Here is a 115,343-nt window from a genome sequence, read left to right as displayed (position 1 = left end):
GTTGTTTTTTGGGTTTATTTACTTTGATCATGAAATTCAGCGTTATGAAGGTATTGTAATGGTGGTTTTTCTATTTGCTTTTTTAATTTATCTATTGCGTTTCCAAAAACCAGCAGTTGAAGATGAAAAGCCTGAGGACGATGTTTTATTGCCAAACTATAAAACGGTTCTGTTTTTAGTTTTAGGAGGTGTTGCCTTGTGGGGAGGTTCGGAGTTATTAATTACAGGAGCTGTTGGCTTGGCAGAGTTTTACAAAGTAAGCGAACGTGTGATAGCGGTAACAGTGGTTTCTATTGGCACGAGTATTCCCGAGTTAGCGGCGTCTATTATAGCTATAATAAAAAAAGAGAAAGCAATTTCTTTAGGAAACCTAATTGGATCTAATATCTTTAATCTATTAGCAGTATTAGGGATAACGGCTATAATAACACCAATTAAAGCTAAAGATTTAGGGCTTTTAGATAACGATATTTTCTGGATGTTAGGCATATCATTCTTGTTATTGCCGCTGGTCTTTTTTCCAAAGCGAATGCATTTAGGGAAATGGGAAGGAATAGTTTTGTTACTTAGTTATGTCACATTTGTTTACTTTACACTATAAATATAGGCATACTTTAAATTGAAATAAGAGAATAAAAAAAGAGCTGTTGAAAAATCAACAGCTCTTTTTGTGTATAAAAATAATAGTATAATTTAAACCTTAGCGGTTTTTACAGTTTTGATAATTCTAGCTGCAATTTTGTATGGATCACCATTTGATGCAGGACGTCTATCTTCTAACCATCCTTTGTATCCTTTTTGCACAGCAATTAATGGAATACGAATAGAAGCACCTCTATCAGAAACACCCCAAGAGAAATCATTGATGGAAGCAGTTTCGTGTAAACCAGTTAAACGTTGGTCGTTAAACTCACCGTAAACAGCAATATGTTCTTTTACAAATGGTCTGAAAGCTTCACAAATTGTAGCATAAACTTCTTTACTTCCACACGTTCTTAATAAAGTGTTAGAGAAGTTAGCATGCATACCAGAACCATTCCAGTCCATATCTTTTCCTAATGGTTTTGGGTGGTAATCTATATAGTAACCATATTTTTCTGTCAAACGATCTAATAGGTATCTAGAGATCCATATTTCGTCACCAGCTTTTTTAGCGCCTTTAGCAAACAATTGGTATTCCCATTGTCCAGAAGCAACTTCTTGGTTGATCCCTTCAAAGTTTAAACCAGCTTCAATACATAAATCAGCATGCTCTTCAACCAAACCTCTACCGTGAGTATTTTTACCACCAACAGAACAATAGTACATTCCTTGTGGAGCAGGGTAACCACCAATAGGGAAACCTAAAGGTAATTGCGTTTTAGTATCCATGATAAAATATTCTTGTTCAAAACCAAACCAGAAATCAGAATCTTCATCGTCAATAGTTGCTCTTCCGTTTGAAACATGTGGTGTCCCATCAGGATTCATAACTTCGGTCATAACTAAGTAACCATTAATTCTGTCTGGATCTGGATAAATTGCAACTGGAACTAATAAACAATCAGAAGATCCGCCTACAGCTTGTCTCGTAGATGATCCGTCAAAAGACCAGTTACCGATTTCTTCAATTGTACCTTGAAAGTCTTCATGCTCTTCAACTTTTGTCTTGCTTCGCATGTTTTGTGTTGGAAAGTACCCATCTAACCAGATGTATTCTAATTTAATTTTGGCCATAATATTAACTAATTATAATTCTTTATAGATTCCAACAAAAATAATTTTTTTTAGCTTTACTTCTAGTTTTTTAGGGGGTAAATGTCGAAATATTCATTATAATTCGGTGAAGGTGTATTTTTTTTGGGGTATTTTATATTTAATTTAATTTTTTACTGATTAAATTATTAAATCGTTAATTTTGCAAGCAATATAATATGGGGTATAATTTATGTCTAAAATAAGATTAGAAGCTATTTCTAAAAGTCAAGACCGTGAACGCATTCCAATAGATGAAAAGGGGAGGCGTTCAGAAATTTTCGGGGTAAATGTTTTTAATGAAGAGCGCATGCTTCAGTATTTAACAAAAGATGCTCTAGAAAGTGTACAGAGTGCTATTTTTTCAGGATCGAAGATTGACCGGAAAATAGCAGATCAAGTCGCGGAATCTATGAAATCTTGGGCTATTACAATGGGGGCTACGCATTATACGCATTGGTTTCAGCCTTTAACAGGAGCAACAGCAGAAAAGCATGATGCTTTTTTTGATTTATTGCCCGATGGTCGTGCTTTAGAAAAATTTGGAGGCGGACAATTGGTGCAACAGGAGCCAGATGCATCTAGTTTTCCAAGCGGTGGAATTAGAAACACTTTTGAAGCTAGAGGATATACAGCATGGGATCCTACATCGGCAGCATTCATTTATGGGACCACATTGTGTATTCCAACCATATTTGTATCCTATACAGGAGAAGCTTTAGATAATAAGGCTCCTTTATTAAGAGCGTTAAGTGCTATAGATGAGGCGGCAACCGCCGTTGCTAAATATTTTGATAAAAATGTATCTAAAGTAAATGCAACACTCGGTTGGGAACAAGAATATTTTTTATTAGACAAAGCATTAGCTGTTTCTAGGCCAGATATCGTGATGACAGGTAGAACCTTAATTGGACATCAAGCAGCGAAAGGGCAACAATTAGACGATCATTATTTTGGGGTAATTCCGGATCGTGTATTGAGCTTTATGAGCGATTTAGAAAAAGAATGTACAAAACTAGGTATTCCTGTAAAAACCAGACATAATGAGGTGGCACCAAATCAGTTTGAGCTTGCTCCGGTTTTTGAAGAGGCTAATCTGGCGGTAGATCATAACTTATTGCTTATGGATGTTATGGATAAAATTGCCGATAAGCATCATTTTAAAGTGTTGTTTCATGAAAAGCCATTTGCGGGTATAAACGGATCTGGAAAGCATAATAATTGGTCTTTAGCAACGGATACAGGGGTAAACTTATTAAGTCCTGGTTCTACGCCAATGAAAAACCTGCAATTCTTAACCTTTTTCATCAATACAATTAAAGCGGTAGACACGTATGAGGAATTATTAAGAGCGTCTATAGCTTCTGCGAGTAATGATCATAGGTTGGGTGCTAACGAAGCGCCGCCAGCTATATTTTCTATATTTGTAGGTACGCAATTGAGTAATGTTTTAGATGAGCTAGAAGGGGTTTCCCATGGCAAATTATCTCCAGAAGAAAAAACAGAGCTCAAATTAAATGTTGTGGGTAAAATTCCGGAAATCCTTTTGGATAATACGGATAGAAATAGAACATCGCCTTTTGCATTTACGGGGAATAAATTTGAAATGCGTGGCGTAGGAGCTAAGACCAATTGTGCTAAGCCAATGACAGTTTTAAATACTATTGTAGCAAAACAATTAATAGATTTTAAGAAAGAAGTTGATGCTCTTATTGATAAAAAGAGCCTTAAAAAAGATGAGGCTGTTTTTAATGTTTTAAGAGAATACATAAAGACTTCAAAGCGGATTCGTTTTGATGGTGATGGGTATAGTGAGGAATGGGAGAAAGAAGCAGAACGTAGAAAATTAAGTAATAATAAGAATACCCCATCTGCACTTCAGGTTTTAACCTCTAAGGAGAGTTTAGAATTATTCCGGACCATGAAGGTGATGAGTGAAGTAGAAATTTCTGCCCGAAAAGAAGTAGAATTGGAAACATACATTTTTCAACTGCAAATAGAAGGAAGAATGTATAATGAACTGGTGTATAGTTATATCATCCCTGCAGCGGTTACCTATCAGAATGAATTGATTAAAAATGTGATGGGTTTAAAAGACATTTATGGCGCAGCACACAAAAAATTAACAGATGGGCAGCTATCACTTATAGAGCAAATAGCAGAGCATATTGCGGATGTTAAAAAGCAGTCAGATCTAATGACTGATGCACGTAGAAGCGCTAACCGTTTAAAGGATATTAATAAAAAAGCTTTTGCATATTGTGATACGGTAAAACCGTATTTTAATAAGATTCGTTTGCATTGTGATAAACTAGAAAGTTTAATGGATAACAAACTTTGGCCGTTAACGAAATATAGAGAACTATTATTTCAAAAATAATATCACATTTTTTTTAACTAAAAGCACTCAAATAGGAGTGCTTTTTTTTATGATTCCACTATTTTTGTCGAAAATCAACATTCATGAGTTCATCAAACAGCGAAAGGTATAATAAAAGAGGTGTTTCAGCATCAAAGGAAGATGTGCATAATGCTATAAAAAATATAGATAAAGGATTGTTTCCAAAAGCATTCTGTAAAATTGTACCGGATTATTTAACGAATGATGATGAATATTGTTTGGTAATGCATGCAGATGGAGCGGGTACAAAATCTTCATTAGCATATATGTACTGGAAAGAAACTGGAGATCTATCGGTTTGGAAAGGTATTGCTCAAGATGCCTTAATTATGAATATTGATGACTTAATCTGTGTAGGGGCTACGGATAACATTATGTTGTCTTCTACCATAGGGAGAAATAAGAATAAAATTCCGGGTGAAGTATTGTCTGCAATCATTAATGGTACAGAAGAACTTATTTCAGATTTAAAAAAACATGGAGTAATTATACATTCTACAGGTGGTGAAACTGCTGATGTAGGAGATTTAGTGCGGACTATTATTGTGGATTCTACAGTTACAGCGCGACTTAAAAAAAGTGAAGTAATAGATAATGCAAATATAAAAGCAGGCGATGTAATTGTAGGTTTAGAATCTTTTGGTCAGGCCAATTACGAAACGGAATACAACGGAGGAATGGGAAGTAACGGATTAACTTCCGCGCGTCATGATGTGTTTTCAAAATACTTGGCAGATAAATATCCAGAAAGTTACGATGCAGAAGTGCCTGAAGATTTAGTGTATTCTGGAAAGGTGAAGTTAACAGATGCTGTTAAAGATGCTCCTTTAGATGCAGGGAAGTTGGTATTGTCACCAACACGTACATATGCTCCAATAGTGAAAAAAGTTTTAGAGAAATATACTAGCCAAGATATTCACGGAATGGTACACTGCAGTGGTGGAGCCCAAACTAAGATTCTTCATTTTATTGATAACCTTCATATTATAAAAGATAACCTTTTTGAAGTACCACCATTATTCAACCTAATACAAGAGCAATCTAAAACCGATTGGAAAGAAATGTACCAGGTTTTTAATTGTGGCCATCGTTTAGAGTTTTATGTAAATGAAGCCGTTGCGCTAGATTTAATTCAGATAGCCGATTCTTTTGGTGTGCGTGGGAGAATTGTAGGTAGAGTAGAGGAGAGTGCAACAAAAAAATTGACGATAAAAAGTAAAAACGGAACTTTTGAGTACTAATACATACGATTAGAAGTAGTTTTTCGTTGTGTCATTAAACGGAATAGTATTATGGAAAGAAAAGCATTTTTAAAAACACTTGGGGCTGGAGCAGCTTTTGCACTAACATTCTCTTGTTTACACGGTTGTTCTTCTGATAGTGAAAGTGAGGAGCAAGTTTCAGAAGAAGAGGGAGAGGTGCCAATAGGTGTTGACCCTGAAGAAGAGGAGCCAACAAGTGTTGATATTACGGTAGATTTAAATGCGAGTACTTCGTCTAATCTTCAAAGTAATGGAGGATTTATTTTTGTAAAATCGAAAGAGAAATTTACAGAGACCGATATTATCATTGTTAGAAATTTAGAAGGAGAATTAGTTGCAGCAAGTAAATATTGTAGCCATGAGAATAATCCCAACATCTCATTTGTAAGTGACAATGATGGTATTTACGAATGCGATGTCCATGGATCGAGATTTGCTCAAGATGGTACTCCTTTAAATTCTATAACTAGCAATCCTCTCAAGGTTTACCAAACAGAAGTTTTAGCGGATGATATGTTGCGTATTTTTGAGGCGTAATATTTTTGAATTATGAAAAAGTTATTTTTTCTAAGTATATTTTTTTGTGTAGTGGTGGTCAATGCCCAAAACTGGCAGAAATCTTTTGCAGACGCACAAGCGCTTTCAAAGAAAAATAATCAACCTATTGTGTTGGTTTTTGCAGGGTCAGATTGGTGTGCTCCGTGTATAAAGTTAGACCGTGATATCTGGCAGTCAGAGGAGTTTAAAAAATATGCAGAAAAGCATTATGTATTGTATAAAGCAGATTTTCCGCGTCGTAAAACCAATAAGCTTGCACCAGAATTAGAAAATCAGCATAAAATATTAGCGGATAAATACAACGCTAAGGGATATTTTCCGCTTATTGTGGTTTTAAATGATAAAGGTGAAAATTTAGGCGAAACAGGGTACAAAAAAGTGAGTCCAAATGAGTATATTTCGGTCTTAAATGAATTTTTAGATTGAAAAACATCCCCCTATATTTTCTAATATTCTTTTCGATATTAGGGAATAGTCAAGAAAAGAAATATGTAACACTGGCAAAAACCATGAAGCTTATGGGCTCTCGGTTTGACATTACTATCGTTGCGGAATCAGAAACAGAAGCGCAAAAAAATATTGATGATGCTGTTGCCGAGATTAGTAGGGTAGAAAAAATTATTTCTTCTTGGGATGAAAATTCCGAAACTTCAGAGATAAATAGAAATGCAGGAATAAAGCCTGTTAAAGTGAGTTCAGAATTATTTAGTTTAATAGAGCGAGCAATTAAAATTTCTGAAATTACGGATGGAGCATTTGATATTTCATATGCTTCCATGGATAAAGTTTGGAAGTTTGATGGTACAATGAGGCATGCACCCACAACAAAACAAATTACTTCATCCATAGCTAAAGTAGGCTATAAAAACATCTTATTAGATAAACAGAATTCAACAGTCTTTTTAAAGAAAGAAGGTATGAAAATAGGTTTTGGAGCACTAGGTAAAGGGTATGCGGCAGATAAGGCAAAAGCATTAATGCTATCAAAAAAAGTGTTTGCAGGTGTAATAAATGCTTCAGGAGATTTAACTACTTGGGGAAGGCAGGCTACAGGAGAAAAATGGATTGTAGGTATAAGTAATCCATTAGATAAGGAAAAGGTATTTTCATGGATGCCTTTAGATGAGTCTTCAATTGCAACTTCAGGAAATTATGAAAAATATGTTGTAATAAATAGTGAGAAACATTCTCATATAATAGACCCAAGAACGGGGTATCCATCAAAAGGCATTAATAGTGTTTCTGTTTTTTCTAAAAGTGCAGAATTGTGTGATGCTTTAGCTACCGCTGTTTTTATAATGGGGATAGATACGGGTATTTCACTAATTAATCAATTGAAAGATACCGAGGTAATTGTAGTAGATTCTCAGAATAAAATTTATAAAAGCAATGGTATTAAATTTGATAATCCGTAATTTTAAAATTATGAGAAAGGGTATAGTGTTATGTATTCTAGTACTTAGTGCAACGTCTTGTGTGGCGGTAAAAGAATATGATAAGGTTTATTTAAATGATGAAGAAATGGCTTTGTCCGCAAAAAGCATAGAGCAGTTTGAAACTAATTTTCAAATTTATCGTGAAGCAGCTGCGGGTGCTAATGGCGGTAAATCTGGTGGTGGTTGCGGTTGTAACTAAATAAAGGATTTAAATTTTAAAAAGTATAATGCAAAAAATAATAACCATCATTTTAGTTTTTCTTGGTTTGGCACTTCAGGCACAAGAGACCTCTTATAAAAAACGTGTTTTAGAAACAACAGAAGTAGATGCTTTGTTTAGTTATTACAGTCAAGATGGTTCTCATGCTGCAGTTTCTGGAGGAGAGGGTTCTGAAGAATTGACAGATGTGACGACTACAATTGTTGTTCGGTTGCCAATAAATGATGATGATGTGTTAACCGTAGATGTAGGTATTTCTGCATATTCATCCGCATCTTCAAGTAATATTAATCCATTAGACGGTAGTGTAAACGAACGTGTAAGTCCTTATATAGCTTCTTCGGGTGCATCACAATCTGATGTTTTAGCGCATATTAATCCTACTTACCAACACAGTTCAGATGATCGAAATAAAATTTGGACAGCAAATGCATATTTATCTTCGGAGTATGATTATTTCTCTGTGGGTCTTGGAGGAGGATATGCACAACTCTTTAATGAGAAAAACACAGAAATATCTGCGAGTGCTAAGGTTTATTTTGATGCTTGGAACCCGCAATACCCTATAGAATTAAGTAATGGTTTTTTTGATGACCGGGTAACGGGGAATGGCACTTATACTCCTAGTTTTACAGCATTTGAATCAGAAACTCGAAACTCATACTCTTTATCATTGGGCTTGTCTCAAATAGTAAGTAAGCGCATGCAAGGTTCCATTTTTTTAGATTTAGTAGCTCAACAAGGTTTGTTGAGTACGCCTTTTCAGCGGGTGTATTTTGCGGATAAAGAAGATTTCTTTATTGAAGATTTTCAATTAGCAGATAATGTAGAACAATTACCGGATACACGCTTTAAAATTCCAATAGGAGGGCGTTTAAATTACTTTATCAATGATTATTTGATTTTAAGAAGCTATTATCGTTTTTATACAGATGATTGGGGGGTAACATCGCATACGGCTAGTATTGAGTTGCCAATTAAGATAAGTAGCTTGTTTACAGTATATCCAACATACCGCTATTATACTCAGACTGCTGCAGATTATTTTTATGTAAAAGAGGCTGCGGTATCTAATTTAGATTACTATACCTCAGATTATGATTTGTCTGAATTTAATGCCCATCAATATGGAATAGGAATTCGGTATAAAGATATTTTCACCAATGCTAAATTGCTGAAATTTGGACTAAAAACCATCGATTTACGTTTTAGTAATTACGATCGGAGTGATGGCTTAAATTCTTATATTTTTACGTTTGGAACTACTTTTGTAAGATAATTTTATTTTTTTTTTTGCTTCATCGATACTTTAAAAAGGACATTTATTTGATAATTATTTTTTAAATTGATGGTATCGAAAAATTAAGATATGTTTAAATGTGCAAATTTATTGTAATTTCGCACAAAATGTTAGCACGGTCATGTTAGATAAGTTAAATATAGTAAAACAACGTTTTGATGAGGTGTCAGATTTGATTATTCAACCTGATGTAATTTCTGATCAAAAACGATATGTTGAGTTAAACAAAGAATATAAAGATCTTAAGAGCTTAGTAGATAAGCGCGATATATACATAGAGTTCACCAATAATATTGAGGAAGCGCAAGAAATTATTTCTGACGGAAGTGACGCAGAAATGGTAGAAATGGCCAAAATGCAGTTAGAAGAAGCTAAAGTTGGTTTGCCTAAATTAGAAGAAGAGATAAAAGTTCTTTTAATACCAAAGGATCCTGAAGATTCTAAAAACGTTGTAGTTGAGGTTAGAGCAGGTACAGGTGGTGATGAAGCCAGTATATTTGCAGGAGATTTATTTAGAATGTATACCAAATACTGTGAATCTAAGGGTTGGAAAACTAACGTGATAGATTTAAGTGAAGGTACTAGTGGTGGTTACAAAGAAATTCAATTTGAGGTTACTGGTGATAATGTGTATGGTACCTTAAAATTTGAAGCAGGGGTACACCGAGTACAGCGTGTTCCTCAAACAGAAACACAAGGACGTGTGCATACTAGTGCAGCTACAGTAATGGTTTTGCCAGAAGCGGAAGATTTTGATGTTCAAATTGAACCAAAAGATGTTCGTATAGATTTTTTCTGTTCTTCAGGACCAGGGGGACAATCGGTGAATACTACCTATTCTGCAGTACGTTTAACACATATTCCATCTGGATTGGTAGCACAGTGTCAAGATCAGAAATCACAGCATAAGAATAAGGAAAAAGCTTTTAAAGTATTGCGTTCTCGTTTATATGACCAAGAATTGGCAAAGAAGCAAGAAGAAGATGCTGCAAAACGTAATTCTCAAGTAAGTAGTGGTGACCGTTCTGCAAAAATTAGAACCTACAACTACTCTCAAGGTAGAGTTACGGATCATAGAATAGGACTTACTTTATATGATTTGCAAAATATTATGAATGGGGACATTCAAAGAATTATAGACGAATTAAGTCTTGTTGAAAATACTGAAAAACTAAAAGAAGCTTCAGAAATTTTTTAGAAATGACCACAGAACATTTAGTAGCACAGATTCATAAAAAACAATCATTTTTGTGTGTTGGGTTAGACGTAGATTTAGCCAAGATTCCAGCACATTTGTTAAAAGAAGAAGATCCAATTTTTGCTTTCAATAAAGCAATTATTGATGCTACTCATGAATTTTGTGTTGCATATAAGCCTAATACCGCATTTTATGAAGCGTATGGCATTAAAGGTTGGAAAGCTTTAGAAAAGACAATCGGTTATTTAAACGACAAATATCCTGACATATTTACCATTGCAGATGCTAAACGAGGCGATATCGGGAATACTTCTACGATGTATGCAAAGGCATTCTTAGAAGATTTAGGCTTTGATTCTGTCACGGTAGCCCCTTATATGGGTAAAGATTCCGTAGAGCCGTTCTTGGCCTTTAAGGACAAGCACACGATTTTGTTGGCTTTAACATCTAATGAAGGAGCTTTTGATTTTCAAACCAAACAAATAGATGGTAAGCCACTTTATGAACAGGTTTTAGAAACGTCTAAAACGTACGAAAACGCACAAAATTTAATGTATGTGGTTGGTGCGACTAAGGCAAGCTTTTTAACAGAGATACGACAAATTGTTCCTGATAGTTTTTTATTAGTACCGGGGGTAGGAGCACAAGGAGGTAGCCTATCTGAAGTTTGTAGCTATGGAATGACGGCAGAGGTTGGTTTGCTGGTAAACTCTTCCAGAGGGATTATCTATGCTTCAAAGGATGAAGATTTTGCGCAAGCGGCAAAACAGCAAGCGAAAGAGCTCCAAAAACAAATGCAGCTTGAATTAGAAAAAAAGTTCTAATTAAAATTCGTTTAATAGCTTTTCTAATTTTAGCGCCTTAGACTCAAAAAAATCGCCCAATTTTGTGTTAGCATATTGGATATTGCTCGCTTTTTCAATAAAATTTTGATACAGATATTCTAATGTTGTAATAGAATATTCGTCTTTATTTAATGCTTTAACTGCACCTACTTTACAGTATTGATTATTCATAGTTTCTCTCGTTATTTTCATTATATCAAATATACGTTGAAAAGTAGGTTGTGGATGTTTACTATTCGTTATATGTAGCTAAAAATCAGGTGTTTTGTATCGTCATTTATATTTTATCGGTAAATGATTCTCTAAATTAATGAAGATTTTAAATAAACTTAGTTTTTAGCCGTTATACTGATAATTCTTTCTATTGAAAAAATTAAGTACATTTACAAAAAAAGAACCGATTGCTAAGTTATACCAAGCACAAACATAAAACTTCTACAAAATGGGTGACTTTTGTTCATGGAGCAGGAGGGAGCTCAACCATTTGGTTTAAGCAAGTGCGTGAATTTAGAAAACATTTTAATGTTTTACTTTTAGATTTAAGAGGGCACGGAAATTCAAAAGTGCATTTAAAAGATGCTTTTAGTGATAAATATACTTTTGACTTTATTACCGATGATATTTTACATGTTATAGACCATGAGAAAATAGAGAAATCTCATTTTGTGGGTATCTCATTGGGTACTATTTTAATTAGAAATTTAGCAGAAAAGTATCCTAATCGTGTAGAGAGCATGATTATGGGAGGGGCAATCATGAAATTGAATCTAAGATCACAGGTTTTAATACGCTTAGGTGTTATTTTTAAATCGGTTGTGCCGTATTTATGGCTGTATAAGTTTTTCGCCTTCATAATTATGCCAAATAAGAACCATAAAGAGTCTAGGTCCTTATTTGTTAGAGAAGCGAAGAAATTATACCAGAAAGAGTTCATACGTTGGTTTAAGCTCACCTCAGAGATTAATCCGCTTTTACGTTTCTTTAGAATGGTAGATATTAAAATACCTACGTTGTATGTAATGGGAAGAGAAGACTACTTGTTTTTACCTTCTATAGAAAAGATAGTAGCTTCGCATGATAACTCAGAATTATTTGTTGTTGAAAAATGCGGTCATGTGGTTAACGTAGAACAACCTTTAATTTTTAATGATACCGTAATTGGGTATTTGAATAAGATTTAATCTCCTATTATTAAGCGAGTAGGCTTTTTTTTTGTAAACATAAGATTTAAAACAAGAAAAACAGCCATGATATTAAATCATGGCTGTTTTTTTATTGATGGTATTTATTGGGCCTAATTATAACCTTACTAAATTTTTATTGATCCCACCATATTTTTGAAGAGTTATTGTCTGTTGCAGGAACTAAGCTCTGAACTCCACTTGCATACGATGATGGATTTAAACTAAATTCATCAGTAGGGTAAATATATCTTCTTGGTATTACTCCACTATTAAGATAGTCTGTTGCAGGAACTAGTGTAGGATATTCAGTTCTTCTCCATTCAGACCAAGCATCAAAACCACTTGGGAATAAAGAGACCCATTTTTCTTCAGCAATCACCTGAGTTGCTCCAATAGTTGACATATCGACAACCCTTGCTGCGCTATAAGCAGTTGACTCAGTACTAATTGAGGTTCCATAATGGTCATCTAGAGTGGCATAGGATTGTTGTATGCCTAATGCTAAGAGTGAAGCTGAATTTTCAGAGGTCCAACCTAAATTAGCAGCATCAGCTCTGTTAAGATAAGTATATGATGAAGTCATCAATTGTAAAGGAGCAGTCAAATTCCAAATTAAAGAAGACATTCCAGTTTTTCCCACTCCTGAACCATCAGAATAACCATAAGCGACTCCGTCTAAAGTTGGACTCTTAGCAAAAACTTCAATTCTAGAATCATATGAAGAATTTGAGGTAGTGCCTAGACCTTTTAAAGCATTTGTAAATTCTAAAGATAGAAAATAATCAGTTGTTCTTTGAGCAGACCATGGGTTGTTAAAGTTTTCATCGTAATAAAACCAAGCTTCATCACTTATTTCTTCGATAACCCCAGCTGCATCATTTAATGCACCATTAAATTCAATTGCAGCATATTCTGATGCATTTGGGTATTTCTTTGATAATTGCAATGACAATTGAAGAATTAAAGAGTTGGCTAATTTTTTCCACTTTGTCACATCACCATCATAAATTATATCTCCAGTTGGACCAACACCAGTTTCATCTATCATATCACGAGACTCTTTCAAAGTTGAAATCATACCTTCGTAAATATCATTTTGTGAGTCGTAAGCAGGAGTCAAATTGTCAATATCGGCCAATGCTTCAGAATACGGGATGTCACCGTATGTATCTGTAAGTCTCTTAAAAATTATAGTTTGAAAAATTTGGGCTACCGCAATTTGATTTTCTGGATCTCCTTCATTTAAGAAAGTAATTGTGTGATTTTCCTCGTCTAAATTAAGATCGATTACCAATTGTAAATTAGATAATGTCTGTACGTAATAACTGTACCAATCTGCAGCAGATTCACTATACAACATTTCATCTGTATAGGTTACTTGAGATTGATATTGTACATAAAGAGTAGGTCTTGTTAAGTAATTTCTGCCGGTTAAGGTAGAGTAGCGTGACATGGCTGCTGCTAGTAAAGAAGCTGCATCGGCTTCACTTGCGCCATTTGGGTTTTCATTAGTATCTCCGAAATCTACATTTTCACAAGAGAAAAGAGTAAATATCAGACTAAATGCTATATATATTATTTTTTTCATCAGTCAATTAATTAAAAAGTTAATTTAATGTTCATACCATAACTTCTGGTGCCAGGAGCTTGCGCATTTTCCCCATAAGCCTCTGATAATTCAGAAGGATCCCATCTATGAGTGTTGTCGTCGCTTACTGCAATTAGCCATAGATTTCTACCAACCAAACTAAGACTAAGACCACTTAATTTATCGTTAAGAAACTTCTTTGGAATGCTATAGCTTAAGCTTACATCTCTCAATTTTATATAGCTTGCGTCATGTACAAAAGGCTCTGCAAGTGAGTTGGCATAAAATTGTTGGCTATATGAGTAAGAGTCAACATATGTGTCTACGGTAGTTCCGTCTACTGACGAAACACCAGTAACATGAACACCCCCGCCACTAGCAACGTCATCTCTAAGTTTATTTCCAAGGTCATTTAACCCTGCTGTTTCTTCCAGTAATCCAGAATAATTACCCCACATCTCGGTTAATGAAAAGAAATTACCTCCTTTTTGGTAATCTATAGATGCAGTTAAACTTAAATCTTTATATCTAAAAGTGTTGACTAATCCACCTGTAAAATCAGGCAAAATACTTCCTAAATATTGATTAGTTTCAACAGCATAAAGTCCACTTTCTTGTATAATTGCATTTCCATTGTCATCCCTAGCAATACCTGTACCTCTCAATTGACCCCATTCATTTCCTAATTCATGTATAACACTAACCATTCCGTAATCATCAGAACCGTTGGTTCCTAATGCATCAAGTGAAGTTAAAGTTCCGGGTAAGCTATTTATAGTGGTTTTGTTAGTGGCCCAGTTGGCCATTATATCCCATTGAAAATTGTCTGTTTTAAATGGCGTTGCCATTAAAGTAATTTCTAAACCTTTTCTTTCAGATTCTCCAGCATTAGTATAGTAACTAGCGTAACCGGTTCCGTTAGAAATGCCGACAGGGATTATTTCGTCCTTTCTTTTTTCATTATAGTAAGTCAAACTCAAACCTATACGATTACTGAAAAATTTGGTGTCGAATCCTAATTCGTATGAAGTGTTAATTGCAGGTTTAATGTTAGGGTCTAAGACATAACTGTTCGTATATTCTAAGGCCAAGCCATTATATGGTTTTTCAGATAAAGGATAAGCTGGATCTAGTAAGTAAGCATCTAGATCGTTACCAACCTGAGCCCAACTAGCTCTTAATTTACCGAATGATAAAACAGAGTTATTATTTATTAATTCTGAAAATAAGAAACTTGTACCAATGGATGGGTAGCCGTAGCCATTATTATTCGAAGGTAGAGCAGAACTCCAATCTCTTCTGTAAGATGCATCTAAATATAGCAAACTTTTGTATCCTAAACTAACATTACTATAGATACTATTTACTTGTTTTTCACTAACGTATGTTGAAGGTGTTGGTGTAATTGCGGCGTTAGAAAATGCATATACATCAGGTAATATAAGACCACCTGTTAAAGCATCGGTCTCCATTTGAGCACTAAAACGGTCATAGTTGTTGATTCTAATATTTCCTCCGACAAATGCTTTAACGTCGAAGTTATCCCCGAATTTATCCGTAAATGTTAGGGCTGCATTATAGTTGTTTTCAGATTCTGTTCTTCTGTAAACTCCAAATGAATTTGACCAAGGATTATACAAGTCAGGAGCGGATGAATAAGCTAAAAAATAGGGAACTTTATAATCGTTTTTATATTCTTCCTTATTTCTTGAAGCTCCACCAGATAACTCCCACTTATCATTAATTTGATATTTAAAATTAATATTACCAACATAATTATCTGTCTTATCAATATTCTCATATTGATCTAAATAAGTATATGGGTTAAACCAGAAGGCTGCTTTTTTATAGCTTCCACCGTAATATGCGTAATAATCAGGTCCCCACCAGTTCCAACTCGCTGAGTGGCCGTCAGGTGTGGTTAAGTCTTTTAATTCTCTTAATTTATCTATCTCAGTTCCTCTACTGAACCATGAGTTAAAGCTTCCTGATGTTTGGTTGCTATAACCGTCATCAAAATCGCCCGAAACATTAGATTGTGTGTAATTTAAGCCGACAGCGACATTAAGTTTATCATTAACATCGAAATCAAAGCTAGTACTTATAAATTGCTTATCCAACTTGGAATATGGAGTAATACCGGATTGATCTAGATCTGTGAAAGATAATCTTCCTCTAAAATTGTCTCCACCACCACTTAGCGAAATTGTATTTTTTAGAGTTACACCAGTATCATAAAAGTCTCTAATATTGTTAGGTTGAGCTGTATATTTTGCCGTTTGTCCGTAATATGGACTATCTTCCCAATAGGCATACCATGGAATATAATCTTGTCCGTCAAATTCTGGTCCCCAACTCTCATCAGCATAATTATTATCCCATGCTAGATATCTCTCTCCTTCAAAAATACTCCATTCTGATGGGTATTCAGAAATATCTAATTCTTCTCCAAATATAGAAAACGAATTATTACCATCGTAACCTCCACCATATTGGTTTTGATAGTTAGGTAGGTTTGCAACTCTATCAAATGTTACAGAGCTAGATATCTCAATTCCTATTGCGCCTGAAGAGCCTTTTTTAGTCGTTATAACAACAACTCCTGCGTCTGCTCTTTGCCCATATAGTGCTGTTGCGTTAGGTCCTTTCAAGACATTTAAAGATGCTACATTATCCATATCAATACTGTTTGGATCAGCTGGAACTCCGTCTACAACATATAGAGGATCTTCATCTGCAGTAAGAGAAATAGCTCCTCTAATTCTAATTTTTCCTGATTGACCAAGTTTTGAACCAGCCTGGCCTTGAATTTGAACACCAGCAACTTTACCAGCGAGAGCTGTTTTTAGATTGGCGTCTTGCGTAATGTTTAGCTGTTCAGCATTTACTACCTGAGAAGCATAAGATAAAGTTTTGCTTTCTCTTTTAATGCCTAGTGCTGTAACAACAATTTCATCTAATGCCTGAGCATCTTCCAAAAGTATTGCATTCATTGTATTAGATGTGCCTACTGTTTTTTCAACTGTTTTTTGTCCTACATAAGAAAAAACTAATATGTCACCTGACTTTGCATTAATGGTATAATTACCATCAAAATCTGTTTGTGTTCCAGAACTGGAACCCTTCACTACCACACTTGCACCAGGAAGTGGGAGCTTTGACTGATCCGATACCGTACCAGTAATTGTTTTCTCTTGTCCGTGAATCATCAAGGATAGAAGAAAAATCTTAAGAAATAAAAAATACTTAATTCTCATGAAAATTAATTTTTGAGTTAGTTATTAAATAATTAGTCTATAAAATTTAGTTAAAAGAGCTAGTCTAATTTTTTATGGAGTAACTAATTCAAATAAAAAATAGATCAAACTGTATGGAATAGAGTTTTGATTTTTTTAACTAGCTTTTTAACCTACTAGCAAAAGAAGAAAAGAGTATGAGTATATTGTTAATTTCCGACCTAAGTGAACTCTAACCGATTTAAATTAACGTTTACTAATAATTTAAATAACTGGTAATTAGGTGCTTAATCGGATTAGTTTAAGTGTTAAATTTTTAAGATAAATTAAAGTTAAGGGTCTATTATTTTATCTTTAAATATAGATTTTTGATATTCCAGTGGTGTTTTAAGGTGTCTTTTTTTAAATGCTTTGTAGAAGGAAACCTTATTGTTAAATCCGGTTTCATATATTAAATCGCATATTACTAAATCACTTTCAGAATTATGAATCTTACGAATGGCTTCTTCAATTCTATAATCGTTAATTAGTTCATAATAATTCTTGTCAAATTCTTGGTTAATAGTCTGTGATAAGCTATATCTGTCAGTATTTAATTGTTCAGCAAGACCTTCAAGTGTAAGTGTATTGTCTAAGTAAACTTTCTTTACTCTAAGTATTTCGTTAAGTTCTATTTTTAGACTATTCAACATATCATCAGTTAAGCCTGAATTTTTATATTTAGTTTTTTCTTCTTTCTCTATATTCTCTTTTTTTATAAATATTTCTGGTTGAAAGAATAAAATAAACGAAATTATAGTGATGAATGTTGAAAAAAGGATTGCCAAAAAATAAATGCTTAATGAATTAATATTTTTATCGCTCTCGAAGTAAGCCCTTGTTGATAATAATAGAAAAATGACAATAATAAAAGATGCGAGAAAAACTAACCACTTTTTGATATTTAAAGGGATTTTATTTTTTTGTTTTGTGCTGATGCGAACTAAAAAGGCAAGATAAATAAATGTATAAATGGCTTTAAACGTTAAACTACTCAATACTTGAGATAAAATTCTCACATCAAAAAATAGGATATAGATGTATGAACCCAGCATCATTGTGGGTACAAGATACTGTAAGATGTTCTCTCTTAAATTTATGGTATTTCTATTTTCAATTTTATTCCTCATATAGAGGAATAAAGACGGTATCCAAAAATAAAATTGTGCTCTAAAAAAAGGCACCTTTGGATTGTAATGAACGTTATTCCACCATAACAAAGCTAGTTCCAGAAGCATCAATGAAACACCCGTTAAGAATATCGTAAAGTAGACATTGTTGATATCTAACTTAGAAAATTTTAGGAAAATTAGTGCGGAAATACAAAGTCCAAGTAAGGCGTTAGCCAAAAAAAACCAATGAATAAAGTTTTTTTGAGTAGTACTATTGGGCTCTTTAAAAATAACTTTAGATTCACTTTTTACATTGGAATAGTTCTTTTGATTTAAGGAGTCTTCAACCTGAGTTGAGCTAGAATTAAATTTGTTTTCAACAATGAAGTAGGTTTTAATAACTTTTTTCAATGTGGTGATAGTTTGAGTATTCGTCAATTCAATATTTGAAGTATTGCTCTTTGTACAAGAGAAAATGAAAAGACTTCCAATAATGAGGACTACTTTTGAGAGCATAAAATTAAATAAGTCGCTGTAAAATTAACTTTTCTAATGTTTTAAGATTAGTGTTAAATCTTAAATTGATGTTAAAGTTATATTTTTAAATAAAAATCCGGTAAAGTTTAAAAAATATAACAAACAAAAAAACCGGTGCTCCCACCGGTTTTAGACTAACTAACTCAAAAAATTACTAAACTCAAATATTATTCTTCAAAAGTAATATCATTTTTATGTACTAAGGTTAACCTAACCTTAGCTAATTGTTATTAATGTTACTTATAACAAAATAACGTAGTTTTTTTTGAGTTATTATATGACGTAACACATTTATTTTAAAATAGTTACATTTAATCTTGCAATGCAAATACTTTTTGTAATAATGCCGTAGTTCTAGAAGCAGATTTAGTTCTTATTTCCTGTTCTTCAACAGCAATCATTGTATAAACACCTTTTAGTGCTTCTCCTGTTACGTAATCTGTTAAATCAGGGTTGACTGGAGTAACAAAAGGAATGTTGTTGTATTTAGTAATAAGGTTACTCCATACTTGATCTGCACCTACTTTAGAAAATGAATTTTTGATCACAGGGCTGAAAGAAGTATATAATTGTGTTTCTGTAGTAGATTTTAAATAATTTGTAGCAGCATCATCACTGCCCAATAAGATTTGCTTAGCATCACTGAATGTTATTCCTTTAACTGCGTCTACAAAAATAGGAGTAGCTTCTTTTACAGCATCTTCTGCTGCGCGATTTAAAACTTTAAGCCCTTCATCAGCTAAACTGCTTAAGCCCATCTTGCGAAGCGTATTATCTACTTTCTGTAAATCTTCAGGGAGAACAATTTTTACAAGATCATTTTTAAAGAAACCATCTTCTTGGGTTAATTTTTGAACTTGTTTTTCAATACCTAAATCTAAAGCTTCTCGCAGTCCACTTGCTATTTGGGCGTTACCGATAGTACTACTTTGTGGAAGTTGATTTACAACTTGTTGTAATTCATTACAGCTAAATAATAGAAAAACAGCGCTTAGCGCAATAATTTTATGTTTCATGGGGAATGTTTTTTACAAATTTATAGTTTAAAAAATTGATGTTATGAGAAAACAATGGTTTTATTGTTATAAACCATTGTTTTACGTTGAATGTGCAGTTTAACAGCTCTTGAAAGAACTATTTTTTCAAGATCACGCCCTTTGGCAATAAGATCATCGATAGAATTTGTGTGAGAAACTGTCGTGGTATCTTGCGCAATAATTGGTCCAGCGTCTAACTCTTCGGTAACATAGTGTCCTGTGGCTCCTATTATTTTGACCCCTCTTTTAAAAGCGGCATGGTATGGTTTGGCACCTGCGAAAGCGGGTAAAAAAGAATGATGAATGTTTATTATTTTATTCGGATAGCGATCAATAATCTTACTGGTGACAATTTGCATATACCGCGCAAGAACAATAAAATCTATCTGGTATTTTGCTAAGAGTTCTAGTTGCTTATTTTCAGCTTCGGCCTTTGTCGTTTTTGTTACGGGAATATGATAAAAAGGAATATCAAACTGCTTGGCGACAAATTCTAAATCATTATGGTTGCTAATAATAAACGGAATGTCAACAGCTAATTCACCTGAATTGAAGCGACTCAATAAATCATAAAGACAGTGGTTGTATTTAGAGACAAACAATCCCATTCTGGGTTTGGTCTCATCAGTATGAATACTCCATTTTATTTTGAACTTAGTAGTTAATTGCTCATCAAATTTAGATTTGAAGTGATTTACACTGAGTTCGGTATCTAAAAATTCACTTTCAATACGCATGAATAGTTCGCCAGAAGCTTTATCAACATGTTGGTCTAAGTAAATGATATTTCCTCCTTGTGCATGAACGAAACCAGTAACGGAGCATATTATGCCAGATTGATCTGGACAATGTATTAAAATTGTTGTTTTCACGTGACTTAATTAAGGGGTAAAATTATGATATTGAAAAGAATAGGTCGTATGAAATAGTCACTTTTACAATATTGTAAATTATACAAGTTAATCTTTGCGTTTTTCGTAAATTGCACCCTGTAAAAACACCTTTTATTATCAATGGAACAAATTATCCCATATACACCGAAGAATAAAATACGAATAGTTACCGCAGCTTCTCTATTTGACGGGCATGATTCTGCCATAAATATAATGCGAAGAATTATCCAATCTACAGGGGTAGAGGTAATTCATCTTGGACATGATCGTAGTGTTCAGGAAATGGTAGATTGTGCGATTCAGGAAGATGTAAACGCCATTGCATTGACGTCCTATCAAGGAGGTCACAATGAATATTTCCGTTACATGTATGATTTGCTTAAGGAGCGTGGCGCAGAACATATAAAAATCTTTGGAGGTGGTGGGGGAGTCATCCTTCCAGATGAAATTAAAGCCTTGATGGAGTATGGTATTGCTCGTATTTATTCTCCAGATGATGGTAGGACAATGGGCTTGCAAGGAATGATCAATGATTTAGTTGCACGGAGTGATTTTCCTGTGCCGGATTTAAATAAAATTAAAAATACTTCAGTTACTGAGGCTTTGAAGACGAAAGATATTAATACTATTTCCAGACTAATTTCTTTGGCTGAAAATAGACCTGATGAATTTCAGAAACATTTTGGAGCTGTTACCGTACCTAATACTATTCCTGTGTTAGGAATTACAGGTACTGGTGGTTCTGGTAAATCTAGTTTAGTAGATGAGTTGGTGCGTAGGTTTTTGGCAGATTTTCCAGAAAAAAGAATCGGATTAATTTCTGTAGATCCTTCTAAAAGAAAAACAGGAGGTGCTTTATTGGGGGATCGTATACGTATGAATGCGATAAATAATAATCGTGTTTACATGCGTTCTTTAGCCACAAGGCAGTCTAACTTGGCATTGTCAAAATATGTAGAGGAGGCAGTTCAAGTATTAAAAGCAGCTGAATTTGATTTAATAGTATTAGAAACCTCAGGAATTGGTCAGTCAGACACGGAAATTATTCAACATTCAGATGTTTCATTGTACGTAATGACTCCAGAGTTTGGTGCTGCTACACAATTGGAGAAGATTGATATGCTTGATTTTGCTGATGTTGTAGCTATAAATAAATTTGATAAAAGAGGTTCTCTGGATGCTTTGCGTGATGTTAAAAAACAATACATGCGCAACCATAACCTTTGGGATATGGACCAAAGCGATTTGCCAATTTTCGGAACTATGGCGAGTCAATTTAATGATCCAGGTACCAATAGATTGTACCGCACCTTAATGGATAAATTAGTAGAAAAGGCAAAGGCCAATTTAAAATCTTCTTTAAAATTTAATACGGATGATAAAGCACACGCTTTTGTGATTCCTCCTTCGCGCATAAGATACCTCTCTGAAATTGCAGAGAATAATAGAAGCTATGACGATAAAGGAATTGGGCAAGTACAAGTTGCACAGCGACTTTATGGTGTGTTTCAAGCTATCTTGTCCATTTTAAATGTGAAGCCTAGTGCACCTGAGCAGTTGTACCTTTCAAAAAATGGATTGGATGAAGATGCGATTGCAGCGGTTGGCATATTAGAAGAGCATAAAACATTTCTAAACTTATTAATCAAAGAATTTGATCGTATAAAGTTAGATTTAGATCCCTATCATTGGGAGGCTATTCTTAACTGGGAGGAAAAAGTACAGAAGTATAAAGATCCTATTTACACGTTTAAAGTGCGTGACAAAGAATTGAAATTAGACACACATACAACATCTCTTTCTCAGACTCAAATTCCGAAAGTAGCACTCCCTAAATATAAAGCATGGGGCGATTTGCTGCGTTGGATGATTCAGGAAAACGTACCAGGAGAATTCCCATATACCGCTGGTTTGTATCCGTTTAAACGTACAGGAGAAGATCCTACTAGAATGTTTGCGGGTGAAGGTGGGCCAGAGCGTACCAACCGCCGTTTTCATTATGTAAGTTTAGGCTTGCCTGCAAAAAGACTTTCTACGGCCTTTGATTCGGTAACCTTATACGGCAACGACCCAGATATTAGGCCAGATATTTATGGTAAAATAGGAAATGCAGGAGTTTCTGTTTGTTGTTTAGACGATGCTAAAAAACTGTATTCAGGTTTCGATTTATCTAATGCTATGACTTCTGTGAGTATGACCATTAATGGTCCGGCACCTATGTTATTGGGCTTTTTCTTAAATGCGGCAATTGATCAAAATTGTGAGAAATATATAAAAGAACATAACTTAGAAAAAGAGGTTGCTGCTAAAATAGCAGCACTATTTAAAGGTAGGGAAGATAAAAAACCTAAGTACAATGGCGCCCTACCAGAAGGTAATAACGGTTTAGGTTTAATGCTTTTAGGAGTTACTGGAGATCAAGTTTTGCCTTTAGATGTATATACTACAATAAAGGTTAACACCTTACATGAAGTTAGAGGTACGGTGCAGGCAGATATTCTAAAAGAAGATCAAGCACAAAATACGTGTATTTTTTCTACTGAATTTGCATTGCGATTAATGGGAGATGTGCAAGAGTACTTTATTCAGAATCAAGTGCGTAATTTTTATTCAGTTTCTATATCTGGATACCATATTGCAGAAGCTGGGGCAAATCCTATTACACAATTAGCATTTACCTTATCAAATGGGTTTACTTATGTAGAGTATTATTTAAGTAGGGGAATGGATATTAATGCCTTCGGACCTAATTTATCGTTCTTCTTTTCAAACGGAATAGATCCAGAATATGCTGTAATTGGGCGTGTAGCACGTAAAATTTGGGCAAAAGCATTAAAACATAAATATGGAGCAGGGCCAAGAGCTCAAATGTTAAAATATCATATACAGACTTCTGGCCGTAGTTTGCACGCGCAAGAAATAGATTTTAATGATATCCGTACAACGCTTCAGGCGTTATATGCAATTTATGACAATTGCAATTCATTGCATACCAATGCTTATGATGAGGCTATTACTACGCCTACAGAAGAGTCTGTTCGTAGAGCAATGGCAATTCAGTTAATTATTAATAAGGAGTTAGGTTTAGCTAAAAATGAAAATCCGTTACAAGGCTCTTTTATTATTGAAGAACTAACGGATTTAGTAGAAGAGGCAGTTTTAATAGAATTTGATAGGATTACAGAACGTGGGGGAGTATTAGGTGCTATGGAAACCATGTATCAACGTTCTAAAATACAAGAAGAAAGCTTGTATTATGAGACATTAAAGCACAATGGCAAATTTCCTATTATTGGAGTCAATACATTTTTAAGTTCAAAAGGATCACCAACAGTACTGCCTGCGGAAGTAATCCGTGCGACAGATGAAGAGAAAAAAGCTCAGATTGTGACTTTGGAAAATCTGAAAGAAATGAATAAAGAAGAATCCAAACTGGCACTGAGTGAAATTCAACAAGCAGCAATGAATAATGAAAATATATTCGAGAAGCTTATGGAGATTTCAAAGGTAAGTTCTTTGGGTCAGATTACTAATGCGCTATTTAAAGTAGGAGGGCAATACCGAAGAAATATGTAAAGGATAAATTAAATCTAGGAATAAAAAAAACGCTCTTTTATAAAGAGCGTTTCCATATTCTGTATGTTTTTCTAAAGATTTTTAGTTCTTCGCGTAAAAGATTTAAATATTCTTTTTCTTTCAAACCATCCATTTCTAAACCTCTACAATAAGATAGAATGTTTTTACTGATGATATTGATATGATGTATTGTTGATACTCTAATTAAGTAAGATTCAGAGCGTTCAGCTAGTTCAATTTTTTGAGGAATTAAAATAGTATCTGTTAATAAAGAATCTGCAATGATATCTCTGTGGCTTTGAGATTTGTACAAATGCAACAAATCCTTATTGTAAGTGATGTAAGATACAATCTCTCTGCTTATAGAGCATAAGTCTAAGGCTTTTCTATAAACTGGTAACGTATTCAAATTTCGATTTGGCATCTTAAGCAATTTTCTATAAAATTACGACGAGATTACAAAAATTATCTTACTTTTATAAAGCAGATACTAAGTTTTACTATCGAATACAAATATTTTAAACTGTTTTACTATTGAATCCAAAGATTGATGATTTAAATTGGGGTATTCTTCAAAGCCTTCAGAAAAATGCAAGAGATTCTTTTGCAAATATAGGTCGTAAAGTAGGCCTTACGCCTCCTGCTGTTGCAGAACGAATTAAGAAAATGGAAGACATGGGAATTATTAATGGTTATAAAGCTATTATCTCTCATACAGAAACAGGGTATCAGTTGAAAGCCATGATTACGTTGCGCGCTTTTATGGGGAAATTGAAGCCCTTTTTAGAAGCGGTTAAAACGTATGAAGAAGTGGTAAACTGTTACCGAATAACAGGTAATGAGAATATTATCATGGAGGTAGTTTTTAAAGATCAATTTCATTTAGAGAAATTTATTGATATGTTAATTCAATATGGGGAGACAAGAACACATATAATTCTCTCAGAAGTGGTTTCTGATGCACCTGTTGGGAGAAAAGCCAAATCATAATTCTGCTAACTTTTTATGGGTTCTCTGTAAAAACACTATTTTAATTTGTAAATTTAACTATAATTTGGCGAGATTTTTGATGCATCAAATTGATATGAAAAAAACAGTATTCTTCCTAGCTTTTGCCTTTTGTTTTGTTTTAAATACTTCAGCGCAACAATTAACTCTAAGGAAAGGGGTTATTATTGATTCAGTTCGTGTGCACGATACTATTTCTGAAAATTTCGCTTTGTACATTCCTAAGAAATTTGATGTAAATAAGCGTTGGCCTGTATTGTTTTTGTTCAATATGGAGGGTAAAGGCAAAGCTGCAATTCAGCCCTTTTTGCAGGCTGGAGAAAATCAGGATTATATTCTTGTGGCTTCAAATGAAGTAAACGATTCGCTTTCGATTACTCAGAATGTTTTAATAACTAGTAGGATGATTGATAGGGTAATTAGTATTTTGCCAATAGATGCTAGACGGATTTATACAGGAGGGATTGATTTAGGAGGAACATTTGCATCAATAATGCCTATTGTAAGTAAGAATATTAAAGGAATTGTTTCTATAGGAGGAGGTCTTGCAAATGCAGATGTTTTAACTTCTAGTAACCCATTTCAATTTATAGGTATAGCATCAGTCAATGAGTATAAAAGTATTCAAATGGAGGTTTCGGAACGTCTATTAAACAACCTGAAATTTCCAAATCAATTGTTTACCTATGAAGAAAATACAAATCCTAATGCTATGTATTTTGTTGATTTAGCATTACAGGTATTTACTTTAAATTCCATGGCTAAGGGTGAAGTAGAAAAAAATGAAGAGTTTATTCATGCCGCTTATCGCAAGAATTTAATGGTAGTACATAGTCTTATAAAAGATAAAAAGCTGTTGCGGGCTTATAGTTTTTCTAAAGAGATCATCGAAATTTTTCGCGTTCATTTAGATGTTTCAGAGCTTAAAGAGGTGCAAAAAAGTCTTAGAAAAAATAAAGAATACAAGGTCGCAAAACGTATGGAATCTAATTACAGATTTCAAGAACAATTGTTACAAGAAGATTATGATTATGCTGTTTATGAAGATGTTGCTACTTATAATTTTAATAATTTGGGGTGGTGGAATTATCAAATGCAGGAAATTGAAAAATTCAAGAATAGTGAAAACCCTTATGAGCGCCAGATGGGCAATAGGTTAAAAGATTTTTTAGATTATATAGTAGATAAAAATATAAATGAATTAGAAGAAGAGAAAGTAGTAGATGAAGAAGGCCTTAGCTTTCTGTATATGCTTAATACTATTACAGATCCTGATGATTTTGAGGCGTATTTAGAGGTAATATCATTGAGTTCAAAGGAGGAAGATTACAGTACCGCTTTATTTTATTTAGAAGAGTTGTTAAAAGCAGGATTTACGGATAAACAAAAACTTTACGATATACCAAATACAGCACTTTTAAGAATTTCGCCAGAGTACAATGCATTAATGTTAAAATACCTTAAGGAAGCTAGGTATGATATTAAGGAACAATAAAATGGGGCGTTTTATTTACATCCCAATCAATAACAAGACCTTTAGCTAAGGATTGAGCAACCTCTTTTCCGTATAAATATTCACATAAATAAAGTGCTGCTTCAAAACTTTTTGCACCACCAGCGGAGGTAATGTATTTTCCGTCATGCACGAATAAAGAATTTTTCTTTACATTTAATTGCGGAAACCTTTCTTGGTATTTAATTAAATCACCAGGGAACGTGGTGGAAGCCACAGTATCTAGCAATCCTGTTTTGGCAAGTACGAAAGCGCCATCGCAATGACTAGTCATAAAAAGAGCCTTTTCATCAACCTTTTTTACAAAACTAAGCATTACAACATCTTCTAAGTCAGTATCTAGATGATGTTCTGCGCTGGGGATAACTAAGATGTCAATATTGGGAAGATTTTTTTTAGTGTAATCAAAATCAGGAAGAATGCGAACGCCTTCAAAAGTGGTAATAGGTTGCAGTGTATTGGCAACCGTAAAGACATTCATTGCCTTAATATTTTTTCGAAATTGAGTATGTTGGAAAATATCGTAAGGCGCGGTGAACTCAGTATTATAAGTGCCGTCCATGATTAAGAATGCAACATTATAACGATCGGGTTGTATTTTTTCTAAAGCTTTTTTATTACTGTGAGTAGAATTAATTTCGCTACAGGAGACCAGCATGAACATAGAAAGGAGTAAAATAATTGCAGCTTTCATAGATGTTTTAATTTAAATCGAATTTACAAACAAAACCTAGATGTGCAAGATATGAATTGTAACTATTTTATTTATAAGTTTGTACCTGGGAGTTTATTCTTTTTTTTCTTCAATTTATTTGTGGCTAAAACAGATTTTATTTCATGTTGAATTATTAAATATTACCTATGCGAAAATTACTTTTTTTAGCTGTAATTCTATTGATGAGTTGTAAGCAAGAAAAAAAATATCACGATGTTGTTGCAAATGAAATTCCACAAGATATTTCTAATGCTATGGCAGATATCTTAAAATTTCAACAGGAACTAAATAAGGAATATAAAGATCCTGAAACCTCTCCTCTATATAATAAGGACAGAAAGAATTTTGAAACCTTAGATTTTTTCAAACCAGATACTACATTAAGGATAGTCGCTAAATTTGTAAGAACTCCAGATGCTTTGCCTTTTTTAATGGCAACAACAACCGATAGAAAATCAGAAGAAGTAGTGTATGGTATTGTGTATTTTAAGATTAATGGAAAGGATTATCAGTTAGAAGTGTATCAAAGCCCTACGTTAATGGCGCAAGCGAAATATAGAGAGTATTTGTTTCTTCCATTTTCAGATGAAACCAATGGTGGTTTAACGTATACCGGCGGTAGGTATGTAGATTTATCTATTCCAAAAGGAGATACTTTAATGATCGATTTTAATAAAGCGTATAATCCCTATTGTGCCTATAATAAAAAGTATTCTTGTCCAATAGTACCTAAGGTGAATCATCTTCCTGTAAAAATTAATGCGGGGGTTAAGGCATTTAAAAAAAAGTAAATAAGAAAGGCTGAACTAAATTAAATTTAGTTCAGCCTTTTTTTATGAAACAGTAGTTTTTATTAATGTTGATTCAGTCTAAAGTCCGGATAAGCATCCATTCCATGTTCATGAAGATCTAATCCTTCCAGTTCTTCTTCTTTGGATACTCTAATGCCAATTGTTTTCTTTAACGTAAAAAGTATTATAAAGGTAGTTAAAGAGCAAAAAAGACCAATGATAACAATACCTGCTAATTGATATAAAATTTGTGATCCTCCTGCTTTGGTTCCTAAAAAACCGACGGCCAATGTGCCCCACACGCCGCAAATTAAATGTACAGCAATGGCTCCTACGGGATCGTCTAATTTTACTTTGTCAATTAATGCAACGGCACCTACCACTAGGATTCCTGCTAATGCTCCAATAATTATAGCTTCATTTGGTGACATTAAATCGGCGCCTGCAGTAATACCAACCAAACCTCCTAAAATACCATTTAGAAACATGGTTAAATCCAGGTTTTTATAAAGAAGATATGAAAACATAAAGGCGGCAATTCCTCCTGCAGCTGCAGCTAATGAAGTGGTAACGAGTACTAATGAAGTACCTCCTGGATCTGCAGAAAGTACAGAGCCTCCGTTAAAACCAAACCATCCAAGCCAAAGAATTAATACCCCAGCAGTAGCGATAGGTATATTATGTCCGGGAATAGCGAAGGTTTCTCCGTTTTCGTCGAATTTACCGATTCTCGGTCCAAGCAAATACACCGCTATAAGCGCTGCCCAACCCCCTACAGAATGTACTAAAGTAGAGCCGGCAAAATCATGAAATCCAGCTTCTTTTATGAGTTCTCCTGCGGCATTTACTTCGTTACCTAGGGTTGATAAGAATCCGCCACCCCATTGCCATGAACCTACAATTGGGTAAATTAAACCTACATAGATGACCGTGAAAATCATAAAGCCTCCAATTTTTATACGTTCAGCAACGGCGCCAGAAACTATAGTTGCTGCCGTAGCAGCGAACATTCCTTGAAATAGAAAATCAGTCCAATAGGTGTAGCCTCCACTAGGGGCGTACGCTGCCGTCATACCATTGGCGGGTGCTTCAATACCAAACCCTGCAAATCCTAAAAATCCATTAAAATCGCCAGGGTACATTAAGTTAAATCCGCCGATGTAATACAATAAAAGCCCAGCGCAAATAATAAAAAGGTTTTTAAATAATATATTGATAGTGTTTTTTTGTCTGGTTAATCCAATCTCTAAAAATGAAAAGCCTAAGTGCATGAAAAACACGAGTGCTGTGCATATCATCATCCAAACATTATTGGCAGTAAATAATCCGTCGTTCATAATGTTTTCTGTTAGTTGATTCCTGCGTTCCCGCTTTCTTTTGTCCTTATTCTATAAGCTTCTGTAATTTCTGATACAAATATTTTTCCGTCTCCAACATTGCCAGTACTTGCGGCCTCTAGTATGGTCTCAATCGTTTTTTCTAAAAATTCATCAGAAATGACAATGCTCAAGTGTCTGCGTTGTATATCAGTAGTGCTGTAAGATATTCCGCGATAAACATGCCCTTGTTTTTCATTGCCAACTCCCGTTACATCCCAGTAGCTAAAAAAGTTTACTTCAATTTTATGAAGTGCTTTTTTTACTTCGTCGAATTTTGACTTTCGAATAATTGCTTCGATTTTTTTCATGATTGATTTGTTTGATTTCCTGCAAATGTAAATCAATTATTATTTTTAACAATTCATTAACAAGCTAATTAGTGGATAGTGAAAAACAGCTAATCTTTATAATTATCTGTTTTTCAGCAGTTTGCACTGTATTTTTTATGGTGTTAGGAAATCAGGCATTTCTAATCTAATTTGTGAGAAATCTGACCTTTAGGCATAAAAAAAGAGTGTGTCTTTTGAGAGACACACTCTTTTTAAATATAAACAATAAACAAATTTTAACTTAGAACGAATAGATCGCAGCAACTAAGAAAGATGATAAGCTTTTAGAAGCGGCACCATCATTATCAAAATATGGCTCATTATCGCTCCAAGAATCTAATCTTACTTCTGGTTTGATTGTTAAGTTTTCAATTGAATAGCTACCTGTTAATGTAGCGGCAAATACACTTGGATCATCCGTACCATCTACACCATCAAAAGTTGAGAAGTATTCACCTCTTAATCCTAATTTAAAACTATCAGAAGTAGCTAATTGTGGGTATAAAGCAGCTCCTGCGAAACCAGCTCCATCACTATCAGCATAAGCGGCATTTATACCTAAGAAAAAATCTTCTGATAAATCAAAACCACCAGTATAATCTACTTCTAGACCTAGGAATTCACCACCGTCATAATAAAAGTTTAAAAATTGTCCTGAATACCCTAATTGCGCTCCCAAAGCGTAAACTCCTGTAAAGTTGTTATTTACATCAGCTACATTTGTAACAGCTAACATTAAGCTAAAATCTTCAGATAACGCAAAATCAGCTTTTACACCTACATGTGAAAATGGTCCGCTAGAAAATAAATAAGAAGTACTGTAGTTCATATTTGCAACAGGAGAAATTACTTCATATCCTAAGAAAGTATTGAAGCGACCTGCAGTTATTGTTGTTCCTTCAGAAACATTCCAGTATGCATAAAGTTGATTAATAACATTTTGGTTAAACGTAGCAGCTTCTCCTCTAGGACCAAAAACAAGATCGGCAACAACACCTGTTTTTCCCATATCGTAACTAGCTATAAGATTTGCCATTCCTAATGCAAATCCTGTCTCTTCAGCGAAAGAAGATCCTGGATTAATAAAGGCTCCGTCACCATCCGCTTCGTCCGTAGCGCTCAAATTAGTTCGGAAATAAGCATCAGCGCTACCGCTGATTTTAACTTTACTTTTTTCTTCCATTTCTTCTTGCGCTATTAAGCTTGTTCCAGCAAAAAGTAACCCTAGTAAAAATATATTTTTTACGTAATTTGTTTTTGTAATCGCTTTCATAAAATGATGTTTTAAATGTTCCTTTCTCTATTAAAGGAAGTGTTTAAGATTAAGTGTTGTTTGTTGAAATACTAAGTATTATTGTAATGGAACGTTCAGGCGAACGTTCCATTGTTGATGTCTATTTATCGTTGATTGTAAATTCAGGATAAGCACTAGAATCATGTTCGTGAATATCTAATCCATCCATTTCTTCTTCTTGTGTAACTCTTAAACCTATAGTTTTCTTTAAGATGAATAATACGATGAAAGAAGCAACTGCAGCCCAAACAATATAAGCTAGAGATCCGTAAAATTGAACCCATAAAAGTCCAGCTCCTCCACCAGAAAGAAGACCACCGTCTAAAGCGAATACGCCTACTAAAACGGTTCCTAAGAAACCACATACCCCGTGAACGGAAATGGCTCCAACGGGATCATCAATTTTTAATTTTTTGTCAATGATTTCAATTGATAGTACTACTACAATTCCGCATATTAAACCAATAGCTAGAGCACCCCATACATTCACGGCACCACATCCTGCAGTAATTCCTACAAGTCCGGCTAATGCTCCGTTTAACGTCATTGAGATATCTGGTTTTCCGTATCTAATCCAGGTCAATACCATAGCGGCTACTGCACCCATTGCTGCAGCAATATTGGTATTTATAATCACGCTACCTACAGCAATAGTATCATCACCACCAAATGCTAATTGTGATCCTCCGTTAAATCCGAACCATCCTAACCAAAGTATTAAAACACCCAATGCGCCATACGTCATATTGTGACCCGGTATTGCATTAACTTTACCGTCTTTATATTTTCCAATTCTAGGTCCAACTAAAATTGCAGCGACTAATGCAGCTGCACCACCTACAGCATGTACTACTGAAGATCCGGCAAAATCTACAAATCCAGCAACATTTAACCATGCGCTATCGTCAAATGGCCAGTACCAGCTACCTGAAATAGGATAGATGATTGTAGTTAAAACTGCAGAGAATATTAAATAAGTAGAAAATTTTGTTCTTTCGGCAATTGCTCCAGATACGATTGTTGCAGCCGTTGCACAGAATACCGTTTGGAAAAGTAAATTGTACCAGTCCGTGGCTGAAAAGAAGAAATACCCTTGATCAGAAGGGCTTGTTCTGAAAAAACCACCTAAAACGGTATCACTACCGTACATTATACCATAACCTACAGCCCAGAATAATAATGAACCGATACATAAGTCCATAATGTTCTTCATGATAATGTTTCCAGAATTTTTACTTCTAGTAAAACCTACTTCCACAAGCGTAAATCCTGCTTGCATAAAGAATACTAAAATGGCTGCAACTATAATCCATAGTGCGCCCATATCGCCGTTGATGCTTTGAATAGCTTGGTCTAGTGTTTCTTGGCTAACACCTTCCGCTACTTTACTTATAGCTTCTTGTTGTACTTCACTCATAATATTAGTTTTTTTGAAAATCTTAGTTAGTTAATTCCAGCTTGTCCACTTTCTTTGGTTCTTATTCTGTAAGCTTCAGAAACATCTGAAACAAATATTTTGCCGTCACCTACATTTCCAGTACTAGAAGCTTCTAATATGGTACTTACGGTTTTTTCTAAAAACTCATCTGATACAACAATAGTTAAGTATCTTCTCTGAATGTCTGAAGTGCTATAGGAGATTCCGCGGTAAACATGTCCCTGTTTCTCATTACCGACTCCGGTTACATCCCAGTAACTAAAAAAATTAACTTCAATTTGATGGAGTGCTTTTTTCACTTCGTCAAATTTTGATTTTCGAATAATTGCCTCGATTTTTTTCATATTTGATTTGTTTGTTGATGAAGCAAATGTATGTTAAAATCTTTAACACCCATTAAAATGAAGGGGGGGTGTATATATTTTTTTGATAATTGTAATATATACCCCTAAAATTTATGGGTATCATTAATTTTAGTCGAAATAAATAAAAATTTGATTTAATTGCGTTGCTTATTTCTGGCAAAACATAGGAGAAGTAGAATTTTTTATAGATTTTTTTGTCATATGTTTAAAAACCAACAAGAAAAGCTGTAAACTTTACAAAATCTAAAAAAAGATTCATTATTGTTTAAATTATAACAACCAATAAGGGTGTGGAAGTGTACTGTAAGTTTAGCTAAGCTTTGTAAGCCATATGCCAAGGGAGACTGCAAAAATACCTACTGTAATACTAAGTGTAGTATATAGAGCAAAGGCAAGTAGATCTCCATTTTTTAAAAGAGAGTTGTTTTCTAATGCAAAAGTAGAGAACGTTGTAAAGCCACCACAAAAACCAGTAGCTAAAAATAATATTTGATTTTCGTTGAAATAGCTGTTCTTTAAAGAGATTCCTAGAATAAATCCAATAATAAGACAACCTATTATATTTACAATAAAAGTACCTAAGTAAAAATTGGTGAAATAGAAATTAAGCGGCTTGCTTATTAAATACCTTAATACACTGCCTAGACCGCCACCCAAAAAAACAAGTAGAATTTGTTTCATACTTTAAAAGTATAAAACTAAACTGCTTTTTTGTACTTTGTCTCAAGAATATTTAAAGGATAAATATTCTCTGTAGGTATTTGTGTAGTATTGGTATCTTTTTTTTCGATTCTTTTCTTATTACTATTTACGCTAAAAAGTAATAGAAATGCATTTAAACCGACTAAAATAGATAACACGCTAAAAAAGGTGACCATAGAACTTTGTTTTATAGTATTACAACGCAAAAATACGTCTTTTCTTACAAAAATCTTAAAATTGTTGTGATCTCCATGATTTTTGTGGTGTATGCAACTTTAACGTTAATTTTTAAGTGAATATTTAATAACAAATAATAAAAGTATAAAGATTAGGAATGTTAAGCCTATCCATTTAACGCCTTTATAGTTTTTTAAATGGAGCTTTTTGTCTCTCTTGTAAGCGAAAAAAGTAATTATTACAAAAGACACAAAAAAAATGCCGGCGAATATTAATTGTCCTGTACTGAACATATTTTTTATTTTTATGCAAAAATAACCTAATAATAGAACAGATGGAAAATAAACTTAAAGCAGTGGCGCTTTTTCATGAAACATTCGGAATGGGTGTTTCTAAATCTATGCAAGCAAATTTAGGATCGCGTAAAAATTTATTGCGTTTTAATTTGATGGATGAAGAAAATAAAGAATATCTGGAAGCTGCGGAAAATAACGATTTAATTGAAGTGGCTGATGCTTTAGGGGATATGTTATATATTTTATGTGGTACAATTTTGGAACATGGCATGCAACATAAAATAGAAGAAGTGTTTAATGAAATTCAGCGAAGTAATATGAGTAAGTTGGGGGCAGATGGGAAACCTATTTATAGAGAAGATGGTAAGGTGTTAAAAGGACCAAATTATTTTGTCCCGAACATTGACAAAATATTAAATAAATAAAAAAACCGCCAATAGGCGGTTTTTTTATTTGAAATCTTGCTATAATTTATAACGCCATCCAAATTTGTCTTCAGCTTTATTGTACTGAATATCGGTAATTCTTTTCTTTAATAAAGAAGCGTAACTATCTTTTATTTCTGGTAAATCGTAATCAGTTTCTTTGTATCCAAACGCTGAGATAGGAGAGATAACGGCAGCGGTTCCTGCGCCGAACATCTCTTTTAAAGATCCTTCTTTAGCAGCAGAAACAACTTCAGCCACTGTTAGTTTTCTAACTTCAACATTAATATTTTCGTCTTTAGCTATTTCAATAATACTTTTTCTGGTAATACCATCTAGGATTCTATCACTTGTAGGACCTGTAATTAAAGTATCATTTATGCGAACAAAAATGTTCATTGCACCAGCTTCTTCAATATATTCATGTGTATTATCGTCTGTCCAAATTACTTGGTTGTATCCTTTTGCTACTGCTAATTGTGTAGGATAGAATTGACCTGCATAATTTCCACCAGCTTTAGCAAATCCAACACCACCATTTGCAGATCTGGAATATTTTTCTTCAATCAATACCTTTACTTTTCCAGAGAAGTATGATCCTGAAGGTGCTAGGCAAATCATGAATTTGTACTCGTTTGCTGGAGATGCATGGAATCCGTTACCAGAAGCAAAAATAAAAGGACGTATATACATGGAGCTTCCTTCGTTCTTAGGGATCCATTTCTCATCAACCTTTAAAAGGGTTTTAAGCCCTTCCATAAAATAGTCTTCAGGAATTTCAGGAATAGCTAATCTTTTAGCAGATATGTTAAGTCGTTTATGATTGTCTAATGGTCTGAACAGCCAAGCGGAATCCTCGGAATCCTTATAGGCTTTCATTCCTTCAAAAATGGACTGCCCATAATGGAAAATTTTTGCAGAGGGATCTAATGATACTGGACCATAAGGTACAACTTTTGGGTTCTCCCAAGCGCCATTTTTGTAATCACAGACCAACATATGGTCAGAGAAGATGCTTCCAAAGGATAAATTATCAAAATCTACTTGATCAATTTTAGATGTTTTACTTTTTTCAACCGTAACTAAGCTATTTGCGGTAGTTTCCATTTATTATATGTTTAATGCAATAAAATTAATGAATAATAATTAGTAGAGCTTCTTTTTTTATCTAAAAATAACCAACTTTGTAACAATTCAATAAATACTAATGGATATGAAAAGAATTAACATTTTACTTGTGATAATTGTATGCTTTTTTAGTTGCAAGGGGCAAGATAAACAAACGGAATCGGAGCCAACAACTGAGGTTACAACTGGATTTTCTTCTTTTGGAGCTGAAATTGGAGTAGATAACGCTTTAAATGTTAGTGATATGACTTTGAAATATCAAAATTTGAAGGTTGCTGATACCATTACGACTAAATTTACAGGAACCGTAATAGATGTTTGTCAGGCTAAAGGATGCTGGATGAATGTTGAGTTGGAGAATGGTGCGCAAGCAATGGTGAAATTTAAAGATTATGGCTTTTTTATGCCAAAAGATATAGCAGGTAAACAAGTTGTAGTTAACGGCTTGGCATTTGTAGAAGAAATGTCCGTGGAAGAGCAGCGACATTATGCTGAAGATGGGGGTGAGTCGGAAGAAGCAATCGCTGCAATTGTGTCTCCTAAAAAGACCTTGAGGTTTGAAGCAGATGGCGTACTTTTAAAACAATAATTTGGAACGTAAAATTATAACAACGTCTGACGGGTCTACGACTATTCAGATTGTAGATTGGAATGAACAATACCATTCTATACACGGTGCAATTCAAGAAGCATATCATGTCTTCATTAAAAATGGCTTATCCTTATATAAGGATAGAGATGTTTCTATTTTGGAAATTGGCTTTGGTACAGGCTTAAACGCTTTGATAACGTTTATAGAAGCACAAAAAATAAATTTAAATATACAATATACGGGTGTAGAAGCTTATCCTGTAAATCCATTAGAAATTAAACAGCTGAATTATGTAGAGCAGCTTAAGGCGCAAGAATATGAAAAAATATTTTTGAAAATGCATGAATCTGACTGGGAAAAATCTTGTAAATTATCATCAACTTTTGAGCTGGTAAAGCAGCAGAAGGACTTTATGCATATAAAAGATGAAGCTGCTTTTGATTTAATTTATTTTGATGCCTTTGGAGCCCGTGTTCAACCAGAATTATGGACAGAAGATATTTTCAATATCATGTATAGGGCACTAAAGAAAAATGGTGTATTGGTGACTTATGCGGCAAAAGGGAGTGTTCGTAGGGCAATGTTAGCGGTAGGTTTTGAAGTGGAGCGCTTAGAAGGCCCTCCAGGAAAGAGAGAAATGCTAAGGGCTGTTAAAAAGTAAGATAATCTCCTTATTAAGTGGGTTTTATGTTAAACCTAAATTAAATGATAACGCTATACTTTATAAAAAAATTACCTTTATAAAAAATTGCTATGAAGGTCTTAATAACAGGTGCTACAGGATTGGTTGGCAATGCTATAGTAACCGAGTGTCATAAAAATAAAATTGCAGTAAATTATCTTACTACACGTAAAAGCAAAATAGTTGATAACGAAAATTATTCAGGTTTTTTTTGGAACCCAGATAAAGGCGAAATAGATGTAAACTGCTTTACAGGAGTAACGGCAATCATAAATTTGGCAGGAGCTTCCATTTCTAAAAGATGGACATCTTCCTATAAGAAAGAAATTTTATCGAGTAGAATTAATTCTTTAAGAACGCTAAATGCTGGTTTATCTAAAGTAGATTGCGCTTCTATAACTTCATTTGTATCTGCTTCTGCTATAGGTATCTATCCGGATTCAATTAAAAAATTCTATTCAGAAGATGACGAGTTTAAGACAGAGGGTTTTCTTTCTGAAGTTGTCAAAGCTTGGGAGAATGAGATAGATACTTTTGAACGTTTCAATTTTAGTCTTTCAAAAATTAGAATAGGACTTGTAATGTCTAATGTAGGCGGTGCTTTGCCTGAAATGGTTAAGCCTATTAAGTTTTTTGTAGGTTCTGCATTTGGTTCGGGAAAACAATGGCAATCTTGGATTCATATTAAAGATTTAGCTAAACTATTCGTATTTGCAATCAATAATGAATTGAATGGCGTATACAATGGTGTGGCTTCAAACCCTGTAACCAATGAAAAGCTAGTTATAAAAATAGCCAGCGTTTTGGATAAACCATTAATACTTCCAAAAATTCCGGCATCAGTTTTAAAATTAATTTTAGGAGAAATGTCTGCGCTATTATTGGACAGCCAACGGGTTAGTAATAAGAAGATTTTAGAAGAAGGCTTTGTTTTTAAATACTTAAATGTCTGCCCTGCATTGGATTCTCTATATGCTAAAAAGTAATTTTGTCTGCCATATTTTAGTGCTCCCTTACAATTGATCCCTAGAAGAGTCGTTTTTTTAATGCCTTTCGGCATGTTTTCTATAAAGTTTGATGACATTTTGACATTTTTAAAGAATTGGCAGTACTTTTGCCAACTGTTAAGAGCAGAATGAAAAATTGAGTCAAAAATGAGCGATATAAATAACACAGAAGATATACAGGAAGAAAACTTAGATCAACAAGACGGATCAGGGCAACAAAATAACTCATCTGAGCATGCTGAAGAGCTTTCTGTTGAAGAACAGTTAAGAGAAGATTTAGCAAAAGAAAAAGATAAGTTTCTGAGGTTGTTTGCTGAGTTTGAAAACTACAAAAAAAGAACTTCGAAAGAACGAATGGATTTGTTTAAAACTGCAGGGCAAGAAGTGATTGTTGCTTTGTTGCCTGTTTCTGATGATTTTGATCGGGCGATGCAAGAATTAGCTAAATCAGATGATAAAGAAACATTCAAAGGTGTAGAGTTAATTAAAATCAAATTCGAACAAGTACTAAAATCTAAAGGTTTAGAAGAGGTAGAAGCTAAAGCAGGTGATGTTTTTAATGCAGACATCCATGAAGCTATTACCCAAATTCCTGCTCCAGACAAGAAGATGAAGGGTAAGATTATAGACGTTATTGAAAAAGGATTTAAGTTAGGCGATAAAATTATCCGTCATCCAAAAGTGGTTGTTGGTAATTAAACATAAAGTATGAAGGAAGATTATTACGACATTTTAGGGATAACTAAAGGTGCAAGCGCGGCAGAAATAAAAAAGGCATATCGGAAAAAAGCCGTGCAATATCATCCAGATAAAAACCCTGGAGATGCAAAGGCAGAGGAGATGTTTAAAAAAGCAGCTGAAGCCTATGAAGTATTAAGCGACGATAATAAAAAAGCACGTTACGATCAGTACGGCCATGGAGCTTTTGATGGTTCCGGCGGTTTCGGCGGTGGCGGAGGTGGTATGAATATGGATGACATATTCAACCAGTTTGGTGATATTTTTGGTGGCTTTGGCGGCGGCGGCGGAGGCTTTAGTGGTTTTGGCGGCGGCGGCGGTGGTCAAAGAAGAGTAAAAGGAAGCAGCTTAAAGATTAGAGTAGCGCTTACTCTCGAAGAAGTTGCCAACGGTGTAGAGAAAAAAATAAAAGTTAAACGTAAAATTCAGGCAAGTGGTGTAACGTATAAAACGTGTAGCACTTGTGGTGGTAGAGGTCAGGTGACTAAAATTACCAACACTATTTTAGGTAGAATGCAAACAGCAGCTACGTGTAGCTCTTGTGGTGGTAGCGGTCAAATTTTAGACCATAAACCTCATGATGCAGATTCTCAAGGTATGATCGTTAAGGAGGAGACTGTAGCGGTAAAAATACCTGGTGGAGTAGAAGACGGGATGCAGTTAAAAGTTACCGGTAAAGGTAATGACGCTCCTGGTAATGGTGTTCCTGGAGATTTAATCGTAGCGATTGAAACTTTGGAACATGAAACGCTAAAGCGTGAAGGAGATAATTTACATTATGACCTATATGTTAGCCTTTCTGAAGCAGTCTTAGGGACTTCTAAAGAGATAGATTCTGTTACGGGAAAAGTACGTATTAAACTAGAGCCGGGAATACAATCTGGTAAAATTTTGCGTCTTAGAGGTAAAGGTATTACAGGTCTTAATGGATATGGTGCGGGAGATTTACTAGTACATGTAAATGTTTGGACCCCAAAAACAATCAATAAAGAACAAAAAGAATTTTTTGAGAAAATGCAGGACAATGAAAATTTCATTCCAAGCCCAGAAAAATCTGATAAATCGTTCTTTGAAAAAGTAAAAGATATGTTTTCTTAAGGGCATAATAATTTATTTTTAAAATAAAAACGTATATTTGAAATAACATTGGACTTCCAATGTTAATTTTCTTTTTCATAGCAATTTTTTTCCCATCCTTAATTTTATTAAGGGTGGGTTTTGTTTTTATACCCTTTTTTAATACCTAAATAAAAGATTTAAGGTATGTATGCCATACTATTTTATGTTTTTTTGATATTATTTAATACAGGAAATACGGTGTTTTAAAGCATTTCAATATCTTTGGTAAAATTGTTTGCATGAACCATGTTTTGGTAGCTAAAGAGGTAAACAAGAAATATGGCGCATATACTGCGCTAAACAATATTTCTTTAGAAATTCCTGAGAATAGCATTTACGGATTACTAGGTCCTAACGGAGCAGGTAAAACATCTTTAATTAGAATAATCAATCAAATTACATACCCAGACTCGGGTACTGTTTTATTCAACGGGGAACCTTTAAGTCCTAAGCATGTAGCTATGATAGGATACCTTCCGGAAGAAAGAGGCTTGTATAAGAGTATGAAAGTTGGAGAACAGGCTTTGTACTTGGCGCAACTCAAAGGAATGGGAAAAGCGGAAGCTAAGAAAAAATTAAAATACTGGTTTGATAAATTTGAGATTGGAGATTGGTGGAATAAAAAAGTACAGGAGCTCTCTAAAGGGATGGCTCAAAAAGTGCAATTTATTGTCACCGTTTTACATGAACCAAAACTTTTGATTTTTGATGAACCGTTTAGTGGTTTTGATCCTATAAATGCAAATGTTATTAAGGACGAAATATTAGAACTCAAAAATAATGGAACTTCTATTATTTTTTCTACACACAGAATGGAATCTGTAGAAGAACTCTGCGAGTATATTGCGCTAATACATAAATCGGAAAAAATATTAGATGGCAAGCTTACCGATATAAAAAAAGCCTATAAGAAGAATATTTTTGAAGTAGGCATGCAGGTTTTTAATCCTTCGGAGATTTTACCAGAACTACGCGATAAACTTGGCATTTTTGATGATTTTTATGATCAGATTGAAAACCAATTAAATTTTAAGTTACAGTTAAAAGGGAAGTCCACTCAAGAAATCCTCACTTACTTGGCCACTAAAGCGCCAATCAATCACTTTTTAGAAAAAATTCCTTCGGCAAACGATATATTTATACAAACCATATCTAGTAAAAATTCTAATGAATAAATTACTGCTTATTATTAAACGTGAGTACTTGGCAAAAGTTAGGAACAAGTCTTTTGTTATTATGACTTTCTTGAGTCCTATACTTATGGTAGCAATGGTTGTTTTGATTGCTTTTTTGACTCAATTAAATGATAGTGAAAAGCAAGTGATCTCAATTTTAAATGAAAGCGATTTTTTTCATAATGAATTTGTCACCACAGAAAGCACATCATTTATAGAATTTAGGAATGTATCTTTAAAAAGTGCCATAGATTCTACTTCTAATTTAGGATACTATGGTCTTTTGTATATTCCAGATGCAAATAATTTAGAAGAAATTACCAATAAATCATTTTTCTATACAAAAGAAGCGCCGAGCACTTCTATCCTAGATAAAATAGAAGACGTATTCAAGACCAGACTTCAACAAAATAGATTGCAGGAATTAGGTGTTTCAAACCAAGATTTTTTAGCAGTAGATAAGGCGTATGATATTAATTTGTCTACCTTTTCTGGTGATATTAATATTAAAGGTTTTAATGAAATTAGAGCATTTATTGGAGGCGGTTTTGGGTATTTAATTATGATGTTTATCATTATATACGGAGGCTTCGTTATGCGAAGTGTTATAGAAGAAAAAACCAGTAGAATTATAGAGGTAATCATTTCATCTGTAAAACCCTTTCAATTAATGATGGGTAAAATTATCGGTACATCCTTAGCGGGACTAACGCAATTTGCTATTTGGATTTTTTCGGCCTCCTTGTTAATGTTAGTGGTAATTTTTGTCTTCGATATAGATCCGGCTGCATTTAGTGGCGCTAATCCTTCTATGGAGGCAATGTCATCCGTGCCTAATGTTTCTATGATGAATGAAAAGATTTTAGCGTTGGGAGTTGAAATTTATAAAATACCATGGCTGATGTTAATAAGCTTCTTTTTGGTTTATTTCTTATTGGGGTATTTAATTTACAGTTCTATTTACGCGGCAATTGGAGCGGCAGTAGATAATGAAACAGATACGCAACAGTTTATTCTACCAGTTATTACACCGTTAATGCTGGCCATCTATGTTGGGTTTTTCTCGGTATTTAATAACCCGCATGGCCCCATTGCAGTAGCCTTTTCTTTATTTCCGCTAACCTCACCAATTGTAATGCTTATGCGATTATCAAGTGGTTTAGGGGAAGGTGGAGTTCCTATTTGGCAAGTAGTAGTTTCTATTTTGTTATTAATTATTACATTTATGGGAATTGTTTGGGTTGCAGCAAAAATTTACCGGATCGGAATTTTAATGTATGGCAAGAAACCAAGCTACAAAGAGCTCTATAAGTGGTTAAAATATTAATTCATGATTCAAGATCATACTGAGAAAGTAAAAGAGATTTTAGAGGAAGATGTTTGGGGTGCCATTAAAGATGTTCTAAACCTTGGAGTTCATTTTGGTAAAGGAGAAAATGAAATTCATATTACTATTGGACTTTTGCTATTATTAGTATTGACATTTGTGGTTACCAGTTTTATTTTAAAATGGTTGCGCTACCTCTTTACTAGAAATATGGAGGTAGATGATAAACATAAGTTTATTAGTGTCTTTAAGTTTATACGTTATGTAGCTTTTTTAGTGGTTATTGTACTAACCATGAGTGCAGCAGGAATAAATATAACCATTCTTTTAACCGCGTCTGCGGCATTATTTGTTGGGTTGGGTTTAGCGCTACAAGAATTATTTCAAGATGTTATTGGAGGTATTTTTATAATAGTTGATAAATCCTTAAGTGTTGGAGATATTATAGAGGTTGATGATAAAGTTGGTAAGGTTTTTGAAATTAAACTAAGAACCACCAGATGTGTCACTAGAGATGATAAGGTAGTGATAATACCCAATCACAAATTTATAAGTGAAACCATCTATAATTATACACAAAATCATAAAACAACTCGTGAAACAGTGAAGGTGGGTGTGGCTTATGGAAGCGATGTGACTCTGGTGACCAGATTATTGGAAGAATCTGTGGTTGGTCAGAAAGGAATATTAAAAAACCCCAAGCCTTTTGTGTTGTTTGAGGATTTTGGAGATTCTGCATTATTATTTGCTGTTAATTTTTATATCGGTGATAGTTTTTCAGATCCAAGAATAAAGAGTGCAATACGTTATAAGATAGATGCTAAATTTAGAGAACATAATATTAGCATTCCATTTCCACAGCGAGATGTTCATATTAAAAACAATTAAATAAATTGGTTTTTACAACCTATTACTAAAAAATAATACATGTCTAGAATATTAGTTATAGAAGATGAAGCGGCCATTAGAAGAGTTTTAGTTAAAATCTTATCTGAGGAGAGTGACACTTATATAGTAGAGGAAGCAGAAGATGGTTTAAAGGGAATAGAAGCCGTAAAAAAAGAAGATTATGACTTAGTGCTTTGTGATATCAAAATGCCAAAAATGGATGGTGTAGAAGTACTAGAAGCAGCAAAGAAGATTAAGCCTGAAATTCCTTTCATCATGATTTCTGGTCATGGAGATCTAGACACTGCGGTGAATACAATGCGTTTAGGTGCTTTTGATTATATTTCTAAACCGCCAGATTTAAATAGATTGTTAACTACAGTTCGTAATGCTTTAGATAGGAAAGAGCTTGTCGTAGAAAATAAAATTTTAAAGAAAAAAGTATCTAAGAATTATGAAATGGTGGGCGAAAGCGAGGCTATTGATGTAATTAAGGATATCATAGAAAAAGTTGCACCTACAGATGCACGTGTATTGATTACAGGTCCAAATGGTACAGGTAAAGAATTGGTGGCACATTGGGTTCATGAGAAAAGCCAAAGAAGTAGTGGGGCTTTTATAGAAGTTAACTGTGCAGCAATACCTTCAGAACTTATAGAGAGTGAGTTATTTGGTCATGTTAAAGGTGCTTTTACATCTGCGGTTAAAGACAGGGCAGGTAAATTTGAAGCGGCCAATAATGGAACTATATTTTTAGATGAAATTGGAGACATGAGCCTTTCTGCGCAAGCAAAAGTTCTTAGAGCCTTGCAAGAGAGTAAAATATCAAGAGTGGGCTCAGATAAAGATATTAAAGTGAATGTTCGTGTAGTTGCAGCTACCAACAAGAACTTGAAGAAAGAAATTGAAGACGGTAACTTTAGAGAAGATTTGTACCACCGTTTGGCGGTAATTTTAATAAAAGTACCTGCGTTAAATGACAGAAGGGATGATATTCCTTTATTGATCAATCATTTTGCTTCTAAGATTGCTTCAGAACATGGAACCGCTGTCAAAACATTTTCAGATAAAGCAATAGCATTACTTCAAGAGTATGATTGGACGGGTAATATCCGTGAATTGAGAAATGTTGTTGAAAGACTAATTATATTAGGAAATACAGAAGTTGATGCTTCTGATGTAAAACTTTTTGCAAGTAAATAATTCCTAGTTGCAACCACTTAATTTATCAAGGGCATGAGTAGCGATTACTTTTGTCCTTAGATTATAATATTTTTTACCTTCAGATAATTTATCATTTAAAAGTGCTTGGTCACATTTATTTCTAATTTCTAGAATAAAGTTTTTTGCTTCTTCACAATCTACAGTAGTGATAACATCCTCTAATGATTTTTCAAATTTAATTAGAGAGTGGTCTATTATTTGGCGCAATTCGCGTTCCAGTGTTTCTTCCGAAACAAATTTATTTTTTTCAGAATCTGTTGTATTGAGTGTTAAAACATCTGGTTGATATTTGCTTTGGTGTGTATGATGTTCTTTTAAAGACTCTAAGCTTAAAGACGTGTTTTTTAGGGCTCTATTGATGAGCACTTTTGCACCGTTTAGTGAAGATGTCTTTGTCGCTAGGATTAAATTATCTAAACCGTCAAACAGATTTTTTGAAGCATAATTACAGCCACAATCATTAAGTTTTGTTCTTGTTTTTTCTATAGCATTTATTGCTTTATAGATCTGGTATTTGGTTTTGTTTAAATCGGTTTCTACCAGTGCTTTTTTAGTTTGTGATGTGATGTACTCTATATTAGAACCAACATATTCACAATCTCTATTCGTAGTGAAAGAAAAACTAACTACAATTAATATAGCATAAAGTAAATTGTATTTACTTTTCATAGGTTAAGACTTTTAATAATAACATTTGGGAATGTGAATACAAATTTAAGGTTAAGTTGTGAAAAGAGGCTTATTTATTCGTTATAAACCATTTTTTTTGGCTATAATTTGTGTTAGAATGTTTTTTCTAGTGCTTTAAAAGGGGGTTCCATGCTCGTCTGAAAAAAATATTTTATATTCATAGTATGAATAAAATTGATATTGATTCTTATCGCGTAAAAGAATCCATTACATTGAGTACAGCTGCAACTTTTGAAAATTTTGATGCAGATGATAACAAGCTCAAAAAGACACTGGAAAAAGTTAGGAGAGAGTTAGGTGATTTTCAAGATATATTATACGCCCATGGGAAGTACAGTGTATTAATGTGCTTACAGGGGATGGATACTTCTGGAAAAGATAGTCTTATTCGTGAGGTTTTTAAAGATTTTAATGCTCGAGGTGTCGTGGTTCATAGTTTTAAGGTGCCTACTGAACTAGAATTAAAACACGATTATTTGTGGCGTCATTATATTGCCCTTCCTGCAAAAGGTAAGGTAGGTGTATTTAACCGTACGCATTATGAAAATGTGTTGGTGACCAGAGTTCACCCAGAATATGTCATGGGAGAGCATATCCCAGGAATTCATAAAGTAGAAGATTTAAACGAAGATTTTTGGGAAAAACGCTTTGAGCAAATCAATAATTTCGAAAAGCATATTGCCGCAAACGGTACAATCATATTTAAATTTTTCTTGCACTTATCTAAAGAAGAGCAACGCCAACGTTTATTGCGTAGACTAGAATTAAAAAGAAAAAATTGGAAATTTTCACCGGGTGATTTGAAAGAAAGAAAACTGTGGGATTCTTATCAGAAATGTTACGAAGATGCTATAAATAAGACGTCTAAAACACATGCACCTTGGTTTGTTATTCCTGCAGATAATAAAAAGGCTGCGCGCTTAATAGTTGCTGAAACCCTGCTAAAAGAGTTAAAAAAATACAAAGATATTAAAGAACCAGAATTAGATGATAAAATTAAGGCTAATTTAGAGGATTATAAAAATCAATTGGAAAAGGAATAAGAATGAAGAAGGCGATCTATTTGTTAAGTTTATTTATCATTACAGCGGTGTCTGCTCAGAAGACAGATGAAGAACAATTAAAAACTATTTATACTACTGCGCTTACTAAAAGCAAAGCTTATGATTGGTTAAACTACTTATCTAATCAAGTAGGAGGTAGGCTATCTGGGTCTGTACAAGCGCAACAGGCAGTAGATTATACAAAAGCACAGCTAGAGGAATTAGGATTAGATAAGGTGTGGTTGCAACCTGTTATGGTGCCAAAATGGAATCGTGGTTTGCCTGAATTCGCTTATTTTGAGTCAGACCCCGGGGTAACCACCAATGTACCTATTTGTGCTTTAGGTGGTTCTGTAGCAACACCACTAGGCGGACTTAAAGCAAATGTCGTAGAGGTAAAAAGTTTAGATGACTTAGCTATTTTAGGTAAACAACGTCTAGAGGGTAGAATAGTATTTTTCAATCGCCCAATGGATCCTGCAAATATTAGTACGTTTGAGTCGTATTCAGGTTGTGTAGATCAACGTTATGCTGGTGCTGCAGAAGCTTCAAAATACGGAGCTGTGGGTATAATCGTTAGGTCAATGAATCTTCGATTAGACGATTTTCCACATACAGGCGCTATGAGTTATGGCGATGTCGCTGTAGACAAGCGTATCCCTGCTGCTGCAATAAGTACTAATGCCGCAGATTTATTGAGTATATCATTACGACTAAATCCTGATATCACCTTTTATTTTAAACAAAATTGTGAGCAGTTTGATGATGTGCAGTCTTACAATGTAATTGGCGAAATTAAAGGAACAATGTACCCTGATGAAATTATGGTTGTTGGTGGGCATTTAGATTCTTGGGATTTGGGTGATGGTTCTCATGATGATGGCGCTGGTTGTGTGCAGAGTATGGAAGTGCTTCATTTGCTTAAAGAGTCGGGTTACAAACCTAAAAGAACTATTCGGGTTGTTTTATTTATGAATGAGGAGAATGGATTACGTGGTGGAAATAAATATGCTGAAGTTGCTAAAACAAAGAAAGAGCAACACGTATTTGCATTAGAGAGTGATTCAGGAGGGTTTACGCCAAGAGGTTTTTCTTTTGATTGTTCCGATGCGAATTTTGCGCAAGTAAACTCATGGAAACCTCTGTTTGAACCCTACTTGATACATATGTTTGTTAAAGGACATAGTGGGGCAGATATTGGCCCACTAAAAGATGGAGATATGGTTTTAGCCGGATTACGTCCAGATTCTCAACGCTATTTTGATCATCACCATGCTGCCAATGATACTTTTGAGCATGTAAATAAAAGAGAGCTTGAATTAGGCGCAGCATCAATGACAAGCTTAATTTATCTATTTGACAAATATGGAATAGCACCCACTAAATAATTGAGGGCTAGAGCATATAAAATATTTGGAGTATATTGCCTAAGGGCTGACTTGGGGTGCAATTTCGAATCAGCTTTCATCTAATTTTTAAAACGCATCGTATAAACAATAAAATTATTATTGCACTTTTTGGAATTTGTTTAATTTCTTCCTGTAAGAATGAAAAAACTGAAGTTGCAGCTAAAGAACCGGCAAGAGGGATTATTTTAGCAAATATGGACACCACGGTAAGTCCAAAAACAAATTTCTATGAGTTTGTAAATGGTAATTGGTTAAAAAATACAGAGATTCCTGATGATAGGTCTAGTTGGGGTGGTTTTAGTGTTTTGAGAAAATCTACAGATGCTGATGTGCTTAAGCTTATAGCGAAAGCTAAAGATAGTAATACCTACGAGCCAACAACTGATCAAGCTAAAGCTCTGTTTATTTTTGATTCTAAATTAGATACGGTTTCAAGAAATGAGTTAAGTATTGCGCCTTTACAACCGACTATTGATGCTATAAGAAATGTAAAAAGTATTGCAGACCTTATTAGCAACAAACCCTGCTGCTAATTCTCCATTTATGGGCATTAACATATTTGCTAATTTAGCAAATAGTAAAATGAATGCTGTTTATTTAGGAGAGAACGGTTTAGGATTACCCGATCGCGATTATTATTTAGATCAAGATTCAAAATCTAAAGAAATTCGAAAAAAATATGTTGAGCATATTGCCAGAATGCTTCAAATATTGGGAGAAGATGTTGAAGAATCTAAAGCATCAGCAATTAAGATTTTGGCAATGGAAAAGGAGTTAGCGGAACCAAGATTAGATAAAGTGGCAAGTCGTGATGCGCGTAATTTTAATAACCCTAAAACTCTTCAAGAAGCACAAAATATTATTTCTGCTATAAACCTTGAAAAACTGATGGGTGATATGGGGATTAAAAAACAGGTAGATACACTTATTGTTACTCAGCCTAAATATATTGAGTTTTTAAATACCTTTTTAACGAAAACACCATTAGACGATATAAAAGAACTCGTAATTTGGGATACCTTTAATAGTGCAGCAGGAAAATTAACAACAGATATAGAAACTGCAGATTGGGAGTTTTATAGCCAATACCTGAGTGGTGATAAAAAACAACGTCCTGCAGATGAAAGGGCGTTAGCTACAGTTAATAATACTGTCGGAGAGGCTTTAGGGAAGTTATATGTTGATGAAATGTTTCCACCCGAAGCAAAAGCCAAAGCAGAAACAATGATTCACAATATTATTGCTGCTTTCCAAGCCCGTATTAAAGTCTTGGATTGGATGAGTGATTCAACAAAAATTAAAGCGATAGAAAAATTAGATAAATTCACTGTAAAAATTGGATATCCTGATAAGTGGGAAGACTATTCTACAATGGCCGTTAATGAACAAAATGGGTATTTTGATAATATGTTGGCTATACAACAATGGGAAAAAGCCAAAAACCTAAGTAAGATAGGAGAACCTGTAGATCGTACAGAATGGGGTATGTCTCCACAAACAGTAAATGCTTATTTTAATCCTTTAAATAATGAAATTGTTTTTCCTGCAGCAATTTTGCAACCTCCATTTTATGATTACTTAGCAGATGATGCTGTTAATTATGGAGGAATTGGTGCGGTGATCGGACATGAAATTTCTCATGCTTTTGATGATAGTGGTGCTCGTTTTGACGCCAATGGTAATCTTTCAAATTGGTGGACTGATGAAGATTTATCAAAATTTACGGAGCGCAGTGGTGCATTAGCAGATCAATATGATAAAATAGAAGTGTTGGATAGTGTATTCATTAATGGTAAATTTACTTTAGGAGAAAACATTGGGGATCTTGGAGGGGTTCTTGGAGCTTATGATGGTTTGCAGCAATATTTTAAAGAGCACGGTAAACCAGATCCAATTGATGGATATACAGCAGAGCAACGTTTCTTTATGTCTTGGGCAACTGTATGGCGTACCTTGTCAAGGGAAGATGCTTTGCGTACACAGGTTAAAACAGATCCGCATTCACCAGGAAAATATAGAGCTACTCAACCGCTTCAAAATATTGATGCTTTTTATGAAGCATTCAGTATTAAACCAGGAGATTCCATGTATCTCGCACCTGAAAATAGAGTGGTAATTTGGTAGAAAATAGGTAAGAAAATAGTTAATTAAAAAAGGAGCCTTACAAGGCTCCTTTTTTAATTAATATAGCTGTGGTAAAAAATGTAAAGAGTTTTTTAACCCAAAACAAAATACTACCTTTGTTATTCACAAAAAAAAGTAAAATGAAAGACGGAATCTACGCAAAATTCAATACTTCAAAAGGGGAGATTTTAGTAAAATTGACTCACGATAAAACACCTGGAACGGTAGGTAATTTTGTTGCCTTAGCAGAAGGTAATTTAGAGAATAAAGTAAAGCCTCAAGGAACACCATATTATGACGGACTTAAATTTCATAGAGTAATTCCTGATTTTATGGTTCAAGGTGGTTGTCCACAAGGAACAGGAACAGGTGATGCTGGATATAAATTTGATGATGAATTTCATGTAGATTTAAAGCATGATGGTCCAGGCGTTTTATCTATGGCAAATGCAGGCCCTGGAACAAACGGGAGTCAGTTTTTTATTACTCACATTGCTACACCATGGTTAGATAACAAGCATACTGTTTTTGGTAATGTTGTAGAGGGTCAAGATATTGTTGATGCTATAAAACAAGGCGATAAAATTGATTCTTTAGAGATTGTTAGAGTAGGGGCAGAAGCAGAAGCATTTAATGCAGTTGAAGCTTTTAGAACATTTGAAGGATCTAGAGCAAAAAGAATAGAAGAAGAAAGAGCAAAAAAATCTTCTGAATTAGATGAGGTTTCTGCTGGTTTTGAAGAAACAAAAAGTGGTTTACGTTATAAGATCATTCAAAAGGGGAATGGTAAAAAAGCGGAAGCAGGAATGCAAGTTTCTGTTCATTATGAAGGTTCTTTAATTGACGGAACTGTTTTTGATTCTTCTTATAAAAGAAAAGAGCCAATAGATTTTCAAGTTGGAGTTGGTCAAGTAATCGCAGGATGGGATGAAGGTATTTGTTTATTACAAGTAGGTGATAAAGCGAGATTCGTTATTCCTTCAGATTTAGGATACGGTAGTGCAGGAGCTGGAGGAGTTATTCCACCAGATGCTACATTGATATTTGATGTAGAATTAATGAAAGTTAGTTAAGTATTTAAATACTTTAATAATAAAAAGTAAAAGGGCTCCAAATTGGAGCCCTTTTTATATTTTGTTAGATTTTCTATTTACACTAATTATAAGTAACAGTGTGTTAATCACTACTAAAATCATTAAGATACTAAAGAATGTGCCCATAGTTTATTGTTTAAGTATGTTCGTATGTCTGTGTAACACCTTCAAACGCTTAAACCCTACTATTATTTTATGTTTAGTCTTAGAATTGTTTACACTAAGGAGAAGCAAAACAATATTTACAAGTATTAAAAGCGATAAAATTCCAAAAAATGTATTCATATGGTCAGGTTTATTTTAACTAAAAACGTTTTGGGAGAACTCTTTTATAACTGCTAGATACTTGACCAGTGAAATAGTTGCGTCTAATTAGCAAATAATTTCAATAAAATGGAAGTTATTTTTATTTGGAGCTAATATGGCATGTATTTCTTGACTTTAGGGCAATAAAAAAGCCCAACCATAAGGTCGGGCTTCTACTAAAAAAAAATTTACGTATGTATTATAGTACTCTTACGTTTACTGCGTTCAATCCTTTTTTTCCTTGTTGTAATTCAAATTCTACAACATCACCTTCGCGAATTTCATCTACTAAACCAGAGATGTGTACAAAATGGTCTTCGCTTGAGCCTTCTTCAGTGATAAATCCAAAACCTTTAGAATCATTGAAAAATTTTACTGTTCCTTTATTCATTATAAAATATTAAAAAAATTAATTATGCTACAAATGTAATACATAAAAAATTAACAGAGTGATTTTTCGACACTTATATTTTTTTAATAACCATTTTTTTACACTAATTTTTTATTTCTTAGAGGTTAGGCTGCGGAGTCATTCTCAAATAAGGCTTAATTTCTTCTACGCCCTTAGTGAATATTTTTTTTGCATCCTCTGTTTTGATAGCAGGACTAACCACAACATCATCGCCATTTTTCCAATTCGCAGGTGTAGCTACTTTATGGTATGCTGTTAATTGTAAAGAATCTATTACGCGCACTAATTCATAAAAATTACGCCCTGTTGATGCAGGGTACGTTAGAATAAGTTTAATCGTCTTATCTGGTGAAATAATAAAAACAGAACGTACGGTTAGCGTATCATTTGCGTTTGGATGAATCATATCATATAAATCGGATACTTTATGATCTACATCTGCTAAAATCGGAAAGTTTACTTCCGTATTTTCTACTTCATTAATGTCTTTTATCCATTCTGCATGTGAAGCGGCACTATCCACACTTAAAGCGAGCATTTTTACATTCCGCTTGTCAAATTCATCTTTAAATTTTGCAGCCGTACCCAATTCTGTAGTACACACAGGAGTAAAATCTGCAGGATGTGAAAAAAGTATACCCCAAGAATCACCTAAATAATCATAAAGATTAATCATCCCCATTGAGCTATCTACTGTAAAATCTGGAGCTACATCTCCTAATCGTATTGTTGCCATATTCTGTTTTATTTAGTTTGTAAATTATTATCCTATAAAATTAGTGGATTAAAGGTTTAAAAAACAGAAAATCAGGTTAAAAATCTATTAAAATTATTACTTTTAAGGGATGACAGAACAACAATTAGAACTGCTTAGGTACCCTATTGGGAAATTTGTGTGCCCAGATATAATTACAGAAGAGCAGTTAAATTTATGGATTTTAGATTTAGAGCTTTTGCCAGAACGGGTTAAATCTTTGGTGAATAATCTTTCTTCAGAAGAACTAGAGACGCCTTACAGACCTGGAGGTTGGACTTTAAGACAATTAATACATCATATTGCGGATAGCCATCATAATAGTTATATCCGTTTTAAATGGGCTTTAACGGAAGACGAGCCCTTAATAAAGGTCTACGAGGAAAAAGAGTGGAGTGCCCTTTTTGATGCGCGAACGGCGCCTATAGTGTTGTCTGTTAATTATCTGGTGGCCTTACATGCTAAACTAGTTTATATGCTTAAAGGGTTATCTGCATCTGATCTTAAGAAAGTGTATTTGCATCCAGAGGGTGAGACTCGCGTTTCTGTTGCCGAAAATATTGGTAAGTACGCTTGGCATGGCAATCATCACTTGGCACATATTAATGGTTTACTGACCCGAATGAATTGGTAGTATCCTATAGGAAAGGAAACTGCTGCCAATTTCTTTTTCAATAATTTATTGTTTTGTCTAGTAGATAATGTTAATTTGGTAGGCTAACCTAATAAATTTATGAGCCAATATGGAAACTATTAGTTGGTCCGATTTTTCTAAGATTGATATGCGAGTAGGTACAATCATTTCGGTAAATGACTTTCCGGAAGTTAGAAACCCAGCGTATAAATTAGAAATTGATTTTGGTACTGAAATAGGTGTCAAAAAAACATCTGCCCAAATTACTACGGTATATCAGAAAGAAGAACTTTTAGGGAGACAAATCGTAGCAGTTGTTAATTTCCCTAAGAAACAAATTGCTAATTTTATGAGTGAATGTCTTGTTCTTGGTGCTGTTGATAATAAAGATGTTACCTTACTGCACCCAGGATTGAAAGTAGAAAACGGACTTAAGATATCATAAGCGTTTGACAAAAAATATAGTAGATAACGTTCATGTAAATTTTGACGAACATGCGCTTTGGATTTTAAATGTTGCCCTAGCCTTGGTGATGTTTGGTATTTCTCTTGAGATATCAATAGCAGATTTTAAAGACATATTTAAAAAGCCAAAAGCAGTTCTTGTGGGCGTCTTAAGTCAATTTATTCTCTTGCCGCTAGTTACATTTATCTTAGTAGTACTCTTAAAACCTTACCCAAGTATAGCCTTAGGAATGTTTATGGTAGCAGCATGCCCTGGAGGTAATATTTCTAATTTTATTACACATGTAGCCAGAGGTAATTCGGCTTTATCGGTTTGTTTGACAGCAATAGCCACATTGCTAGCTGTTTTTATGACCCCTTTAAATCTCGAAATTTGGGGTTCATTGTATGCTCCTACCGAAGTACTTTTAAAAGATGTCGCTATAGCTCCACTAGCTATGATGAAATTGGTTTTTTTATTATTAGGAGTGCCATTAATCTTAGGAATGCTTTTAACCTATTTTAAGCCTAAAATAGCAAAAAGAATAGCTAAAGTCTTAAAAATAGTATCACTTTTGTTTTTTATAATTTTAATCTTCTTGGCACTGTATAAAAACCAAACCATATTTTTGGACTATATTTTTTATGTTTTTTGGCTTGTGATACTTCATAATGTATTGGCATTCATCACCGGATTTTCAGTAGCTAAAATTTTTAAATTATCTAAAGAAAATACAAGAACGATTACTATAGAAACGGGTATACAGAATTCTGGTTTAGCATTGTTGTTAATATTTACTTTTTTTGATGGCTTAGGGGGTATGGCTTTACTAGCAGCTTTCTGGGGAATTTGGCATTTAATATCAGGATTACTCCTTGCTAGTTACTGGAGCTCAAAAAAAATAACAAGTAAAAAGGAAATAGCTTGAAAAAAATAGGTTACGCATTTGTTCGATTCTTTATAAGAATTCTTTTATGGTTTTATTTTAAAAAGATCACGCATCAAGGCTTGGGTAATATTCCAAAGAATAAGCCTGTTATTTTTCTTCCAAACCATCAGAATGCTTTTTTAGATACTATTTTAATTGGTACACAGTGTAGACGTAGTCCTTATTTTTTAACTAGAGCTGATGTTTTTAAAAATGTCGTGTTAAAAAGTATTTTTTCTTTTTTTAAAATGATCCCTATTTATAGGATGCGGGATGGAATTTCGTCTTTAGCTAATAATCAAAAAACGTTCGATTTTTGTGCCAACTTACTATCGAGGAATGAAGCTTTGGTTATTTTTCCGGAAGCAAATCATAATTTACAACGCCGTGTTAGGCCCTTAAGTAAAGGGTTTATACGTATCATTTTAAATGCCTTAGAAGCTTACCCTGAAATGGATATTCAATTAGTGCCTGTGGGGCTAAACTATCAATCAGCAGAAGACTTTCCGGATAGTGCATCTGTATATTATGGGGTTCCCATTTCTGTAAATCAATTTTTTAATCCACAAGATAAGACGGCTTCAATACAAGAAATTAAAAGGCAAGTATTTAAATCTTTAACAACGCTCACTACGCATATAGATGATGATGTTAGATATAAGTTTACAATTCAGAAATTAGATGCCTTTGGTGCAGATTACACCAAGCCTAAAGAGATAAATGAAAAAATAGCATACCTATCTTCAATTTCAAAATTACCAGAAACAATTACGGAAGCGAATAGTTTTGATGTGCTAAAGAAGTGGGTGTTTATGGGCGTTAATTTTCCTGTTCTTATTTTGTGGAATCTTTTTCTAAAAACTAAAATAAAGGAAATAGAGTTTTTGAGCACCTTCAGATTTGCATATTCCGTAATTATTTTTCCTATATATTATGGATTAATAATTTTTGGAGTTTACCTTTTTACTCAGGAGATTACTGCTGCGCTTTTGGTGGCTTTAGGAGCGTTTATTTATAATCTAATTTATACGAAAACAATTTAAAAAGCATTCCCCTTTACCTTAGGGAATGCTTTCTTATAATTTATAACATTTCGCTAAAGAAAATAGCGTTCATTAGTAGCTTATTGGTTCCGTACCAGAAGGCTCTAAAATTGGTGTTATCTGTAAATACAATTACCTTTCCACGACCTAAACGCTGTGCTTGAAATGGCACACTATTTTTAAGTAGTTTTAACTTCTCCTCAGAAATGTAACCACTTAATAAAGGAGCGTTGGTGTATTGAATAGGGTTATTGTAACTGCTTTTATTAGGCTTAATGTAGATATTGGTATTTCTAAAAATCGGCAATTTATCATTTTTATATCCAAAAGTTATTGGGTGAGACCGGTCTATCTTAGTTTCGAAAATTGCACCTCCAGTTACTTGAGCGCCAGAAAATCGCTGCTTTTGCTCATAGGTAATATCTTTAGCGACTAAGGTGTCTTTCTTAAATTTTAAGTCGATAAACTCATTTTTAGCCAACCATTCTGTAGTGCCTCTATAGCCAATTACTGTTCCGCCGTTTCTGACCCAAGTTTTTAATTTTTCAGTGGAAGATTTATCTAGACCTCTGTATGAATTAGGCATTATTATAGCCGTATAACGACTTAAGTCTGCTCTACTAAAATAATCAGTGTCTAGCTTGGTAAGTTTAATATCGTAGCGCTGATCAAATAAATGCCAAATCTCTCCGGCGTCATAGGAAGTAATTCCGTTACCAACAATAATAGCAACTTCTTGTTTTTCTAGGGCTTGAAATGCGCCACTTCCTAAGTCAATACCAGTGGTATGACCAGTTCCTACAGAAACAATGTTTATAGCGCTCTCTTGAGCTACTTCAGCTAAAAAAACATGTAATTCTTTAGGATTTAATTTCTGATTTTGTACCGGAATTAAAATAGTGCCATAGTCATAATTCTTGCCTTCTACGGTAAATGGGTTTTCTCCTACTTTAGCACGAATCCCTTTATTTAAAATTTTATTTAAAGCTTTAGGCGTGTAGTATTCATTCCATTCAAAAACATAGGCATAATTAGACTGATTGCCGATACTACCTTTTAAAGGGGGTAATGCTGTTATTTCTTCGCCTAAATAATTAGAGGAATTTACTTCTGAATAATCTAAATTGAATGCAAGTGGGAATGTCCATGCAGAAATGTCGTAAAAAAGACTATCTGTAAATGTAGTTCGCTTTTCGAACATAGCTTGTATTAAGCGGCTATTTCTTTGATTTATGGGAACAACGTAGCTATTTTCTTTTTTAAATGATTTTCCGCCAATAACGGCATCAGTATTCAATTGATGGAATTTAATTTTTTGACGCTGTAAAATTTCTGCCAAATGCCAAGATTTAGCAGCATCTTTACTATCTCCGAAAACAATAGTTTTTGTTTTGTTTTTTGCGCTTTCAGCCAAGGCATCTTTAAAAAATTGCTGCTGGTATTGTAATAATTTAACACGCATGTTCTGTGCAGCTTCAACCGTAGAAAGTGCCGTTGTAAACTGGTTGCGAATAGTGAAAGGGAAGGTTAGAATACCATTATCACTTTCTTGAATATGGCCACGAGAACTAGCTTGTTCAAATAAAATTCCTATACCTCCATTAACATCAGGAAAAGTAGAGCCTTTACCATAATAATAATCGTCATAATCTTCTTCAGAATAGTATAGAGAACCAATATTGTCTAAGGCTTTGCTATGAAAAGTAGCAATTTCAGTCGTCAATTCTTGATTAATTTTTGGCGTTAATGGATGCACTCTATTAGGTTCTCCTGGTTGAAAAAAGAATGTAGAGTTCGTGCCCATTTCATGATGGTCTGTTAAAATATTGGGCATCCATTTATGAAAGCTTGCTATTCTTGCTCTGCTTTCAGGCAATTGTACAGGCAGCCAGTCACGATTCATGTCAAACCAATAATGGTTCGTTCTTCCTCCAGGCCAAATTTCATGATATTCACGATCATTACTGTCTGGATTTAAATTAGCGCTCTTATTGGTATTGGCCCAATAAGCAAAACGTTGCAGGCCATCTGGATTAAAAGATGGATCCAATAGTACAACGGTGTGGTCTAATAACTTTTCAATTTCTTCACCTTCAGCAGCAGCCAAATAATACGCATAGGCCAGTGCTGCATTAGAACCGCTGGGTTCATTACCATGAATAGAAAAACCTTGGTATACTACAACAGGAAGCTCAGTTATAGTTTGATTTGAACCGCTGTTGTTTGTAAGCGCTAAATGGTCTTTCTGAATTTGTGTTATATTCAGGTGGTTTTTAGGAGAAGTAATGGTGAGTAGGAGTATAGGTCTGCCTTCAAATGTTTCTCCGCGATTTTCAATAGTTATGCGATCACTAGAAGCCGCTAAGGCTTGCATATAATACACCAGCTTGTCATGTGTGATATGCCATTCTCCTACTTCATGACCAATAATAGATTGGGGAGTAGGTATGTTTTCATTATAGGTGATGTTGGCAGGTAGGTAATAGTCGAGGGTAACTTTTTCTTGAGATTTTAACGTAACGGATAAAAGGATAAGGGTAAGGAAGATGAATTTTTTCATAGAGTAGTTTAAATTAGTCCCTATAAAAATAGAAAAACGGCTCTTAAAAAGAGCCGTTGTCCATTAATTTTTTACAATTAAATTTTTAGATATCATCAAAGCTAATGTCAGTAAAGCTATCTTTAGCTGTGTCTGTTACATTATTTTCAACCAAAACATCTTCCTCTCTCTTGAAATCTTTTTGATGACGCTCAGAAATTACTTCAGAGCCTTTCTCTTCAATAATATAACTCATCATTTCATCTAGATTGTTCTTAAAAGCTGAAAAATCTTCTTTGTAAAGATAAATTTTATGCTTTTTGTAGTGGAATGATCCATCGTCATGAGTAAATTTTTTACTCTCAGTAACAGTAAGGTAATAATCACCTGCTTTTGTGCTTCTTACGTCAAAAAAATAAGTCCTTCTTCCTGCTCTTAAAACCTTGGAGAATATTTCCTCCTGATCCATCAATTCTTTTTCCCCCATTGCTAAAAAAATCTATAGTTAATTATTAGTGTACCTTCAAAAATGAAAAAAAAATGCTAATCTAACAACTTTTTTCAGCTTTCTTTATCAATCAATTGTGTGTGGTAAAGTTCTTTATAGTATCCATCTACCTCAATAAGAGACTCATGCGTTCCTTCTTGTAATATTTTTCCTTCTTTTAAAATGATAATTTTGTCAGCATTTTTTGCTGAGGATACTCTATGGCTTACTATTAAAGTGGTCTTACTCTTAGCAGCATTCTTTAAATTTTTAAGTATTTTTTCTTCTGTCTCGGTATCTACAGCAGACAAGCAGTCATCAAATAAGTAAATTTGAGGGTTTTTTAATAACGCTCGGGCAATAGATACACGCTGTTTTTGACCTCCACTTAAGGTGATTCCTCTTTCTCCTAAAATAGTATCATACTTTTTAGTGAAATCCATAATGTTTTTATGAACTACCGCTTTTTTAGCCACATTTATGATTTCTTCGTCAGTAGCGTTTTCTTTTCCAAATTTGATATTATTCTTTATAGAATCAGAAAAAAGAAAAGCATCTTGCGGTACCGCTCCAATGTCTTGACGAATGGAATTTAAATTTAGCTTTTTTATAGGAATATCATCTAGAAGTATTTCTCCAGAGCTAACATCATAAAGTCGAGCCACTAAGTCTAATATTGTAGATTTTCCAGACCCGGTTTTTCCAATAATAGCTACCGTTTGTCCAGACGCGATGGTGAATGAAATATTATTAAGCGCCGTTATATTCGTGTCTTCGTAGGTGAATGTTACATTTTTGAATTCAATTTTACCATGTAAAGGCGTTGGTTCTGAAACTTCGTTTATAATAGTAGGAGTAATATGAAGAAACTCATTGATACGCTTTTGTGATGCTTCAGCACGCTGAACAATAGAAGTTAGCCATCCAATTACAGCCACAGGCCAAGTAAGCATGTTTACGTAAATAACAAATTCGGCAATCACACCTACAGATTCTATTTCCCCGTTTATATACTGTGTACCACCAATATAAATAACAAAAATGGTACTTATACCTATTAAGAGAACCATTAAAGGAAAGAACCAAGCGTTTACTTTGGCCAAATTCATACTCTTATTTTTACCTTCTATAGCGAGTTCTGTAAGTTCTGTATTAATTTTACCTTCTAATCCATAGGCCTTAATTACAGAAATTCCTGAAAAAGATTCTTGCGTGAAAGTAGAAAGTTTTGAAAGGTATTGTTGTACGATAGTGCTGCGTTTATGGATAACTTTACTAATGTTATAAATTAACACGGATAAAATAGGAAGTGGGATTAAGGTGTACACGGCTAATTTTGGAGCCGTCATAAACATTAAGGGTATGATACAGGCAAATAGTGTAATGGTATTGATGCCGTACATAAGTGCAGGACCTGCGTAATTTCTAACTTCACCTACATCTTCACTGATCCGGTTCATTAAATCACCCGTTCTATTTTTTTTGTAAAAATTAAGATTTAGTAATTGATAGTGATCAAAAACTTCATTCTTTAAATCGTATTCAATATAACGAGATACTTTAATAATTGTTTGTCTCATTAAGAAAGTAAACAGAGCAGCGAGCAATGCTGTACCTAGAATGATGAGAATGTTTTCCAATAACAATTCTTTAGCTTCAGATTTGTCAATGACATTATTGCCGTATTTTTCTACGACTTCAATAGATTTTTTTACATAAGATGGGGTTACCAAAGAGAATACTCTAGCTATTATTGTGATAAACAACCCTAAAAGTAGCTGTATGCCATACTTTTTTAAATATTTATTGATGTATTTTAATTCCTTCATGAAGCTTTAGTTGCTGTAAAGTGTTGGTTTTTCTAATCTAGGAAGCAAAGATATGGGATTAAAGTAAAATGAAATGTTATAAAACTGATAAGATATAATCAAACCATAACCTAGTATTAAAAATATAGTCCTATTTTTGCCGCTCGAAGTTTAACCCATTTAAGTTCTTTAAAAATGCTTACAAGAAGGCATGTGCGAGTAAAAGTAATGCAGTGTATTTATGCATTAACACGTTCCAATGACGATTCTTTAGAAAAACAACAGAAGTTTTTAAAATTCAGTATTGAAAATACATATTCTTTGTATTTATTGATGTTGAGTTTAATGAAAGAAATTCATCATTTTGCAAAAGAGCAAGTTGAGCTTTCTGCGAATACTTATTTGTCAGATTCATCCAATACTTTTGATGATAAGAGGAAGTTTGTGAACAACAAATTTCTAAAAATGATTTCTGATAATAAAGTTCTTGATGAAGAACTTGAGATTAGAAAACTTCAGAATTGGTATTTGAATGATGAATACGTAAAATTACTTTATAAGGAGATTATAGCAAGTGATTCTTACCAAAAATACATGCATACAAAATCGGCTACATTTGAAGACGATAAACAGCTAATTGTAGATTTGTTTAAGAATATCATTGCTCCTAATGAAAAAATCTACGAATATTTTGAAGACGATAAACTTACTTGGGTAGATGATATTCCTTTGGTGAACACCTTTATTCTAAAGCTTTTAAAGAAGACTAAAGAAGGTGCGGTGGAATCTTATTTCTTACCTCCTCTAATTAAGGATCAGGAAGATATAGAATTTTCAAAAAAGCTCTTATCCAAAACATTACTTCAAAACGAGAAATTAGTTAAGGAAATTGAAGGAAAAACCCCTAATTGGGATAAAGATAGAATTGCAGATATAGATGCTATTCTATTGAAAATGGCCATTGCCGAATTGTTAAACTTCCCATCAATACCAGAACGAGTTACGATAAATGAATATTTAGAATTAGCTAAAGAATATAGTACGCCAAAGAGTAGTACTTTTATTAATGGTATTTTAGATAAACTAATTAAGGAGTATCAACAAGATGGAAAACTAAACAAAATAGGCAGAGGTTTATTATAATATTGTTTATTTTTGATTAAAATTATAAATATTTAGACGGTTATGAGAAAAATAGTTATCGCATTAAATGCACTGTTGGTAGTTGTTTTAATGTCCTGTAAGGAAGATGCAACTAGTAAAATCAATAATTCAAACCTTGAAGCAGCAGGTCAGAGAGATGAAGCAGCAAAGTTGTTGCCTGTAATGGCTTTTGAGAAAGTAGAGCATGATTTTGGATCAATTATTCAGAATACACCCCAAGAAACAGTTTTTAAATTTACAAATACTGGCGATGCACCACTTATTATTACAGATGCAAAAAGTACTTGTGGTTGTACGATACCGAAATATTCAAAAGGAGCAATTGCACCAGGAGAATCAGGAGAATTATTAGTACAATTTAATGGTTCAGGAAGTAATGTGGTTACTAAAGTAGTTACCGTATCTGCAAATACAGAAAAGGGAACGGAACAATTAAGAATAAAAGCATTTATAACCCCTAAAGATGGTGCTCCAGTAGGACCATTAAAACAGTCATAATTACATGTTAGAAAAATATCCATTTATACCACTGATTGCAATTTTCGTAGTATTTTACTTCTTTATGATTGCACCTCAGAGAAAAAAGCAAAAGCAAGAAAAGAAATTTTCTGCTGAACTTAAAAAAGGTGATAAAGTAGTTACTAAAAGCGGAATGCACGGTAAGATTGTAGAATTAAATGATAAAGATAATTCTTGTGTAATTGAAACTTTAGCGGGTAAAATAAAGTTTGAGCGTTCAGCGCTTTCTTTAGAGATGAGTTCAAAGCTTAATGCTCCTGCAGTAATAGAGAAAAAATAATTACAACTTTTATAAGTTAAAAAAGCACCTTTATAAGGTGCTTTTTTTATGCTTAATGCTGATTTACTTTAGAGGTTTTTAGCGTTGTTTAAGGCAGTAAGCTCACAAATTTTTACAATTACTTTTACAGCACTCTCCATACTTTCTAAAGGGACATATTCATATTTACCATGGAAATTATGTCCTCCCGCAAAAATATTCGGACAGGGTAATCCCATAAAGCTTAATTGAGACCCGTCTGTGCCCCCTCTAATGGGTTTTATAAGTGGTGTGATGCCTAGCGACTCCATTGCTTCTTTAGCGGTAGTAACAATATGATAAACAGGGGCTACCTTTTCCTTCATATTAAAATATTGGTCTTTTACCTCAATGGATATACAATCGCCATGAAGGGTTGATAATTTATCTTTTATAGTAGTTATAAGCCTCTTGCGTTCTTCAAATAATTCTTTGTCGTGATCTCTTATGATGAGCTCAATCGTTGCGTTTTCTATTTCACCAGAAATATGATGAACATGAAAAAAGCCTTCGCGACCTGTTGTTTTTTGAGGAACTTCATTTTCGGGTAACAAAGTCATAAATTCATTAGCTATACTTATCGCATTGATCATTTTTCCTTTGGCATAACCCGGGTGGACACTTTTACCTGTAATTGAAATTTTAGCAGAAGCAGCATTGAAATTTTCGTATTCTAATTCTCCAACCTGACTTCCATCCATAGTGTACGCCCAATCTGCACCAAATTTTTCCACATCAAATTTATGCGCTCCACGACCAATTTCCTCATCAGGAGTAAAACCTATTTTTATAGTACCATGTTTTATTTCAGGATGATGTATTAAATATTCCATCGCCGAAACTATTTCTGTAATTCCTGCTTTATCGTCGGCACCAAGAAGAGTTGTGCCATCTGTAGTTATAATAGTTTGTCCTTTGTATTGAAGTAAATCATCAAAATAATTTGGAGAAAGAATAATATTTTTTTCCTTATTCAAAACGATGTCTTTTCCATCGTAATTTTCAATAATTTGTGGATTTACGTTCGTTCCTGAAAAATCTGGTGAAGTATCAAAATGGGCTATAAAACCTATTACAGGAATGTTGGCGTAGGTGCTATTGCTTGGAAGGGTTGCCATGATGTAAGCATTCTTATCGATGGTAACATCGCTTAGTCCAATTAATTTTAATTCTTCGGCTAATTTATTGGCTAAATTCCATTGCTTCTTGGTACTCGGTGTTGTTGATGAGTTTGGGTCGCTTTGAGTGTCAATAGTTACGTAACTCAAAAATCTATTAAGAATAGGGTTCATTTATTATAATTTTTTATAAAAATACGAATTAGGTTTTTTGCATTGTAATTATTTAATTCTTTATACTTTTTTAGCGTAGGATACGTTTAAGTTGTTATAATTTAGTTACGTTATTCAAATCAAACAAATGAAGCTTAAACTTTTATTTTCAGTGATAGTCCTTTTTTTAAGTGTAGTCAAAACAAATGCGCAAGCTTGTATTTTAGATATTGGCAGTAAAAATGCGGATACTATAAAGACTATTTTTCAATTAAATGAAGAGCAAACAACGGTTTTAGAGGTGTTGCGGAAAGATCTGAAGGCGGAGATGGATGATCAGGAATTGGAAGTAAAAAAACTTTTTGAAACCCACCCGCAAAGTACACCAGATGAACTTTTAATTCTTGCTAAGAAGCATAAGGAATTAGAAGATAAAATGTTTGCAATTACAGTGAGTTATGATCAAAAATTGATTTCATTATTCAACGAAAAACAATATGAACGCTATCAATTACTGTGTGAATCTGCAAAAAGAACACCAATTGAGAAACTTATAGAATAAGGTGTATTGTTGTGTTAATAAAATTAAGAGTAACTGGTGAAGTTCTTTGTTGATGTTTGTATTTTTGTGAAAATTTTAGCCTTTCATGTACAAACTTATTCTACGCCCTATATTTTTCTTGTTTGATCCAGAGAAAATTCATCATTTTTCTTTTTTTATGATTAATCTTCTGGGTAAAATTGGTTTTTCAAAAATCTTTAGAGCAATCTATGTTATAGAGGATAAGAAGTTGGAACGTGAATTGTTTGGTCTTACTTTTAAAAATCCAGTAGGATTAGGAGCGGGATTCGATAAAAATGCAAAGCTATATAACGAGTTATCGGATTTCGGATTCGGATTTATAGAAATAGGTACCCTTACGCCAAAACCACAAGAGGGAAATCCTAAAAAGCGACTTTTTAGACTTAAGGCAGATCAGGCGATTATTAACAGAATGGGGTTTAATAATTTAGGAGTTTTAGAAGCTGTAGCTGAGCTAAAAAAAGAACATCGCGTTATTGTAGGTGGTAATATTGGTAAAAATAAAATTACCCCTAACGAAAAAGCAACTTCAGATTATCTTATTTGCTTTGAAGCTCTTTTTGATCATGTAGACTATTTTGTCGTAAACGTTAGTTCGCCAAATACTCCAGGGCTTCGGGAGCTACAGGATAAAGAGCCTTTGACTAAATTACTAAATCAATTAAAGGCAGAGAATACAAAAATAGCTACAGAAAAAGAGGTAAAAGAAAAACCAATCTTACTTAAAATTGCTCCAGACTTAACAGATAGCCAATTGTTGGATATTATTGATATTGTAGCAACTACTAAAATTGATGGAATTATAGCTACAAATACCACCATAAATAGAGAAGGTTTAAAATCACATCAATTGCTGTTGGAGGAAGCAGGAGGTTTAAGCGGAAAACCTTTAGCGCAAAGAAGTACGGAGGTCATTAGGTTCTTGTCAGAGAAAAGTAATAAAGCATTTCCTATTATTGGGGTAGGCGGAATTACCTCTGCAGAAGAAGCGCTAGAGAAACTAGATGCTGGTGCAGACTTAATTCAGCTATGGACAGGCTTTATCTATGAAGGACCCGCTTTAGTAAAGAGAATTAATAAGGCTATTTTAAAAAGAAGTTAGTTGGTCCAGTAATCTAGTACTAGAACATCTTCTAAGTGCGGTGTTAATAGTGTTCCAAAAGCTTTGTGATCGGGGTGTGGTAAGTATTTAGCACGATCTTCTTCATTTTTAAACGTCAGAAAAAAACAATGCGTAAAGCCTTTACTTAAATTTTCAGGACTATTGTTTAGTCCCCATTCATACCCATTAATTTCTTTAATCTTGGAAGGTAGTTGATGAAAAGCTACTTCTATTTCTTTAATTTTTTCAGCAGTTGTGCTTTTTTTAAATTGAAATAAAACGACATGTCTTAATAGTTTCGCTTCATTGTTGTTTGTAGTGTTGGTCATTTTTTCTTTTGTTACCGGTTTGTCTTGCGCATAAATTGAGGTGATCGTAAGCAAGATTAAAGCAAAAGCTACTTTCTTCATAAAAAATCTTTTAGGTAAGATAGGATAATATGACTTAAATGTTTTGCCTTTTTAGGGTATATTTAGCATTATTTTAAATTTTAGGCTTGAATTACGACCTCCTATATACATTTATTATAGCAACAGCGGCTCTGGCAATAACACCAGGTCCAGATATCATTTATGTGCTAATGCAAAGTGTAATAAATGGAAGAAAAGATGGAATAGCCACGGCTTTTGGTTTGGTTACTGGTTGCTTAATCCATACTACTTTATTGGCTTTTGGTGTTTCTGCTTTAATAAAAGAGAATATTTTAATCTTAACGGGCATTAAGGTGTTTGGGGCCTTATATCTCTTTTATTTGGCGTTTAAAGTTTTTAAAAGTTCTGGGCAAATTGATTTGAAATCCAATACCATTCCTAAAAAAAGTGCAACAGCACTTTTTAAACAGGGATTTATAATGAATGTATTAAATCCTAAGGTGACTATATTTTTCTTAGCATTTTTTCCTGGTTTCTTATTTAGTGATGCTATGAGTACTGTTGTTCAATTTTATGTTTTGGGCTTTATTTTTATTCTTGTCTCATTAAGTATATTTGTTCTTGTTGCTATATTATCAGGAATGGTATCAAAATATATAAAATCTAATAAAAAAATAGGCTTTATTTTAAAGTGGCTACAGATTATTGTTTTTATCGGGATTGGTGTCTACCTCTTATTTTCAAATAAATAATAGTAATTTTGAAATAGATTACAATTGATTTTATGACTAACAAAGTAAAAATAATAGAGTGTCCCCGTGATGCTATGCAAGGAATAAAGACTTTTATTCCAACGCTAGAAAAGGTGAAGTATATTCAATCTTTGTTAGGCTGTGGTTTTGATACTATTGATGTGGGTAGTTTTGTCTCTCCTAAAGCTATTCCACAAATGATTGATACCTCAGAAGTACTCTCATTGTTAGATTTATCTAAAACACAAAGTAAGTTATTGTCTATAGTTGCAAATGTCAGAGGAGCCCAGGATGCTTCAAAAGAGGAGAGTATTGATTTCTTAGGGTACCCTTTTTCTATTTCAGAAAATTTTCAAATGCGAAATACGCATAAAACCATTGCAGAGTCTGTTGAAATATTAAAAGAAATCCTGGAGGTAGCGAACAGTTCCAATAAAGAAGTGGTTACCTATATTTCTATGGGTTTTGGAAATCCATATGGTGACCCATGGAATGTGGAAATAGTAGGGGAGTGGACGGAAAAATTATCAGCTATGGGCGTTAAGATTCTATCACTCTCAGATACTGTGGGTACCTCTACTCCAGAACAAATCACATACCTTTTCTCTAATCTAATACCGAAATATCCTCATATAGAATTTGGAGCACACCTGCATACGACACCTACCAAATGGCATGAAAAGATAGATGCCGCTTACAATGCAGGGTGCCGTAGGTTTGATGGAGCAATACAAGGTTTCGGTGGTTGTCCAATGGCAAAAGATGAGTTAACAGGTAATATGCCTACAGAAAAAATGCTTTCCTATTTCACATCTGCTAAAGCAGATAGTAATGTTAATTGGATGGTCTTTGAAGCAGCTTATAATAAGGCCACTGAATTATTTTCTAAGTATCATTAAGCTACTCTTTACATACCGCCTAAATGTTAAATTTTACATTTATTTAGATTTAATATAAATAAAATTTGTCAAGTCCATTTTTGATAATATATTTGCAGCCGAAAGTTTATTTATATTAAATCTTAATAAACATTGACTATGAAAAAATTATTTTTATTGCCACTTTGTGCAACTATGTTATTCGTTTCTTGTAATAATGATGATGACAATGATTCTGTAGATAACGGTGCGGATATTACAAACCCTACTTTGTACACCTTTGAAAGAGATGGCGTTTCTACAGTGAGTTTTGACGGACAGACAACAAGGATCTTAATGGCGGGAGAAACTACGGATGCCTTTAAAGCTTTTGAGACCGCAACAGAGGCTTCTATAAAAGCTATGTTTGCTCATGTAGAAGGTGCAGTTGATTTTTCAGAGGATGATTTGAACAGTTCTGATAAAAGTATTGAGAGTAAAGTGGCTGCTTCTTCAGACTTTTTTGCGGCAAATACTACAGAAGCTGCAATTATTAAAGGAGAATTTGCAGGGTATATAGAGGGCCAAATCAATGAAGTATTCCCTAATGAAAATGTTCTTGCTGCTGCAGGTGTTGCAGGTCAAATAGCAGATGGTACTTCTACAAGATATGTCAATGCTCAAGGATTGGAATACAATCAAATGTTTGCAAAATCATTATTAGGAGCATTAATGGTAGATCAAATCTTAAATAATTACTTAAGTACTTCTGTTTTAGACGCAGAGAGTAACCGTGCTAATAATGATAATGATGTTTTAGAAGAAGGAAAGACATATACCTCTATGGAGCATAAGTGGGATGAAGCTTATGGGTACATTTATGGTACTTCTGAGAACACAGAAAATCCTAACTTAACAATTGGTGAGGATGATAAGTTTTTAAACGAATATACAGGTCGTGTTAATGATGATACAGATTTCTCAACCATTGCAGCAGATATTTTTGAAGCTTTTAAATTAGGTAGAGCAGCTATTGTGGCTAAAGATTATGATGTTCGTGATGAACAAGCAGAAATAATCCGTGAGAATATTTCTAAAGTAATTGCTGTTAGAGGAATTTATTACCTACAGCAAGCAAAAACTAAAATTGAGAATGAAGAAGTAACAGGTTCTTTCCACGCATTATCTGAAGCTTATGGATTTATTTATAGCCTTAGATTTACAAGAAAGCCAGGAACAAACGATGCTTACTTTATTAAGACAGAAGTAGACGGGTTACTTTCGCAACTTACTGGAGATGGTGAGAATGGTCTTTGGGATTTAGAAGCTGATACTATAGAAAATATTTCAGAAGCTATTGCTGCGGAGTTTGATTTTACAGTAGCTCAAGCAGCTAGTATTGAATAAATTTTATTAGAAAATATATAAATTACCAAGCCTTATTTAATACGATAAGGCTTGGTTGTTGAAAAAAGTTAGTATGAAAAGAACAAAGGTTTGGGGATTTATTATCCTTTTGAGTTTAATTGTTTTTGCTTGTTCAACAAGTGATAATGGAGGAGGTACTTCGGAAGAGAGCGATGATAATTTCAACCGCAGTGCAATGCTTATAAATTGGGCAGATAATATTATTATTCCGGCATATACCGCTTTTAATACAGACGTTTCTGTAATGGTACAAGCTTCTTCTGTATTTACGGAAACTCCATCAGAAGAAAATCTAGAAAATTTACGTAGCGCATGGAAAGATGCTTATGTATCTTTTCAAAGTGTTTCCATGTTTGAGATTGGGAAAGCAGAGGAGTTAAACTTTAGAAATCGTTTAAATGTGTATCCAACGGATGTAACAAGCATTGAGGAAAATATAAGTAATAATACGTATAATTTTTCATTGCCTTCAAATATAGCGATACAAGGTTTTCCAGCAATTGATTACCTAATTAATGGTTTGGCAGCTACAGATGCAGAAATAGTAGCTTTTTATAATTCAGAATCTACTGCTACAGGATATAACGGCTATTTAAATGAACTTACTAATACTGTTTTAGAGCTGTCAACTACAGTTTTAAATGATTGGCAAGGTAGTTATAGAGCTACTTTTGTGGCGGGTACGAGTTCTTCGGCAACTGGTTCTGTAGATAAGTTGGTCAATGATTTTCTATTCTACTATGAAAAATCGTTGAGAGCAGGTAAGATTGGAATTCCAGCAGGTGTATTCTCTGTAGATCCATTACCAGAAAAAGTAGAAGCACTATATAGTAAAGAAATAGGAAAAGAATTACTGCTTGCTGCAATCACAGCGTCTCAGGACTTTTTTAATGGAAAAAGTTTTACAACAGCTTCAGAAGGGGAAAGCCTAAAAGCATATTTAGATTTTTTAAATACCATCAAGAATGGAGATGACTTAAGTACGCTTATTAACAATCAGTTTGAGATTTCTAAAACGAAAGCAGAGGAATTAGGGAATGACTTAGCGCTTCAAGTGACTACGGATAATTCTAAAATGACGGAAACTTATGATGAATTACAACGTAATGTAATTTTACTTAAGGTTGATATGCTTCAAGCCTTAAGTATTAATGTCGATTTTATTGATGCAGACGGAGACTAATGGAAGCGTATTTCAATACTTATTTCCGTAAAGAAACTAAGGCCGCTAATTTTGCGGTCTTTCGTGTTTTTTTCGGAATAATGATGTTTTTTAGTACCCTTAGGTTTCTGAGTTACGGTTGGGTAGATAAATTATATATTCAGCCTAAATTTTTCTTTTCTTATTATGGTTTTGAATGGATAAAGCCATTAGGTATATACACCTATGCTTTATTCATCATTTGTTTGATAAGTTCATTTCTTATTGCAATAGGGTATAAATACAGGTACAGTATTATCATCTTTTTTTTATGCTTTACGTATATTGAATTGATGGATAAGACCACATATCTTAACCATTATTATTTTGTAAGTTGCCTTAGTTTTCTATTGTTATTTTTACCTGCAAATAGAAGATTTTCTTTAGATGCTTATCTAGACAACTCATTAAATCAAGAATATATCCCAAAATGGAATGTGGATTGCATAAAGGTGATGTTATTTATCGTATATTTTTATGCAGGTTTGGCTAAATTAAATAGTGATTGGTTGGTAGATGCTATGCCGCTTAAAATATGGTTGCCTTCTAATTATGATCTTCCGATCTTAGGGAGTTTACTGCAAAAAGGATGGGTTCATTACGCCTTTAGTTGGGGAGGAGCCCTTTATGATTTGACAATTCCATTTCTATTACTATACAAACCCACCCGTTGGTTTGGTTTCTTTATGGTGGTAGTTTTTCATGTGCTTACAAGAATTTTGTTCCCTATAGGTGTATTTCCTTTTGTGATGATTGTAAGCGCTTTAATTTTTTTTGATAGTGATTTTCATGAGAAATTAATCCATAAAGCTTCGAAGCTATTGAAATTAAAACCGTTAAAGAATTCGGTAGTGGCGCAACGTTCTCCCCGTAAAATTCCACTACTAATAATAGGCCTATTTCTTTTAATACAATTACTTTTGCCATGGCGTTATTTGCTTTATGAAAATGAGCTTTTCTGGACAGAGGAAGGGTATCGTTTTTCATGGCGAGTTATGTTGATGGAAAAAGCAGGCTATGCACAATTTAAGGTTGTTGATAGCAGTAATGGAAAATCGTTCTTAATTGATAACAATGATTTTTTAACCTCGTTTCAGGAAAAGCAAATGAGTACGCAGCCTGATTTTATGTTGCAATATGCGCATTATTTGGCAGATCATTTTTCAGAGAATGGTTCAAAGAGTATAGAAGTGTATGTAGAAAGCTATGTGGCTATAAACGGAAGATTGAGTCAGCCTTATGTAGACCCAAAAGTAGATTTAGCAAAGGAAAAAGATTCTTTTGCGCCAAAAAAATGGATACTTAATTTTAATGATGATATTAAAGGACTTTAAAACAATTATAGGGGTAATTTTTTTACTATTTACCGCTTCAGCGCAGGCGCAATTTACCATTTCAGGAACAATCACTAGCGCAGAAACTAATGCACCTGTAGCAGAGGCAGAGGTATACATCTATGAGTTATCAAAGAAAGTTGTTAGTGCATCTGACGGAACTTTCCAATTCAGTGCTGTGAAGCCAGGAACCTATAAAGTTGTTGTTTTTTCATTTGAATACAGCATATCAGAACAAACTATTGAAGTTGCTGGTAATACTTCTTTAGATATCGCATTAGAAACGCTTGGAGAGCAATTATCAGAAGTCGTTTTGGTGGCTAGAAAAGAAAAGATTTTCGCCTTAAATAAATTAAAAGCAGTAGAAGGTACTGCAATTTATGAAGGTAAAAAAAGTGAGGTTGTATTGGTAGAAAATTTAACAGCAAATCTTGCTAGTGGTACTGCTAGGCAATTATATGCGCAGGTAGTTGGTTTAAATATATACGATAATAGTGATGCTGGTTTGCAGCTTAATATAGGAGGTAGAGGCTTAGACCCAAACCGTACATCTAACTTTAATACAAGGCAAAATGGATATGATATTTCTGCAGATGTTTTGGGATATCCTGAGAGTTATTATACGCCACCGGCAGAAGCTGTAGCTCAAATAGAAGTGGTTAGAGGGGCAGCATCTTTACAATACGGAACTCAATTTGGGGGGCTTATTAATTTTAAGATGAAGCAACCCAACCCTGATAAAGAAATAGAGTGGATTTCGAGACAAACATTGGGCTCTAATAATTTATTCACCAGCTTTAATAGTCTTGGAGGAACGGTGGGTAAAACACAGTATTATGCCTTTTATAATTTTAAAACAGGAGATGGCTTTCGGCCAAATTCAGAATTTGATTCGTATAACGGCTATTTGCATGTAAATCATAATTTTTCAGATAAAACCAAACTAACCTTTGAGTTTAGTTATTTAAATTATTTGGCGCATCAGCCTGGTGGTCTAACAGATCAGCAATTTGAAGATGATCCAACTTTTAGCAATAGAACAAGAAATTGGTTTAATGTAGATTGGAAATTATATTCCGTGAGATTAGATCATTCCTTTTCAAATAAAACAGATTTCAGTCTTAACTTATTTGCCTTAGATGCTTTTAGAAAATCGGTAGGTTTTAGAGAAAATAGAGTTTCTCAAGAAGATGATATAACAGCGCCAAGAGAGCTTATCGTCGGTAATTTTAATAACTGGGGAGCAGAAGCAAGAGTGTTAACTCGCTACAATTTACTAGATGGAGATCATGTGTTTTTATTGGGTTCTAAATACTATCAGTCTAAGAATTCGGAACGTCAGGGGCCAGGGACAAATGGAGCAGATGCCGATTTTGGTTTTGCTGATGATGAATATCCCGATTATTCTAGGCAGAGCGATTTTGAATTTCCGAACCTTAATTTAGCACTCTTTGCTGAAAACATTTTTAATATAAAAGATAATCTATCCATTACGCCAGGTGCTCGTTTTGAATATATAAAAACAGAGAGTCAGGGAGCATACAAGCAAATAAACTTGGATAATGCAGGTAACCCAATTCTAAATATTGAGGTGCCAGATAATAGAGATTTTTCACGTCAATTTGTGTTACTAGGGGTAGGGGTAAGTTATAAGCCTTTTAATGGTGTAGAATTGTATGGTAATTTTAGCCAAAATTTTAGATCGGTTACGTTCAATGATATTCGTATTAATAATCCGTCTTTAGTTGTAGATCCTAATATTTCAGATGAAAGTGGCTATACTTTTGATTTGGGAGCAAGAGGAAGGTTAGGAGATGTGCTTTCTTATGATGTAGGGGCTTTTTTACTGCGTTATGACAATCGTATAGGGGTTGTTTTACGGGAAGTTAGTGATATTCAGCAAGAACAGTTTAGAGGAAATATTGGAGATGCGGTAACTTATGGTTTTGAAAGTTTTTTAGATTTCAATCTGTGGGAAGTACTATCAAGTAACAAAAATGGTAAGCTGAATGTATTTGTAAATATGGCATTTACAGGTAGCGAGTATATTTCATCTGGAGCTAACAACGTAGAAGGAAATAAAGTAGAGTTTATTCCTGATTATAATATCAAAACCGGGTTGAATTTTGGATATAAAGACCTATTGGGGAGTTTACAGTATACGTATTTAGGTAGTCAATTTACAGATGCCACCAATTCTCCAAGAGATTTTGATAGTCAAAGTGGTATCGTCGGTGAGATACCGGCGTATGATATCTTAGATTTTTCATTGTCTTACGCTTATAAATATTTCAAATTAGAGACAGGGGTAAATAACCTTTTAGATAATAGTTATTTTACCCGTAGAGCTACAGGGTATCCAGGGCCTGGTATATTGCCTTCCCAGCCAAGAACATTTTATACTACGTTACAGTTTAAATTTTAGTCCCCGTCAGTATCTGTTGTAGTAATAATTATAGATAAAATACTTTGTACATCTACGGCAAATAAAACCTGTAGCTCATTCAATTTTGTATGTAGGATTTCAACTTCGGTGTGGTTGCTAGTTACGGCCTCGTCTAACGGAACAGGAATAGCATCAATTGCGTTGTATATTTCGGTAAATTTAGCTTGAATGGTAGTATTTAAAGTGGCATTTTTGCTGATAGAGAGTACATAGTCATCTAGCGCAAGAGTGTTAGTAGATCCAAAGTAGGCCAATTCCACAGTTTTTATATTTGCTTCAATAATTGATAAAGAGGTATTGCTGTAAAATGCTTGTGCTAGTTCTGGGTTTACTAGGTCTGATTTTTCTAACCCAGCAGGTTTCCCAACTTTGGTGGTTTTAGTAACATCAATAGTATTGTAAAGGCCGTTGTAATATAAATTTAAAGAGCTAGAAATGCCGCTACCACTATTTTCAAGGAATGTACTCGTGTAATTTTCTCCGCTACTATCCCAAATACTAAACAATAAATTTGCACGAGAAGTTACATAGGTGCTTGATAATCTTAAATAATCTCTACGTTTTTCGGAAGCTAGAAAAGCAGCGTTAGTGGTTACTAAATCGTCTGCAAATAATAAATATTCTAAGGCGGCTAAAGATTTTACTTGTGGACTTATGGTTAACATTAATGCCTCGTCAATAGTATTATTTTCTGTTATAAAATATTCCACAGATCTTGGTACGGTAGGCCAGTTATAAATAGAGTTATGTACAAACTGATCTTTGGCACTACCAATATTGTAGGTGTACGTTTTCTCGTAAACAATAGCTGTAAGCTTCCATTGCTGTCTTAGACTTTCCAAATTAGCTTCTGTAGTAGCATTAGTGTACTTGCTTGCTGCTGCTTGTAAGGCGTTGGCTTCGGTCACAAAATTAGCAATAGTTGGTAGAATATTGTTGTGCGCTAAATCGCTAAACATTAGGTTAACGTCAAAATCAGACGCGCTAGTAGTATCATCATTGTCACAACCTAAGATCAAGATAATAGTGAGAGTTATAAGGCTGAAGATTATTTTTTTCATGATTTAGAGTGAGTTTACAAAATCTATAATTTGTTGTCTTTTTTCTTGAGATAATTCTTTAAAAGCATTTTTACTATTTTCTGCTTCACCGCCATGCCACAGAATAGCTTCTTCAATAGTTCTTGCACGACCGTCATGTAAGAAGAAGGTATGGTTATTTACAGTAGAAATTAAACCAATACCCCATAGTGGTTGCGTACGCCATTCACTGCCACTAGCTAAAAAATCTGGTCTATTGTCTGCTAACTCCGCTCCCATATCGTGCAGTAGAAAGTCAGAATATGGTTTTATGGTAATATTGTTTAAAACAGCGGCTATTTCAGAAATTCCAGTGGTTTGATTGATGCGGTGACAACCAATACAGTTTATTTCAGTAAAATTCGCTTTCCCTTTTAATACCGATAAATCCTCATAGTTTCTTCTATTAGGCACTGCTAAAGTTGCTTGGTAGAATACTACTTTTTCTAATTGCGAATCTGTTATTTCGGGTTCACCCCCATTTACAGCATCAGCACAATCTTGTTGTGGGGAAGGACATTCTTGCTCGGTGAATAGGGAACTGGTAAGACCCATATCTCCGTGAAAAGCACCAGCTATTTGTTGCTTTAAGCTTGGAGCATTAGCTTTCCATCCATATTTACCAAGTGTGGTTGTGTTTTCTTCGACGTTCCAAACATAATTTGCTTTTCCTGAAATTCCATCCCCATCAGCATCAAATTCATCTACAAATTGTAATATTTGATCATCAGGTAAGGCATTTACAAAACCAAGTCCTATGGTTTGTTGTGCTACTCGTGGTGAGGTTAATATGCCCTCCAAACTACCAAATTTCTCATCAGAAAATGAATATATTGGTTTTTGTAACTCATAGGTATTCCCGTCAGGATATGCGCCATTTAGTATTTCATAAGTGACATTCACCTTAGCTTCATAGTCCACACCGTTATTAGCTCTATCTTGTATTTGTGTGTTGTAACCCGCTACAGGATTCGCATTTCCAAATAAATCTTGACCAGGTAAACTTATTCGCATTAAAAAACCACTAGAATCTTCTCCATTAACTAAGGGGCTTCCTCTACCATCTTTAAAGTGGCACCCGGCGCAGGAACGCGCATTAAATGTTGGTCCTAATCCGTCTCTGGCTGTTGTTGACGCGGGTGCAGATACCCAGTTTTGATTGAATAATGAATTTCCCGTAGAAAAAGCTCCAATTTCCGTAAAAGTGAGGCCGTCTACTTCAAATCCAAACGCATTGGCGCTGGTGCTATTTACACCTAATTCACCGGTTAAAAATTCTTCTCCTTCTTCATATAAGTCTTCAAAGGTGATGTAGTTATCGTCTTCTGTAGTACAGGAGAAAAGGCTCAAAGCTATAAGGAAAATGAATGTAATATGTTTTTTCAAATTGATTGATTTTTAGTAAATAACACTATGGTAAAAGTCCCGAAATAAAAATTCCGGGACTTTTTACTACCTTAGAATAATCCTAAAGTGTATTTAGTTAAGATTTATTCCTAATACGGATGCTGAAGCACTAATTTCATTAGCTAAATCAAATAAAGCAACAACACATTGCATTACAGGACCATCTGTACTATCTGATGTTTCTTGAGTAATTAAGTAATCAAACGGTTGTGCATTATCACCAATAAGGGCGGCTCTAGTGGCCACGAGACTTGCGGCAGCTTCAAGTGTAGCTGCTTGCGCCGGATCAGTTTGTTTTACTAAATCAATAAATGAAGCGCCATTTATTGTGCTGTAAGAGCCATAAATTACGTTTAGTACACCCTGTGCGTTTGCGTAAACATCGCGTTGTGTATTATCAGAAAAACAAGAGTGCTCGTCTTCTTGACCTGAAGCATCAATACCATCTGTTGAATCAACTGGGGCAATCATACGCTCAGAGCTTAATTCGTCTCCAGCAATAAAAAAAGCACCGTTAATAGCTTGTTGTAATGCTGTGTCAGTATCTAGTGCTTCAAATACAGTTCTATAGGTGCCACCTTCATTCCAAGTGCTAACTAAATCATTTAAGTCGTTTACTAAAAGGTTTGTGACAACAGTTAAATATTGAGCTCTACGATCAGCATTTTCAGCAATAGTATAGTCTGTGTAAGAACGTTGCCCTGGCAAATCTTCAGCAGGAGCAGTATTATCTTGGCCCCAAAGTAAAAACTCAATAGCATGCCATCCCGTGCTTATAGATTTATCATCAACACCTTCATTTGAGCCAGCTAAAGCTTCTTCTGTAATGGAATAGGTTTCATCACCAATAATACTATTGTAATCACCAGCGTAAGATTCTGTTCCTGTTAAGACATAATCAATATAACTTTCATCAATTGGCCATGCATTCATTTGTCCTTCATTCCCAATAGACCAAGATTCTCCTTCGGTGTCAATAGGTCCGTTAGTTTCTCTATAGGCTTCCGTTTGCCCATAATATTCTCTAGCACTCAACCAAGCATCTTTGGCTGCAGTAAAATTGTCTTCTGTAGGTGTTTCTGTAAATGTGGTGATAGCAGTCTGCATGAGTACAGCAGCATCATAGCTGTCGGAATATGATTCGTACACTAAGTTCGCGTAATTTTCAACAACAGAAGCAGCAGTAATTTCATCGTTGCTTGATGAATTGTTTTCATCGTCATTTGAGCATGCAAATACGAAGAAAGAGAAAGGCAATAATACTAGAAATTTTTTCATGGAATCTTTTCGTTAATTAAATCACAAACTTATTACATGGAATAATTATATCCTAAGTTTATTTAGACTAAATTTAAATAATAGTGTTAAAATTTTTAATTCTGACTGTTGTTGGGGGGTGCGAAGGGTAGCTATTTAAACGATTGTACAGATTGTTATTACCATAGGTGTTTACAAGTCGGTTTGATTCGTGAACATGTTTGTTGATCTTCTTATAAAAACAAAGCTTACTGTAAAGATTATAATCCGTTTGCGCCTTTAATTAATATTAATCGTATATTTGCACGCAATTAATCTTTAATTGCCATGCAAGCACATCTTGATAAAATAGTTGGAGAAGGTCTCACTTACGATGACGTACTCTTAGTCCCAGCTTATTCTGAAGTACTTCCAAGAGAAGTAAATATACAAGCAAAATTTACACGTAACATAACCATTAATGTTCCAATAGTTTCAGCAGCTATGGATACGGTTACTGAGTCCAAAATGGCAATTGCTATGGCTCAAGAAGGTGGTATTGGTGTTTTGCACAAAAACATGACTATCGAACAACAAGCAATGAAGGTTCGTAAAGTGAAAAGGGCAGAAAGCGGAATGATTATAGATCCGGTAACCTTGCCATTAAATTCATTTGTTCGTGATGCTAAAGCTAACATGAAAGAATATGGAATAGGTGGTATTCCTATTGTTGATGGTGATGGTAAATTAATAGGTATTGTTACCAATCGTGATTTACGATTTGAAAAAAATAATGATCGCCCTATTTCTGAGGTGATGACGACTAAAAACTTAGTGACAGTTGCAGAAGGCACTTCACTAGAACAGGCTGAAGATATTTTACAAGAAAATAAAATTGAAAAACTTCCTGTTGTAGATAAAGACTATAAGCTAGTTGGTTTAATAACCTTTAGAGATATTACGAAGCTTACTCAAAAGCCTATCGCAAACAAAGATCAATATGGTCGCTTGCGAGTAGCTGCTGCTTTAGGAGTCACTGCTGATGCAGTAGAAAGAGCAGAAGCATTGGTAAATGCGGGTGTTGATGCTGTGGTGATTGATACTGCACATGGACATACCAGAGGGGTAGTTGAGGTTTTAAAGCAAGTAAAAGCAAAATTCCCAGATTTAGATGTTATCGTAGGGAATATAGCTACGGGAGCTGCAGCTAAATATTTGGTAGAAGCTGGTGCAGATGCTGTAAAAGTAGGTATTGGTCCAGGCTCTATTTGTACAACACGAATAGTTGCAGGAGTTGGTTTTCCTCAATTTTCTGCAGTATTAGAAGTAGCTGCTGCGATTAAGGGTAGTGGTGTTCCTGTGATAGCAGATGGAGGAATCCGATATACAGGTGATATTCCTAAGGCTATTGCGGCTGGAGCAGATACAGTGATGTTAGGTTCGCTTTTGGCAGGTACAAAAGAATCTCCAGGAGAAACGATCATATATGAAGGAAGAAAATTCAAATCTTATCGCGGAATGGGTTCTGTTGAGGCAATGAAACAAGGTTCAAAAGACCGTTATTTCCAAGATGTAGAAGATGATATTAAAAAATTAGTTCCAGAAGGTATTGTGGGACGTGTCCCGTATAAAGGCGATTTGTTTGAAAGTATTCATCAATTTATTGGTGGACTTAAAGCAGGGATGGGCTATTGCGGCGCTAAAGATATTGCGACTCTCCAGGATACTGGACGATTTGTGAAAATTACAGCTAGTGGTATTAACGAAAGTCACCCACATGATGTAACCATCACAAAAGAATCTCCTAATTATAGTAGGTAAGTCAAGCTTTAAAAAATGTATAGAAAAAGAGGTAACTTAGTTATCTCTTTTTTTATGACTAAAATTTAATTATTATGGACTCATTAGTTACTGGTGCTTGGTTAAAGAATCATTTAAAGGATACGGATGTAGTTATTTTGGAGGCTAGTGCCGTAATGAATGCTTCTGGCTCAAAGATAGATTCAGATCAAGATCATATTGTTGGAGCGCGGCTTTTTGATTTAAAAAACGATTTTTCGGATAGCGAAAGTACGTTGCCTAATATGCTGCCCAGTGCTGTGCAATTTGAAAAAGAATGTCAGAAACTAGGAATTAATACTTCTAGTAAAGTTGTTGTTTATGATACTTTAGGGGTTTATTGGAGTCCAAGGGTTTGGTGGATGTTTAAAGCAATGGGGCATGAAAATGTAGCAGTTCTTGATGGAGGATTACCTAGTTGGAAGGAGTGCAATTACCCTATTGAAAAGAGTCTCGTTAGACCCATTGTAGTTGGTAATTTCAAAGCAATGTTACAACAAGACTGCGTTGTTAATTTTGAAACTGTATTCGCGAATTCTGAGACGGGTAATGCTTTATTGATTGATGCGCGTTCTCAAGGGCGCTTTAATGGTACTGAATTGGAGCCACGAAAAGATTTACGTAGTGGGAGTATTCCTAATTCGGTCAATATTCCATACACTACCGTTATTGATCATGGAAAATTTAAATCTAAAATAGCACTAGAACCAATTTTTGAGTCCGTTAAAAAGGAGGATAGATCGTTGATTTTTAGTTGTGGCTCAGGTGTTACCGCTTGTATTGTTTTACTAGCAAGCACTTTAGTGTTGGATAAAAAAAATTCTGTCTATGATGGATCATGGACAGAATGGGCTCAAAAAGTAAATTAATATTTTTATTTTCCTTCGGAATAGGCTTTCCAATCTTTTTCTTTATAGATATTATCTCCAAAATACTTCGCAATATTTAAAAAAGGTTCCGCCTTTTGATATCCTGGAATAGGAGAGAGCATATTCATTTTTTCATCAAGAAATATGGTCGTCGGGTAGCTTAATTTACCCTGCATTAAAGCAGCGGCAAATTCGTGGTAGCCATTTCTACCGGATGGAATAAACTTAAAAGTTTTTCCTTTAAATTCTATGGGCTCTTTTCCTTCACCATCTAGTTTCACCATATAGAAGTTTTTTTCCATATAGGCGGCTACTGTAGCATCTTGAAAAGTATCTTTATCCATTTTTTTACACCATCCACACCAATCGGTGTATACGTCTATAAATATTTTCTTCGGATTTTTATCTGTTTCGGCTAGTTTAGCAGCTTCTTCCCAGGATAACCATGTAACTTCTTGAGCATTTGTGGTAAATATATTTAGCATGCTAACGATAAAGAAAGTGTATAAGAATGATTTCATTTTGTGCTATTTGATTGTTTAGTCTCTAAACTTGTATAAAAATAACGTTTTAATTTCTATTTTATTTTTAGGAAATAGTAAAACAATGTAAAACAAAAAAAATCCTGCATTGCAGGATTTTTTTAAATACGTAGTATACTATTTTATTATTTGGCAGTTGCTTTTTCTTTTTTAGAAAAAAGATTTTTCACATCTACTTGGTTTTTGATGATGTCATCTAAAGTTTCGCGCTCACGAATTAAGACAGCTTCTCCGTTATGCCATAAAACTTCTGCGGGTCTAAATCTACTATTATAGTTGCTGGCCATGGTAAAACAATATGCTCCAGCATTTTTAAAAGAAAGAATATCACCTTCAGATATTTCATTGATACGGCGATTACTCGCGAAAGTATCGGTTTCACAAATATAGCCCACAACAGAGTAGTAGCGTTCTCTGCCTTCTGGATTAGATATATTTTCTATTTGATGGTATGATCCGTATAACATTGGACGAATCAGGTGGTTAAAACCAGAATCAATGCTAGCAAAAACAGTAGAAGTCGTTTGTTTTACTACATTTACTTTTGCTAAAAAATACCCAGCCTCACTCACTAAAAATTTCCCAGGCTCAAATGCTAAGGTTAATTCTTTGCCGTATTCTTTACAAAATTCGTTGAATTTCTCTGTTAATTTACTTCCTAATTCCTCAACATTTGTTTCGATATCACCATCCTTATAAGGAACTTTAAATCCGCTACCGAAGTCAATAAAATCTAAATTTTTAAAATTCTTAGCGGTTTCGAAGAGTATTTCAGAAGCATAAAGGAACACATCGATATCTAAGATATCACTTCCTGTGTGCATGTGAATACCATTGATATGCATTTGTGTAAGTTCTACAATACGTAATAAATGTGGAATTTGATGAATGCTAATTCCGAATTTAGAATCAATATGTCCTACTGAAATGTTGGCATTTCCTCCAGCCATTACATGCGGATTAATACGAATACATACCGGGACCTTAGGGAATTTACTTCCGAATTGTTCTAAAATAGATAGATTATCAATATTAATGCGTACGCCTAATTTTGCAGCTTCTTCAATTTCTTCTAAAGAAACGCCATTAGGTGTATAAATGATATTTTCAGGTTTAAAACCTGCTAAAAGTCCTAATTGTACTTCTTGAATAGAAACGGTATCTAACCCACTACCAAGGCTATTCATTAGTTTTAATATGCTGATATTTGATAAAGCCTTGGCGGCGTAATTTAATTTCAATTTTTTAACTCCACTGAAGGCATTTGTAAGCCTGTTGAACTGAGCTGTAATTTTTTCAGAATCATACACATAAACCGGATCTCCGTAGGTTTTTGCTATGTTCAATAAATCGTGATTCGTCATTGCAATATAATTTTAAAGCAAATCTATACTTCTTCTTCGTTCTGAACAAAATAAAACATCAAAAAACCAAAATACAACAAATTGTTTTATTTATAACATCTGCTTATCGGTTTGGGGGTGATGTAGTCCTTTTTAATAGAACCATTTGCATTCATCATGGTTTTTAGGACTTCCTGTGAGAAAATTGACACTATTTTTCAGCTAATAATAGGGTGAATATGATATTTTTTGTTGATTATTTAAAATTTAAGGAAATAGCTTTCTAATTTCATTAGGGTAATTAGCAATGGTTTGCTATTTTTGTCATCATTAAATAAAGACACGATTTACTTATGAATCTTCACGAATATCAAGGAAAAGAAATTTTAGCAAGTTTTGGGGTACGTATCCAAAGAGGAATTGTAGCTCATAATGCAAAAGAAGCTGTAGATGCTGCAAAGCAATTAACAGCAGAAACAGGAACTGGATGGCACGTTATAAAAGCACAAGTTCACGCTGGTGGCCGCGGAAAAGGTGGTGGTGTTAAATTGGCTAAAAACTTAAAAGAGGTTGAAGAAATTGCAGGACAAATTATTGGAATGAATTTGATTACGCCTCAAACTTCTGCTGAAGGTAAAAAAGTACATCAAGTATTAGTTGCTGAAGATGTTTATTACCCAGGCGCTAGTGAGACTAAAGAGTTTTATATGTCTGTAGTCCTTAACCGTGGTACAGGTAGAAATATGATTATGTATTCTACTGAAGGTGGTATGGATATCGAAGAAGTGGCAGAAAAAACACCTCATTTAATTTTTACAGAAGAAATTGATCCTGGAACGGGGTTATTGCCTTTTCAAGCACGTAAGATTGCCTTTAATTTAGGCTTGTCTGGTACCGCTTTTAAAGAAATGACAAAGTTCGTAGCATCTTTATATAAAGCATATGTTGAAAGTGATTCAAGTATGTTTGAAATCAATCCAGTTTTAAAAACTTCGGATGATAAAATTATGGCTGTAGATGCTAAAGTATCTATAGATGATAATGCTCTTTACAGAAGAAAGCAATATGCAGAAATGCGTGATCTTCGTGAAGAAAATGCAATTGAAGTTGAAGCAGGAGCTTTAGGTTTAAATTACGTAGATCTTGATGGTAACGTTGGGTGTATGGTTAACGGAGCTGGTTTAGCAATGGCAACAATGGATTTAATTAAGCAAGCAGGTGGTGAGCCAGCTAACTTTTTAGATGTTGGTGGTACTGCGGATGCTGCTCGTGTTGAGGCTGCTTTTAAGATTATCTTAAAAGATCCTGCAGTAAAAGCAATTTTGATTAACATTTTTGGTGGTATCGTTCGTTGTGATCGTGTTGCTCAAGGTGTGATTGATGCGTATAAGAACATGGGAACTATAAATGTTCCAATTATTGTTCGTTTGCAAGGAACAAATGCTGATTTAGCAAAAGAATTGATTGATAATTCTGGTTTAGATGTACAGTCTGCTGTACAATTCCAAGAAGCTGCAGATAAAGTTAAAGCTGTATTGGGTTAGTAGTGCTATAACTCAGAAAATATATTTTTAAAATGGGCAATGTTATCTTAACATTGCCCATTTTTTTTGTTTGCATACTATTGGAATATTCATTGAATTTAATTCATCCTTTTTAAGGAAACTATTGACAATAGTTTATACTTATCACTAGTTTCTTGAATTATGTTTATGTAAGAAAATTCAGTAATAAAAAGCTTGTCTTTTAAGCTATTGTTAATTGGTTTAAATGTACGTTAAGCCTTCTCTAATAGTTAGTTTTAAGTAGTGATAACTTCTAATTTTGAAATGAAATTAGAAATTGCTTAGTGAGGTTAAGGAAGTGTTAAAATGAAATTCGAGTGTAACATTATAGTTTCTGAAGCGTCTTTCTAATATCATCAATTAATCAATTATCAATCTTAAAACAAATTATCATGAAAAAATTAAGTCTAGTATTCGTAAGTGCGTTATTACTATTAACAGGATCAGTTTTAGCAAATGACAAAAAGAAATCAGAGGAGCCTAAAAATAATTTATCGACTCAAATTGCAACTTTGTTAAGTAATAGTTCTTTAATTGTTGAGGACGATTTAACCGCAAATGTTCTTTTTACCTTGAATGAGGATAGAGAAATTGTTGTATTATCTGTAACCACAAATAGTAAGGCAGTAGAGCAGTTTGTAAAAGCGAAATTAAATTATCAAAAAGTAAGTCTAGAAGATTACCGAGAAGGAAGAACCTACACTGTACCAGTAAGAATTACAGAGTAAGTAATTCATTTATGTTGATTACAAAAAAAATCCTGAGGCAACTCAGGATTTTTTTTTGTTTTTATAATTTCCGTGGATAACGTTTTTATCTACCTTTTTTTCTTGTTTTGCTTTGAAGTCAGGATCGTATCCTTTTTTTGCTTGTGGACCTTTTTTTATAGCAGCTAATTCAGCTTTTGGATTTTTAGGGTTTTCCTTGGTACCTCTAAAGTGAATTACAAGTGCATTTAAAAAGTTTCGGAGTATTTGGTCTCCACATTCCATATAATTCGGATGATCCTCTTTTCTGAAAAATGCACCAAGCTCAGCTTTAGATATCTTAAAATCTACAAGTTTTAAAATGTCTACAATTTCATCATCTCTCAACATCAGTGCTACTCTTAGCTTCTTAAGAATATCATTATTAGTCATATACTATAATTTTGCTGCAAGGTACTATTTTATACTAAAATTCTTGCTTTTTCTATTTGTTTCCTGCTAATCCATCTTAGAAATAGACGCTTCAAATAATTTATTTATAGAAAAATCACATAAAAACGACATTATGTCATTAATAAACGTTGGAAAGTGGACAAAATGGCATTTATCGTGTGTTGGTATGTATTTTGTTTATTGTAAACCAAAGAACAAATAATTCTAATTAAAAATATATAGTTATGAGTACAGCACACAAAAATGTAGTTTCAATTCCAGCATTAATGAATGAAATATTCAAGCCAGATTGGTTTGGTGGAGCAGAAGTATTAAATGCTAAAGGACCTGCAGTTAATATCAGAGAAGATGATACTTCTTTTGTTTTGGAATTAGTAGCTCCAGGAAGAAAAAAAGAAGATTTTAAAATTGAAATCGATAATGATTTATTAACTGTTTCATTTGAAAGTAAAGAAGAAGCTTCAGATGAGAAAGAAGTGAATAAAGTAAAATACACTAGGAAAGAGTATTCTTTTTCATCTTTTAAAAGAGCATTTACCTTACCAGATTCGGTAAATAAAGATGCTATTAATGCAAATTACGAAAATGGAATATTAAGTTTTAATCTTCCGAAAAAAGAAGAAGCATTACCAAAGCCAAAAAGATTAATAGAATTGGCGTAATGCAGAATGCATTGTGTAGACCGAGAGGTTTTCATAATGGTTGGTTTAAGTTGGTTAGTTCAAAGCGCTTCGGTAGTTTTCCGAGGCGCTTTTTTTATTCCTGTTTCTGTAGCATTTTTATTTCGTCACGTAGTTTGGCAGCTTGCATAAAGTCTAATTCTTTTGCTGCTTTTTCCATATCTTTTCGTTTTTCACGAATCATTTTTTCAATTTGTTCTTTGGTTAAATAATCCAAATCAGGTTCAGCAGCTCTTGCTACTTCCTTTTCAAAATGGTATGTAGATACCGAGTTTTTTGCTAAGACGCTATCTAAACTTTTATTCAAAGCTTTAGGTACCATATTGTGTTTGGTATTGTAAGCTATTTGCTTTTCTCTTCGGTAGTTTGTATCATCAATAGTTTGCTGCATGCTTTTTGTTATTTTATCCGCATACATTATCGCTTTACCATTTAAGTTTCTAGCCGCTCTACCCACCGTTTGGGTTAAAGAGCGATTACTACGTAGGAACCCTTCTTTATCCGCATCTAAAATAGCAACTAAGGATACTTCTGGTAAATCTAAGCCTTCACGTAATAGGTTTACTCCAATCAGGACATCAAAGATACCTTTTCTTAAATTTTGCATGATTTCAACACGCTCAAGAGTATCTACGTCACTATGAATATAACGGCAGCGTACATTGATACGATCCAAGTATTTCGCTAATTCTTCGGCCATACGCTTAGTAAGTGTTGTAACTAAAGTACGTTCATCTTTTTCATTCCGCTGATGTATTTCTTCCACTAAATCATCAATTTGATTTAAACTAGGACGAACCTCAATAATGGGATCTAAAAGCCCTGTAGGTCTAATAATCTGTTCTACGAAAACACCATCACTTAACTGTAATTCATAATCGGCGGGAGTAGCACTCACAAAAATAACTTGATTTTGTAAGGCTTCAAACTCCTCAAACTTAAGAGGCCTGTTATCCATTGCAGCAGGCAATCTAAATCCATACTCCACTAAGTTCTCTTTTCTGGACCGGTCACCCCCATACATGGCGTGTACTTGCGAAATGGTTACGTGACTTTCATCGACCACCATTAAATAATCGTCTGGAAAATAGTCTAATAAACAGAAAGGTCTAGTTCCAGGCTCTCTCCCGTCTAAATAGCGCGAATAGTTTTCAATACCAGAACAATAACCTAATTCGCGAATCATTTCTAAATCAAAATTAGTGCGTTCTTCTAGTCGCTTAGCTTCTAGAGGTTTGCCTACTTCTTTAAAAAAATCAAGCTGTTTTACTAAATCATCCTGAATATGGTGAATAGCATTTTGTAAGATATCAGGAGAAGTCACAAACATATTTGCAGGATAGATATTCAGGTTCTCATAACTCTCTAATTTTGTGTTTTTTAAAGGGTCAAAAGCTTCAATTTCCTCGATCTCATCTCCAAAAAAGTGAATACGGAATGCGTGATCTGCATAACTTGGGAATACATCGACCACATCTCCCTTTACTCTAAAATTTCCATTTCTAAAATCAGCTGTAGTTCTAGAATATAAACTTTGCACCAATTGATGAAGGAATTTTGTTCTAGAAATTACTTGATCTTTATGTACAGAAATAACGTTCTTCTGAAATTCCACAGGGTTTCCTATACCATATAAGCAAGACACAGATGCTACAACGATAACGTCACGCCTTCCTGATAATAAAGAAGAAGTAGTGCTTAAGCGAAGTTTTTCAATGTCTTCATTGATAGATAAATCTTTTTCAATGTAAAGTCCGGATGAAGGAATATAAGCTTCTGGCTGATAGTAATCATAATAGGATACAAAATATTCTACCGCATTTTCAGGGAAAAACTGTTTGAATTCAGAGTATAATTGTGCAGCAAGAGTTTTATTATGCGCTAAAACGAGTGTTGGTTTCTGAACAGTTTCAATGACGTTGGCAACAGTAAATGTTTTACCTGAACCCGTAACACCCAATAAAGTTTGATATTTTTCTTCAGTGTTTATACCTTCAACGAGTTGTTTTATAGCACTAGGCTGATCTCCAGTAGGTTTGAATTCTGATACGACCTTAAATTTCATCCTATAAAATTACGAAAGGAAGCTTAAATAAAGAGTCACAGTTGCTCTTATTTTTAACTCAATTTATCGTTTCAAAGCAAAGTGCCCCGTAAAAACTCTACCGTCTTCAAGATTTACTTTAAACCAATAATCAGACGCGGGTAAACTTTTTCCATTCGCATCGCCATTCCAACCTTCGCTTGTAGGAGTGGTAGTGGCTATTAAGGTTCCATAACGATCAAAAATAGTTATTTTGCTATCCGTTTGAAACTGCTCATTAGCCCCAATTATTTGCCAATAGTCATTTGTTCCATCTCCATTTGGAGAGAAAAATTTAGGATACCCTATAATGGAAATTTCTTCGGTCGTAATTCCGCAGCCTCTTTTATCTTGAACATAAACAGTAGCTAAACCTGGTGCTATATCTAAGAATTTAGGATGGTCTTGATAGGTAATTCCATCCATGGAATATTCATAATCTCCATCTCCAGAAATAAGTATTTCCACGGTATTATAGTCGGAAATATCTTTTATCACGATACTTTTTATCAATGCTTGGTTGGAGGGCATAACACGGAAATCTACACTGTTTGTGCAATTAGTTGTTTCGCCATTTGTGGTATATGAATATCCTAATTCTAATTTAAAATTACCTGGTTCAGAAATGGTTACTGCAGAAGTATTGCTAATTTGAGTTTCAGCATTAGGTGCTATTTTTACCCAATTATAACTATCATATCCCGTAGGGGCATTTAAGACTAAAGGCGTTCCATCAGTACAGACATAATGTTCTGCAGGAAAAGTGAACGATGGCGTTGGGTGAACTATTAATTTGATAGCTTCTACACCTTGGCATTCATTATTTTTTTCAAGACGAACATAAAGATCAGTAGATGGTGTTGTAAGCGTTCCTGAAACCGCATTTTGTTCCAGTGAAGCATCATTTAAAGAGGTGTAGAAAGTAGCATCGATGGAGGTGTAACTGTTGAACCGAATTTCATCCAAATCAAAAATTCCTTCAATAATCGTTTCGTTAGGGTTCGTCTGGCAGGTGTAAAACGGACTTTTAACATTGGTGTTTATTGTAGTTGCTTGTACGATAATCTCTAATATTCCTTGGCTAGAGCATCCAAATTCATTCGTAACGGTGTAATAAAGTGTTTGATTGAAAGGAACGATATTTCTATAGCCTATAGGGTTGTTAATTGCTTCATTGTTCGCTAAAGCGGTACTACTCTCATAAAAAGTAAATACGTAATCTTCAGGATATATTTGAGCGCTATAGGATTGTTCTAAATTTAAAGAGGTAATTCCATCTGCAGGATCATTTTCATCAATATCACATTGAATAATCTGTAAAATTTCTAGAATTGGAGCAGGGTTTATGATGAGGGTAGATTCTCCGATAATTGGACATTCTTTTGGGTCTGCTAAAGTTATTTCTAATTTGTATTTGCCTGCATCTGTTAAAGAGGCATTTTTTATTTCTAAAAAATAACGATCAGGGTTGGTAATAGGAGTCCCATCTTTCTGCCATTGATAGGTAGCTCCTGGGTAATCATCGGCTTCTAGGATAAAGGATTCATTTTCACAAACAGTTAATGTAGTACTCGTAGTGCCATCAGGGTTTTTAATTAAATCGATCTTATTAAAAAACGATTGAATAAAAGGAGGCAAACCTTGCATGGCAATTTTTCCATTCAAAGAAACAGCATTATGTACATAGTTTGCTGCAGCACCTTTGGCGCTAGGAGTGTTAATAACGCTTAAAAAAGAAACTCCTTCTTCGTAACTTTTGGGGTTCGTACGGTATATTTTACCATTTTCAGCCATTTGTAAAGCACCTCTATACGCTTCTCTTTCGTCTATTACCACAGCAGAACCAGAAATATTGGAAGCATAAAGATCATATTGAATTAATGAAGCGCTACTTAACTCTTCATCATTGAACGTATTTACATATAAGTATTGACCTTCCGTAGAAAATTCTACTCCGTAAGAGATTGTATTTGGAGCAGGAACGGTTACTTGTAGTTGATTACTAAGGATACCAGTTTTTGGGTCAAAGTCATAAACAAACAATCCGTCATAGGCATTTGCACTTACCATTTTAGAACCATCAGAAGATAGTTTTAAGTAACCTCTTGGATCACTAAGTAACAAGTCCGGAAAAGTGTTTTTTACAGCATTGGTATTTATCCCTGCGGCGCTTACTTCATAACAATGATAGGTATTAAAAAAACCTACGGAACCATCTTCAGAAGCCAAGGTTATTACCCAAATAGATTGTTCTAAACAGTCTTTAATGACGCCAGCAATTTTTTCAGAACTATCGCTAAGAAGATTTTTGTTTTTCTCAATAATAGCACCATTACCACCATCTTGTGAAATGTCTAAAACGGAATAGTTGAGGCCATAATCGGGATCAGTTTCATATACAGAAGTATCTACGGTAAAAATGTAGTAGATGTTGGGGTCTTGTGGTTTAGGTACTATAATAGCTGACTGTGTACTAGAAGGATCGCCACGCAATCCACTTCCATTTTGAACTATTTCATGATTTTTATTATACACGGTAATACCATCAGTATAGGCTAACAAATTACCACTAGCATCAGAAATAGAAGTACAGCCTTCAAGGGTATTTAATTTTCCGTTAGTTAAAGGAGTTACTGAGCCATTGTCATTAAATTGGATGCCCGCACCAAAGCCAAAGTACCAATTAGAAGTTTCGCTTTGTGCCGTAACAGTAAAGAACGTGATAATAAAAAATAGAAAACTAAAATACTGTTTTTTCATCTGCTGCTGTTTTTATCGCTCAGATGAAGTAGAAGAAGTAACCAAAACTATACTCTTTATAGCGTTGGTTACTTCTTCATTATTCATTTTCAGTGCGTTTCTCAGACGCTACAATATACTACAAATCTCTTTTCTTTAATAATGCATAGGATAAATAGATGAAAATAGCAGTCCAGCAAACTACGATAAGAAGTTCATACCAGTGTACGTGATAGTTTAATTCAAGTTTCTGACCCAATTCAGCAGCGGCACTTTGTACCACTTTAAATCTAGAGAAGGGCTCCTTAATTAAGTTAGACATTGCTTGTAATGGAAAAAAGCCCATGATGATGTCTGTTGTCTTCCCATCAAATAACTGCCAGCGGATAATTCCTCTTATAAAAAGCTCTATAATTTGCCATAAAATTAAAAACCCTAATGCAAATGCTGATCGTTTTATTAGAACCCCTAAGAATAAACAAAAAGAGAAAAACCCCACTAGTTTTATAAAGTAGGCTAGTATAAATTCTAAATCAGAAAAAATAATAGAGATTTCTGTAAAATCTGAGTAGGCTAAACCTAAGGCTAAGGAAACAATGAATACGAAAAGTGTTGATATTAATGAAAATGTAAGTACCGTTAAAAATTTAGAAAGGATAAATTCTTTTTTCGATAGTCCGTCAATTAAGTTTTGTTTGATGGTCTTATTGCTATACTCATTTGCCATCATGGAAACAATTACAATGGCCAGAAAGAGTTTAAAAAAGGCCGTAACAAATGTGTTGAAATGCCAAATGTATGGGAAATTAAAAATTCCTTGCTCTGCTAGATGAAATTTGAAAGGACCAAAGTCAAACTTAATAGCTGCAGTAAGAGCAATCGTTGTAATCAAGAAGAAATAGGCTATTATTAGTACTTTACTAGCTCTATTATTCCAAAGTTTTATAAATTCTATTTGAAGTAAACGGATCATTTTAGATTGATTTTTAGGTGGTGTGGAATACTTAGAATTAAGCGTTTTTTGTTATTGTCAAGAATTGTTCTTCAAGGCTTTCACGTCTTTTAGAGAGCTGTGATAGAATAATGCCTTTTTCAAATAACAATTTATTTAAATCTTCTGCACGTAAATCTTCTTTGAGGTAAGCGGTAATTAAACCATCTTCATTTTTTATAGTTCCAAATCTACTATCACTTTCTAAATAGGTGAGAAGGTTTTGTTCTTGTGACGTTCTAAGCTCAAAAAAACCAAAGCTTGCTAACATGTTATCTACACTTCCAGAATAAAGTTTTACTCCTCTTTGAAGAATAACCACATGGCTACATACTTTCTCTACCTCATCAAGAAGATGCGATGCTAAAAGGATTGTAGTTCCTTGTGATGCAATTTTTTTAATAATTTCTCTAATCTGGTGTATTCCTTGTGGATCAAGACCGTTGGTAGGTTCGTCCAAAATTAAAATTTCAGGATCATTAAGTAGGGCAGAAGCTATTGCTAAGCGTTGCTTCATTCCTAATGAGTAGGTTTTAAACTTACTGTCTTTACGTTCTAAAAGTCCAACTAACGCTAGTTTTTCTTCAATTTTTGTGGTTGGAACCTCTTTAATCTTACAGACTAATTTCAAGTTTTGTACTGCCGTCATATATGGGTAGAAATTAGGTCTTTCTATAATGGCACCCACTTTTTTCAACGCGTTGTGCGTAGATATTTTTCCATCGAACCAACTAAATGCTCCAGAAGTCTTGTTTACCACATTTAAGGCAATTCCTAAGGTAGTAGATTTACCACTTCCATTAGGACCTAGGATGCCGTAAACATTTCCTTTTTCTATCGTGAATGATAAATCATTAACGGCGACTAGTGGCCCGAATTTTTTTGTTAAGTTGGAGACTGTTAAGATGGTATTCAAAATTGATTTATTTAAGGTTGTGTCTGTTTGACGAATTAGAAGACTAATTGTTACAGAAAACTTTAAAAAATAAAATTTGAAAGAAGGATACGTTAATTTCTATTCACACGATAGGTGATTTTCCTATTTGTAATGACTGTTGTAGGGACTGTTTTATTTACAGTAACTGTCGCAGAAGGATCATCTGTTGTCGTATTGGAATCGGTTTGATCTTGATTATTAGAAACGGTATTTGTATAATTTACTGTTGAGATATATAGATTTTCTAGTCCAGCTTTAGTGACAAGGGTTAAGGTTTCTAAATCTCCAGAATCCATACTGCCTACATTCCAATTAGGGTAAGTAAACGATCCTTTAGAAACTGAAAATGAAATTAATTCTAGACCCGTAGGCAATACATCCGTCAATACTAAATTGGTAACAGCATCTATTCCTAAGGTTTCAACAGTAATGGTAAAAGTTACGGTATCACCATCATATACCACATTTTGATCTGCATCTTTATTAAGTACAATATCAGGGTCACAATAATAGGCCGTTAAGGGTTGAGAATCATAGGTGCAACCTCCTTTTGTTACACGCACATAATAATCTCCGGCACTGCTTGGGGTATATGTTGCACTATTGGCTCCTGCAATCAAAGATCCATTTTCGTACCATTGATAATTATCAAAATTAGGATCTACAACTTCTACCTCAGCAGCAGGTAAACAACCGCCTCCAGTTACTTGCAGATCTACTTCAGGAACGGTATCAAAACCAGAAAAATATCCTGCAATACCTCTAGCGCCATTAAAGCCTATAAAACCAACAGCAATTGGTCCCGTAGATTCAACACTTACATCGCCAGTTAATCCTGGAACATAATACGTTTTCCACAAGGTAGTTCCTGCAACACTCGATGGGGCGGGCAGTGCTACTGCACCAGTACCATCTGTTACTGTAATATTAGCATCAGGAGTAGAGGTAGAGGCAATGATGGTTACTCCACCAGAAAGTGTTGTGCCTGCAACATTAGTGATGTCTGGTATGTTGTCCATGATGTCTGGTAAAAGACAGTTGACAGGAGCAACAAAATTTAATCCTTGAGTATATATTGCGCTAGACCCAGCTAAACATTGATATGCGTAAGCATCTTTAGAAGTAGACACAAACATATTGGCTCCTATAACGTTAGACGAATAGTAGCTACTAGGTATTTCAAAATAGTCGCCATTATTTAATGTCGCAAGTGCCGTGGTACTTCCATTAACATAAATTTCAGTGTTATTCTGAGTTGCAATTATAAGCGGGAATTCTGTAGCGCCACTGGTTCCGCCATTTCCTCTTACAAAAACATATTCCTTTCCTAATTTATTTTCAGGAACAGGTTGATCTATTCCTGCATCACGATTTGAAGAATTTTCTTGTCTTCCGTAGTTTAAAGAACCATTACTTATGACAATATTCTTATCAGAAACGATAGAAGCGCCAATCCACCCTTGGCTTTGCGCTATAGAAAATGTATTGCCCATATATGCCTCAAATACAAAAGATTCATTGGCGTTTAATGTAACTTGATAGGAATCTGCTGTTATCCCAGAAGCGTTGGTTCCTAACCTGAAAACACAATCAGGATCGTATCCTGATAACGTAATCAAGGTATTATTTTCGGTAGCCATGATACCCACGGTGTTCGATTTTGATACGTGAGTACCGAGATTAGGAACTCCTCCCCATTTAAAACGGGTGCCCATAGCGGCTCTTCCTTTAGAAGTTAAGGAAGCTGCTTGCGAACCAGAGATTCCTCTGTAATTTACATAAAATTCTTCGCCGTTAGGCGCCTCAAATCTTAAACCACTACTATTTAGAACAATTCCTGTATTAGCATTGCTGACTAGAGATATATTGTTGTCACTATTTCCAGGATTGTATACTGCGGGACTAGCTTTGGATAAAGAAAATGTAGTGATAGGAGTAGCACTAGTACCTAAATAAGCATTGACAGTGAAAGTTGTTGTTTCCGGAGTAGATAGATAAAATGCCTGTTGTTGTATTGCTTGGTTATTACCTCCTTGTTTTAAAGGGGGTAAATAGTGTAAATCGCTCAGCTGTGCGTGCACTAAATTAGCGCCTATAAACAATAAAAAAAAGAGTATAAAAATGTGTTTCATCGTTTGGACCTATGTTTTTTAAGATACTCCTTATAAAACATGTGAATATTTACAAAGTTAGGTTTCTTAGTTTCAGAGAGAAACTTTTTGTTGTGAGAGCCTTGAAACCTGTGGTATGCCTTCTTTATTTTTGATGTTATCAATCAAGACCAGAAAAATAAAATCCGAATAGATAGTTTTTGGCTATCTATTCGGATTTTAAAATTAAATGTATACGCTATTTATCGGTATAAGGTAAAGTGACCAACAAATTCTCTATCATCATCAGCACCGTTTAGTTTAATAATATACCAGTAATCACCTGTCGGTAAATCGGTATTTTGGTATAGGCCATTCCAACCTTCTGGGTTGTCTTGTAATTTGTATACTAAACGTCCGTATCTATCATAGATATTAATATAGATGTTCGGGAATTGCTCAATGTTTTTAGGCAACCAAAAATCATTAGTACCATCACCTTCAGGTGTAAAGAAATTAGGGATCTCAATATCTATAAACTCGATGTAGATGTTAGCTTCTGATTCACATCCATTTTCATCTACCACACGAATGGTGTATGTATCTGTTCGTTTGATATAAAAAGTATTATCGTCTCCATTATCTTTACCGTCAATATAGAAGGTATAGCCTTCTTTGCCTCCAGCAACTATTGCAGTAATTTCATTAATTCCTCTTTGCTCTAGGCTTAACGTAAGTGGTTCATAGCCTTCAACCTCAAAGTTAAAAGTTCTAATACATCCATTAGCATGTGCAATAGTGATATAATGAGCGCCAGGCGTCATGTTCGTGAAATCTGGTTCAAGTACAAAGTCCGCAGGATCTGTAGAATCTAAAGCATATAATACATCGTTACCTACTGTTTGGTCTTCTAGGGTAAGAATCAAACTAGTATTAGGAGTGTCACCTGTACATTCATACAATACCTCTGCAGTAGCATTTAAATTAACACCAACTTCAACGGTTATAATTTCAGTTGTCAAACAGTCATTAGTATCTTTTACATAAACTGTATATGTTCCTGCAGATAAATTCTCAAAAAGAGTTCTGTCTTGAACAAAGGCAGCATCATCTGTAGCATTAATACTCGTAAAGTAAGGTGCTGTTCCGCCTGCTATCGCAAGAGAAATTGAACCGTCACTGCTGTCTAAACAAATTTCATCTTGAACTGTTGATGTCATTGTTAATTCGGCTGGCTCGACAAGTGTAAATTCAATTAATTCGAAGCAGCCTAAACTATCTTGTGCGATGACAGTATAATCACCAGGAGCCAGTCCATCAAAAGTGTTCGTTGATTCAAATCTGTTGAGGTTAGGGGAGATGGAATACATATAAACACCAGAACCACCAGTTAAATTAAGAACTATACTACCGTCATTTTCACCATTACAAGTTATTTCTGAGATATCATAATCGACAGTGATTGGCGTTGGTTCATCAATAATAACCGGAATAGAAACAATCTCACAATCTCTACTTTGTACACGAACGTAGTAGGTGCCACTAGCTAAATCAGTAAAAATACCTGATGATTGGTTTGCACGAATTTCTGTTGTTAGAGCAGCATCTGAAAATAAAGCGTATTGATAACTTCCAAGTCCACCTTCTGCATCAGCAATTAGAACAGCTGTACTATCTCCTGAACAATTAATTTTTGCTGCAGAGGTGTCAAGATTCACAACAAGGTCTGCAATGGCATTTACAGTAAGTGTGTTTGAAATTATTGAAACACAATTAAAGTCATCCTTTACATAATACTTATAAATACCAACAGGCATATTTTCAAATAAGTGTGTATCCGTACCATTAGTTTCATTTAATGGGTTGAAGTTTATTCCATCTTCACTCCACGTGTAAGGAGCTGTACCGCCTGATGCTACCAGCAACAGATCAGCACCATCAAGACAACTAATTGCTCTATCAGTAATTAATAGTGCATCAACATCAGTTGGTTCAACAATCTCGACAATAGCCGTTTCGAACTCACAATTAATATCGTCAGTAATAGTAATGCTATAGAAGCCTGATACAAGATTATTGAAATCAGGACTGGTTTGTGAAACTGAGTTACGAAGTAGTGTGCTACCTGTGGCATCAGAATATGTGTTTAGGCTATAGCTGTAATTTGGTGTTACATTTCTAGGATCTAGGACAAATGAAACTGAAGCATCTGTATCGCCACTACATTCTAATTCGGTATTGGTAATTGTTCCTGTTAAAGGCGTTGGTTCGACTAAGGTAAACTCACTACTAAATGTCTGAACACAACCCAAATCGTCCGTTACTTGAACGTCATATATTCCAGCTTCTAAGCCATCAAATAGATGAGCATTTACTTGAAGTTCAGTATACACAGACCCTGTAGTTGTATTTGTTAATACAATATCATAAAGTGTTTTTCCACCAGCCGGAGAAACGTTTGCAGAACCTTCACCATTTGAACAACCTACATTAGAGGTTTGTACTGCATTTAATGTAATAGCCGCAGGAGGTGTAGTAATTGTAAATGATCTTGTTTGACTACATTCAGGGAATGCATCTTGTATAATGGTAACTGTATAATTACCAGCAGGAACAGGAATAGCAGTTGTTGGACCTAAGTCTGCAGAAGTTCCATTGTCGATCGCAGTACTTGAAGCATTATAAATTGTCCAAGTAAATCCACCAACAAATGTAGCGTCAACTAGTGTTAATTGTATACTTCCATCATCACCAAAACATACCACATCAGATAATACATCTACGGTTACATCAAAAGTGTTAGGCTGTTCAACAGTATGCGTTCTTGTAATTTCACAACCTGTTATAATATTTCTAATACCTATGGTATGGGTGCCAACTCCTAAATCTGTAAAGTTATTAGAGGCTTGGTATGTAGTTGCAGGCAATAACCTAAACTCGTAATCTGTAGGATTGGTTGCATAAGTTGAATAAGTACCCGTGACATTAATGCTGATATCTTCACCTGCATTTACACAATCGATATTTTCATCTACTGTTATAGTTGCATCTTCTAAAGCATCAAAAGGATCAATGGTAATTACCTGACTAGAGGAACATCCTTTATCATCAAAAACCGTTACACGTATATCACCACCATTTAAATTAGTGTATATATAAGTATTACTTGTTCCATTCTGTAAAATATTACCCGTTGTATCGTCAGCAAATAAATAACGAACATAAGTACCGCTACCACCAGCCAAACTAGTTGGGTCTACAGAAAGTTCTGCATTATTTGTTGTGTTATTAGCGCTACACCCAAATTGGCTTTCAATTAAGCTAAATGCAATCAATAAAGGTTCGTCTATTACAATATTGCTTATAATTGTGGTACAACCGTTTGTTCCAGTTGCGGTTACTTCGTAAGTGCCACCTGGCAGGCCTTCAAAACTATTTGTTGTACTGTTAAAAGTAGCAGCAGCAGGACTTATAGTATAAGTTGATGGGCTAATACCAGTATTAACTTCAGTAATAGCTATGATTCCATCAGAATTTCCAGAACAAGTAACAGCTTCATGTGTTGCTGTGAAACTTGGTTCTACTGCAGGAACAATCTCTAAGGTAAACGTTTTAGAGCTACATGCCGGGGTTGTATTGTCATAAATTGTAATTGTGTAGGTGCCAGGTGTTGTTGCATTGTCCCAAACTACTGAATTAGTAGGAGAAGGCAGCGCAGTTCTTGTTTGCGAATCTGGCCCATTAATTTCATAATCGAAGGTACCGTAACCGTCAAAGGCAGCGATTGTTATTTCAGCATTTGGACTTAAAGAACAATCCAATAATTTTGTGATTTGAGCACTAGCTTGGAACCTCGCTGCGATTTCAAAAGTATCAAAATCTCCACATCCGTTTACATCAAAAACTGATATTGATTGCATAGAAGCGGATGAACTTAATCCGGTAACCACGAACTCACCATTTACAAAATTAGAAGTTTGTGGAGCACCACCATTTAAACTTATTAAATAAGCAGCGGTATCAGGTGTAACTAAGGTTACCGTTACTGAATAATCGCCTTCATCAGCACAAAAGTCATCTACAACTACTGTATCAATATCTGGAGCACTATGAAAACCTATAGTTACTGCATCTTGTTGGATACAATTGCTTGCATCTTTAATGTATACAATATAATCACCAGCACTTACTGATTTTGTAGTACTTGTTTCCCATCCTGCTGAAGTGGCAGTTGGCGCTGGAGCAACATCTGATAAATATTGATATTCATAAGGTCCTTCACCGTAACGACCAGCAGCTGTTATTGTGCCAGATTCATTACAGTTTGCATTTTTAGTTGCGGTTGCAGTAACTTCTAATAAGGTTGGTGCTTGTTCAACAATAAAAGTTTCTGAGGCATTTACACATCCAGCATTAGTCCCATCAATCTCAGTAAATAAAATATAGAATTTACCAGGCGGTAAGCTCATCGCTATTTCTGTTTCCGGACCTCCAGCAGCACCTGTAATATTGCCTGTGATTCCTAATGATGTATTAGTTGCATAAGAGTAAATTTCGTAATCTACCGTGGTTGCTGTATAACTATCTATAGTAAACGCTACAATACCATCAGCACTACCAAAACATGTAATAGCAGTTACTGCGTCTATAGTTGACGTCAAGGTTGAGCTGGTTGCTACAGGAACATCAGCTTCTTGATAGTACTCACATCCACTGCTAGCATCATGCACAATAAAAGTATAACTAACACCAGGAGTAAGCCCAGTAAAGTTATAGGACGGCAGGGCAGGAGAAGTTGTTGTTGAGGCATGCCAATTTGTAGTATCTGTTATATCAAAATCGGGAGCAGGGAATATTGCAAAGTAAAACGGTCCTGTACCTAAAGTAGCTCCAGTACTATTATCCGCTTCAACTAACATTTCGCCACTACCCATAGTACAACCAGATGTTCCAGAAGTTGTAATTAGTATGTCTGGTCCTGTTGTAATTGTTATATCTGTTACAATTTCACATCCATTTATATCTGTAACTGTCACTTTATAATCACCAAAATCTAAATCAGAGAATGTATAATTATTAGTTCCTGATGAGGTGTCATAAGTTTCAGAAACACTAAAGTCAGCATTGTTCAATCTGTAGATGTAGGTGGCATTTCCGCCTGAAGCGTCAACCGTGATAGATCCTAAATCTGTTCCAAGTGCACCACAAACAATATCTGTTTTAGTAATGTTTGGATCAACAATCAAAGGCTCGTTTATTGTTACGGTTTGTTCAACAAAACAATTTTTACTATCAGTAACTCTAACAGTGTAAGTACCTGCGGTCAAGCTGGTTGTTTCTTCCAAATAATCAGTTCCCGTAGTTGTGTTGAGTACGTTAATGGTGTAGGGAGCTAAACCAACTGTTGTATCAATAATAATATCTAATGACCCGGTGTTGTCTCCATTACACGTTAAGTCAGTAGGAGTAACACTTGTTATAATAGGTGTGTCAGGGGTTGTCACTACCACCGCATTTGTTACAAATACACATGGAATAGTTGCATTATCTGTAGCTTGGAAATAATAAGTTCCAGCTGTACTAGTTGAAAAAGTATTGGCGGTAAAACCAGTAGCGTTCCATGGTCCAGTACTACTATTTGACCATTCATAGGTATACACCCCAGAACCTCCAACAATATTCATATTTATTACAGCATCGGCTGAACATGTTAAATCTGATTGCAATGTTGCATCACCTCTTAATTGAGGGTTAACTGTAATTGTTTTTTGAACAGGTCCACAACTGTACGCATCGTCAACATCAATGGTATATGTTCCATTCGCTAAATTTGTGAATGTATGTGTTGTTGCTGACGTTGGTGTAGGAGTAATCCAGGCACCATTATTAATTCTAAAAGTGTAATCTCCATTTCCGGCAGTTACGCTTACAGTAATTGTAGCGTTATTTGTTCCATCGTAGCATGCTACTGATGTAAGGTCAAAATCTACAACCTCAGGTGCAACAACAGTTACAGTAGACGTTGAAACAACTTCACAACCATTAGCATCTCTAACTCTAAGAACATAGTCACCAGCAGGCACATTTGTAAAAGTTACTTCTGCTTGATAGGCTCTAATTATTGAATCTGCAGAGTCTTCTAATTGATATTCGTATCCAGGAGTTCCTGCTGACGCAGAAGCTTCAAGAGTAGCGCCAGTGTTGAAACATGTAAACGCATCTTTTAATTGTAGATCGGGAACAATTTCAGTTGGAGCTGTCAAGGTCACCGAGGATGCCGAAGTAGCAATACAAGTATTGTCCGCAGTTTTTCTAACCATTATAGAATAAGATCCTGCCGCTAATGTAGATGGGGTTGTGAAAATTGCAGTGCTTTCGGCAATCCAGTTTGTCCCACCATCTAGTGAATACTCATAACCTGTAGTTGAATCAAAATTTTCAACTTCAAAACGTATATTTCCATCTGAGTCACTGCTGCACGTTGGGTCAGTACTACCTAATATGGTCACGTTAAATTCTTGATCGTCTTCAACAATTACAGATAAGTTTTGAGTAGTTTCACAAACCTCAGGAGTTTGAGAAGCTGTGATATCATCCAGAACTAAAAAGTTTCCGTTATCACTATTAATATTGGTACGTAAAACTATGCCAACAGCAGTGTTCGCACCTGGATTAAAAGTAACTTCTCTTAAATGCCAGTCATCTGCATCATTATTTTTAGGAATTGAGGTTGTGGCAGTACTGCTAATTACAGTACCTGAAGCATCTACTAATTGTACCAGAATTTCTGGGTTGTCACCAGTAGCACTCGCTATTTGTATGTTATAAGCATAGAAAGATACTGTTATCTCTTTGTTAGCAAGAACTTCAAGACCTGTTCTCGACCAAATGATATTATTGTTCCCAGCCAATGTGCTTACGCCAATAGCCATAAATCGTCCGTCAGTCAAACCAGTATTGTCATTTGGAGATCTCCAAGTTGTATTCGGGTTTGTAACAGCACTTGTAATCGCATATTCACCATTTACAAGGATACCTTCAGGACCTAAATTACAGTCTGTTGCGGTTCCATCTTGAGGTTCATAACAGTATCCAGTTCCAACCTCATCAATTTGAGTGGTAATACCTGTTCCAAAATTTTCTGTAAATAATGTACTTTGACTAGGGCTTATGGTACTGCTGTAACCCACAGTTACTTGGTAAGTTCCTGGAGCAACATTAGTAAATTCATTTGAATTAGATGGAGTATTTATGGTACCATCTAGGCTATAACTATATGTGAAATCTGTAGTGTTGTTAGAAGAAATTGTAATAGTTCCATTACCATCACAGTCATAGGTTACATCACTATTAAGTGATGGGTCAATTACGCTGTCTGGTACAGTTAATTCCATGTCGTAAGTACAACCCAAATTATCTTTTATAGATAAATTATAAGTACCCGAAATTAATCGTTGTTCATCAATTGCTGTATAATTTGTTCCACCATCAAAACTGTAGGTGTATGGAGCTTCACCACCATTAGGGTTGAGTATTTTAACCAAGGCTCCTAATGGATCACAAGCTACGTCTTCTAAAATAGCTGCAGAGGCAGTTAATCTAAAAGGTTGATCAATTTCATATTCAATTGTTTCAGTACATCTTGAAGTTGTAGAACCGCTTGAATCTCTAACTGTAATTGTATAAATACCAGCACTATTGTTAGTAAAAACGTTAGTGGTTTTATAGGTTACCCCTCCATCAATACTATATTCATATGGAGCAGTACCACCGCTAGCAGTAACTGTTAATTCTGATGTTGAAGAATCAGCACAAACAATTTGAGAATGACTTGCTGACACCACTACTGGACCTAAATCGATAATAGTTACACTATTTGATAAAGTACTACACTTATTTTCATCAATAACGATGAAAATGTATTCACCTGCTGCACTGCTATCTAAGAATAAGAAATCTGTTGTTGTTTTTATAGCTGAGTCAGGAATATCATCAGCATCAGTATACGCTGAAACTCCATCTTTACTCCAAATCGCCATTTTGTAATTTGGATTTGCATAGCCACCAGCAGGGGTCAATGTAATTAAACCAGCATTACAAGTTATGTTTTCTGTTACACTTGCTGATAATGTTAAATCGGCGTATTCATCAACAAAAACATTTTGCGTATCAGTACAACCATCATCTGTAGTTGTTATTACAATATAATTTCCTGTTGGTACACTGTCAAAAGTGTAGGTGTTATCATTTTCTACTACGTGTTCTTGGAAAAATGTACCAGCCCCTGAATTAGTACCATCATCTAAACGAAGTTCATAATGGTAATAAGGTAAAACATTTAATGCTTGTATTCCAATAGTACCAAATCCACTACAATCTGCAGGAGTTGTTGTAATGTTAACCTCATAGTTCTTTTCAATAATACCAATTTCTTCAGTTTCAAAGATACAAGCATTCTCAATTGGATCTCCTGTAGTTGGGTCTAATTGAGTGATTTGCACAATATAAGAACCACTGGTAGTCAGATCAAAATTTGGACCATTATTGCTTGAAAATGGTATTACGATATTATTTGTAATAGCATTTACCAATTGAAAACCATAGTTTGTAATAGGATTGGTTATTCTAATATTTCCAGGAGTACTACATAAAATATCAGAAGAAATATATTCTATATTTAGTGTGTTTTTGTAAACATTAAAGTAAAAACGACTAAAACATCCATTCTTGTAATTAATTACCACTCTAAATTTACCACTCTCAGTGACTGTGTAATTATCAGTTGTTGCAAGAGTATTCCAAGTACATGTCAAATTTGTAGTTGCACAATTGTCAACAACACCAGAACAGCTAGATTCATCTAATTGCTCCCATACAATATTATCTGCATCAGTAATTCCTAACTGAATAGTTGCTTCATCATTTTCACCACATAAGAATATTTGTGGTAATTGTGAACCATCAATTGAACAAGTTAATATTTCTCCTTGTAAATCATTATCAGTGTTTGTATCAGAATTTACTGCATTGAAAAATTCGATTACAGGATTTGTTTGTGTAGATCCGAAAAGTTCAACCGTAATTAGTTCAACTAAATCAGAGCAGTCCGTTGCACCAGATTTTTCTACGATATAATCTCCAACGGATGTAACTAATAAAGTACTTGAATCACCATCTGGATCACCATCATTTATGGCTGTTTCTGAGGAATCAATTTGTCCATTACCATTGGTGTCTATAGCCCAGACGTACGTTGTAAAACCAGTTCCAGCACTCAAGATAACATCGTCACCACATAACTGTACTGTTCTGGCAGTATTACAATTAGACAAATCATTTAATATACTGTTAGAGGCTATAGCTGCGGCATCGCTACAGACTGGTGTATTTGTAGAACCAGGTTCATCACTAAAAGTAGTCGTATTTGTGATACCTTGATAGGTAGAATATACAAGATTTTCAATTATTTCAGAACAAGCATTTACAAATTCAGAACAGTTATTAGATAAAGTTACTGTTATACGTATAGTATATTCAGGATCACTTACTTGAACCAAATTATCTGGAATTGTAAAAATGATTTCATTGCTTACGGCATCATGAGAGAAGGTTGTTCCTGTTGCGCCTGTGACATCAACATCATCAAGGGTGACGTTTTCAGGTAATACATTTCGAATTGTATAGCCTGTGGCATCATCGTCACCTGTGTTTTGAAAACGAAGTACATAATCAAATGTGTCACCTAGACTTATTTCTTGTCCATTGATATCAGTACCTCCAAGATCTTCTGAGGTGTTTTCTAATATTATTTTTGGAGCTTGAGCCAAAATATAAGAAGCGGCAATAACGGCCCCTGTATCAGGGTCAACTACAGGTATTCCTGCGCCATATTCTCCACCATCATCAGCATCGGCATTATTGTCTTTATAGAATTCATCAGCATCTGTACAACCATCATCATCACTGTCGTGATCAATATTATTAGGATATCCATCACCATCTGAATCTGCACAACTTTCTGGTACTAAAATATTAATATCAATATCATCAATAAAGTTACCTATTGATATATTACTTGCTGTAGATATTGCTTCAAAAACAAAAACTGTATTGGTTTGACCAACGGGTACTGTATACGTACCAGAATATAATACCCAAGCCGTATTTCCTGTAGTCATAGTTGCTTGTACCGTAGCACTTGCCAAATCGGCACCAATACGAAGTTGCATTGTATCTGTTCCGGCTCTACCTCTATGCCTAAGTGACCAGTTCATTACAGTACCCGGTGTTAAACACAGATTTTGGTATAATGCACCATAACGTGTGGCGTTTAATTCGGCATGTTGATTTCCATCATAAGAATCAACGCCGAGAAAACCAGATCTCCAAATTTCTATCCTGGAGTCTGTTGCCGTGGTAAACCACCCAGGAACACTATTTTCATTTAAAAGTGCAAAACTACTTACTATAGGGTCTTCAAAACTTTCATTTGTAATAGATTCAAAGCAAAAGGCACCTTCGCATTCATCACTATCATAAATACCATCATTATCATCATCAACATCAATAATGTCAATAACACCATCATTGTCAAAATCATTATGAACAATAATCGAAGCAGATAAAATGTCTTCCGTTATATTTTCATCGACTTGGTCTTGAGTATGTGATACTGTGTTCTTAATATTAACAAGAGATTCTATTTCTATTTCATCACCAACCACTTCAAGCTCTAAAAATACTGGTTTTCCTGGTTCTAAAGTTCCAATATTCCAAACAGAACCATTCCAAGATCCTGTTATAGTACTGGCACTAACCAATGTTAATCCAGCAGGAATATTGTCTGTAACCTGTAAATTTGTAATATTTTCAAAGCCTAAATTTTCAGCTCTAATAGTAAACGTAGCCGTTTCTCCTTCAGTTATTTCCGCTTGGTCTACAGTTTTGTTTATTACAATTTCTGGTTCACAATAAAAAATGGTTATGGTTTGTGAGTCATAGGTACAAGGACCTTTAGTACCTCTTAAAAAGTAATCACCTGCTGCAGTGGCTGCAAATTCATAATCGTTAGCGTCTTCGATAATTTCTCCATCAAAATACCATTGGTAGGCATCAAAATTATCATCTGAAGCTTCAAAAATGGTGGAGCCAGAGAAACAATCTCCTACGACACCTCCATTAATATCTAATACTACTTCAGGTACAGTATCAAAACCAGAAAAGTAACCTGCAACTCCTCGATTACTATTGTAACCAAAAAAACCTACAGCCATAGGTCCAGTTGAAGTAACACTGATATCTCCGGAAAGATTAGGAATAAAAAATGTTTTCCAATTGCTAGAACCAGCAACTGCATCTGAGGCTGGCATAGAAGTATATTCAACACCATCTTCATATACCTTAATATTATCATCTGGAGTATTAACTGCCGCAATAATGGTTAAACCACCAGTTAAAGTAGTACCAGCCATGCTCGTTATACTTGGTAAGTTATCAAGCTTGTCGGGTAATAGACAATTAACTGGAGCAATAAAATTTAAACCAATAGTTTGTTGTCCGCTAGCTCCTGCAAGGCATTGGTATGCATATGCATCTTTAGATGTGGTCACCAACATATTTGCACCAGCAGTTGTAGTTGAATAATATGTACTTGGTATTTGATAATACTCTCCTTCATCTATAGTAGTTTCAGGAGTTGTTGATCCATTAATGTAAATATTTGTATTGTCTTGTGTTGCAATTATTAAAGGAAATTCAGTATTTGTTGTACCATTACCTCTAATGAAAACATATTCTTTGCCTAAATTTTCTTCAGGAACAGGTTGGTCAAGACCAGCATCACGACTTGCACTTCCTGCTATCACACCAAAATTAATGGCGCCATTACTTATAACAATGTCTTTGTTAGAATCTATAGAGGCACCTATCCAACCTTCTCTCTGTGCGGTTGATCCAGTAGTACCAACATAAGCTTCAAATACAAATGATTCATTAGCGTTTAAAATTATCGTGTAACTATTGGAGGTAATTCCAGAGACATTTGATCCTAATCTAAATACGCAGTCCTTATCATAGCCAGAAAGGGTAACAATTGTATTGTCTTCAGTAGCCATTATACCTAAAGTATTAGAAAGTGAAGAATCTCTTCCAATGTTAGGAATTCCACCCCACTTAAAGCTAGTACCCATAGCTTTTCTACCTTTTGAAGTCAAAGAGGCCGCTTGTGGGGTAGAACTACCTCTATAGTTAACATAAAATTCCTCCCCGCCGGTTGATTCAAAACGAAGTCCGCTGTCTGTTAAAACTATACCAGTATTAGCATCTTCAACTAAAGTAATATTGTTATTACTGTTAGCTAAAGTCCAAATTGCTGGAGTGCTATTATCAATGGTAAAAGTATTGACAGCTGTAGTATTGGTTCCTTGGTAAACATTAACAGTAAATGCTGTAGTTTCAGGTGTTGATAAATATACCGCCTGATTTGTTATCGTGTTACTTGTTCCTCCTTGTTTTAATGGCGGTAAGTAATGAAGGTCGCTTAATTGGGCGTAACTAGCGAAACTAAATGTTAGTAAGGAAAGTAGGAAGAGTAGTTGCTTTTTCATGCTCGAAATGGAATTCAAAATAAATTTTAACATAAATAAAGCGATATGTTGTCTCAATAAAAATTCTTTGTTGTGAATGGTGGTAACTTTGTAGTGAATAGGGTGCGTGATGATGTTTAATTTTTTATGTAGGAAAAACTATTCTGTTGTAGGAGTAAAGATTTAAGAAGCTATTTATTCGTTTTTTTAGATATAAATAATAACTTTAGAACAAATCAATATAATTAGCCAGCTTTTATGTCTGAAGAAAAATTAATGTCGCAAAAAAAGCCTGCTTATCCAGTGAGCAAAAAGCTTAATAATTACCTAGAATTATATAATAGAAATATAGAAATTCCTATTTTTTATGAGGATTTACTTCGTTTTTCAGGCTCTATCGTAGTTTATGATTCTAATGATGAGGATAGTCTGTGGGTACGCGTATATTATTCCGAATTTGAAAGACAGGAGATTGATATCAGTCTGAAGAAAGTATATTCTATTTTATTATCCGATGGTGGCGATCAGATCTTTGAGTACTTAAATGTTGATGCAGTTGATTATTGTACGTTTGGAAATTCTAAACCTTTTAGAATAAAAGTTAGAAATATTTTAAATGATAATTTCACCTATTTTTACGTAAAAAAAACGGATGCTTCTAGAATATATGGATTAGAATTAGAGCATATGTTATCGCCTTATAATTTAAATTTTTTGGTCTATAAGAACACTTTAATAGAGGAACATATTGCTGGTATTCCAGGCGATGTGTTTATTAAAGAGATGTTGCCTAAATGTACGGAAACAGAAAAATCACAATTGGCAAAAGAGTTCGTGAAATTTAATGAACGTTGTATGATTCGCCTTTTGGGTGATATGCGGTCCTATAATTATGTGATTGTACCCACCCACGATTTTGATCATGTGGTGTATAAAATTAGAGCCATTGATTTTGACCAGCAATGTTATGAGGGCAAATTAAAAGTATATAGGCCTCAGTTTTTTAAAGAAAATTACCAGATGGTAGAGTTGGTTAGGGCTAAATTACAATCAAAATCGGTAGATCAATATAAAATTGAAGAACGTTCTATTGTAGCTAAAAGAATAAAAAGTTCGGGGAATAGAATTAAAAGATTGTTAAGGGCTTGTCTGGTAGATAATATTTCAACCAAAGCGAATACAGAACTTTTAAAATCAGAAATTTATGATCTTACTTTAGATGTAGATTTTAAAACTTGTAAAAAAATGGGCGAAGTATTAAACCTCGCCCTAGATTTTGTAAAACGTAATTATGAAGATGTTAGCATGAAACAAATCATGGAACATAGAATTAATCTCTAATTAGCTTTTTTGTTCCTTATTAAAATACACTAGATAATAATACATTTGTTTTTCTTCATCCCATCCTTTTTCAACATATTTTTCTGCTGATTCAGGATTGATGAAGTCTAGTTTTATTTGAATATTAGTATCTAAATTAATAACATTTTTAATCTTCTTTCTTGCATCAGAAACTGCTTTGTTGGCAATATCAAATGTAGAAATATCCTCAACACTGTATTTAGGTCCTTTTTCTGTTTTATAATTTTTGAATTCTGGAATCAAATCTGGATTTTCCATTACCTCATTTAAGAAAGTACTTTCTTCGAAAGAATCATTTTTAGCAAAATGATTCACGGCTCTGTTCATGAAAAGTACTTCTTGTTGTTTATCTTCCGCAGGTAAAACAACATCTTTTGCAAAGTTCTGGCAAAACTTTAAATAATTTTTAGTCTTAAAGTTATCATCAGAAAGCGGTTCTACTCCTAAAAATTCTTCTAACCAATATTTAGAATCGTATCTGTTGCTATCTACAGAAAGAACTTTGTATCCTTCTTCTTTCCCTGTATCAAAAATTAAACATCCTTTGTCTAATTTATTGATGTTGATTCCTTGTTGTATCACAATATCTAAATTGCTGCCTTTTTCTTCAAACTGAATAAAATCATGTTTTAATTCACTCTTAAAAATTCCGATAGCATCTACTTTTACGTTGTCTAAAAGTACGCCACTTAAATGAGCAACATAAACTTCACCACTTTTAATATGAGGGTGGTTGGATTGTTCATAAAGGTAGGAAGCAATTTTTTTAGAATTTGCATGAATACTATCTGGATCTGCAAAAATCTCAGAAGAAATTTTATACATCTCATTGAATTCTACATCTACATCATTAGAAAAATTGAAATAATTTTCTTCTTTTTCTCTAAAAGGCTTAAAGAAATATTCTTTTAGTAAGCCCGTAGTTTCGTCATTTAAACTATGTGGTGTTTCTGATAAGAAAACAGCTTCATTCTTATTTTTGTTACCTACACGATGAAGCGAGATACTTTCTATTTGAGTAGCGTATAAATTAATCATAGTTTATAAAAGTAAATTAGTGTTTTGCTTTTTAGTGTATTTGTACGGGATGTTTACTGAAGTATATTAATTCCAGTTTTCATCAAAATCTAAGTCATCGTAACTGTCAAAAGTATCATCAAAATCAAAAGTAGGATCGGCCTCAAATGTTTTTTCTGGCGGAGAATCTGGTAACTCCCCAAAACTAAATAACATGTTAGGGTAAGTTCTACCATCTTCTTTAGGAACGATATCTGCTAGCTCCACAAAGAAGGTCCACATGCTTAGAAAGTCATAGACATAGATAAGTTTTGGCGTATTTTCTGTAATAATATCTTCTAGAAAGGTTTCGTTCATTAAACGAATATCAGAACCATTTTCACTAATATCATGCAAGGCAATCTCTTCGTCTTGTATCCATTCTTCATCACAAGTATAGAAAGAAGCCATTTCATTACCTAAAAACCCAAAAGCTTGCGTTATGGCATTATGAAAGTCTTCTAGCGTTGTACTTGCTTCAATTTCAATGTCTCTAAAGATATCTTCCTCTGTATCTAAAATTATTCGAATCTTATAAATCATTATTTTGATTTTTTTAGGGCTGCAAAGTTACAAAGAATTAAGGCTTGTTTTCGTTTTTGATGCTTCTAAAACCAAATAGAATTGTACTCCAAAAAGAATAGCGGCAACAACCATGTGAAAGGTCTGGCTGCCGAAAGGAAAATGGACATAATACATTGTTATTCCAGAAACAATTTCTAACAACAATAATAGCAATACCCACCTTATTTTTTCAAACCCTAATTCGAACTTGTAAATGAGGTATGCTATATATAGATTCAATAAAGCTACAAAAATAGAGAAGGTCCTATGAATATAAAATTGAATATTAGGATTCAGTAGCCATTGATTTTTAGCATCTTCTCCAAAATAATCTATTTGTAGGTCTACAAATTGTCTTACCTGAGTACCTATTATAATTTGAATGAGTGTGGCTATTAATGCCGCTCCTAATAGTTTTTGAAGTTTACGACTGGCATGCTCTACTTTATCAGCATCAGAAGTTTTGTAAATAATATAAATCAACATCGCAACAATCACTAAAGCCATTATCATGTGTACTGTTATTTTTACAGGCTCTAATAAAGAATAAACCACTGTAGCTCCTAACCATGCTTGAAACCCCATCCCGAAAACCACCAACCAAGAGAGGATAGTTATCCGTTTGCTTTTTTTCCAATACCAAAAAGATATAATCGCTAGTAGTAATGTAGCAACACCCGCTAATGCCCCGAAAAGGCGATTAACATATTCAATCCAAGTATGCCATACATTAAAAATCGCATAATCGTGTTTGGTATACTCTTCCCAATTTGAAGTATTGTAGGATGCTGAGGTAGTAAAGTCTGTTTTCGCAACTTTCAAAGTTTCACTATAGATAATTACTTGTCCTTTTTCAAAGGTTTTACCTTCTTGCCACTCTAAAACAGATTCATCAGTAGGAGGTATATAATAACCAAAACATTTAGGCCAATCAGGACAACCCATCCCACTGCCGGTCATACGCACAACAGCTCCTGCCACGATGACCAAATAAACCAATACTAAGGTTACTTGGGCTATTTTTCTAAAGTACTTTTGCATTCACTTTTTTATTTTACAAAATTACTACTCTTTGTTCAATTTATGAAGAAAGTTTGAGGATGTTTCAAGGGGTGTTAAAATAAAAAAGCGGAAAAACTCTAGGTGAGAATTTCCGCTTTTTTAAAGTAGGGTAGGAGTCTATTATTCTACGACAATAAACTCTGACCTTCTATTTTGTTGGTGTTTTTCGGCACTACAATTAACGGTATTTTCACACTCGTTGGTTAATTGTGTTTCACCAAACCCTTTGAATGTTAATCGGGAAGCATCAATACCTTTCTTTACTAAATAATCATAAGTAGCTTTGGCTCTTCGTTCAGAAAGCCTACTGTTATAGGCATCATTAGCTCTAGCATCTGTATGAGAACCAATTCTTATTTTAGTATCTGGATATTGGTTTAAATAAGCTATGACCTTTTCCATTATTATTTGTGCATCTTTTCTAATATAAGATTGATCAAAATCAAAATAGATTTTCTCTAAATTTAATTTTTTAGCAAGATCTGCTCCTAAATCTGCAGGAGCAAAATTGGAGATAAGAAGAATTTCAATATCATTGATTTCTAAGCTTGTCCCTATTTCAATCGCGGTAGTTGCTTCTGCGTAATTTTCTTTTAAGGTGATGATGCTATATGCTCCTTTTTCACAAGAACTATCTAGATCAAAGTTTCCTTCAGAATCAGAAATACCTTTGCCTATAACCTCACCGTTTGCATTGGTGATATTTAATACAGCATCAGCTATTATTTCTTTTGTTTTTTCATCTTTTACGATGCCTTTTAAATTTGAATAACAGTTAAAGTCTAATGCTTTCGATTCAGAAAAACCGTAAATATCGTCACTACCTATACCATTTTCACGGTTAGAAGCAAAATAGCCATTCTTAGTTTTGTCATTAATTATGTATGAAAAATCATCCTGCTCACTATTTAAAGGTTGCCCTAAGTTTTTTGCTTTCGTACGTTCTAATTCGGCTAAATCAATTCCGAAAACATCTAAGCCTCCTAATCCAGGATGTCCGTCTGATGCGAAATATAAAATATCGGTATCAGAAATATTTGGAAATGTTTCTCTAGACTCTGTATTTACACTAGCGCCTAAATTTACGGGAGAACCATAAGAACCGTCACTATTAATAGTTACATAAAATATATCAGAAGCGCCCAAAGTTCCAGGCCTGTCCGAAGCAAAATACAATTTAGTTTCATCCGTATTTAATGCAGGGTGTGCCGTAGAATAGTCTTCTCCGTTAAAAGGCAATGCAGTAATATCTGCCCAAGCTCCGTTTTGCAACGTTGCTTTGTACAATTTTAAACGGCTAACTCCCTCTTCATCTCTAGAAAAACTTCCATTTTTAAAATTGTTTCGGGTAAAGTACATGGTTTGTCCGTCTTTTGTAAAAACAGGAGAAGATTCATGTGCTTTTTTATTAACTGTTTTAGAAAGTTTTGTGGGTGTTGTAAAATTATCATCCTCTGTTACCGCTGTTTTATATAAGTTTAAGAATGATTTTCTATTCCAAAGATGAATAGTTTTGGTTACGGTTCCTGAATCTCTTGCAGAAGAAAAGATTAATTCATTTTCATAAAAGGCAGGAGAGAAATCAGATTCTTTAGAATTGATTGGTAAATTTTTAATGGAGTAGCGACCAGAATTCTCTTTAATAGCGGTTAGATAGTCTTTTTCGCTATTAAATTTTTCAGCACGGCCATCAGTTGCTTTTACTTGCTCAAATTTTTCCATCCACGCATCCGATGCATCATATTCCTTTAGTGATTTTAAGGTTTGCGCATACCGGTATAGATACTCAGGATCAATTGTAGTATTTTCAAGTTCAAACAATTTCTGATACCAAGTTGATGCCTCTTTGTATTGGGCATTCATATAATTAGCATCGCCAAGATTTTTATAAACATCCTCAGAAGAGTATCCTTCTTTAATTAAATCCTCATAAGAACTAATAGCATCTGCATAATCAAAACTATTAAATTTAGATTGTGCTTTTACCGCTTGTTTTTCCTGTGCTTGCAAACCAAAGCTTACAAACGCCGTACAAAGAACAATGTGTGTTAATTTATATTTCATGTTTATTGTGTTTTAAAAGAATCTTGGTGTTATTACTTTTTTGTATCGTGTTAAGAATTCATAGCGAAGAAAGACTTCAAAAGACCCATCATTAAAACGGGTTGCTCCTAGGTCTGTTGTTTCTTTGTCGTACGCTAATCCTAGCATTAATTGTTCTGATATTTGGAACCCTGCCAATAAACTCACTGCGGCATCCCATCGGTACGCTGCTCCTACAGAAAATTTATCATTAATAAGGAAGTTAGCTGAGACATCTATTTGTAAAGGCGCTCCTTTTACAGCTTTTACCAATCCTGCAGGTTTGAATTTTAGGTTGGGATTTAAATCAAAAACATAGCCTGTTATGAAGTAAATATTTAACCGTTCTTCTGCTAAGAAAGAGGAACTATTGGTTCCTGCACTATCAAAATGTTCTGTCTGTAAAAAGTTAGGAACAGATAGTCCGGAGTAAAAGTTATCGGTATGGTAGTAAACTCCTGCTCCAAAATTGGGAGAGAATTTATTATCCACATTAGGCAAGTTACTTTCGGCGCCATAATTTCTAAGTTTAGAGAAATCGATGTTTAAGAAATGTCCGCCTGCTTTTAATCCAAACGAAAGTTTACCTTCTTCAGAAGTAGGGATGGTATAGGAAAATGCGGCATCAAAATACGTATCTTGATTGGTACCATTTCCTATTTCATCATTTACAATAGAAAGTCCTAACCCCACTCTTCTGGACACTGGGGTATGCAGGTTTAGGGTTTGTGTGGTTGGCGCCCCATCTAGTCCTACCCATTGTGAGCGGTGTAAGGCAGCAATACTCAGCACCCCTCGTGATCCTGCGTAAGCAGGATTCACAGAGATTGTATTGTACATGTATTGCGTATATTGAGCATCTTGTTGGGCAGAAAGTAATTGAAACCCTGCAAAGACTAATACTACGAGTATGATATATTTCTTCATGATATTTTTTTTATTCTAAAGTGACTTCTTTGATGGTTGATTTATCTATTGATGTATAAGTAGCCTGATTTACTAAGGTTGTTATCTCCATTAACATATTTAACTATGTAGAAGTAAACACCTACTGGTAATTCTGAATCAGTACTAATGGTTACACGACCATTAGAAGTACCTGTAAATACATTACTTACATTATCATAACCAGACATCTCATACACAACAACACCCCAACGGTTATAAATCTGAACCGTATTGTTCGGGAACGATTCTATATTCTCAATCCTAAAGAAATCATTTACACCATCGCCATCAGGAGTAAGTACTTCATTTGAAATAGCGATACCTGTGTCAACTACTTCTTCATTACATCCGGCACTTAATGTTGGAACACCACCAATTGAATCACAAGGATCTAATGGATCTGTACCATCCGACACTTCTTGACCATCAGATATAGTATCACCATCAGTATCTGCAATATCAGGATCTGTGCCAATCGCATCTTCCTCTGCCGTAGTTAATCCATCAGCATCACAATCACTATCTGGTAACGCAGTACCGTCATCATGATCACAATCGTCTAAAGGATTTGTACCATCCAATACTTCTTGACCGTCAAGAATACCATCCCCATCGGAATCAGGATTATTCGGATCTGTGCCTAAAGATGCTTCCTCTTCATTTGTAAGTCCGTCATTATCAGAATCACAAAGAGGGTGGTTTAGATCAGGATCACAGGCATTTAATGGGTCACTAGTTCCGTTAGGTATTAAGACTGTACTCGGATTATCGATTCCAGTGCTTTCTTCGCAATCAGTTAATCCATCACCGTCAGTATCAGTAATATCTGAACATTCAACAGTAATAGCTACGCTACCCGTATCTGTAAGTCCATCTTCGTCTGCTACGGTATAGTCAAACCCAGTACTTGTACTACCTGCAGGAGGCGTTACATTTAAGGTTCCATCGGTTAATAATTCAACAATAGTTCCGTCAGTTAAAGTGACACTAGAACCCGGAGTAATCGCTAAAGGATTAGCAACATCAGCAGGATCAATAATCTCAGTTATTGAAAGATTTGCATTGTCTCCATCAGGATCATCATCACCAGTTAAAACATCAATATTTGTTGCAACAGCAGGATCTATCGTTGCTGAATCATCATCTGCTACTGGTGGTAATTGTGTAAATGCAATAGCTACGCTACCAGTACCAGTAAGTCCATCTTCATCTGCTACTGTATAGTCAAAACTGATTGGCTCCGTACTATCAGTTGGAGGCGTTACCTCTAAAGTACCATCCGTATTAAGAGAAACAATAGTACCATCAGAAAGGGTAACTGGACTAGTCGTACTTATAGCTTGTCCTTCTACTTCTGTGATAACAAGATTTGCATTGTCTCCATCAGGATCATTATCACCATCTAAAGCGTCAACGGTAAGATCTGTATTTATGGTTGCCCCAGTTACCGTTTCATCATCAGCTACTGGTGGTTGGTTTACCGTAATAGCTACGCTACCCGTATCTGTAAGTCCATCTTCATCTTCTAAAGTATAGTCAAACCCAGTACTTGTACTACCTGCAGGAGGCGTTACATTTAAGGTTCCATCGGTTAATAATTCAACAATAGTTCCAT

At 34.5% G+C, this 115,343-nt stretch carries 91 protein-coding genes and 1 pseudogene (2 of these 92 only partly in view); 50 read left to right on the top strand and 42 right to left on the bottom strand.

Translation table 11 applies throughout. The annotated features are described in order from the left end of the window. Positions 1 to 601, top strand: partial view of a calcium/sodium antiporter gene (locus tag GQR94_RS02100; RefSeq protein ID WP_158973837.1) — the 3' portion only. 335 nt of this gene lie to the left of the window's left edge; 601 of the gene's 936 nt are visible here — the last part of the coding sequence; its start codon lies beyond the left edge, outside the window; its stop codon occupies positions 599 to 601. Between the two features lie 92 nt (positions 602 to 693). Here the strand turns inward: GQR94_RS02100 and GQR94_RS02095 are convergent, their stop codons facing one another. Beyond that, positions 694 to 1,716, bottom strand: a complete 1,023-nt coding sequence (locus GQR94_RS02095) for a glutamine synthetase beta-grasp domain-containing protein (protein WP_158973835.1) — start codon at positions 1,714 to 1,716, stop codon at positions 694 to 696. A 211-nt stretch (positions 1,717 to 1,927) separates the two neighbouring features. On the opposite strand from GQR94_RS02095, the gene GQR94_RS02090 reads away from it, so the two are divergent. The 9 genes from GQR94_RS02090 to pyrF all read left to right on the top strand — a co-directional run bounded on the left by GQR94_RS02090 (position 1,928) and on the right by pyrF (position 10,933). Further along, complete coding sequence (locus GQR94_RS02090; protein ID WP_158973833.1) at positions 1,928 to 4,114, top strand: glutamine synthetase III; 2,187 nt, start codon at positions 1,928 to 1,930, stop codon at positions 4,112 to 4,114. Positions 4,115 to 4,197: 83 nt separating this feature from the next. Continuing rightward, on the top strand, positions 4,198 to 5,376 hold the full coding sequence (locus GQR94_RS02085; RefSeq protein ID WP_158973831.1) for an AIR synthase related protein: 1,179 nt from the start codon (positions 4,198 to 4,200) through the stop codon (positions 5,374 to 5,376). A 51-nt stretch (positions 5,377 to 5,427) separates the two neighbouring features. Next, on the top strand, positions 5,428 to 5,934 hold the full coding sequence (locus tag GQR94_RS02080) for a Rieske 2Fe-2S domain-containing protein (RefSeq protein ID WP_158973829.1): 507 nt from the start codon (positions 5,428 to 5,430) through the stop codon (positions 5,932 to 5,934). Positions 5,935 to 5,946: 12 nt separating this feature from the next. After that, entirely contained in the window at positions 5,947 to 6,381 is a 435-nt protein-coding gene (locus GQR94_RS02075) for a thioredoxin family protein (RefSeq protein WP_158973827.1), read from the top strand. After that, positions 6,378 to 7,370: an FAD:protein FMN transferase gene (locus GQR94_RS02070; RefSeq protein ID WP_158973825.1), complete on the top strand. Its 993-nt coding sequence runs from the start codon at positions 6,378 to 6,380 to the stop codon at positions 7,368 to 7,370. The genes GQR94_RS02075 and GQR94_RS02070 overlap by 4 nt, the downstream gene beginning before the upstream one ends. 10 nt (positions 7,371 to 7,380) lie before the next feature. Next, positions 7,381 to 7,590: a DUF4266 domain-containing protein gene (locus tag GQR94_RS02065; protein ID WP_158973823.1), complete on the top strand. Its 210-nt coding sequence runs from the start codon at positions 7,381 to 7,383 to the stop codon at positions 7,588 to 7,590. Between the two features lie 28 nt (positions 7,591 to 7,618). Beyond that, positions 7,619 to 8,890, top strand: a complete 1,272-nt coding sequence (locus GQR94_RS02060; RefSeq protein ID WP_158973822.1) for a DUF3570 domain-containing protein — start codon at positions 7,619 to 7,621, stop codon at positions 8,888 to 8,890. Positions 8,891 to 9,032: 142 nt separating this feature from the next. Then, positions 9,033 to 10,109 carry a peptide chain release factor 1 gene (prfA, locus tag GQR94_RS02055; RefSeq protein ID WP_158973820.1) on the top strand — a complete coding sequence of 359 codons (1,077 nt, stop codon included), beginning with the start codon at positions 9,033 to 9,035 and terminating at the stop codon, positions 10,107 to 10,109. A gap of 2 nt (positions 10,110 to 10,111) precedes the next feature. Beyond that, on the top strand, positions 10,112 to 10,933 hold the full coding sequence (gene pyrF / locus GQR94_RS02050; protein ID WP_158973818.1) for an orotidine-5'-phosphate decarboxylase: 822 nt from the start codon (positions 10,112 to 10,114) through the stop codon (positions 10,931 to 10,933). Here pyrF and GQR94_RS02045 read toward each other — a convergent pair whose 3' ends face one another. Further along, a complete protein-coding gene (locus GQR94_RS02045) occupies positions 10,934 to 11,146 on the bottom strand; it encodes a hypothetical protein (protein WP_233268612.1) in 213 nt (70 codons plus the stop codon). A 209-nt stretch (positions 11,147 to 11,355) separates the two neighbouring features. Here GQR94_RS02045 and GQR94_RS02040 point away from each other — a divergent pair, with 209 nt between their 5' ends. After that, on the top strand, positions 11,356 to 12,135 hold the full coding sequence (locus tag GQR94_RS02040) for an alpha/beta fold hydrolase (protein ID WP_158973816.1): 780 nt from the start codon (positions 11,356 to 11,358) through the stop codon (positions 12,133 to 12,135). 136 nt (positions 12,136 to 12,271) lie between these two features. Here GQR94_RS02040 and GQR94_RS02035 read toward each other — a convergent pair whose 3' ends face one another. From GQR94_RS02035 to purU, 5 genes are all read right to left on the bottom strand, one after another. Next, the gene (locus tag GQR94_RS02035) at positions 12,272 to 13,726 is read right to left on the bottom strand and encodes a SusD/RagB family nutrient-binding outer membrane lipoprotein (RefSeq protein WP_158973814.1); all 1,455 of its coding nucleotides are present in this window, start codon (positions 13,724 to 13,726) and stop codon (positions 12,272 to 12,274) included. 11 nt (positions 13,727 to 13,737) lie between these two features. Then, entirely contained in the window at positions 13,738 to 16,983 is a 3,246-nt protein-coding gene (locus GQR94_RS02030) for a SusC/RagA family TonB-linked outer membrane protein (protein ID WP_158973812.1), read from the bottom strand. 311 nt (positions 16,984 to 17,294) lie between these two features. Continuing rightward, complete coding sequence (locus GQR94_RS02025; protein ID WP_158973811.1) at positions 17,295 to 18,524, bottom strand: AraC family transcriptional regulator; 1,230 nt, start codon at positions 18,522 to 18,524, stop codon at positions 17,295 to 17,297. Positions 18,525 to 18,961: 437 nt separating this feature from the next. Continuing rightward, positions 18,962 to 19,666 carry a DUF4197 domain-containing protein gene (locus tag GQR94_RS02020; RefSeq protein WP_158973809.1) on the bottom strand — a complete coding sequence of 235 codons (705 nt, stop codon included), beginning with the start codon at positions 19,664 to 19,666 and terminating at the stop codon, positions 18,962 to 18,964. A 41-nt stretch (positions 19,667 to 19,707) separates the two neighbouring features. After that, the gene (purU, locus tag GQR94_RS02015) at positions 19,708 to 20,559 is read right to left on the bottom strand and encodes a formyltetrahydrofolate deformylase (protein WP_158973807.1); all 852 of its coding nucleotides are present in this window, start codon (positions 20,557 to 20,559) and stop codon (positions 19,708 to 19,710) included. 141 nt (positions 20,560 to 20,700) lie between these two features. Between purU and GQR94_RS02010 the strand changes: the two genes are divergently transcribed. After that, positions 20,701 to 24,156: a methylmalonyl-CoA mutase family protein gene (locus tag GQR94_RS02010; RefSeq protein WP_158973805.1), complete on the top strand. Its 3,456-nt coding sequence runs from the start codon at positions 20,701 to 20,703 to the stop codon at positions 24,154 to 24,156. Between the two features lie 37 nt (positions 24,157 to 24,193). On the opposite strand, the gene GQR94_RS02005 is transcribed toward GQR94_RS02010, so the two are convergent. Continuing rightward, positions 24,194 to 24,580 (bottom strand): hypothetical protein, encoded by a 387-nt coding sequence (locus tag GQR94_RS02005; RefSeq protein ID WP_158973803.1) that lies wholly within the window; start codon positions 24,578 to 24,580, stop codon positions 24,194 to 24,196. Between the two features lie 110 nt (positions 24,581 to 24,690). Here GQR94_RS02005 and GQR94_RS02000 point away from each other — a divergent pair, with 110 nt between their 5' ends. Together GQR94_RS02000 and GQR94_RS01995 are read left to right on the top strand one after the other, a co-directional pair. Further along, positions 24,691 to 25,146 carry an Lrp/AsnC family transcriptional regulator gene (locus GQR94_RS02000; protein WP_158973801.1) on the top strand — a complete coding sequence of 152 codons (456 nt, stop codon included), beginning with the start codon at positions 24,691 to 24,693 and terminating at the stop codon, positions 25,144 to 25,146. Positions 25,147 to 25,240: 94 nt separating this feature from the next. Further along, a complete protein-coding gene (locus GQR94_RS01995; RefSeq protein WP_158973799.1) occupies positions 25,241 to 26,659 on the top strand; it encodes an alpha/beta hydrolase in 1,419 nt (472 codons plus the stop codon). Here GQR94_RS01995 and GQR94_RS01990 read toward each other — a convergent pair. After that, positions 26,646 to 27,371, bottom strand: a complete 726-nt coding sequence (locus tag GQR94_RS01990; protein ID WP_158973797.1) for a DJ-1/PfpI family protein — start codon at positions 27,369 to 27,371, stop codon at positions 26,646 to 26,648. The two genes, GQR94_RS01995 and GQR94_RS01990, sit on opposite strands and share 14 nt — an antisense overlap. A gap of 167 nt (positions 27,372 to 27,538) precedes the next feature. Here GQR94_RS01990 and GQR94_RS01985 point away from each other — a divergent pair, with 167 nt between their 5' ends. Then, the gene (locus GQR94_RS01985) at positions 27,539 to 28,183 is read left to right on the top strand and encodes a DUF1684 domain-containing protein (protein WP_158973795.1); all 645 of its coding nucleotides are present in this window, start codon (positions 27,539 to 27,541) and stop codon (positions 28,181 to 28,183) included. A gap of 62 nt (positions 28,184 to 28,245) precedes the next feature. On the opposite strand, the gene GQR94_RS01980 is transcribed toward GQR94_RS01985, so the two are convergent. The 6 genes from GQR94_RS01980 to crcB form a co-directional block, all read right to left on the bottom strand. Continuing rightward, positions 28,246 to 29,520, bottom strand: a complete 1,275-nt coding sequence (locus tag GQR94_RS01980; protein ID WP_158973793.1) for an ammonium transporter — start codon at positions 29,518 to 29,520, stop codon at positions 28,246 to 28,248. A gap of 11 nt (positions 29,521 to 29,531) precedes the next feature. Beyond that, positions 29,532 to 29,870, bottom strand: a complete 339-nt coding sequence (locus GQR94_RS01975) for a P-II family nitrogen regulator (protein ID WP_158973791.1) — start codon at positions 29,868 to 29,870, stop codon at positions 29,532 to 29,534. Between the two features lie 262 nt (positions 29,871 to 30,132). Then, positions 30,133 to 31,164, bottom strand: a complete 1,032-nt coding sequence (locus tag GQR94_RS01970) for an outer membrane beta-barrel protein (RefSeq protein WP_158973789.1) — start codon at positions 31,162 to 31,164, stop codon at positions 30,133 to 30,135. 121 nt (positions 31,165 to 31,285) lie between these two features. Next, on the bottom strand, positions 31,286 to 32,602 hold the full coding sequence (locus GQR94_RS01965; protein WP_158973787.1) for an ammonium transporter: 1,317 nt from the start codon (positions 32,600 to 32,602) through the stop codon (positions 31,286 to 31,288). A gap of 26 nt (positions 32,603 to 32,628) precedes the next feature. Then, positions 32,629 to 32,967, bottom strand: coding sequence for a P-II family nitrogen regulator (locus tag GQR94_RS01960; protein WP_013549220.1), 339 nt, complete (start codon positions 32,965 to 32,967; stop codon positions 32,629 to 32,631). 330 nt (positions 32,968 to 33,297) lie between these two features. Next, the gene (crcB, locus tag GQR94_RS01955) at positions 33,298 to 33,669 is read right to left on the bottom strand and encodes a fluoride efflux transporter CrcB (protein ID WP_158973786.1); all 372 of its coding nucleotides are present in this window, start codon (positions 33,667 to 33,669) and stop codon (positions 33,298 to 33,300) included. A gap of 532 nt (positions 33,670 to 34,201) precedes the next feature. On the opposite strand from crcB, the gene GQR94_RS01950 reads away from it, so the two are divergent. Beyond that, entirely contained in the window at positions 34,202 to 34,588 is a 387-nt protein-coding gene (locus GQR94_RS01950; RefSeq protein ID WP_158973784.1) for a nucleoside triphosphate pyrophosphohydrolase family protein, read from the top strand. 39 nt (positions 34,589 to 34,627) lie between these two features. Here GQR94_RS01950 and GQR94_RS01945 read toward each other — a convergent pair whose 3' ends face one another. Beyond that, entirely contained in the window at positions 34,628 to 35,695 is a 1,068-nt protein-coding gene (locus tag GQR94_RS01945) for a branched-chain amino acid aminotransferase (RefSeq protein ID WP_158973782.1), read from the bottom strand. A 106-nt stretch (positions 35,696 to 35,801) separates the two neighbouring features. Between GQR94_RS01945 and GQR94_RS01940 the strand changes: the two genes are divergently transcribed. The 9 genes from GQR94_RS01940 (at position 35,802) to GQR94_RS01900 (ending at position 44,447) form a co-directional block, all read left to right on the top strand. Next, a complete protein-coding gene (locus tag GQR94_RS01940; protein ID WP_158973780.1) occupies positions 35,802 to 36,305 on the top strand; it encodes a DUF4920 domain-containing protein in 504 nt (167 codons plus the stop codon). Between the two features lies 1 nt (position 36,306). Further along, positions 36,307 to 36,969, top strand: a complete 663-nt coding sequence (gene mnmD, locus GQR94_RS01935; RefSeq protein ID WP_158973778.1) for a tRNA (5-methylaminomethyl-2-thiouridine)(34)-methyltransferase MnmD — start codon at positions 36,307 to 36,309, stop codon at positions 36,967 to 36,969. Between the two features lie 92 nt (positions 36,970 to 37,061). Further along, on the top strand, positions 37,062 to 37,976 hold the full coding sequence (locus GQR94_RS01930) for a TIGR01777 family oxidoreductase (RefSeq protein ID WP_158973776.1): 915 nt from the start codon (positions 37,062 to 37,064) through the stop codon (positions 37,974 to 37,976). A gap of 168 nt (positions 37,977 to 38,144) precedes the next feature. Further along, a complete protein-coding gene (locus tag GQR94_RS01925; RefSeq protein WP_158973774.1) occupies positions 38,145 to 38,696 on the top strand; it encodes a nucleotide exchange factor GrpE in 552 nt (183 codons plus the stop codon). Positions 38,697 to 38,705: 9 nt separating this feature from the next. After that, complete coding sequence (gene dnaJ / locus GQR94_RS01920; RefSeq protein ID WP_158973772.1) at positions 38,706 to 39,833, top strand: molecular chaperone DnaJ; 1,128 nt, start codon at positions 38,706 to 38,708, stop codon at positions 39,831 to 39,833. A gap of 260 nt (positions 39,834 to 40,093) precedes the next feature. Continuing rightward, entirely contained in the window at positions 40,094 to 41,029 is a 936-nt protein-coding gene (locus GQR94_RS01915) for an ABC transporter ATP-binding protein (RefSeq protein ID WP_158973770.1), read from the top strand. Continuing rightward, the gene (locus tag GQR94_RS01910; RefSeq protein ID WP_158973768.1) at positions 41,022 to 42,356 is read left to right on the top strand and encodes an ABC transporter permease; all 1,335 of its coding nucleotides are present in this window, start codon (positions 41,022 to 41,024) and stop codon (positions 42,354 to 42,356) included. The genes GQR94_RS01915 and GQR94_RS01910 overlap by 8 nt, the downstream gene beginning before the upstream one ends. Before the next feature lie 3 nt (positions 42,357 to 42,359). Next, positions 42,360 to 43,244, top strand: coding sequence for a mechanosensitive ion channel family protein (locus tag GQR94_RS01905; protein WP_158973767.1), 885 nt, complete (start codon positions 42,360 to 42,362; stop codon positions 43,242 to 43,244). Positions 43,245 to 43,283: 39 nt separating this feature from the next. Then, a complete protein-coding gene (locus GQR94_RS01900) occupies positions 43,284 to 44,447 on the top strand; it encodes a sigma-54 dependent transcriptional regulator (RefSeq protein WP_158973765.1) in 1,164 nt (387 codons plus the stop codon). Positions 44,448 to 44,450: 3 nt separating this feature from the next. Here GQR94_RS01900 and GQR94_RS01895 read toward each other — a convergent pair whose 3' ends face one another. Next, a complete protein-coding gene (locus GQR94_RS01895) occupies positions 44,451 to 45,137 on the bottom strand; it encodes a hypothetical protein (RefSeq protein WP_158973764.1) in 687 nt (228 codons plus the stop codon). Positions 45,138 to 45,322: 185 nt separating this feature from the next. On the opposite strand from GQR94_RS01895, the gene GQR94_RS01890 reads away from it, so the two are divergent. The 4 genes and pseudogenes from GQR94_RS01890 (at position 45,323) to GQR94_RS01875 (ending at position 50,807) form a co-directional block, all read left to right on the top strand. Further along, positions 45,323 to 46,201, top strand: coding sequence for a PPK2 family polyphosphate kinase (locus tag GQR94_RS01890; RefSeq protein WP_158973762.1), 879 nt, complete (start codon positions 45,323 to 45,325; stop codon positions 46,199 to 46,201). A gap of 2 nt (positions 46,202 to 46,203) precedes the next feature. Then, a complete protein-coding gene (locus GQR94_RS01885) occupies positions 46,204 to 47,589 on the top strand; it encodes a M20/M25/M40 family metallo-hydrolase (RefSeq protein WP_158973760.1) in 1,386 nt (461 codons plus the stop codon). 101 nt (positions 47,590 to 47,690) lie between these two features. Further along, positions 47,691 to 49,734: pseudogene (locus GQR94_RS01880) on the top strand (M13 family metallopeptidase). 140 nt (positions 49,735 to 49,874) lie between these two features. Beyond that, positions 49,875 to 50,807 (top strand): peptidylprolyl isomerase, encoded by a 933-nt coding sequence (locus GQR94_RS01875; protein ID WP_158973759.1) that lies wholly within the window; start codon positions 49,875 to 49,877, stop codon positions 50,805 to 50,807. A gap of 526 nt (positions 50,808 to 51,333) precedes the next feature. On the opposite strand, the gene GQR94_RS01870 is transcribed toward GQR94_RS01875, so the two are convergent. Together GQR94_RS01870 and GQR94_RS01865 are read right to left on the bottom strand one after the other, a co-directional pair. Beyond that, a complete protein-coding gene (locus GQR94_RS01870; protein ID WP_013549199.1) occupies positions 51,334 to 51,525 on the bottom strand; it encodes a cold-shock protein in 192 nt (63 codons plus the stop codon). A gap of 118 nt (positions 51,526 to 51,643) precedes the next feature. After that, positions 51,644 to 52,282, bottom strand: coding sequence for a peroxiredoxin (locus GQR94_RS01865; protein WP_158973757.1), 639 nt, complete (start codon positions 52,280 to 52,282; stop codon positions 51,644 to 51,646). A gap of 109 nt (positions 52,283 to 52,391) precedes the next feature. Between GQR94_RS01865 and GQR94_RS01860 the strand changes: the two genes are divergently transcribed. The 4 genes from GQR94_RS01860 to GQR94_RS01845 all read left to right on the top strand — a co-directional run bounded on the left by GQR94_RS01860 (position 52,392) and on the right by GQR94_RS01845 (position 55,350). After that, on the top strand, positions 52,392 to 52,934 hold the full coding sequence (locus GQR94_RS01860) for a YfiT family bacillithiol transferase (protein ID WP_158973755.1): 543 nt from the start codon (positions 52,392 to 52,394) through the stop codon (positions 52,932 to 52,934). Positions 52,935 to 53,043: 109 nt separating this feature from the next. Beyond that, on the top strand, positions 53,044 to 53,379 hold the full coding sequence (locus GQR94_RS01855) for a tRNA-binding protein (RefSeq protein WP_158973754.1): 336 nt from the start codon (positions 53,044 to 53,046) through the stop codon (positions 53,377 to 53,379). A gap of 4 nt (positions 53,380 to 53,383) precedes the next feature. Next, complete coding sequence (locus GQR94_RS01850; RefSeq protein WP_158973752.1) at positions 53,384 to 54,307, top strand: bile acid:sodium symporter family protein; 924 nt, start codon at positions 53,384 to 53,386, stop codon at positions 54,305 to 54,307. Continuing rightward, positions 54,304 to 55,350: a lysophospholipid acyltransferase family protein gene (locus tag GQR94_RS01845; RefSeq protein ID WP_158973750.1), complete on the top strand. Its 1,047-nt coding sequence runs from the start codon at positions 54,304 to 54,306 to the stop codon at positions 55,348 to 55,350. Before GQR94_RS01850 ends, GQR94_RS01845 begins: the two co-directional genes overlap by 4 nt. Positions 55,351 to 55,390: 40 nt before the next feature. Here the strand turns inward: GQR94_RS01845 and GQR94_RS01840 are convergent, their stop codons facing one another. The 3 genes from GQR94_RS01840 to GQR94_RS01830 form a co-directional block, all read right to left on the bottom strand. Further along, positions 55,391 to 57,910, bottom strand: coding sequence for a M14 family metallopeptidase (locus tag GQR94_RS01840; RefSeq protein ID WP_158973748.1), 2,520 nt, complete (start codon positions 57,908 to 57,910; stop codon positions 55,391 to 55,393). 85 nt (positions 57,911 to 57,995) lie between these two features. Then, entirely contained in the window at positions 57,996 to 58,376 is a 381-nt protein-coding gene (locus tag GQR94_RS01835; protein ID WP_158973747.1) for a PUR family DNA/RNA-binding protein, read from the bottom strand. A gap of 74 nt (positions 58,377 to 58,450) precedes the next feature. After that, positions 58,451 to 60,205 (bottom strand): ABC transporter ATP-binding protein, encoded by a 1,755-nt coding sequence (locus GQR94_RS01830; RefSeq protein WP_158973745.1) that lies wholly within the window; start codon positions 60,203 to 60,205, stop codon positions 58,451 to 58,453. Positions 60,206 to 60,379: 174 nt separating this feature from the next. On the opposite strand from GQR94_RS01830, the gene nusB reads away from it, so the two are divergent. Genes nusB through yajC form a run of 3 tightly spaced genes read left to right on the top strand, consistent with a single transcriptional unit; the run spans position 60,380 to position 62,147 of the window. Then, a complete protein-coding gene (gene nusB, locus GQR94_RS01825) occupies positions 60,380 to 61,327 on the top strand; it encodes a transcription antitermination factor NusB (protein WP_158973743.1) in 948 nt (315 codons plus the stop codon). A gap of 42 nt (positions 61,328 to 61,369) precedes the next feature. Then, on the top strand, positions 61,370 to 61,846 hold the full coding sequence (locus GQR94_RS01820; RefSeq protein ID WP_158973741.1) for a DUF1573 domain-containing protein: 477 nt from the start codon (positions 61,370 to 61,372) through the stop codon (positions 61,844 to 61,846). Positions 61,847 to 61,850: 4 nt separating this feature from the next. Then, positions 61,851 to 62,147 carry a preprotein translocase subunit YajC gene (yajC, locus tag GQR94_RS01815; protein ID WP_158973739.1) on the top strand — a complete coding sequence of 99 codons (297 nt, stop codon included), beginning with the start codon at positions 61,851 to 61,853 and terminating at the stop codon, positions 62,145 to 62,147. A gap of 68 nt (positions 62,148 to 62,215) precedes the next feature. Here yajC and pepT read toward each other — a convergent pair whose 3' ends face one another. Then, positions 62,216 to 63,457 carry a peptidase T gene (gene pepT, locus GQR94_RS01810; RefSeq protein ID WP_158973737.1) on the bottom strand — a complete coding sequence of 414 codons (1,242 nt, stop codon included), beginning with the start codon at positions 63,455 to 63,457 and terminating at the stop codon, positions 62,216 to 62,218. A 127-nt stretch (positions 63,458 to 63,584) separates the two neighbouring features. Here pepT and GQR94_RS01805 point away from each other — a divergent pair, with 127 nt between their 5' ends. Both GQR94_RS01805 and GQR94_RS01800 read left to right on the top strand, forming a co-directional pair. After that, on the top strand, positions 63,585 to 63,998 hold the full coding sequence (locus GQR94_RS01805) for a hypothetical protein (RefSeq protein WP_158973735.1): 414 nt from the start codon (positions 63,585 to 63,587) through the stop codon (positions 63,996 to 63,998). 85 nt (positions 63,999 to 64,083) lie between these two features. Next, a complete protein-coding gene (locus GQR94_RS01800) occupies positions 64,084 to 65,121 on the top strand; it encodes a quinone-dependent dihydroorotate dehydrogenase (protein ID WP_158973733.1) in 1,038 nt (345 codons plus the stop codon). Here the strand turns inward: GQR94_RS01800 and GQR94_RS01795 are convergent. Then, positions 65,118 to 65,531, bottom strand: coding sequence for a Dabb family protein (locus tag GQR94_RS01795; protein WP_158973732.1), 414 nt, complete (start codon positions 65,529 to 65,531; stop codon positions 65,118 to 65,120). The two genes, GQR94_RS01800 and GQR94_RS01795, sit on opposite strands and share 4 nt — an antisense overlap. An 86-nt stretch (positions 65,532 to 65,617) precedes the next feature. Here GQR94_RS01795 and GQR94_RS01790 point away from each other — a divergent pair, with 86 nt between their 5' ends. The 6 genes from GQR94_RS01790 (at position 65,618) to GQR94_RS01765 (ending at position 73,489) form a co-directional block, all read left to right on the top strand. Continuing rightward, a complete protein-coding gene (locus GQR94_RS01790) occupies positions 65,618 to 66,244 on the top strand; it encodes a LysE family translocator (RefSeq protein WP_158973730.1) in 627 nt (208 codons plus the stop codon). A gap of 32 nt (positions 66,245 to 66,276) precedes the next feature. Next, positions 66,277 to 67,143: a hydroxymethylglutaryl-CoA lyase gene (locus GQR94_RS01785; RefSeq protein ID WP_158973728.1), complete on the top strand. Its 867-nt coding sequence runs from the start codon at positions 66,277 to 66,279 to the stop codon at positions 67,141 to 67,143. A 138-nt stretch (positions 67,144 to 67,281) separates the two neighbouring features. After that, positions 67,282 to 68,508, top strand: coding sequence for a DUF4856 domain-containing protein (locus GQR94_RS01780; protein ID WP_158973726.1), 1,227 nt, complete (start codon positions 67,282 to 67,284; stop codon positions 68,506 to 68,508). 73 nt (positions 68,509 to 68,581) lie between these two features. After that, positions 68,582 to 69,712 (top strand): imelysin family protein, encoded by a 1,131-nt coding sequence (locus tag GQR94_RS01775; RefSeq protein ID WP_158973724.1) that lies wholly within the window; start codon positions 68,582 to 68,584, stop codon positions 69,710 to 69,712. Beyond that, positions 69,712 to 71,064 carry an HTTM domain-containing protein gene (locus tag GQR94_RS01770; protein ID WP_158973722.1) on the top strand — a complete coding sequence of 451 codons (1,353 nt, stop codon included), beginning with the start codon at positions 69,712 to 69,714 and terminating at the stop codon, positions 71,062 to 71,064. Before GQR94_RS01775 ends, GQR94_RS01770 begins: the two co-directional genes overlap by 1 nt. Continuing rightward, a complete protein-coding gene (locus GQR94_RS01765; RefSeq protein WP_199271562.1) occupies positions 71,045 to 73,489 on the top strand; it encodes a TonB-dependent receptor in 2,445 nt (814 codons plus the stop codon). The genes GQR94_RS01770 and GQR94_RS01765 overlap by 20 nt, the downstream gene beginning before the upstream one ends. Here the strand turns inward: GQR94_RS01765 and GQR94_RS01760 are convergent. The 3 genes from GQR94_RS01760 to GQR94_RS01750 form a co-directional block, all read right to left on the bottom strand. Then, the gene (locus tag GQR94_RS01760) at positions 73,486 to 74,571 is read right to left on the bottom strand and encodes an imelysin family protein (RefSeq protein ID WP_158973719.1); all 1,086 of its coding nucleotides are present in this window, start codon (positions 74,569 to 74,571) and stop codon (positions 73,486 to 73,488) included. The two genes, GQR94_RS01765 and GQR94_RS01760, sit on opposite strands and share 4 nt — an antisense overlap. Positions 74,572 to 74,574: 3 nt before the next feature. Continuing rightward, positions 74,575 to 75,975, bottom strand: coding sequence for a di-heme oxidoredictase family protein (locus tag GQR94_RS01755; RefSeq protein WP_233268608.1), 1,401 nt, complete (start codon positions 75,973 to 75,975; stop codon positions 74,575 to 74,577). A gap of 93 nt (positions 75,976 to 76,068) precedes the next feature. Next, positions 76,069 to 77,274 carry an imelysin family protein gene (locus tag GQR94_RS01750; RefSeq protein WP_158973718.1) on the bottom strand — a complete coding sequence of 402 codons (1,206 nt, stop codon included), beginning with the start codon at positions 77,272 to 77,274 and terminating at the stop codon, positions 76,069 to 76,071. Positions 77,275 to 77,580: 306 nt separating this feature from the next. Between GQR94_RS01750 and guaB the strand changes: the two genes are divergently transcribed. Beyond that, entirely contained in the window at positions 77,581 to 79,053 is a 1,473-nt protein-coding gene (gene guaB / locus GQR94_RS01745; protein WP_158973717.1) for an IMP dehydrogenase, read from the top strand. Positions 79,054 to 79,127: 74 nt separating this feature from the next. Beyond that, positions 79,128 to 79,940, top strand: coding sequence for a sulfurtransferase (locus GQR94_RS01740; protein WP_158973716.1), 813 nt, complete (start codon positions 79,128 to 79,130; stop codon positions 79,938 to 79,940). A 5-nt stretch (positions 79,941 to 79,945) separates the two neighbouring features. On the opposite strand, the gene GQR94_RS01735 is transcribed toward GQR94_RS01740, so the two are convergent. Both GQR94_RS01735 and lysA read right to left on the bottom strand, forming a co-directional pair. Beyond that, positions 79,946 to 80,461: a DUF255 domain-containing protein gene (locus GQR94_RS01735; RefSeq protein ID WP_158973715.1), complete on the bottom strand. Its 516-nt coding sequence runs from the start codon at positions 80,459 to 80,461 to the stop codon at positions 79,946 to 79,948. Positions 80,462 to 80,607: 146 nt separating this feature from the next. Continuing rightward, positions 80,608 to 81,846: a diaminopimelate decarboxylase gene (gene lysA, locus GQR94_RS01730; RefSeq protein WP_158973714.1), complete on the bottom strand. Its 1,239-nt coding sequence runs from the start codon at positions 81,844 to 81,846 to the stop codon at positions 80,608 to 80,610. A gap of 332 nt (positions 81,847 to 82,178) precedes the next feature. On the opposite strand from lysA, the gene sucC reads away from it, so the two are divergent. Next, positions 82,179 to 83,369 (top strand): ADP-forming succinate--CoA ligase subunit beta, encoded by a 1,191-nt coding sequence (gene sucC / locus GQR94_RS01725; RefSeq protein WP_158973713.1) that lies wholly within the window; start codon positions 82,179 to 82,181, stop codon positions 83,367 to 83,369. A gap of 413 nt (positions 83,370 to 83,782) precedes the next feature. Beyond that, positions 83,783 to 84,118: a hypothetical protein gene (locus tag GQR94_RS01720; RefSeq protein ID WP_158973712.1), complete on the top strand. Its 336-nt coding sequence runs from the start codon at positions 83,783 to 83,785 to the stop codon at positions 84,116 to 84,118. Between the two features lie 42 nt (positions 84,119 to 84,160). On the opposite strand, the gene GQR94_RS01715 is transcribed toward GQR94_RS01720, so the two are convergent. After that, on the bottom strand, positions 84,161 to 84,529 hold the full coding sequence (locus GQR94_RS01715; RefSeq protein WP_024479660.1) for a DUF1456 family protein: 369 nt from the start codon (positions 84,527 to 84,529) through the stop codon (positions 84,161 to 84,163). A gap of 245 nt (positions 84,530 to 84,774) precedes the next feature. On the opposite strand from GQR94_RS01715, the gene GQR94_RS01710 reads away from it, so the two are divergent. Next, positions 84,775 to 85,212: an Hsp20/alpha crystallin family protein gene (locus GQR94_RS01710; RefSeq protein ID WP_158973711.1), complete on the top strand. Its 438-nt coding sequence runs from the start codon at positions 84,775 to 84,777 to the stop codon at positions 85,210 to 85,212. Between the two features lie 94 nt (positions 85,213 to 85,306). Here the strand turns inward: GQR94_RS01710 and uvrB are convergent, their stop codons facing one another. The 6 genes from uvrB to GQR94_RS01680 all read right to left on the bottom strand — a co-directional run bounded on the left by uvrB (position 85,307) and on the right by GQR94_RS01680 (position 106,675). Next, positions 85,307 to 87,295: an excinuclease ABC subunit UvrB gene (gene uvrB / locus GQR94_RS01705; RefSeq protein ID WP_158973710.1), complete on the bottom strand. Its 1,989-nt coding sequence runs from the start codon at positions 87,293 to 87,295 to the stop codon at positions 85,307 to 85,309. A gap of 63 nt (positions 87,296 to 87,358) precedes the next feature. Then, complete coding sequence (locus GQR94_RS01700) at positions 87,359 to 90,073, bottom strand: T9SS type B sorting domain-containing protein (protein WP_158973709.1); 2,715 nt, start codon at positions 90,071 to 90,073, stop codon at positions 87,359 to 87,361. Positions 90,074 to 90,191: 118 nt separating this feature from the next. Beyond that, complete coding sequence (locus tag GQR94_RS01695) at positions 90,192 to 91,025, bottom strand: ABC transporter permease (protein WP_158973708.1); 834 nt, start codon at positions 91,023 to 91,025, stop codon at positions 90,192 to 90,194. A 37-nt stretch (positions 91,026 to 91,062) separates the two neighbouring features. Continuing rightward, a complete protein-coding gene (locus tag GQR94_RS01690) occupies positions 91,063 to 91,959 on the bottom strand; it encodes an ABC transporter ATP-binding protein (protein ID WP_158973707.1) in 897 nt (298 codons plus the stop codon). A 92-nt stretch (positions 91,960 to 92,051) separates the two neighbouring features. After that, positions 92,052 to 94,112, bottom strand: a complete 2,061-nt coding sequence (locus GQR94_RS01685; RefSeq protein ID WP_158973706.1) for a DUF11 domain-containing protein — start codon at positions 94,110 to 94,112, stop codon at positions 92,052 to 92,054. Positions 94,113 to 94,333: 221 nt separating this feature from the next. Continuing rightward, a complete protein-coding gene (locus GQR94_RS01680; protein ID WP_158973705.1) occupies positions 94,334 to 106,675 on the bottom strand; it encodes a T9SS type B sorting domain-containing protein in 12,342 nt (4,113 codons plus the stop codon). 237 nt (positions 106,676 to 106,912) lie between these two features. Here GQR94_RS01680 and GQR94_RS01675 point away from each other — a divergent pair, with 237 nt between their 5' ends. Then, complete coding sequence (locus tag GQR94_RS01675) at positions 106,913 to 107,995, top strand: hypothetical protein (RefSeq protein ID WP_158973704.1); 1,083 nt, start codon at positions 106,913 to 106,915, stop codon at positions 107,993 to 107,995. Here GQR94_RS01675 and GQR94_RS01670 read toward each other — a convergent pair whose 3' ends face one another. From GQR94_RS01670 to GQR94_RS01645, 6 genes are all read right to left on the bottom strand, one after another. Continuing rightward, positions 107,996 to 109,054 carry a nucleoid-associated protein gene (locus GQR94_RS01670; RefSeq protein ID WP_158973703.1) on the bottom strand — a complete coding sequence of 353 codons (1,059 nt, stop codon included), beginning with the start codon at positions 109,052 to 109,054 and terminating at the stop codon, positions 107,996 to 107,998. A 66-nt stretch (positions 109,055 to 109,120) separates the two neighbouring features. Next, positions 109,121 to 109,615 (bottom strand): hypothetical protein, encoded by a 495-nt coding sequence (locus tag GQR94_RS01665; protein ID WP_158973702.1) that lies wholly within the window; start codon positions 109,613 to 109,615, stop codon positions 109,121 to 109,123. Between the two features lie 27 nt (positions 109,616 to 109,642). Next, positions 109,643 to 110,677 carry a heme A synthase gene (locus tag GQR94_RS01660; RefSeq protein WP_158973701.1) on the bottom strand — a complete coding sequence of 345 codons (1,035 nt, stop codon included), beginning with the start codon at positions 110,675 to 110,677 and terminating at the stop codon, positions 109,643 to 109,645. Positions 110,678 to 110,818: 141 nt separating this feature from the next. Further along, positions 110,819 to 112,762, bottom strand: coding sequence for an OmpA family protein (locus GQR94_RS01655; protein ID WP_158973700.1), 1,944 nt, complete (start codon positions 112,760 to 112,762; stop codon positions 110,819 to 110,821). A 12-nt stretch (positions 112,763 to 112,774) separates the two neighbouring features. After that, positions 112,775 to 113,707, bottom strand: coding sequence for a type IX secretion system membrane protein PorP/SprF (locus tag GQR94_RS01650; RefSeq protein WP_158973699.1), 933 nt, complete (start codon positions 113,705 to 113,707; stop codon positions 112,775 to 112,777). Between the two features lie 41 nt (positions 113,708 to 113,748). Further along, a protein-coding gene (locus tag GQR94_RS01645; RefSeq protein WP_158973698.1) for a gliding motility-associated C-terminal domain-containing protein crosses the window boundary here: on the bottom strand, positions 113,749 to 115,343 show its end. Its footprint extends 6,817 nt past the window's final position; 1,595 of the gene's 8,412 nt are visible here — the last part of the coding sequence; the start codon falls outside the window, past its right edge; its stop codon occupies positions 113,749 to 113,751.

This window comes from Cellulophaga sp. L1A9 (assembly GCF_009797025.1).
Classification (GTDB): Bacteria; Bacteroidota; Bacteroidia; order Flavobacteriales; family Flavobacteriaceae; genus Cellulophaga.
Note: the sequence above shows the minus strand (reverse complement) of the source record. Positions and strands in the feature narration are given on the sequence as shown.

What these genes read in the sequence shown, in the direction of transcription:
- GQR94_RS02095 (WP_158973835.1), bottom strand. Translation starts at nt 1,716, where the DNA reads ATGGCCAAAATTAAATTAGAATACATCTGGTTAGATGGGTACTTTCCA.
- GQR94_RS02090 (WP_158973833.1), top strand. Translation starts at nt 1,928, where the DNA reads ATGTCTAAAATAAGATTAGAAGCTATTTCTAAAAGTCAAGACCGTGAA.
- GQR94_RS02085 (WP_158973831.1), top strand. Translation starts at nt 4,198, where the DNA reads ATGAGTTCATCAAACAGCGAAAGGTATAATAAAAGAGGTGTTTCAGCA.
- GQR94_RS02080 (WP_158973829.1), top strand. Translation starts at nt 5,428, where the DNA reads ATGGAAAGAAAAGCATTTTTAAAAACACTTGGGGCTGGAGCAGCTTTT.
- GQR94_RS02075 (WP_158973827.1), top strand. Translation starts at nt 5,947, where the DNA reads ATGAAAAAGTTATTTTTTCTAAGTATATTTTTTTGTGTAGTGGTGGTC.
- GQR94_RS02065 (WP_158973823.1), top strand. Translation starts at nt 7,381, where the DNA reads ATGAGAAAGGGTATAGTGTTATGTATTCTAGTACTTAGTGCAACGTCT.
- GQR94_RS02060 (WP_158973822.1), top strand. Translation starts at nt 7,619, where the DNA reads ATGCAAAAAATAATAACCATCATTTTAGTTTTTCTTGGTTTGGCACTT.
- prfA (WP_158973820.1), top strand. Translation starts at nt 9,033, where the DNA reads ATGTTAGATAAGTTAAATATAGTAAAACAACGTTTTGATGAGGTGTCA.
- pyrF (WP_158973818.1), top strand. Translation starts at nt 10,112, where the DNA reads ATGACCACAGAACATTTAGTAGCACAGATTCATAAAAAACAATCATTT.
- GQR94_RS02045 (WP_233268612.1), bottom strand. Translation starts at nt 11,146, where the DNA reads ATGAAAATAACGAGAGAAACTATGAATAATCAATACTGTAAAGTAGGT.
- GQR94_RS02035 (WP_158973814.1), bottom strand. Translation starts at nt 13,726, where the DNA reads ATGAAAAAAATAATATATATAGCATTTAGTCTGATATTTACTCTTTTC.
- GQR94_RS02030 (WP_158973812.1), bottom strand. Translation starts at nt 16,983, where the DNA reads ATGAGAATTAAGTATTTTTTATTTCTTAAGATTTTTCTTCTATCCTTG.
- GQR94_RS02020 (WP_158973809.1), bottom strand. Translation starts at nt 19,666, where the DNA reads ATGAAACATAAAATTATTGCGCTAAGCGCTGTTTTTCTATTATTTAGC.
- GQR94_RS02010 (WP_158973805.1), top strand. Translation starts at nt 20,701, where the DNA reads ATGGAACAAATTATCCCATATACACCGAAGAATAAAATACGAATAGTT.
- GQR94_RS02005 (WP_158973803.1), bottom strand. Translation starts at nt 24,580, where the DNA reads ATGCCAAATCGAAATTTGAATACGTTACCAGTTTATAGAAAAGCCTTA.
- GQR94_RS01995 (WP_158973799.1), top strand. Translation starts at nt 25,241, where the DNA reads ATGAAAAAAACAGTATTCTTCCTAGCTTTTGCCTTTTGTTTTGTTTTA.
- GQR94_RS01990 (WP_158973797.1), bottom strand. Translation starts at nt 27,371, where the DNA reads ATGAAAGCTGCAATTATTTTACTCCTTTCTATGTTCATGCTGGTCTCC.
- GQR94_RS01985 (WP_158973795.1), top strand. Translation starts at nt 27,539, where the DNA reads ATGCGAAAATTACTTTTTTTAGCTGTAATTCTATTGATGAGTTGTAAG.
- GQR94_RS01980 (WP_158973793.1), bottom strand. Translation starts at nt 29,520, where the DNA reads ATGAACGACGGATTATTTACTGCCAATAATGTTTGGATGATGATATGC.
- GQR94_RS01975 (WP_158973791.1), bottom strand. Translation starts at nt 29,870, where the DNA reads ATGAAAAAAATCGAAGCAATTATTCGAAAGTCAAAATTCGACGAAGTA.
- GQR94_RS01970 (WP_158973789.1), bottom strand. Translation starts at nt 31,164, where the DNA reads ATGAAAGCGATTACAAAAACAAATTACGTAAAAAATATATTTTTACTA.
- GQR94_RS01965 (WP_158973787.1), bottom strand. Translation starts at nt 32,602, where the DNA reads ATGAGTGAAGTACAACAAGAAGCTATAAGTAAAGTAGCGGAAGGTGTT.
- GQR94_RS01960 (WP_013549220.1), bottom strand. Translation starts at nt 32,967, where the DNA reads ATGAAAAAAATCGAGGCAATTATTCGAAAATCAAAATTTGACGAAGTG.
- crcB (WP_158973786.1), bottom strand. Translation starts at nt 33,669, where the DNA reads ATGAAACAAATTCTACTTGTTTTTTTGGGTGGCGGTCTAGGCAGTGTA.
- GQR94_RS01950 (WP_158973784.1), top strand. Translation starts at nt 34,202, where the DNA reads ATGGAAAATAAACTTAAAGCAGTGGCGCTTTTTCATGAAACATTCGGA.
- GQR94_RS01945 (WP_158973782.1), bottom strand. Translation starts at nt 35,695, where the DNA reads ATGGAAACTACCGCAAATAGCTTAGTTACGGTTGAAAAAAGTAAAACA.
- GQR94_RS01940 (WP_158973780.1), top strand. Translation starts at nt 35,802, where the DNA reads ATGAAAAGAATTAACATTTTACTTGTGATAATTGTATGCTTTTTTAGT.
- GQR94_RS01930 (WP_158973776.1), top strand. Translation starts at nt 37,062, where the DNA reads ATGAAGGTCTTAATAACAGGTGCTACAGGATTGGTTGGCAATGCTATA.
- GQR94_RS01925 (WP_158973774.1), top strand. Translation starts at nt 38,145, where the DNA reads ATGAGCGATATAAATAACACAGAAGATATACAGGAAGAAAACTTAGAT.
- dnaJ (WP_158973772.1), top strand. Translation starts at nt 38,706, where the DNA reads ATGAAGGAAGATTATTACGACATTTTAGGGATAACTAAAGGTGCAAGC.
- GQR94_RS01915 (WP_158973770.1), top strand. Translation starts at nt 40,094, where the DNA reads ATGAACCATGTTTTGGTAGCTAAAGAGGTAAACAAGAAATATGGCGCA.
- GQR94_RS01910 (WP_158973768.1), top strand. Translation starts at nt 41,022, where the DNA reads ATGAATAAATTACTGCTTATTATTAAACGTGAGTACTTGGCAAAAGTT.
- GQR94_RS01905 (WP_158973767.1), top strand. Translation starts at nt 42,360, where the DNA reads ATGATTCAAGATCATACTGAGAAAGTAAAAGAGATTTTAGAGGAAGAT.
- GQR94_RS01900 (WP_158973765.1), top strand. Translation starts at nt 43,284, where the DNA reads ATGTCTAGAATATTAGTTATAGAAGATGAAGCGGCCATTAGAAGAGTT.
- GQR94_RS01895 (WP_158973764.1), bottom strand. Translation starts at nt 45,137, where the DNA reads ATGAAAAGTAAATACAATTTACTTTATGCTATATTAATTGTAGTTAGT.
- GQR94_RS01890 (WP_158973762.1), top strand. Translation starts at nt 45,323, where the DNA reads ATGAATAAAATTGATATTGATTCTTATCGCGTAAAAGAATCCATTACA.
- GQR94_RS01885 (WP_158973760.1), top strand. Translation starts at nt 46,204, where the DNA reads ATGAAGAAGGCGATCTATTTGTTAAGTTTATTTATCATTACAGCGGTG.
- GQR94_RS01875 (WP_158973759.1), top strand. Translation starts at nt 49,875, where the DNA reads ATGAAAGACGGAATCTACGCAAAATTCAATACTTCAAAAGGGGAGATT.
- GQR94_RS01870 (WP_013549199.1), bottom strand. Translation starts at nt 51,525, where the DNA reads ATGAATAAAGGAACAGTAAAATTTTTCAATGATTCTAAAGGTTTTGGA.
- GQR94_RS01865 (WP_158973757.1), bottom strand. Translation starts at nt 52,282, where the DNA reads ATGGCAACAATACGATTAGGAGATGTAGCTCCAGATTTTACAGTAGAT.
- GQR94_RS01860 (WP_158973755.1), top strand. Translation starts at nt 52,392, where the DNA reads ATGACAGAACAACAATTAGAACTGCTTAGGTACCCTATTGGGAAATTT.
- GQR94_RS01855 (WP_158973754.1), top strand. Translation starts at nt 53,044, where the DNA reads ATGGAAACTATTAGTTGGTCCGATTTTTCTAAGATTGATATGCGAGTA.
- GQR94_RS01840 (WP_158973748.1), bottom strand. Translation starts at nt 57,910, where the DNA reads ATGAAAAAATTCATCTTCCTTACCCTTATCCTTTTATCCGTTACGTTA.
- GQR94_RS01835 (WP_158973747.1), bottom strand. Translation starts at nt 58,376, where the DNA reads ATGGGGGAAAAAGAATTGATGGATCAGGAGGAAATATTCTCCAAGGTT.
- GQR94_RS01830 (WP_158973745.1), bottom strand. Translation starts at nt 60,205, where the DNA reads ATGAAGGAATTAAAATACATCAATAAATATTTAAAAAAGTATGGCATA.
- nusB (WP_158973743.1), top strand. Translation starts at nt 60,380, where the DNA reads ATGCTTACAAGAAGGCATGTGCGAGTAAAAGTAATGCAGTGTATTTAT.
- GQR94_RS01820 (WP_158973741.1), top strand. Translation starts at nt 61,370, where the DNA reads ATGAGAAAAATAGTTATCGCATTAAATGCACTGTTGGTAGTTGTTTTA.
- yajC (WP_158973739.1), top strand. Translation starts at nt 61,851, where the DNA reads ATGTTAGAAAAATATCCATTTATACCACTGATTGCAATTTTCGTAGTA.
- pepT (WP_158973737.1), bottom strand. Translation starts at nt 63,457, where the DNA reads ATGAACCCTATTCTTAATAGATTTTTGAGTTACGTAACTATTGACACT.
- GQR94_RS01805 (WP_158973735.1), top strand. Translation starts at nt 63,585, where the DNA reads ATGAAGCTTAAACTTTTATTTTCAGTGATAGTCCTTTTTTTAAGTGTA.
- GQR94_RS01800 (WP_158973733.1), top strand. Translation starts at nt 64,084, where the DNA reads ATGTACAAACTTATTCTACGCCCTATATTTTTCTTGTTTGATCCAGAG.
- GQR94_RS01795 (WP_158973732.1), bottom strand. Translation starts at nt 65,531, where the DNA reads ATGAAGAAAGTAGCTTTTGCTTTAATCTTGCTTACGATCACCTCAATT.
- GQR94_RS01785 (WP_158973728.1), top strand. Translation starts at nt 66,277, where the DNA reads ATGACTAACAAAGTAAAAATAATAGAGTGTCCCCGTGATGCTATGCAA.
- GQR94_RS01780 (WP_158973726.1), top strand. Translation starts at nt 67,282, where the DNA reads ATGAAAAAATTATTTTTATTGCCACTTTGTGCAACTATGTTATTCGTT.
- GQR94_RS01775 (WP_158973724.1), top strand. Translation starts at nt 68,582, where the DNA reads ATGAAAAGAACAAAGGTTTGGGGATTTATTATCCTTTTGAGTTTAATT.
- GQR94_RS01770 (WP_158973722.1), top strand. Translation starts at nt 69,712, where the DNA reads ATGGAAGCGTATTTCAATACTTATTTCCGTAAAGAAACTAAGGCCGCT.
- GQR94_RS01765 (WP_199271562.1), top strand. Translation starts at nt 71,045, where the DNA reads ATGATATTAAAGGACTTTAAAACAATTATAGGGGTAATTTTTTTACTA.
- GQR94_RS01760 (WP_158973719.1), bottom strand. Translation starts at nt 74,571, where the DNA reads ATGAAAAAAATAATCTTCAGCCTTATAACTCTCACTATTATCTTGATC.
- GQR94_RS01750 (WP_158973718.1), bottom strand. Translation starts at nt 77,274, where the DNA reads ATGAAAAAATTTCTAGTATTATTGCCTTTCTCTTTCTTCGTATTTGCA.
- guaB (WP_158973717.1), top strand. Translation starts at nt 77,581, where the DNA reads ATGCAAGCACATCTTGATAAAATAGTTGGAGAAGGTCTCACTTACGAT.
- GQR94_RS01740 (WP_158973716.1), top strand. Translation starts at nt 79,128, where the DNA reads ATGGACTCATTAGTTACTGGTGCTTGGTTAAAGAATCATTTAAAGGAT.
- GQR94_RS01735 (WP_158973715.1), bottom strand. Translation starts at nt 80,461, where the DNA reads ATGAAATCATTCTTATACACTTTCTTTATCGTTAGCATGCTAAATATA.
- lysA (WP_158973714.1), bottom strand. Translation starts at nt 81,846, where the DNA reads ATGACGAATCACGATTTATTGAACATAGCAAAAACCTACGGAGATCCG.
- sucC (WP_158973713.1), top strand. Translation starts at nt 82,179, where the DNA reads ATGAATCTTCACGAATATCAAGGAAAAGAAATTTTAGCAAGTTTTGGG.
- GQR94_RS01720 (WP_158973712.1), top strand. Translation starts at nt 83,783, where the DNA reads ATGAAAAAATTAAGTCTAGTATTCGTAAGTGCGTTATTACTATTAACA.
- GQR94_RS01715 (WP_024479660.1), bottom strand. Translation starts at nt 84,529, where the DNA reads ATGACTAATAATGATATTCTTAAGAAGCTAAGAGTAGCACTGATGTTG.
- GQR94_RS01710 (WP_158973711.1), top strand. Translation starts at nt 84,775, where the DNA reads ATGAGTACAGCACACAAAAATGTAGTTTCAATTCCAGCATTAATGAAT.
- uvrB (WP_158973710.1), bottom strand. Translation starts at nt 87,295, where the DNA reads ATGAAATTTAAGGTCGTATCAGAATTCAAACCTACTGGAGATCAGCCT.
- GQR94_RS01700 (WP_158973709.1), bottom strand. Translation starts at nt 90,073, where the DNA reads ATGAAAAAACAGTATTTTAGTTTTCTATTTTTTATTATCACGTTCTTT.
- GQR94_RS01695 (WP_158973708.1), bottom strand. Translation starts at nt 91,025, where the DNA reads ATGATCCGTTTACTTCAAATAGAATTTATAAAACTTTGGAATAATAGA.
- GQR94_RS01685 (WP_158973706.1), bottom strand. Translation starts at nt 94,112, where the DNA reads ATGAAACACATTTTTATACTCTTTTTTTTATTGTTTATAGGCGCTAAT.
- GQR94_RS01680 (WP_158973705.1), bottom strand. Translation starts at nt 106,675, where the DNA reads ATGAAAAAGCAACTACTCTTCCTACTTTCCTTACTAACATTTAGTTTC.
- GQR94_RS01675 (WP_158973704.1), top strand. Translation starts at nt 106,913, where the DNA reads ATGTCTGAAGAAAAATTAATGTCGCAAAAAAAGCCTGCTTATCCAGTG.
- GQR94_RS01670 (WP_158973703.1), bottom strand. Translation starts at nt 109,054, where the DNA reads ATGATTAATTTATACGCTACTCAAATAGAAAGTATCTCGCTTCATCGT.
- GQR94_RS01665 (WP_158973702.1), bottom strand. Translation starts at nt 109,615, where the DNA reads ATGATTTATAAGATTCGAATAATTTTAGATACAGAGGAAGATATCTTT.
- GQR94_RS01660 (WP_158973701.1), bottom strand. Translation starts at nt 110,677, where the DNA reads ATGCAAAAGTACTTTAGAAAAATAGCCCAAGTAACCTTAGTATTGGTT.
- GQR94_RS01655 (WP_158973700.1), bottom strand. Translation starts at nt 112,762, where the DNA reads ATGAAATATAAATTAACACACATTGTTCTTTGTACGGCGTTTGTAAGC.
- GQR94_RS01650 (WP_158973699.1), bottom strand. Translation starts at nt 113,707, where the DNA reads ATGAAGAAATATATCATACTCGTAGTATTAGTCTTTGCAGGGTTTCAA.